At 60.8% G+C, this 110927-nt stretch carries 113 protein-coding genes and 7 tRNA genes (2 of these 120 running past the window's edge); 79 read left to right on the top strand and 41 right to left on the bottom strand.

The genetic code is table 11. The annotated features are described in order from the left end of the window. Positions 1-755 carry the end of a BCCT family transporter gene (locus ABNP46_RS18720; protein WP_349919808.1) on the top strand. The gene continues 844 nt to the left of window position 1, outside the view, so only the last 755 of its 1599 coding nucleotides appear in the window; the start codon falls outside the window, past its left edge; the stop codon is at positions 753-755. Positions 756-844: 89 nt separating this feature from the next. Here the strand turns inward: ABNP46_RS18720 and mutS are convergent, their stop codons facing one another. Both mutS and ABNP46_RS18710 read right to left on the bottom strand, forming a co-directional pair. Next, positions 845-3415: a DNA mismatch repair protein MutS gene (gene mutS, locus ABNP46_RS18715; protein ID WP_349919806.1), complete on the bottom strand. Its 2571-nt coding sequence runs from the start codon at positions 3413-3415 to the stop codon at positions 845-847. 248 nt (positions 3416-3663) lie between these two features. Further along, positions 3664-4071, bottom strand: a complete 408-nt coding sequence (locus ABNP46_RS18710) for a Spy/CpxP family protein refolding chaperone (RefSeq protein WP_349919805.1) — start codon at positions 4069-4071, stop codon at positions 3664-3666. A gap of 256 nt (positions 4072-4327) precedes the next feature. On the opposite strand from ABNP46_RS18710, the gene pncC reads away from it, so the two are divergent. From pncC to ABNP46_RS18650, 12 genes are all read left to right on the top strand, one after another. Beyond that, on the top strand, positions 4328-4819 hold the full coding sequence (pncC, locus tag ABNP46_RS18705; protein WP_349922571.1) for a nicotinamide-nucleotide amidase: 492 nt from the start codon (positions 4328-4330) through the stop codon (positions 4817-4819). Positions 4820-4898: 79 nt separating this feature from the next. Then, the gene (gene recA / locus ABNP46_RS18700; RefSeq protein WP_349919804.1) at positions 4899-5963 is read left to right on the top strand and encodes a recombinase RecA; all 1065 of its coding nucleotides are present in this window, start codon (positions 4899-4901) and stop codon (positions 5961-5963) included. Positions 5964-5998: 35 nt separating this feature from the next. Then, the gene (locus ABNP46_RS18695) at positions 5999-6514 is read left to right on the top strand and encodes a regulatory protein RecX (RefSeq protein WP_349919803.1); all 516 of its coding nucleotides are present in this window, start codon (positions 5999-6001) and stop codon (positions 6512-6514) included. 338 nt (positions 6515-6852) lie between these two features. Further along, complete coding sequence (gene alaS, locus ABNP46_RS18690; protein ID WP_349919802.1) at positions 6853-9477, top strand: alanine--tRNA ligase; 2625 nt, start codon at positions 6853-6855, stop codon at positions 9475-9477. A gap of 16 nt (positions 9478-9493) precedes the next feature. Then, positions 9494-10741, top strand: coding sequence for an aspartate kinase (locus ABNP46_RS18685; RefSeq protein WP_349919801.1), 1248 nt, complete (start codon positions 9494-9496; stop codon positions 10739-10741). A 92-nt stretch (positions 10742-10833) separates the two neighbouring features. Then, on the top strand, positions 10834-11022 hold the full coding sequence (gene csrA / locus ABNP46_RS18680; protein WP_005315760.1) for a carbon storage regulator CsrA: 189 nt from the start codon (positions 10834-10836) through the stop codon (positions 11020-11022). Positions 11023-11236: 214 nt separating this feature from the next. After that, positions 11237-11329 (top strand) — tRNA-Ser (locus ABNP46_RS18675). Between the two features lie 3 nt (positions 11330-11332). Further along, positions 11333-11409: transfer RNA gene (locus ABNP46_RS18670), tRNA-Arg, on the top strand. Positions 11410-11507: 98 nt separating this feature from the next. Continuing rightward, positions 11508-11584 (top strand) — tRNA-Arg (locus tag ABNP46_RS18665). Positions 11585-11610: 26 nt separating this feature from the next. Continuing rightward, positions 11611-11687: transfer RNA gene (locus ABNP46_RS18660), tRNA-Arg, on the top strand. A 28-nt stretch (positions 11688-11715) separates the two neighbouring features. Next, positions 11716-11792: transfer RNA gene (locus ABNP46_RS18655), tRNA-Arg, on the top strand. 29 nt (positions 11793-11821) lie between these two features. Further along, a tRNA-Arg gene (locus ABNP46_RS18650) sits at positions 11822-11898 on the top strand. 521 nt (positions 11899-12419) lie between these two features. On the opposite strand, the gene pbpG is transcribed toward ABNP46_RS18650, so the two are convergent. The 6 genes from pbpG to pepA all read right to left on the bottom strand — a co-directional run bounded on the left by pbpG (position 12420) and on the right by pepA (position 20646). Further along, the gene (pbpG, locus tag ABNP46_RS18645) at positions 12420-13247 is read right to left on the bottom strand and encodes a D-alanyl-D-alanine endopeptidase (RefSeq protein WP_349919800.1); all 828 of its coding nucleotides are present in this window, start codon (positions 13245-13247) and stop codon (positions 12420-12422) included. A gap of 137 nt (positions 13248-13384) precedes the next feature. Continuing rightward, positions 13385-14050, bottom strand: coding sequence for a DedA family protein (locus ABNP46_RS18640; protein ID WP_349919798.1), 666 nt, complete (start codon positions 14048-14050; stop codon positions 13385-13387). A gap of 18 nt (positions 14051-14068) precedes the next feature. Then, positions 14069-15361, bottom strand: a complete 1293-nt coding sequence (locus tag ABNP46_RS18635; protein WP_349919796.1) for a hemolysin family protein — start codon at positions 15359-15361, stop codon at positions 14069-14071. A 251-nt stretch (positions 15362-15612) separates the two neighbouring features. Next, a complete protein-coding gene (locus ABNP46_RS18630) occupies positions 15613-18465 on the bottom strand; it encodes a valine--tRNA ligase (protein ID WP_349919794.1) in 2853 nt (950 codons plus the stop codon). A 62-nt stretch (positions 18466-18527) separates the two neighbouring features. Then, positions 18528-18980 carry a DNA polymerase III subunit chi gene (locus ABNP46_RS18625; RefSeq protein ID WP_349919792.1) on the bottom strand — a complete coding sequence of 151 codons (453 nt, stop codon included), beginning with the start codon at positions 18978-18980 and terminating at the stop codon, positions 18528-18530. A gap of 154 nt (positions 18981-19134) precedes the next feature. Then, complete coding sequence (gene pepA, locus ABNP46_RS18620) at positions 19135-20646, bottom strand: leucyl aminopeptidase (protein WP_349919791.1); 1512 nt, start codon at positions 20644-20646, stop codon at positions 19135-19137. Positions 20647-20818: 172 nt separating this feature from the next. Here pepA and lptF point away from each other — a divergent pair, with 172 nt between their 5' ends. Both lptF and lptG read left to right on the top strand, forming a co-directional pair. Then, positions 20819-21931 carry an LPS export ABC transporter permease LptF gene (lptF, locus tag ABNP46_RS18615; protein ID WP_349919789.1) on the top strand — a complete coding sequence of 371 codons (1113 nt, stop codon included), beginning with the start codon at positions 20819-20821 and terminating at the stop codon, positions 21929-21931. A gap of 25 nt (positions 21932-21956) precedes the next feature. Beyond that, positions 21957-23027: an LPS export ABC transporter permease LptG gene (gene lptG / locus ABNP46_RS18610; protein WP_349919787.1), complete on the top strand. Its 1071-nt coding sequence runs from the start codon at positions 21957-21959 to the stop codon at positions 23025-23027. Between the two features lie 238 nt (positions 23028-23265). Here lptG and ABNP46_RS18605 read toward each other — a convergent pair whose 3' ends face one another. Then, the gene (locus ABNP46_RS18605; protein ID WP_349919786.1) at positions 23266-23784 is read right to left on the bottom strand and encodes an RDD family protein; all 519 of its coding nucleotides are present in this window, start codon (positions 23782-23784) and stop codon (positions 23266-23268) included. Between the two features lie 143 nt (positions 23785-23927). Between ABNP46_RS18605 and ABNP46_RS18600 the strand changes: the two genes are divergently transcribed. From ABNP46_RS18600 to ABNP46_RS18560, 9 genes are all read left to right on the top strand, one after another. Then, positions 23928-24012, top strand: a tRNA-Leu gene (locus tag ABNP46_RS18600). A gap of 260 nt (positions 24013-24272) precedes the next feature. Further along, entirely contained in the window at positions 24273-25481 is a 1209-nt protein-coding gene (locus tag ABNP46_RS18595; protein ID WP_043158844.1) for a tyrosine-type recombinase/integrase, read from the top strand. 243 nt (positions 25482-25724) lie between these two features. Then, positions 25725-25934 (top strand): helix-turn-helix transcriptional regulator, encoded by a 210-nt coding sequence (locus ABNP46_RS18590; protein WP_139406556.1) that lies wholly within the window; start codon positions 25725-25727, stop codon positions 25932-25934. 10 nt (positions 25935-25944) lie between these two features. Next, positions 25945-26358, top strand: a complete 414-nt coding sequence (locus ABNP46_RS18585) for a hypothetical protein (RefSeq protein ID WP_349919785.1) — start codon at positions 25945-25947, stop codon at positions 26356-26358. Between the two features lie 14 nt (positions 26359-26372). Continuing rightward, positions 26373-26954, top strand: a complete 582-nt coding sequence (locus tag ABNP46_RS18580) for an ash family protein (protein ID WP_349919784.1) — start codon at positions 26373-26375, stop codon at positions 26952-26954. Next, entirely contained in the window at positions 26951-27109 is a 159-nt protein-coding gene (locus tag ABNP46_RS18575) for a hypothetical protein (protein WP_323939213.1), read from the top strand. The genes ABNP46_RS18580 and ABNP46_RS18575 overlap by 4 nt, the downstream gene beginning before the upstream one ends. Then, positions 27106-27273: a hypothetical protein gene (locus ABNP46_RS18570; protein ID WP_349919782.1), complete on the top strand. Its 168-nt coding sequence runs from the start codon at positions 27106-27108 to the stop codon at positions 27271-27273. The genes ABNP46_RS18575 and ABNP46_RS18570 overlap by 4 nt, the downstream gene beginning before the upstream one ends. Then, positions 27257-27613, top strand: coding sequence for a hypothetical protein (locus ABNP46_RS18565; protein WP_349919781.1), 357 nt, complete (start codon positions 27257-27259; stop codon positions 27611-27613). Before ABNP46_RS18570 ends, ABNP46_RS18565 begins: the two co-directional genes overlap by 17 nt. Continuing rightward, a complete protein-coding gene (locus ABNP46_RS18560) occupies positions 27610-29886 on the top strand; it encodes a DUF927 domain-containing protein (RefSeq protein ID WP_349919780.1) in 2277 nt (758 codons plus the stop codon). The genes ABNP46_RS18565 and ABNP46_RS18560 overlap by 4 nt, the downstream gene beginning before the upstream one ends. Before the next feature lie 756 nt (positions 29887-30642). Here the strand turns inward: ABNP46_RS18560 and ABNP46_RS18555 are convergent. The 7 genes from ABNP46_RS18555 to ABNP46_RS18530 form a co-directional block, all read right to left on the bottom strand. After that, positions 30643-31107: a hypothetical protein gene (locus tag ABNP46_RS18555; RefSeq protein ID WP_349919779.1), complete on the bottom strand. Its 465-nt coding sequence runs from the start codon at positions 31105-31107 to the stop codon at positions 30643-30645. Between the two features lie 244 nt (positions 31108-31351). Further along, positions 31352-31843, bottom strand: coding sequence for a hypothetical protein (locus ABNP46_RS18550; RefSeq protein WP_349919777.1), 492 nt, complete (start codon positions 31841-31843; stop codon positions 31352-31354). Continuing rightward, positions 31840-32373: a hypothetical protein gene (locus ABNP46_RS18545; protein ID WP_349919775.1), complete on the bottom strand. Its 534-nt coding sequence runs from the start codon at positions 32371-32373 to the stop codon at positions 31840-31842. Before ABNP46_RS18545 ends, ABNP46_RS18550 begins: the two co-directional genes overlap by 4 nt. Then, positions 32363-32683 carry a hypothetical protein gene (locus ABNP46_RS18540; RefSeq protein ID WP_349919773.1) on the bottom strand — a complete coding sequence of 107 codons (321 nt, stop codon included), beginning with the start codon at positions 32681-32683 and terminating at the stop codon, positions 32363-32365. The genes ABNP46_RS18545 and ABNP46_RS18540 overlap by 11 nt, the downstream gene beginning before the upstream one ends. Further along, positions 32680-32922, bottom strand: a complete 243-nt coding sequence (locus ABNP46_RS21210; RefSeq protein ID WP_434476160.1) for a ParE family toxin-like protein — start codon at positions 32920-32922, stop codon at positions 32680-32682. The genes ABNP46_RS18540 and ABNP46_RS21210 overlap by 4 nt, the downstream gene beginning before the upstream one ends. Before the next feature lie 880 nt (positions 32923-33802). Then, positions 33803-34693: an alpha/beta hydrolase gene (locus tag ABNP46_RS18535; protein WP_349919771.1), complete on the bottom strand. Its 891-nt coding sequence runs from the start codon at positions 34691-34693 to the stop codon at positions 33803-33805. 76 nt (positions 34694-34769) lie between these two features. Further along, positions 34770-35150: a hypothetical protein gene (locus ABNP46_RS18530; RefSeq protein ID WP_349919769.1), complete on the bottom strand. Its 381-nt coding sequence runs from the start codon at positions 35148-35150 to the stop codon at positions 34770-34772. A 459-nt stretch (positions 35151-35609) separates the two neighbouring features. Between ABNP46_RS18530 and ABNP46_RS18525 the strand changes: the two genes are divergently transcribed. After that, positions 35610-36185 carry a Crp/Fnr family transcriptional regulator gene (locus tag ABNP46_RS18525; protein WP_349919767.1) on the top strand — a complete coding sequence of 192 codons (576 nt, stop codon included), beginning with the start codon at positions 35610-35612 and terminating at the stop codon, positions 36183-36185. 59 nt (positions 36186-36244) lie between these two features. Beyond that, a complete protein-coding gene (locus ABNP46_RS18520) occupies positions 36245-36748 on the top strand; it encodes a YgjV family protein (protein ID WP_349919765.1) in 504 nt (167 codons plus the stop codon). Between the two features lie 1065 nt (positions 36749-37813). On the opposite strand, the gene ABNP46_RS18515 is transcribed toward ABNP46_RS18520, so the two are convergent. Next, entirely contained in the window at positions 37814-38182 is a 369-nt protein-coding gene (locus ABNP46_RS18515) for a VOC family protein (RefSeq protein WP_349919763.1), read from the bottom strand. 894 nt (positions 38183-39076) lie between these two features. Between ABNP46_RS18515 and amt the strand changes: the two genes are divergently transcribed. The 3 genes from amt to ABNP46_RS18500 all read left to right on the top strand — a co-directional run bounded on the left by amt (position 39077) and on the right by ABNP46_RS18500 (position 42910). Then, complete coding sequence (gene amt / locus ABNP46_RS18510) at positions 39077-40486, top strand: ammonium transporter (RefSeq protein ID WP_349919761.1); 1410 nt, start codon at positions 39077-39079, stop codon at positions 40484-40486. Positions 40487-40770: 284 nt separating this feature from the next. Next, positions 40771-42123, top strand: coding sequence for a 23S rRNA (uracil(1939)-C(5))-methyltransferase RlmD (gene rlmD, locus ABNP46_RS18505; protein WP_349919759.1), 1353 nt, complete (start codon positions 40771-40773; stop codon positions 42121-42123). A gap of 274 nt (positions 42124-42397) precedes the next feature. After that, positions 42398-42910 (top strand): GNAT family N-acetyltransferase, encoded by a 513-nt coding sequence (locus tag ABNP46_RS18500; RefSeq protein ID WP_349919757.1) that lies wholly within the window; start codon positions 42398-42400, stop codon positions 42908-42910. Between the two features lie 233 nt (positions 42911-43143). Here the strand turns inward: ABNP46_RS18500 and tppF are convergent, their stop codons facing one another. Then, complete coding sequence (gene tppF / locus ABNP46_RS18495) at positions 43144-43758, bottom strand: type IVa pilus pseudopilin TppF (RefSeq protein WP_349919755.1); 615 nt, start codon at positions 43756-43758, stop codon at positions 43144-43146. Positions 43759-43798: 40 nt separating this feature from the next. Between tppF and ABNP46_RS18490 the strand changes: the two genes are divergently transcribed. From ABNP46_RS18490 to ABNP46_RS18455, 8 genes are all read left to right on the top strand, one after another. Continuing rightward, complete coding sequence (locus ABNP46_RS18490) at positions 43799-44587, top strand: TatD family hydrolase (protein WP_349919754.1); 789 nt, start codon at positions 43799-43801, stop codon at positions 44585-44587. 213 nt (positions 44588-44800) lie between these two features. Next, positions 44801-46075, top strand: coding sequence for a NupC/NupG family nucleoside CNT transporter (locus ABNP46_RS18485; RefSeq protein WP_349919752.1), 1275 nt, complete (start codon positions 44801-44803; stop codon positions 46073-46075). A 123-nt stretch (positions 46076-46198) separates the two neighbouring features. Further along, positions 46199-46369, top strand: coding sequence for a XapX domain-containing protein (locus tag ABNP46_RS18480; protein ID WP_349919750.1), 171 nt, complete (start codon positions 46199-46201; stop codon positions 46367-46369). A gap of 390 nt (positions 46370-46759) precedes the next feature. Next, a complete protein-coding gene (deoC, locus tag ABNP46_RS18475; protein WP_349919749.1) occupies positions 46760-47533 on the top strand; it encodes a deoxyribose-phosphate aldolase in 774 nt (257 codons plus the stop codon). Positions 47534-47616: 83 nt separating this feature from the next. After that, positions 47617-48948: a thymidine phosphorylase gene (deoA, locus tag ABNP46_RS18470; RefSeq protein WP_349919747.1), complete on the top strand. Its 1332-nt coding sequence runs from the start codon at positions 47617-47619 to the stop codon at positions 48946-48948. A 14-nt stretch (positions 48949-48962) separates the two neighbouring features. Further along, complete coding sequence (locus ABNP46_RS18465; RefSeq protein ID WP_349919746.1) at positions 48963-50171, top strand: phosphopentomutase; 1209 nt, start codon at positions 48963-48965, stop codon at positions 50169-50171. Between the two features lie 150 nt (positions 50172-50321). Beyond that, the gene (deoD, locus tag ABNP46_RS18460) at positions 50322-51035 is read left to right on the top strand and encodes a purine-nucleoside phosphorylase (RefSeq protein WP_100858606.1); all 714 of its coding nucleotides are present in this window, start codon (positions 50322-50324) and stop codon (positions 51033-51035) included. Positions 51036-51167: 132 nt separating this feature from the next. Next, entirely contained in the window at positions 51168-51956 is a 789-nt protein-coding gene (locus ABNP46_RS18455; protein WP_349919745.1) for an RT0821/Lpp0805 family surface protein, read from the top strand. 118 nt (positions 51957-52074) lie between these two features. On the opposite strand, the gene ABNP46_RS18450 is transcribed toward ABNP46_RS18455, so the two are convergent. Together ABNP46_RS18450 and ABNP46_RS18445 are read right to left on the bottom strand one after the other, a co-directional pair. Continuing rightward, on the bottom strand, positions 52075-54330 hold the full coding sequence (locus tag ABNP46_RS18450) for a sensor domain-containing diguanylate cyclase (RefSeq protein ID WP_349919744.1): 2256 nt from the start codon (positions 54328-54330) through the stop codon (positions 52075-52077). Between the two features lie 64 nt (positions 54331-54394). Continuing rightward, positions 54395-55003: an AhpA/YtjB family protein gene (locus tag ABNP46_RS18445; RefSeq protein WP_349919742.1), complete on the bottom strand. Its 609-nt coding sequence runs from the start codon at positions 55001-55003 to the stop codon at positions 54395-54397. Positions 55004-55189: 186 nt separating this feature from the next. On the opposite strand from ABNP46_RS18445, the gene serB reads away from it, so the two are divergent. After that, positions 55190-56194, top strand: coding sequence for a phosphoserine phosphatase SerB (serB, locus tag ABNP46_RS18440; protein ID WP_349919741.1), 1005 nt, complete (start codon positions 55190-55192; stop codon positions 56192-56194). A 27-nt stretch (positions 56195-56221) separates the two neighbouring features. Continuing rightward, on the top strand, positions 56222-57127 hold the full coding sequence (locus ABNP46_RS18435; RefSeq protein ID WP_349919740.1) for an alpha/beta fold hydrolase: 906 nt from the start codon (positions 56222-56224) through the stop codon (positions 57125-57127). Positions 57128-57229: 102 nt separating this feature from the next. Here the strand turns inward: ABNP46_RS18435 and ABNP46_RS18430 are convergent, their stop codons facing one another. Continuing rightward, a complete protein-coding gene (locus ABNP46_RS18430) occupies positions 57230-59599 on the bottom strand; it encodes a PilZ domain-containing protein (protein ID WP_349919738.1) in 2370 nt (789 codons plus the stop codon). A gap of 100 nt (positions 59600-59699) precedes the next feature. Here ABNP46_RS18430 and radA point away from each other — a divergent pair, with 100 nt between their 5' ends. Beyond that, entirely contained in the window at positions 59700-61067 is a 1368-nt protein-coding gene (gene radA, locus ABNP46_RS18425; protein ID WP_349919737.1) for a DNA repair protein RadA, read from the top strand. Between the two features lie 69 nt (positions 61068-61136). Here the strand turns inward: radA and ABNP46_RS18420 are convergent, their stop codons facing one another. Continuing rightward, positions 61137-61526: a PilZ domain-containing protein gene (locus ABNP46_RS18420; RefSeq protein WP_349919736.1), complete on the bottom strand. Its 390-nt coding sequence runs from the start codon at positions 61524-61526 to the stop codon at positions 61137-61139. A 102-nt stretch (positions 61527-61628) separates the two neighbouring features. After that, positions 61629-62111, bottom strand: a complete 483-nt coding sequence (rsd, locus tag ABNP46_RS18415) for a sigma D regulator (protein WP_349919734.1) — start codon at positions 62109-62111, stop codon at positions 61629-61631. Positions 62112-62451: 340 nt separating this feature from the next. On the opposite strand from rsd, the gene hupA reads away from it, so the two are divergent. Both hupA and ABNP46_RS18405 read left to right on the top strand, forming a co-directional pair. Further along, the gene (gene hupA / locus ABNP46_RS18410; RefSeq protein ID WP_005305063.1) at positions 62452-62724 is read left to right on the top strand and encodes a nucleoid-associated protein HU-alpha; all 273 of its coding nucleotides are present in this window, start codon (positions 62452-62454) and stop codon (positions 62722-62724) included. A 99-nt stretch (positions 62725-62823) separates the two neighbouring features. Then, a complete protein-coding gene (locus ABNP46_RS18405) occupies positions 62824-63249 on the top strand; it encodes a hypothetical protein (RefSeq protein ID WP_349919733.1) in 426 nt (141 codons plus the stop codon). A gap of 70 nt (positions 63250-63319) precedes the next feature. Here the strand turns inward: ABNP46_RS18405 and ABNP46_RS18400 are convergent, their stop codons facing one another. Further along, positions 63320-63469 (bottom strand): hypothetical protein, encoded by a 150-nt coding sequence (locus tag ABNP46_RS18400; protein WP_349919731.1) that lies wholly within the window; start codon positions 63467-63469, stop codon positions 63320-63322. Positions 63470-63471: 2 nt separating this feature from the next. Next, positions 63472-64458, bottom strand: coding sequence for a tRNA dihydrouridine(20/20a) synthase DusA (gene dusA, locus ABNP46_RS18395; RefSeq protein WP_349919729.1), 987 nt, complete (start codon positions 64456-64458; stop codon positions 63472-63474). 136 nt (positions 64459-64594) lie between these two features. Here dusA and zur point away from each other — a divergent pair, with 136 nt between their 5' ends. Genes zur through ABNP46_RS18380 form a run of 3 tightly spaced genes read left to right on the top strand, consistent with a single transcriptional unit; the run spans position 64595 to position 65736 of the window. After that, complete coding sequence (gene zur, locus ABNP46_RS18390; protein WP_349922568.1) at positions 64595-65041, top strand: zinc uptake transcriptional repressor Zur; 447 nt, start codon at positions 64595-64597, stop codon at positions 65039-65041. Continuing rightward, positions 65041-65502 carry a chemotaxis protein CheX gene (locus tag ABNP46_RS18385; protein WP_349919728.1) on the top strand — a complete coding sequence of 154 codons (462 nt, stop codon included), beginning with the start codon at positions 65041-65043 and terminating at the stop codon, positions 65500-65502. The genes zur and ABNP46_RS18385 overlap by 1 nt, the downstream gene beginning before the upstream one ends. A gap of 6 nt (positions 65503-65508) precedes the next feature. After that, entirely contained in the window at positions 65509-65736 is a 228-nt protein-coding gene (locus ABNP46_RS18380) for a hypothetical protein (protein WP_349919727.1), read from the top strand. A 72-nt stretch (positions 65737-65808) separates the two neighbouring features. On the opposite strand, the gene brnQ is transcribed toward ABNP46_RS18380, so the two are convergent. Beyond that, positions 65809-67071, bottom strand: coding sequence for a branched-chain amino acid transport system II carrier protein (gene brnQ / locus ABNP46_RS18375; RefSeq protein ID WP_349922565.1), 1263 nt, complete (start codon positions 67069-67071; stop codon positions 65809-65811). Positions 67072-67307: 236 nt separating this feature from the next. Continuing rightward, the gene (locus ABNP46_RS18370; RefSeq protein ID WP_349919726.1) at positions 67308-68018 is read right to left on the bottom strand and encodes a tRNA1(Val) (adenine(37)-N6)-methyltransferase; all 711 of its coding nucleotides are present in this window, start codon (positions 68016-68018) and stop codon (positions 67308-67310) included. Between the two features lie 127 nt (positions 68019-68145). Here ABNP46_RS18370 and srmB point away from each other — a divergent pair, with 127 nt between their 5' ends. Beyond that, entirely contained in the window at positions 68146-69369 is a 1224-nt protein-coding gene (srmB, locus tag ABNP46_RS18365; protein WP_349919724.1) for an ATP-dependent RNA helicase SrmB, read from the top strand. Positions 69370-69550: 181 nt separating this feature from the next. Here srmB and yaaA read toward each other — a convergent pair whose 3' ends face one another. From yaaA to tapT, 3 genes are read right to left on the bottom strand one after another with little or no spacing between them, the layout of a single operon-like run. Further along, complete coding sequence (yaaA, locus tag ABNP46_RS18360) at positions 69551-70324, bottom strand: peroxide stress protein YaaA (protein WP_349919723.1); 774 nt, start codon at positions 70322-70324, stop codon at positions 69551-69553. Positions 70325-70357: 33 nt separating this feature from the next. Beyond that, positions 70358-71467 (bottom strand): PilT/PilU family type 4a pilus ATPase, encoded by a 1110-nt coding sequence (locus ABNP46_RS18355; protein ID WP_349919721.1) that lies wholly within the window; start codon positions 71465-71467, stop codon positions 70358-70360. Positions 71468-71493: 26 nt separating this feature from the next. Next, positions 71494-72528, bottom strand: coding sequence for a type IVa pilus ATPase TapT (tapT, locus tag ABNP46_RS18350; protein WP_349919719.1), 1035 nt, complete (start codon positions 72526-72528; stop codon positions 71494-71496). A gap of 39 nt (positions 72529-72567) precedes the next feature. On the opposite strand from tapT, the gene ABNP46_RS18345 reads away from it, so the two are divergent. The 5 genes from ABNP46_RS18345 (at position 72568) to ABNP46_RS18325 (ending at position 75623) form a co-directional block, all read left to right on the top strand. Further along, the gene (locus tag ABNP46_RS18345) at positions 72568-73287 is read left to right on the top strand and encodes a YggS family pyridoxal phosphate-dependent enzyme (RefSeq protein ID WP_349919717.1); all 720 of its coding nucleotides are present in this window, start codon (positions 72568-72570) and stop codon (positions 73285-73287) included. 202 nt (positions 73288-73489) lie between these two features. Continuing rightward, positions 73490-74314 (top strand): pyrroline-5-carboxylate reductase, encoded by an 825-nt coding sequence (gene proC, locus ABNP46_RS18340; protein WP_349919715.1) that lies wholly within the window; start codon positions 73490-73492, stop codon positions 74312-74314. A gap of 25 nt (positions 74315-74339) precedes the next feature. After that, positions 74340-74891: a YggT family protein gene (locus ABNP46_RS18335; RefSeq protein WP_349919714.1), complete on the top strand. Its 552-nt coding sequence runs from the start codon at positions 74340-74342 to the stop codon at positions 74889-74891. Continuing rightward, the gene (yggU, locus tag ABNP46_RS18330) at positions 74891-75199 is read left to right on the top strand and encodes a DUF167 family protein YggU (protein WP_349919713.1); all 309 of its coding nucleotides are present in this window, start codon (positions 74891-74893) and stop codon (positions 75197-75199) included. Before ABNP46_RS18335 ends, yggU begins: the two co-directional genes overlap by 1 nt. Positions 75200-75203: 4 nt before the next feature. Continuing rightward, on the top strand, positions 75204-75623 hold the full coding sequence (locus tag ABNP46_RS18325) for a DUF4426 domain-containing protein (RefSeq protein ID WP_349919711.1): 420 nt from the start codon (positions 75204-75206) through the stop codon (positions 75621-75623). Positions 75624-75699: 76 nt separating this feature from the next. On the opposite strand, the gene ABNP46_RS18320 is transcribed toward ABNP46_RS18325, so the two are convergent. The 3 genes from ABNP46_RS18320 to ABNP46_RS18310 form a co-directional block, all read right to left on the bottom strand. Next, positions 75700-76530, bottom strand: a complete 831-nt coding sequence (locus tag ABNP46_RS18320; protein ID WP_349919710.1) for a CPBP family intramembrane glutamic endopeptidase — start codon at positions 76528-76530, stop codon at positions 75700-75702. Positions 76531-76755: 225 nt separating this feature from the next. Beyond that, positions 76756-77046: a hypothetical protein gene (locus tag ABNP46_RS18315; protein WP_349919708.1), complete on the bottom strand. Its 291-nt coding sequence runs from the start codon at positions 77044-77046 to the stop codon at positions 76756-76758. Positions 77047-77097: 51 nt separating this feature from the next. Further along, positions 77098-77472 carry a YacL family protein gene (locus ABNP46_RS18310; RefSeq protein WP_349919707.1) on the bottom strand — a complete coding sequence of 125 codons (375 nt, stop codon included), beginning with the start codon at positions 77470-77472 and terminating at the stop codon, positions 77098-77100. A gap of 212 nt (positions 77473-77684) precedes the next feature. Here ABNP46_RS18310 and ABNP46_RS18305 point away from each other — a divergent pair, with 212 nt between their 5' ends. From ABNP46_RS18305 to ABNP46_RS18270, 8 genes are all read left to right on the top strand, one after another. Beyond that, positions 77685-78800, top strand: a complete 1116-nt coding sequence (locus ABNP46_RS18305; protein ID WP_349919706.1) for a sugar diacid recognition domain-containing protein — start codon at positions 77685-77687, stop codon at positions 78798-78800. 119 nt (positions 78801-78919) lie between these two features. Next, on the top strand, positions 78920-80182 hold the full coding sequence (locus ABNP46_RS18300; protein WP_349919704.1) for a GntP family permease: 1263 nt from the start codon (positions 78920-78922) through the stop codon (positions 80180-80182). Positions 80183-80191: 9 nt separating this feature from the next. Next, positions 80192-81325, top strand: coding sequence for a glycerate kinase (locus ABNP46_RS18295; protein WP_349919703.1), 1134 nt, complete (start codon positions 80192-80194; stop codon positions 81323-81325). A 211-nt stretch (positions 81326-81536) separates the two neighbouring features. Further along, positions 81537-82100, top strand: coding sequence for an NnrU family protein (locus ABNP46_RS18290; protein ID WP_349919702.1), 564 nt, complete (start codon positions 81537-81539; stop codon positions 82098-82100). Between the two features lie 75 nt (positions 82101-82175). After that, a complete protein-coding gene (locus ABNP46_RS18285) occupies positions 82176-82709 on the top strand; it encodes a glutathione peroxidase (RefSeq protein WP_349919700.1) in 534 nt (177 codons plus the stop codon). A 76-nt stretch (positions 82710-82785) separates the two neighbouring features. Further along, on the top strand, positions 82786-83721 hold the full coding sequence (locus tag ABNP46_RS18280; RefSeq protein WP_349922563.1) for a LysR family transcriptional regulator: 936 nt from the start codon (positions 82786-82788) through the stop codon (positions 83719-83721). A 182-nt stretch (positions 83722-83903) separates the two neighbouring features. Further along, positions 83904-85100: a NupC/NupG family nucleoside CNT transporter gene (locus ABNP46_RS18275; protein ID WP_349919699.1), complete on the top strand. Its 1197-nt coding sequence runs from the start codon at positions 83904-83906 to the stop codon at positions 85098-85100. 414 nt (positions 85101-85514) lie between these two features. Next, a complete protein-coding gene (locus ABNP46_RS18270) occupies positions 85515-85658 on the top strand; it encodes a hypothetical protein (protein ID WP_349919698.1) in 144 nt (47 codons plus the stop codon). Positions 85659-85802: 144 nt separating this feature from the next. Here ABNP46_RS18270 and ABNP46_RS18265 read toward each other — a convergent pair whose 3' ends face one another. Both ABNP46_RS18265 and arfB read right to left on the bottom strand, forming a co-directional pair. Next, positions 85803-86294 (bottom strand): methylated-DNA--[protein]-cysteine S-methyltransferase, encoded by a 492-nt coding sequence (locus tag ABNP46_RS18265; RefSeq protein WP_349922560.1) that lies wholly within the window; start codon positions 86292-86294, stop codon positions 85803-85805. 41 nt (positions 86295-86335) lie between these two features. Beyond that, positions 86336-86752 carry an alternative ribosome rescue aminoacyl-tRNA hydrolase ArfB gene (gene arfB / locus ABNP46_RS18260; protein ID WP_349919697.1) on the bottom strand — a complete coding sequence of 139 codons (417 nt, stop codon included), beginning with the start codon at positions 86750-86752 and terminating at the stop codon, positions 86336-86338. 201 nt (positions 86753-86953) lie between these two features. Between arfB and glnK the strand changes: the two genes are divergently transcribed. The 5 genes from glnK to ABNP46_RS18235 all read left to right on the top strand — a co-directional run bounded on the left by glnK (position 86954) and on the right by ABNP46_RS18235 (position 92277). Further along, positions 86954-87292: a P-II family nitrogen regulator gene (gene glnK, locus ABNP46_RS18255; RefSeq protein WP_169046793.1), complete on the top strand. Its 339-nt coding sequence runs from the start codon at positions 86954-86956 to the stop codon at positions 87290-87292. A 251-nt stretch (positions 87293-87543) separates the two neighbouring features. Next, positions 87544-88551, top strand: a complete 1008-nt coding sequence (locus tag ABNP46_RS18250; RefSeq protein ID WP_349919695.1) for a Fe(3+) ABC transporter substrate-binding protein — start codon at positions 87544-87546, stop codon at positions 88549-88551. Positions 88552-88590: 39 nt separating this feature from the next. Next, a complete protein-coding gene (locus ABNP46_RS18245) occupies positions 88591-90216 on the top strand; it encodes an ABC transporter permease (protein WP_349919694.1) in 1626 nt (541 codons plus the stop codon). A 41-nt stretch (positions 90217-90257) separates the two neighbouring features. Next, complete coding sequence (locus ABNP46_RS18240) at positions 90258-91334, top strand: ABC transporter ATP-binding protein (RefSeq protein ID WP_349919692.1); 1077 nt, start codon at positions 90258-90260, stop codon at positions 91332-91334. Between the two features lie 37 nt (positions 91335-91371). Then, positions 91372-92277, top strand: a complete 906-nt coding sequence (locus ABNP46_RS18235; RefSeq protein WP_349919690.1) for a Dyp-type peroxidase — start codon at positions 91372-91374, stop codon at positions 92275-92277. Between the two features lie 196 nt (positions 92278-92473). On the opposite strand, the gene argR is transcribed toward ABNP46_RS18235, so the two are convergent. Next, positions 92474-92944 carry a transcriptional regulator ArgR gene (gene argR, locus ABNP46_RS18230; protein ID WP_005308670.1) on the bottom strand — a complete coding sequence of 157 codons (471 nt, stop codon included), beginning with the start codon at positions 92942-92944 and terminating at the stop codon, positions 92474-92476. A 200-nt stretch (positions 92945-93144) separates the two neighbouring features. Here argR and ABNP46_RS18225 point away from each other — a divergent pair, with 200 nt between their 5' ends. The 6 genes from ABNP46_RS18225 (at position 93145) to ABNP46_RS18200 (ending at position 98170) form a co-directional block, all read left to right on the top strand. After that, positions 93145-93885 carry an ATP-binding cassette domain-containing protein gene (locus ABNP46_RS18225; protein WP_349919688.1) on the top strand — a complete coding sequence of 247 codons (741 nt, stop codon included), beginning with the start codon at positions 93145-93147 and terminating at the stop codon, positions 93883-93885. Between the two features lie 24 nt (positions 93886-93909). Beyond that, positions 93910-94650 carry a transporter substrate-binding domain-containing protein gene (locus ABNP46_RS18220; RefSeq protein ID WP_349919687.1) on the top strand — a complete coding sequence of 247 codons (741 nt, stop codon included), beginning with the start codon at positions 93910-93912 and terminating at the stop codon, positions 94648-94650. Positions 94651-94653: 3 nt separating this feature from the next. Then, positions 94654-95304 (top strand): arginine ABC transporter permease ArtQ, encoded by a 651-nt coding sequence (artQ, locus tag ABNP46_RS18215; protein WP_349919685.1) that lies wholly within the window; start codon positions 94654-94656, stop codon positions 95302-95304. A gap of 2 nt (positions 95305-95306) precedes the next feature. Continuing rightward, the gene (gene artM, locus ABNP46_RS18210; RefSeq protein WP_349919684.1) at positions 95307-95969 is read left to right on the top strand and encodes an arginine ABC transporter permease ArtM; all 663 of its coding nucleotides are present in this window, start codon (positions 95307-95309) and stop codon (positions 95967-95969) included. A 242-nt stretch (positions 95970-96211) separates the two neighbouring features. Beyond that, a complete protein-coding gene (gene mdh / locus ABNP46_RS18205) occupies positions 96212-97147 on the top strand; it encodes a malate dehydrogenase (protein WP_349919683.1) in 936 nt (311 codons plus the stop codon). A gap of 432 nt (positions 97148-97579) precedes the next feature. Next, complete coding sequence (locus ABNP46_RS18200; RefSeq protein WP_349922559.1) at positions 97580-98170, top strand: tetratricopeptide repeat protein; 591 nt, start codon at positions 97580-97582, stop codon at positions 98168-98170. A 75-nt stretch (positions 98171-98245) separates the two neighbouring features. Here the strand turns inward: ABNP46_RS18200 and hmpA are convergent, their stop codons facing one another. Further along, positions 98246-99439, bottom strand: a complete 1194-nt coding sequence (gene hmpA / locus ABNP46_RS18195; protein ID WP_349919681.1) for an NO-inducible flavohemoprotein — start codon at positions 99437-99439, stop codon at positions 98246-98248. 111 nt (positions 99440-99550) lie between these two features. Between hmpA and ABNP46_RS18190 the strand changes: the two genes are divergently transcribed. Beyond that, complete coding sequence (locus tag ABNP46_RS18190; protein WP_349919680.1) at positions 99551-100018, top strand: Rrf2 family transcriptional regulator; 468 nt, start codon at positions 99551-99553, stop codon at positions 100016-100018. Between the two features lie 32 nt (positions 100019-100050). Here the strand turns inward: ABNP46_RS18190 and ABNP46_RS18185 are convergent, their stop codons facing one another. Both ABNP46_RS18185 and ABNP46_RS18180 read right to left on the bottom strand, forming a co-directional pair. Next, entirely contained in the window at positions 100051-101331 is a 1281-nt protein-coding gene (locus ABNP46_RS18185; protein ID WP_349919679.1) for an HlyC/CorC family transporter, read from the bottom strand. A 39-nt stretch (positions 101332-101370) separates the two neighbouring features. Then, on the bottom strand, positions 101371-102162 hold the full coding sequence (locus ABNP46_RS18180) for a cytochrome C assembly family protein (RefSeq protein WP_349919677.1): 792 nt from the start codon (positions 102160-102162) through the stop codon (positions 101371-101373). A gap of 326 nt (positions 102163-102488) precedes the next feature. Between ABNP46_RS18180 and ffh the strand changes: the two genes are divergently transcribed. The 5 genes from ffh to rplS all read left to right on the top strand — a co-directional run bounded on the left by ffh (position 102489) and on the right by rplS (position 106008). Next, the gene (gene ffh / locus ABNP46_RS18175; protein ID WP_349919675.1) at positions 102489-103865 is read left to right on the top strand and encodes a signal recognition particle protein; all 1377 of its coding nucleotides are present in this window, start codon (positions 102489-102491) and stop codon (positions 103863-103865) included. 184 nt (positions 103866-104049) lie between these two features. Further along, the gene (gene rpsP / locus ABNP46_RS18170; RefSeq protein ID WP_010673084.1) at positions 104050-104298 is read left to right on the top strand and encodes a 30S ribosomal protein S16; all 249 of its coding nucleotides are present in this window, start codon (positions 104050-104052) and stop codon (positions 104296-104298) included. Between the two features lie 24 nt (positions 104299-104322). Then, a complete protein-coding gene (rimM, locus tag ABNP46_RS18165) occupies positions 104323-104844 on the top strand; it encodes a ribosome maturation factor RimM (RefSeq protein WP_277856305.1) in 522 nt (173 codons plus the stop codon). A 34-nt stretch (positions 104845-104878) separates the two neighbouring features. Next, positions 104879-105625, top strand: coding sequence for a tRNA (guanosine(37)-N1)-methyltransferase TrmD (trmD, locus tag ABNP46_RS18160; protein WP_349919674.1), 747 nt, complete (start codon positions 104879-104881; stop codon positions 105623-105625). A 35-nt stretch (positions 105626-105660) separates the two neighbouring features. Continuing rightward, positions 105661-106008 (top strand): 50S ribosomal protein L19, encoded by a 348-nt coding sequence (rplS, locus tag ABNP46_RS18155; RefSeq protein ID WP_005313505.1) that lies wholly within the window; start codon positions 105661-105663, stop codon positions 106006-106008. A gap of 105 nt (positions 106009-106113) precedes the next feature. Here rplS and ABNP46_RS18150 read toward each other — a convergent pair whose 3' ends face one another. Together ABNP46_RS18150 and mutH are read right to left on the bottom strand one after the other, a co-directional pair. After that, entirely contained in the window at positions 106114-106443 is a 330-nt protein-coding gene (locus ABNP46_RS18150; RefSeq protein WP_349919673.1) for an isoamylase early set domain-containing protein, read from the bottom strand. 83 nt (positions 106444-106526) lie between these two features. After that, entirely contained in the window at positions 106527-107201 is a 675-nt protein-coding gene (mutH, locus tag ABNP46_RS18145) for a DNA mismatch repair endonuclease MutH (RefSeq protein ID WP_349919672.1), read from the bottom strand. Between the two features lie 733 nt (positions 107202-107934). On the opposite strand from mutH, the gene rppH reads away from it, so the two are divergent. The 3 genes from rppH to lgt all read left to right on the top strand — a co-directional run. Continuing rightward, positions 107935-108462, top strand: coding sequence for an RNA pyrophosphohydrolase (rppH, locus tag ABNP46_RS18140; protein ID WP_349919671.1), 528 nt, complete (start codon positions 107935-107937; stop codon positions 108460-108462). A gap of 13 nt (positions 108463-108475) precedes the next feature. Next, a complete protein-coding gene (ptsP, locus tag ABNP46_RS18135) occupies positions 108476-110755 on the top strand; it encodes a phosphoenolpyruvate--protein phosphotransferase (protein WP_349919669.1) in 2280 nt (759 codons plus the stop codon). A gap of 67 nt (positions 110756-110822) precedes the next feature. Continuing rightward, positions 110823-110927: the 5' end (the start) of a prolipoprotein diacylglyceryl transferase gene (gene lgt / locus ABNP46_RS18130; protein ID WP_349919667.1), read on the top strand. 732 nt of this gene lie beyond the right edge of the window; the window shows 105 of its 837 coding nt (coding positions 1-105); its start codon is at positions 110823-110825; its stop codon lies off the right edge, out of view.

The raw sequence follows: 110927 nt of genomic DNA, 5'->3' as shown, positions 1-110927 counted from the left end.
ATCTGCTCAACGCCTATGTGCAGAACATCGGTGACTACCTGCAAAACATCGTCAAGCTGAGCTTCTGGACCAATACCGAGGCCAACGGCACCTCGGCCTGGCAGTCCAGCTGGACCGCCTTCTACTGGGGCTGGTGGATTGCCTGGGCACCCTTTGTCGGCATGTTCATCGCCCGCATCTCCAAGGGCCGTACCATCCGCGAGTTCGTGCTCGGCGTCCTGCTGGTGCCCTCCCTGCTCGGCATGCTCTGGCTCACCGTGTTCGGTGGCACCGCCATGCACCTCGAGCTGTTCGGCAGCGGTGGCGTGGTCGAAGCGGTCAACCAGGATGTGACCCTGGCCCTCTACAAGACGGTGGAGCTGCTGCACTGGGATACCTTCGGCTGGATCGCCAAAGGGGTACTGACCCTGCTCATCTGCACCTACTTCATCACCTCCAGCGACTCGGGCACGCTCGTGATCACGACACTGCTCTCCATCGGTGATCAGGATCCCCCCGTGCTGCACCGCGCCATCTGGGGTCTGGGTCAGGGACTGGTGGCGGCCATACTGCTGGTGTCCGGCGGCCTGGCGGCTCTGCAGGCGGCCAGCATCATAGCGGCGCTGCCCTTCTCCCTGATCATGCTGGCCATGTGCTACTCCCTGATGCTGGGTTTGAAGCAAGAGAGTCAGCGCCAGTTCGAGTACCGGCAGAACCTCAAGCGTCACGACGGCTCCTCCCACCTGAGCCTGATTGACCGGATTGGTCCGGCCTAAGCCAAACCGACCGATGGCAAGCCATTGAACGGAAAATAAAAAAGGGAACCTCGCGGTTCCCTTTTTTCATGGCTGTCGTTCGGCGCCGGTTACAGCAACTGCTTGAGGCGATAGAGCAGATCCAGTGCCTGACGGGGGCTGAGCTCATCCGGGCGCACAGCTGCCAGCTCTTCCACCACGGGGTGGGGCTGGGGCGTCAGCACGACCGGGGCCGGGCGTGCCTCGCCGGCGGGGGCCGGCGTGGCGCTCTCCAGCTCGGCCAGCTTGTGGCGAGCCTGATGGATCACCGATTTGGGCACTCCTGCCAGCGCCGCCACCTGCAGACCGTAGGAGCGGCTGGCCGCCCCCTCCTGCACCGCGTGCATGAAGGCGATGGTGTCTCCGTGTTCCACCGCATCCAGATGGACGTTGGCCAGCCCCTCCATCAGCGCGGGCAGCTGGGTCAGCTCGAAGTAGTGGGTCGCGAACAGGGTGTAGGCGCCTATCTTGCTCGCCAGCTGCTCGGCACAGGCCCAGGCTAAGGAGAGGCCGTCGTAGGTGCTGGTGCCGCGGCCGATCTCGTCCATCAGCACCAGGCTGCGGGCGGTGGCGTTGTTGAGGATGTTGGCGGTCTCGGTCATTTCCACCATGAAGGTGGAACGGCCGGAAGCCAGGTCATCCGAGGCCCCGATGCGGGTGAAGATGCGGTCGATGGGGCCGATGCGGGCGCTGCTCGCGGGCACATAGGCGCCGATGTGGGCCAGCAGCACGATGAGCGCCGTCTGGCGCATGTAGGTGGATTTACCCCCCATGTTCGGGCCCGTGATGATCAGCATGCGGCGACTGCGCTGCAGGTTGATCGGGTTGGCGATAAAGGGATCCGTCATCACCTGTTCCACCACGGGGTGGCGACCCGCCTCGATCAGGATCTGATCCTCCTCGGTCAGGGTGGGGCAGCGGTAGTCCAGGGTCTCGGCCCGCTCTGCCAGGTTTGACAGCACGTCCAGCTCCGCCAGCGCGGCGGCGGACTCCTGCAGTTCGCCGAGGTGGGGCAACAGGGCGTCGAGCAACTCCTCGTAGAGACGCTTCTCCAGCGCCAGCGCCTGGGCCTGGGCGGTGAGCACCTTGTCCTCGTACTTCTTGAGCTCATCGATGATGTAGCGCTCGTTGTTCTTGAGGGTCTGGCGGCGGATGTAGTGGGTGGGCACCAGGTGGCTGTTGGCACGGCTCACCTCGATGTAGAAACCGTGCACCTTGTTGTAGCCCACCTTGAGGGTATTGATGCCGGTGAGGGCCTTCTCCCGCTCCTCGATGCGGGCGAGGCTCGCGGTGGCGCCGTTGGCGAGATCCCGCAGCTCGTCCAGCTCCTGGTTGAAACCATCGCGGATGACGCCGCCATCGCGGATCAGCACCGGCGGCACCTCCATCACGGCGCGCTCCAGCAGCTCAAGCAGCTCGGGGAAGGTGCTTGCCCGTTCGCTCAGCTGCTGCACGGCCTCGTGTTCGCTGTCCGCCAGCAGCCGTTGCAGCTCGGGCAGTTGGCCGAAGGCCTGGCGCAGCCGGGTGAGATCGCGGGGACGGGCACTGCGCAGGGCCAGACGCGCCAGCACCCGCTCCACGTCGCCGACCTGGCGCAGCAGGCCGCCCAGTTCGTCGTAGAGGTTCTGCTCGATGAGCTCGGCGATGGTGCTCTGGCGCCCCTTGAGGATCACCCGATCCCGGATCGGCTGGTGGATCCAGCGCTTGAGCAAGCGGCTGCCCATGGGGGTGGCGGTCCTGTCCAGCACTTCGGCGAGCGTATTGTCATAACCGCCCGCCAGGTTCTGGGTCAGTTCCAGGTTGCGGCGGGTGGCGGCATCCATGATGACGGCGTGATCCGGCTGCTCCAGTCGCACACCGCGAATGTGGGGCAGGGCGGTGCGCTGGGTGTCCTTCACGTACTGCATCAGACAGCCGGCGGCGCACAGGGCGGTCTCGCTCTGTTCGACCCCGAAGCCCACCAGATCCTGGGTGCCGAACTGCTGGCACAACAGCTTGCGAGCTGTACCCAGCTCGAACTCCCACTCCGGGCGGCGGCGCAGGCCGCGGCGGCCCTCGACGTGGTGCAGGAACTCGAAGGATTCCGGGTAGAGCAGCTCGGCCGGGTTGGTGCGTTGCAGCTCCGCCAGCAGGGTCTCTTCCTTGTCGAACTGATTGATGAAGAAGCGGCCGGAGCCGATGTCCAGGGTGCCGTAGCCGAAGCGGCGGCCATCGTGATAGACGGCGGCGATCAGGTTGTCCTGGCGTTCACTGAGCAGCGCCTCGTCGGAGACGGTGCCCGGGGTGATGATGCGTACCACCTTGCGCTCCACCGGCCCCTTGCTGGTGGCGGGATCCCCCACCTGCTCACAGATGGCGGCAGACTCGCCGAGCTGCACCAGCTTGGCCAGATACCCCTCGATGGCATGATAGGGCACCCCGGCCATGGGGATGGGGCTGCCGGCGGACTGGCCGCGCTTGGTCAGGGAGATGTCGAGCAGCTGGGAGGCCTTGCGGGCATCGTCATAGAAGAGCTCGTAGAAGTCGCCCATCCGGTAGAACAGCAGGATCTCCGGGTTCTCGGCCTTGAGAGTCAGGTACTGCTGCATCATGGGGGTGTGGGCGCTGAGGGTGGCGCCGCTGACTGGGTGCTGTGCTGTCATGTGCTATTCCAGAAGGTGCTCTGGCAGGGAAGCGTCTGCCATCTTGGGTCTGAATCTGGCAGCCATTCTACATGCTCGGGGGCGGATGGTGAGGGGGAATCTCCGTCTTGGGGGCAAACCCGGCGTCTTGACCGGGTTGGTGCGCCCTGACGCAGTGAGCTGGCTGGACTGGGGAGGACTCGGGTGGCGGGAAGAGACGGGGATAGACAACATCCCCGTCTGGCAACGGGGATGGGAGGGCATCGCCCTTAGTACATGGCTTCACCGCCGCTCAGCATCTCGTGCAGCTTGGCTTTTTGCTCGGCAGTCAGCACCTTGCTCACCTCGAACAGGTAGTGGGCGCGGTAGTAGCGAGCCTCGGCCTGGACGTTGCTGATGGTCTGCAGCTGTTTCTTGGCTGCTGCTTCATCCCACTTGCCGCTCTTGATCATGTTGACGATGACATCCTGACCGATGGCATCGAGCTTGACGGAGCTGAGCTCCTTGGCCGCCTGCTCCCGCAGCCCCTTGATCTGTTCAACCTGGGCGCTGGAGAGGTTCAGCTCCTGGGCCAGGGTGGTCTCGGTTTGCAGCTCGGGAGCGCTCTCGGCGGCGAAGGCCTGGCTGCTCACACAGATAGCCAGCGCGGCCATGGCAACTTTAAACTGATGCTTCATCTGTTCTTCTCCATGTTTTCATCGGAAGGTATTCATCAAGTGGATGCCGCTCCAACGGCGGCGCCCGTTGATTATAGAGAGCCCCCATGTACTGAAGCTTAAGCGCGGACCATTTGCCAGGGCGCTCGTCTGGTGAATGGCCACCGGCGCCTGAACCAGGCTGACGCAGGGGGCCCCTCGCGGGTTGTCCCCAGGCAGGGGCAATTGCATAATGAGCCCCATATTCAGCCCGCAAGGGGCCAACGAGGGCATGACGATGGGGCTTGATACAGAGATCGCCCGCCTCTCCCTGGAACTGGGCGAGGCGCTGACGGCACGGGGCTGGCTGGCCACGACCGCGGAGTCCTGTACCGGCGGCGGCGTGGCCACCGCCATCACCGATATCGCCGGCAGCTCGGGCTGGTTTGACCGGGGCTTTGTCACCTACACCAACGAGGCCAAGCAGCAGATGCTGGGCGTCAGCATCGACAGTCTGCTGCGTCACGGCGCCGTCAGCGAGACCGTGGTGCTGGAGATGGCGCGGGGAGCCCTGGCCCGCTCCGATGCGGGCATCAGCGTTGCCATCAGCGGCATCGCCGGCCCGGGTGGCGGCAACGATGACAAACCGGTGGGTACCGTCTGGTTCGCCTGGGCGGACAAGAGCGGCCGCCAGCACTCCCTGCTGGCCCGCTTCGACGGCGACCGCCAGCAAGTGCGAGAACAGGCCGTCAGACAGGCGCTCTCCGGCTTGTTGGCCCTGCTCAGATAATTTGGGCTTGATACTGTATACATAAACAGTATACTTAGCCCAACTTCATTTCTTACCACGATTCCCAGCGGAGATTGGCATGGATCAGAACAAACAGAAGGCACTGGCGGCTGCGCTGGGGCAGATCGAGAAGCAGTTCGGCAAGGGCTCCATCATGCGTCTGGGCGACAGCAAGACCATGGACATCGAAGCCATCTCCACCGGTTCTCTCTCCCTGGACGTGGCGCTGGGGATCGGCGGTCTGCCCTGTGGCCGTATCGTCGAGATCTACGGTCCGGAATCCTCCGGCAAGACGACCCTGACCCTGCAGGTGATCGCGGAAGCCCAGAAGAAAGGCAAGACTTGTGCATTCGTCGATGCGGAGCACGCCCTGGATCCCATTTATGCTGCCAAGCTCGGTGTAAACGTCGATGATCTGCTGATTTCCCAGCCTGACACAGGCGAACAGGCTCTCGAAATCTGCGACATGCTGGTGCGCTCCAATGCCGTCGACGTCATCATCGTCGACTCCGTGGCCGCCCTGACGCCGAAGGCCGAAATCGAAGGCGAGATGGGGGATTCCCACGTCGGTCTGCAGGCTCGTCTGATGTCCCAGGCCCTGCGCAAACTGACCGCCAACATCAAGAATGCCAACTGCCTGTGCATCTTCATCAACCAGATCCGGATGAAGATCGGCGTCATGTTCGGCAGCCCCGAGACCACCACAGGTGGTAACGCCCTGAAGTTCTACGCCTCCGTGCGTCTCGACATCCGTCGTACCGGCGCCATCAAGGAAGGGGACGAAGTGGTCGGCAACGAGACCCGCGTCAAGGTCGTCAAGAACAAGGTGGCGCCTCCCTTCAAGCAGGCCGAGTTCCAGATCTTCTACGGGGCCGGTATCTCCAAGGAAGGCGAGCTGGTGGACCTAGGCGTCAAGCACAAGCTGATCGACAAGGCTGGCGCCTGGTACAGCTACAACGGCGAGAAGATCGGTCAGGGCAAGGCCAACGTGATGAAGCTGTTCTCCGAGAACAAGGCGATGGCGGCTGAGGTGGAAGCCCGTCTGCGCGAACTGCTGCTGTCGGGTGCCATCCCGCAGGACGGCAAGGCCGAGGTGGCCGAGGCCGATGAGTTCGAGCCCGAAAACGAGCAAGAGTTCGAATAACAAAGAGGCCGGGTTGATACCCGGCCTTCTCATTTATGGTCGATACCCCCATGTCAGAACCCGCAGATAACCCACTCCCCGAGCCCACCTTTGAAGAGCAGTTTGCCGCGGCGCGCGCCTTCGCCATGCGCAGTCTGGCGCGGCGGGAGAGTGCCGAGTCCGAGCTGGCGAACCGGCTGCGCAAGCAGGGCTTTACGGACGCCGTGATCGAGGCTGTTCTCGACTATTGTCGTGAGCATCGCTGGGTCGACGACGAGCGCTACGGCGCCATGGCGGTGCGGGCCGGGGCAGCCAAGGGCCATGGCCCCATCAAGATCCGCTTCGAGCTGCGTCGCAAGGGGCTGGACGACAACCAGATAGAGGCGGCGTTCGAGCAACCTGAGCTGGATTGGTTCGAATTGGCGGCCGAGCTGTTGCAGCGCCGCGCCAGGGCAACGGATTTCGCGGATTTCAAGTTGCGCATGAAGTGGCTCAAGTACCTGCTGGGCCGTGGTTTCAATCAGGATCAGGCCCGCTATGCCATCGCCGTCATGCAGGGCCAGGAGGAATAAGCGCCAAAGTGTGGCGCCTCTTCGGATCTGACAGCCTCGGGCCTGGAGGGCGCCGCCTTTTTAGCACCTGAGTGGGTGTCCCGAGCCCCTGATGCCAACGTGGCGATGCTCCCCAATCCGTCGAAAATGGTCACCGCCGACTGACGCTGGCCGGGACACTCGTTTAGTATTTTCCCCTGATTTCCCCCTGTGGCACGCCGCCGTCACCAAGGGCTCGCCTGCACCCTTCCCGAACGGGGCTTTTTCACCCATCAGGGGCTGGTACGTTTTACTTTACCCCGCAGAAAACTTACATTATTGCGATTAAAAGTCCGTATCCGAATCAAGCAGGATTTTCCATGTATATGTCCACGTCTGAGTTACGCGCCGCGTTTCTCGAGTATTTCCGCTCCCAGGGGCACCAGGTTGTCTCCTCCAGCTCCCTGGTTCCTCATAACGACCCGACTCTGCTGTTCACCAACGCAGGGATGAACCAGTTCAAGGACGTGTTCCTTGGCGCAGACAAGCGTGCCTATCATCGTGCCACCACGGCCCAGCGCTGCGTACGGGCCGGCGGCAAGCACAATGACCTGGAAAACGTGGGCTATACCGCCCGTCACCACACCTTCTTCGAGATGCTGGGCAACTTCAGCTTCGGTGACTACTTCAAGCAGGACGCCATCCGTTTTGCCTGGGAATTCCTGACCGGTACCCTCAAGCTGCCCAAAGAGCGCCTGCTGGTGACCGTGTACGAGACGGACGACGAAGCATTCAACATCTGGGCCAAGGAAATCGGGGTTCCCGCCGATCGCATCGTGCGCATCGGTGACAACAAGGGCGCGGCCTTTGCTTCCGATAACTTCTGGCAGATGGGTGACACCGGCCCCTGCGGCCCCTGCACCGAGATCTTCTATGACCACGGCGACCACATCCAGGGTGGCCCTCCCGGCTCCCCGGACGAAGACGGCGACCGCTTCATCGAGATCTGGAACGTGGTCTTCATGCAGTTCAACCGTCAGGCCGACGGCACCATGGAGCCGCTGCCCCGCCCGTCCGTGGATACCGGCATGGGCCTTGAGCGCATCTCCGCCATCCTGCAGGGGGTGCACTCCAACTACGAGATCGACATCTTCCAGGCGCTGATCAAGAAGGCCGCCGAGATCGTCGGTACCGAGGATCTGAGCAACCAGTCCCTGCGCGTCATCGCCGACCACATCCGCTCCTGCGCCTTCCTGGTGGCCGACGGTGTCATGCCGTCCAACGAGGGCCGTGGCTATGTGCTGCGCCGCATCATCCGCCGCGCCGTGCGCCACGGCCGCAAGCTGGGTGCCACCGAGGTGTTCTTCTACAAGCTGGCCGCCGAGCTGGCGGTGCAGATGAATGATGTGGCCGCCGAGCTGATCGCCCAGCTGCCCCTGGTGGAGCGCGTGCTGCGCATCGAGGAAGAGCAGTTCGTCCGCACCCTTGACCGCGGCCTGCTGCTTCTGGAAGACGTGCTGGCCAACCTGGGGGACGCCAAGGTGATCCCGGGCGAGGTGGTGTTCAAGCTTTATGACACCTACGGCTTCCCGGCCGACCTCACCGCAGACGTGGTGCGTGAGCGCGAGATCGGCATCGACGAGGAAGGCTTCCACGTCGAGATGGCCAAACAGCGCGCCCGTGCCAAGGAGGCTTCCAGCTTCGGCGTGAACTACAACGAGGTCTTGAAACTCGACTTCGAGACACCATTTACCGGTTACAAGCAGCTCAGCGAAAAGACCACCGTCGTCGGCATCTACAAGGATGGCGTCGAGGTGAATGGCCTGATCGCCGGTGAAGAGGCCGTGGTGGTACTGGCCGAGACCCCCTTCTACGCCGAGTCCGGTGGCCAGGTGGGTGACAGCGGCGTGCTCAAGGTGGACGACGGCATCTTCGCCGTGACCGATACCCAGAAGGCGGGCAAGGCCATCATCCACAAGGGTTATCTGGAGCTGGGTACCCTGGAGAAGGGTGCCGAGGTCGAAGCCGAGGTCGATGGCGAGCGCCGTCAGGCCGTGGCCCTGAACCACTCCGTGACCCACCTGCTGCACGCGGCCCTGCGCCAGGCGCTGGGGGATCACGTGACCCAGAAGGGGTCACTGGTGGGAGCAGAGCGCATGCGCTTCGACTTCTCCCACTTCGAAGGCCTGACCATGGCAACCATTCGTCGCATCGAGGAGCTGGTCAACGCCCAGATCCGCGCCAACCACGACGTCACCACCCAGGTCATGGATCTGGAGGCTGCCAAGTCTGCCGGTGCCATGGCACTGTTTGGCGAGAAGTATGAAGACGACGTGCGCGTGGTGCGCATGGGCGATTACTCCACCGAGCTGTGTGGCGGTACTCACGCCAAGCGTACCGGTGACATCGGCTTCTTCAAGATCATCGCCGAGAGCGGCATCGCCGCCGGGGTGCGTCGCATCGAAGCGGTGACCGGCAAGGGTGCCATCGACTTCATGCACCAGCTGGGCGAACAGATCGAAGAGGCGGCCGCCCTGGTGAAGGGGGATCAGTTCTCCATCGCCGACAAGGTGCGCCAGCTGATGGACAAGGCCAAGCTGATGGAGCGCGAGCTGGAACAGCTCAAGGCCAAGCTGGCCGCTCAGGCGGGCAGCGACCTGCTGAGCCAGGTGATCGAGATCAATGGTCAGAAGGTGCTGGTTGCGGCGCTGGATGGCGCGGATCCCAAGTCCCTGCGCGGCATGCTGGACGAACTGAAGAACAAGATGAAATCCGGTGTCGTGCTGCTGGCGACCAGCAGCGACGACAAGGTCAATCTGATCGCCGGTGTCACCAACGACCTGACTGCCAAGGTAAAAGCGGGCGAGCTGGTCAACCTGGTGGCCCAGCAAGTGGGCGGCAAGGGCGGTGGTCGTCCCGACATGGCGCAGGCAGGGGGCACCCAGCCAGAGGCCGTGCCGGCGGCACTGCAATCCGTACACTCCTGGCTGGAAGAGCGCCTGTAAACGGGCGAGGTGATCTGTGGCACTCTATGTACAGAAGTACGGCGGCACCTCGGTCGGCACGCTGGAAAGAATAGCGGCAGTCGCCGAACGGGTGAGCCTGACCCGCGCCCAGGGGCATGACGTGGTGGTGGTGGTTTCCGCCATGTCGGGTGAGACCAACCGGTTGCTGGGCATGGCCCAGCAGCTGGATCCGGATGCCAACCGGCGGGAGATGGATGTGCTGGTCTCCACCGGTGAGCAGGTCACCATAGCGCTGCTGGCCATCGCATTGAACCAGCGGGGGTGTCCCGCGGTCTCAATGACCGGTGATCAGGTGCGCATTCACACCGATTCCGCCTATGGCAAGGCGCGCATCACCCACATCGATACCGAACAGGTGCAGGATGCACTGGGGGCGGGCAAGGTGGTGGTGATCGCCGGTTTCCAGGGCCGTGATGAACATAACGCCATCACTACCCTGGGCCGTGGCGGCTCGGATACCACAGCGGTGGCGGTGGCGGCAGCCATCAAAGCCGATGAATGCCAGATCTTTACCGATGTGGATGGGGTCTATACCACGGATCCGCGCATCGAGCCCAAGGCCAGGCGGCTCTCCACCATCACCTTCGAGGAGATGCTGGAGATGGCGAGTCTGGGGGCCAAGGTGCTGCAGATCCGTTCGGTGGAATTCGCGGGCAAGTACCGCGTACCGCTGCGGGTGCTGTCGAGCTTTGTCGACGGAGAGGGAACCTTAATCACATACGGAGGTGAGAGAATGGAAGCACCCCTGGTTTCCGGCATTGCGTTCAACCGCAACGAGGCCAGTCTGACCATTCTGGGTGTGCCGGACAGACCCACGGTGGCGGCGCAGATCCTGAATCCGATCAGCGATGCCAACATAGATGTCGACATGATAGTGCAGAACACCATGGGGGATGGCACCGCCGATTTCACCTTTACGGTGAATCGCGATGACTACCGCCGGGCCCGCGCCCTGCTGGAGGAGACCGCCACCGAGTTGGGGGCCGCCTGCGTACAGGGCAACGGGGAGATCGCCAAGGTCTCCATCGTCGGGGTTGGCATGTGGAATCACCCTGGTGTCGCGCGCACCATGTTCAAGGTATTGGGCGAGGAGGGGATCAACATGCAGTTGATTTCCACCTCTGAAATCAAGATATCCGTGGTGATTGACGAGAAGTACCTGGAGCTGGCGGTGCGTTCGTTGCACTCCGCTTTCGGGTTGGATCAAGAGCCGCATGAGCAGCCCTTGGGGAACAATCCCTGATTGATTTAGTTTCAACCATTTACCATATCGGTATCTTTGTAAGATAATGGCTATATCGATATAAATACAAAACAGGATACAGGAGCAAGCGAATGCTTATTTTGACTCGTCGTGTAGGGGAAACCCTGATGATTGGTGACGAAGTGACCGTGACCGTTCTGGGCGTGAAAGGCAATCAGGTACGTATCGGTGTGAACGCGCCGAAAGAGGTCTCTGTACACCGTGAAGAGATCTACATGCGGATACAGGCCGAGAAAGTACCGGGTCAACCGAACTTCTAAGCCGCATCTCTAAGCTGCTATAAGGCGACATCTCATGTGTCGCCTTTTGTTTTTCCGGGCCCCCTAAAAGGCCCGCCAGGGCACGAAAGTTGTGGGTAAATACCCATTTTGCTTGAATATTCCACTCTTTGGCCAAATGCTGAGCGAACGCTCTGTTTTCTCCAAAAAAGTGTTTGACTAAAAATCCCTGTGAAGTATTATCAGCCCCGCAAACGGAGAGGTGGCCGAGAGGCTGAAGGCGCTCCCCTGCTAAGGGAGTATGCGGCTTATACCCGCATCGGGGGTTCGAATCCCCCCTTCTCCGCCATTTGCGCCCGTAGCTCAGCTGGATAGAGTACCTGGCTACGAACCAGGTGGTCAGAGGTTCGAATCCTCTCGGGCGCACCATATTCGACTCACGATGAGTCATGTATCGACCTTCAGCACGTCGGTACGCTATAAAAGGCTTACTGTTGAGTAAGCTTTTTTTATCGCTTTAAATCAGGGCGCCCGTAGCTCAGCTGGATAGAGTACCTGGCTACGAACCAGGTGGTCAGAGGTTCGAATCCTCTCGGGCGCACCATTTAAAGTGAAATCAATAATTTATGAGCGCCCGTAGCTCAGCTGGATAGAGTACCTGGCTACGAACCAGGTGGTCAGAGGTTCGAATCCTCTCGGGCGCACCATTTTATAAAGCAATGTCAAAGTTTGTGAGCGCCCGTAGCTCAGCTGGATAGAGTACCTGGCTACGAACCAGGTGGTCAGAGGTTCGAATCCTCTCGGGCGCACCATTTTAAGAAGCAATGTCAAAAGTTGATGAGCGCCCGTAGCTCAGCTGGATAGAGTACCTGGCTACGAACCAGGTGGTCAGAGGTTCGAATCCTCTCGGGCGCACCATATAGACAGCTCCGACTCCGGTCGGGGCTGTTTTTTTATGTGCCAAAAACCGACTTCAGCATGCAGATATGCTGCCATTTCTACATTTACCTCTCTTTCTCTCTGCCTTATTGGTCCCTTCGTCGGCTGCTCGGCACCTCCCGGCGCCGCATTACGCGCCCGCCATGGCCACTCTGAGCGTCTCTTGTTCCCAACCCTGTGTGCAGGTGCCCCTTTCCAAGGCGTGGCGCCAGCAGGCATGAGGAACCCGTGAGCCCATCCTGGCGAGTGACCCGTCGTCTCTTGATCATCGGTGGTGCCAGACATGCCTGGCCCTGAGGCATCTGTTGTCTTGTCAGGCGCTGGCATCCCTTTGGAGAATGGTACTGGCGGGGGGCCGCTGTGAGCGGCCTCCATGACTGCGTTGGCTCAACCATCCCCTGGAGCGGTTCAGACAGTTCGGGATCACGAGACCGTCCGGGATCACGAATCCCGGCCAATAAAAAAGGATGCCTCGGCATCCTTTTGTCATCGGGTGGGGCTCAGCTCTTGAGCCACTTGCGAATGCGGTTGGCATCGCCGATGGGGGTGCGCTTGCCCACCGAGTTGAGCAGCACGATGGCCAGCTCCTGGCGATCCGGCTTGGCGCGCATCAGCAGGCAGCGGCCCGCCTCGTCGGTGTAACCGGTCTTGGAGAGGCGTACATCCCAGTCCGGATTCTTCACCAGGGGATTGGTGTTGTTGAACATCAGGCTGTAGGAGGGGTTGGAGAAGCGCATCTCCATGCTGTCGTTCTGGGTGAACTGGCGGATCAGCGGCTGGCGATAGGCCACCGAGATGAGCTTGGCCAGATCCTGGGCGGTGGAGACGTTGCGGGTCGACAGGCCGGTGGAGTCATAGTAGCGGGTATTGCGCATGCCAAGCTGCTTGGCCTTGTTGTTCATGGCCCGTACGAAGGCGGCGCGGCCACCGGGGTAGTGGCGGGCCAGTGCCGAGGCCATGCGATTCTCGGAGGACATCAGCGCCAGGTGCAGGGCATCCCGGCGACTCACCTTGGTACCGAAGCGCACTCGGGAGTAGGTATGCTTGAGGTTATCCCTGTCGTTCTGATCCACGGTCAGGGTCTGGCTCAGGTTCTGCTTGGCATCCAGTACCACCAGGGCCGTCATCAGCTTGGTGAGGGAGGCGATGGGGCGCACCTGGGTGGGGTTCTTCTGGTAGAGGGTCTTGCCCGTGTTGACGTCCATCACCAGGGCGCTGCCCGATTTCAGCTGCAGCTTGGCCGGGTTGGGGGCCGCCATGGCTGCGGGCAGCCCCAACAGGCTCATCAGGCCACACACCAGCGCGATTGCGCGAATCCGACACCCCATACAACGACTCCATCCACGGCGAAAAAAAAGGCGCTAGATTCACTCATTTTTGCCCTCGCTTTACAAGAGCGGGAATGAGGATTTCGTCATTATTTCCATAAAAAAGGGCCGCCTCCCGGCGACCCTGATGATTTGCCTCACGGCTTGGTGGCGCTGGCCTTGCGTTTGCTCCACCAGCGCCAGACGATGGCGATCAGGCCGCCCACCAGCAGCACCAGCGGCAGACAGAGGATGACGCTGAGGAACTGGGACTCGTACTGTGCGGCCAGCTTGGTGTGGCTCAGGTAGTAGCCCAGACCCACCAGGGGGCAGATCCACATGATGGAGCTGATGAGGTTCACCACCAGGAAGCGGCCCTGGGGGATCTCGTTGGCCCCGACGATATAGGGGTAGGCGGTGCGCACGAAGGCGATGTAGCGGGCGGTGATCAGGGTGATGATGCCGTATTTGTTGAGCAGGTAGTGCACCTTCTCCTTGTGCCTGTCTTCCAGGTGGGACATCAGCTTGTGGTACATCTGGGTATGGCCGAGGAAGCGTCCCTGCATGTAGCCGAGCCAGGTGCCGACGAAGGTGGCCACGATCAGCAGCGGAATGACGGCCAGGGGCAGCACCCCCTGATAGATCAGCACGCCGGTCAGGATCAGCAGGGTGTCTCCCGGCAGGAAGGCGGTCGGGATGAAGCCGTTTTCCAGTACCAGGAAGGTCAGCAGGACGACATAGACCATGAAGACCATCTTGGGATCGGACAGCACCGCCAGATCCTGATTAATGAAGGCGTGAGCCAGGTGGTAAAACTGCTCCATACAAGCAAACTCCGCAGATTAGCTGGGTTGGTCGGTCAGCGGCATGGCGAGCACCTTGTCGATGCGCAGGCCGTCCATATCCACAATTTCCAGTTGCCACTGCTCCAGGGTGACCATGTCTCCGGTCTGGGGCAGGCGGCCAAGGAGCAGCATGATAAGCCCTCCCAGGGTGTGATAGTGATGTTTTTCTTCCTCCGGCAGCCGTACCAGCTCCAGACAATCCTTCAATTCGGGCAGGGGGATGAGGCCATCCAGCAGCCAGCTACCGTCCGCACGCTGGAAAGCCCAGTTGTCTTCGCCCCCCTCCTGCTGGAAGTCTCCCGCCAGGGTTTCCAGCAGATCCTGCTGGGTCACCAGCCCCTGCAACTCACCATATTCGTCCACCACCAGCACCATGTGCTCCGAGTGGGTGCGGAAGTGGTTGAGCAGCTCGAGACCGTTGAGGGTCTCCGGCAGCAGGCTGCCATCCTGGGTCAGGGCGGCCAGATCGATGGGCTCCCCCTTGATGTAGGCATGCAGCACCCGGCTGACGTTGAGGATGCCCACCAGATCCGACAGGCTGCCGTCACAGACCGGGAAGAAGCCGTGGCGATACTCCACCAGTCGCAGCAGGTTGACGTCCTGCGGCAGAGAGAGGTCGATGTAGTGGATGTCACTGCGGGGCACCATGAGGGAGGCCAGACTGCGCTCATCGAGGCGGAACACGTTGCGCAGCATGGTGTGCTCGTGATCTTCGATGATGCCGGCCTCGGACCCTTCCACCAGCATGGCGTGGATCTCTTCCTGGGTGACATTGTTGCTGCCGCTCTGATCGACCCGCAGGATGCGCAGGCTGGCGTTGGTGGAGGCGGAAAGCAGCCAGACGAAGGGACGGGTCAGGGTGGCCAGCCACAGCATGGGACGGGCCACCAGGCAGGCGATGCGTTCGGCGTTGAGCTGACCGAGGCGCTTGGGGACCAGTTCACCCACCACGATGGAAAGGTAGGTCACCAGCACCACCACGATGACGGTGGCGATCAGGCTGCTGCTCTTGGGAGTGAGTCCCCACTCCTGCAACCAGAGTGCGAAGGGCTGGGCCAGCAGGGATTCACCATAGATACCGTTGAGCAGGCCTATGCTGGTGATGCCTATCTGGACGGCAGAGAGGAAGTGGGTCGGATTCTCGCCCAGCTTGAGGGCGATGGCGGCGGAGCGGCTGCCCTCGCTGGCCATCTTGCTGAGGCGCGCCTTGCGGGCGGTGACGATGGCAATTTCCGACATGGCGAAGACGCCATTGAGCAAAATCAATCCAAGCAGGATCAATATTTCCATACTGCGACAGCACTCCTGATAGAAAAGGTCGCTGGCAGTGTAATGAATTTGCGGGCGATGCGCTTGTGAAAGCAGGGGATCTGGCTCGTGAATTTTTGAATTTTCTGGGGAGAACGACCAAAAGAAAGGGCTGATTGGCTCCGTTTTGCCGTGACAGGGCGGACGGTGCGAAGCATTGTCCCCATTCGCCGGCGGGCGGTCCATAAAAAAGCCCCCGATTGACGGGGGCTCTTGCATGGCATGGGCGTCGCTTAGAGGGCGGCGATCTCGGCCTGCTGGGCTTCCAGCTTGACCAGCTGGAGACGGTAGTCTTCCAGCTTCTCGCGCTCCTTGGCGATGACGGCATCCGGCGCCTTGGCCACGAAGGCCTCGTTGCCGAGCTTGCCTTCGATGCGGGCACACTCGCCGGTGAGCCTGGTGAGCTCTTTGGCCAGACGGGCCAGCTCGGCCTCCTTGTCGATGAGGCCCGCCATGGGGATCATCAGCTCGGTGGCGCCGATCAGCTTCTTCACCGACAACGGCGCGGTTTCACCGTCCGCCAGCACGCGGATGGACTCCAGACGGGCCAGTGACTTGAGGAAGGCCTCGTTGTCCCGGGCACGCTCGGCGTCCTTGGCGTCGCATTTGAGCAGCACGTTCAGCCCCACGCTCGGTGCCACGTTCATCTCGGCGCGGATGTTGCGGATGCTGACGATGAACTCCTTCACCCACTCCTGATCCGCCATGGCGGTCTCGTCCAGCTTGGCGCCGTCGAACTCCGGGAAGGCCTGCAGCATGATGGTGTCTGCATGCACGCCCGCCAGCGGGGCCACCGACTTCCAGATGGTTTCGGTGATGAAGGGGATGATGGGGTGCGCCAGGCGCAGCAGGGTTTCCAGCACGTTCACCAGAGTGTGGCGGGTGGCGCGCTGTTCGGCTTCCGAGCCCTTGCCCAGCACCGGCTTGGTCAGCTCCAGATACCAGTCGCAGAACTGGTTCCAGATAAATTCGTACAAGATGCCGGCCGCCATATCGAAGCGGTAGGTATCGAGGGCGGTGCGGAAGTCACGGATGGCGACCTGCAGCTGGGACTGGATCCAGCGATCCGCCAGGCTGAACTGCATCTCGCCGCCATTCAGGCCACAATCCTGCTCTTCGGTGTTCATCAGCACGTAGCGGGAGGCGTTCCACAGCTTGTTGCAGAAGTTGTTGTAGCCATCCAGGCGCTTCATGTCCCAGTTGATGTCACGACCGGTGGAGGCCAGCGCCGCCAGGGTGAAGCGCAGGGCGTCGGTGCCGTGCGCGTCGATCCCTTCCGGGAACTGCTTGGCGGTACGCTTGGCGATCTTCTCGGCCATCTGCGGCTGCATCATGTTGCCGGTGCGCTTCTCCAGCAGGTCCGGCAGAGAGATGCCGTCGATCATGTCGAGGGGATCCAGCACGTTGCCCTTGGACTTGGACATCTTCTGGCCCTCTTCATCCCGGATGAGGCCGGTGATGTAGACGGTCTTGAACGGGACTTGCGGGGTGCCGTCCTCGTCCTTGATGAAGTGCATGGTCATCATGATCATCCGGGCAATCCAGAAGAAGATGATGTCAAAGCCGCTCATCAGCACGTCGGTGGGGTGGAAGGTCTTGAGCGCCTCGGTGTTGTTCGGCCAGCCCAGGGTGGAGAAGGTCCACAGGGCGGAGCTGAACCAGGTGTCCAGCACGTCTTCGTCCTGACGCAGCACGGTCACGGACGGGATGTTGTGCTTGGCGCGCACCTCGGCCTCGTCGCGACCGACGTAGACCTTGCCAGCCTCGTCATACCAGGCCGGGATGCGGTGACCCCACCACAGCTGACGGGAGACGCACCAGTCCTGAATGTCGCGCATCCAGGAGAAGTACATGTTCTCGTACTGCTTGGGCACGAACTGGATACGGCCATCTTCCACCGCCTCGATGGCAGTCTTGGCCATGGGGGCCACGCGCACATACCACTGGTCGGTCAGCATGGGCTCGATGGGCACGCCACCGCGATCGCCGTAGGGCTGTTGCAGCACGTGATCCTTGGTCTCGGCCAAGAGGCCCAGTTCGTCCAGCTTGGCCAGGATGGCCTTGCGGGCGGCGAAGCGCTCGAGACCGGCGAATTCGCTCGGCAGGGCCGCGTCGTAGGCGGTGCTCGGGTTGCCGTTGCTGTCGACCACTTCGGCCTCGGTACGCACGTGGGCGTCCAGGGTGAAGATGTTGATCATCGGCAGGTTGTGGCGCTTGCCGACTTCGTTGTCGTTGAAGTCGTGAGCCGGGGTGATCTTCACGCAGCCGGTGCCCTTCTCCATGTCGGCGTGTTCATCGGCGACGATGGGGATCAGACGGTTGGTCAGCGGCAGCAGGATATGCTGGCCAATCAGGGCTTTATAGCGCGGATCTTCCGGGTTCACGGCGACGGCGGTGTCACCCAGCATGGTTTCCGGGCGGGTGGTGGCGACGATCAGGTGATCCTGACCTTCGGCGGTCTTGGCACCGTTCGCCAGCGGGTAGCGCAGGTGCCACATGTGGCCCTTGATCTCGCGGTTTTCCACTTCCAGATCGGAGATGGCTGTGTTGAGCTTGGGATCCCAGTTCACCAGGCGCTTGCCACGGTACATCAGGCCATCTTCGTACAGGCGCACGAACACTTCCTGCACGGCGTCAGACAGACCCGGATCCATGGTGAAACGCTCGCGTTCCCAGTCCACGGAGTCGCCGAGACGGCGCATCTGGCGGGTGATGGTGCCGCCGGACTCTTCCTTCCACTGCCAGATCTTGTCGATGAAGGCGTCGCGACCGTAGTCGTGACGGGTCTTGCCCTCTTCGGCGGCGATCTTGCGTTCCACCACCATCTGGGTGGCGATACCCGCGTGGTCACAGCCCGCCTGCCACAGGGTGTTCTTGCCCTGCATGCGGTTGTAGCGGATCAGGGTGTCCATCAGGGTCTGCTGGAAGGCGTGACCCATGTGCAGGCTGCCGGTGACGTTCGGCGGCGGGATCATGATGCAGAAGGAGTCTTTGCTGGTGTCACCGTGGGGCTTGAAGTAACCCTGGGATTCCCAGTGCTGGTAGAGCGCCTGTTCGATGGCGTTGTGATTGAAGGTCTTTTCCATGGTCTCGCCGTATTCTGGATGGATGCTGGTGTGAATGGATTCGGGATCTGCGGGGGCGGCCGTCAGGGCTGCGCCGGATCCGGTGCGGCAGCGGGCTGATCCCTCATCTCGAGGGTGTGGCCTGCCTGGCGATAGTGCTTGTAGCGCTCGCGGGCTTGCTGCTTTTGCGTTTCGTCAGTGGGGACAAAATCTACCACTTGAGCGAAGTGTCCTGCAAACAAAGGTGTCTGCTCGGTCAGGTTGATGAGACGGGCGTAGCGCCGCTTCGGCGGCTGATGACCAATCTCCACCGGAGCCTGACCGGCTTCCCCCTGCAACTGATGGGGCACGAAGCGATCGGTTGGCAACTGCCAGAGCAGCTCATCCAGACGCTGGGCCTGGGTTTCGTCGCGGCACAGCAGGTAGATATGCCCCGCACTCCAGCCATCGGCTGCCAGTTGGCAGGCGAGACGTTCGCAGGCGCTGCCGCGCTCGTCATCCTGCTCGTTCATCAGGTAAAAGGTCACTTGGCTCATCAGGTCAGTCCCGTTTGGCTGTGACGGACAGCAGTTGGCCGTCTTCTGGGGTGCCGTGCGGTGCGCGGTTTCCCTATGTTCTCAATGAAACAAGGAAGAGGCGAGCCTCTTCCTTGTGATACCACTCTCCCGATGGGACATCCGAAGAGAAGGCTTATTCCTTGTCTTCGACGTCCGCCACACCGGCCCGGTTGAGCAGGAACTGGGTCAGCAGGGGCACCGGACGACCGGTGGAGCCTTTCTCCTTGCCGCTCTTCCAGGCGGTCCCGGCAATATCCAGGTGGGCCCAGTTGTACTTCTTGGTGAAGCGCGACAGGAAGGCGGCGGCGGTGATGGTGCCGGCCGGCCGACCGCCGATGTTGGCCATGTCGGCAAACGGGCTCTCCAGCTGCTCCTGATACTCCTCAAAGAGGGGCAGGCGCCAGGCGCGATCGCCGGCCTGCTCGGAGGCGTTCAGCAGCTCGTGAGCCAGGGGGTTGTGGTTTGCCAAGAGACCCGAGGTGTGGTGACCCAGGGCGATGATGCAGGCACCGGTCAGGGTGGCCACGTCGATGACGGTTTCGGGATCGTAACGGTCCACGTAGGTCAGGGCATCACACAGCACCAGGCGCCCTTCCGCGTCGGTATTGAGCACCTCGACGGTCTGGCCGGACATGGTGGTGAGGATGTCACCGGGACGATAGGCGTTGCCCCCCGGCATGTTCTCGCACCCCGCCAGCACGCCGATGACGTTGATGGGCAGTTGCAACTGGGCCAGGGCATGCATGGTGCCGAGCACGGAGGCGGCGCCACCCATGTCGTACTTCATCTCGTCCATGCCGTCGGCCGGCTTGATGGAGATGCCGCCGGAGTCGAAGGTCAGCCCCTTGCCCACCAGTACCACGGGCTTGGCATCGCCGTTGCCCTTGTACTCGATGATGGCCATCATGGCTTCGTTCTCGGAGCCGCGGGCCACCGCCAGGTAGGAGTTCATGCCGAGTTCGGCCATCTCCTGCTCGCCGATCACCTTGGTGCTGATGTTGTCATAGGCATCCGCCAGACGACGGGCCTGGGAGGCGAGGTAGGCCGGGTTGCAGACGTTGGGCGGCATGTTCGCCACGTCGCGGCAGACGCGCACCCCTTTCGCCACGGCCAGACCGTGGGTGATGGCGCGCTCGCCTATGGTCAGTTCCCGACGGGTCGGTACGTTGAACACCAGCTTGCGTAGGGGGCGGCGTGGCTCGGCCTTGTTGGTCTTGAACTGATCGAAGCTGTAGAGGCCCGCCTTGGTGGTTTCCACCGCCTGACGCACCTTCCAGTAGGTATCACGGCCTTTGACGTGCAGCTCGGTCAGGAAGCAGACGGCTTCCATGGATCCGGTCTCGTTCAGGGTGGTGATGGTCTTGTTGATGATCTGCTTGTACTGGCGTTCATCGAGTTCCCGCTCCTTGCCACAACCGACCAGCAGCACGCGCTCGCTGAGCACGCCCGGTACTTGATGCAGCAACAGCATCTGGCCTGGTTTGCCTTCCAGATCGCCGCGGCGCAGCAGCGAGCTGAGGTAGCCGTCGCTGATCTTGTCCAGTTGTTCGGCAACCGGAGAGAGACGGCGGGGTTCAAACACGCCGACCACCACGCAGGCACTGCGTTGCTTCTCAGGACTGCCACTCTTTACACTGAACTCCATGGAATCTCCTACATCCTAAAGACAAAAGGCACCAATTATTGAATAATGCGGTGCTTGTTGGGGTATCAGAGGCGGAGCGAACAGCCACAGGCTCCGCAGTTCAAACTGGTAAAAATCCAATATAGGGCCCTATTTTTCAGGCATTCGACTAAAAACACAAGTTTACTTGGGAATGACTGTGATCGTTTTCCGATATTTGTTCAGGGAAACCCTGAAAACCCAGCTGGCGGTGTTATTCGTACTGCTGCTTATCTTCGTCAGCCAGCAATTCATCCAGATCATCGGTGACGCCGCCGATGGCGAGGTGCCGACGCGCCTGGTCTCCACCCTGCTGCTGCTCAACCTGCCCAACATGGCGTTGTTGATGCTGCCCATCAGCCTGTTTTTAGCCATTCTGTTTGCGCACGGCCGCCTGTATGCCGAAAGCGAGATGACGGTGATGCACGCGGTGGGTTTCAGCCACCGTTTCGTGATGCGCAGCGCCCTGGTGCTGGCCCTGCTGACCGCCACCGTGGCGGCCTTCAACACCGGCTGGGTCGCCCCCCAGGCCAAGGAGCGTGAGTATCAGGTGATTGACGAGTTCAAGGCGGATCCCGGCATCTCCTTCCTGCAGGCGGGTCGCTTCATGGAGCTCGACAAGGGGCGGCTGGTCGCCTACATCCAGGATCTGAATGACAAGGGCTCCGAGCTGCAGAAGATCTTCGTGCTGCAGCGGGCCGAAGGCACCTCTCCCCCCTCCGTGGTGGTGGCGAGTGAAGGCCATGTGACCGCCGACAGCAACGGTCTGCAGTGGCTGACCCTGATCGATGGCTCCCGCTACGAGGGTCAGTTCACCGGCAAGAAGTTCCAGGTCTCCGAATTCAGCGAATACAGCCTGGTGATCCGCCAGCAGGAGATGGAGCGCTCCAACCGCAAGGCGGCGGCCAAGCCGACCATGGCGTTGCTGGGCACCCAGGACAATCAGCTGATGGCCGAGTTGCAGTGGCGCCTGTCGCTGCCGCTCTCCATCCTGGTGCTCACCTTCCTGGTGGTGCCCCTTGCCCGGGTCAACCCGCGTCAGGGACGTTATGCCAAGCTGCTGCCCGCCATCTTGCTCTATCTCTCCTATTTCCTGCTGCTGAGCGCCGCCCGCTCGGCCATCGACAGCGGACGACTGCCCCATTGGCCCGGCATGTTCCTGGTGCCGCTGGCCTATCTGCTGCTGATCGGCCTGCCGCTCAACTTGCAGGGCACCAGCTGGTGGAACGGGGTGAAAGGCCACTTTTTCAAAGGCAAATCAGCATGATGCTGCAACATAGGAATTACTGCTGATGTTTGGCATTCTCGATAGATACATCGGCCGGGTCATCTTCATGTCGATCCTGCTGTGCGAGCTGACCCTGGTCGGGCTGGCGGCGCTCATCAAGTATGTGGAGCAGCTCAAGGCGGTCGGGGAGGGCAACTACGACATGCTCAACGCCCTCTATTTTGTGGTGCTCTCCATGCCGAAAGAGGCGGTGCTCTTCTTCCCGCTGGCGGCCCTGCTCGGCGGCCTCATCGGCCTCGGCCAGCTGGCAACCACCTCGGAGCTGGTGGTGATGCAGGCGGCGGGCCGCTCCAAGATCAGCATCGTGATGGCGGCGCTCAAGACGGCGATCCCGCTGATGTTGCTGGTGGGGCTGATGGGGGAGTACGTGGCCCCGGTCGCCAAGCGAATGGCCGATGACATCAAGGCGGGGGCCATGTCCGAAGGGCGGTTGACGGTCTCGGCCTACGGGGTCTGGGCCCGGGATGGCAACAACTTCGTCAACATCAACGGGGTGCGCAATGATGGCGCCCTGACCGGCATTACCCTGTACCGGTTCACGCCGTCGCGCAACCTCATCGACGTGATCCAGGCCGAGGAGGGGGTGTTCGAGCAGCATCACTGGCTGCTCAAGCAGGTGCACATCACCCGCTTCGACGACCCCAAGCAGATCCAGGACGAGCAGCTTGCCCAGATGGCGTGGAGCTCGGAGCTGACCCCCAAACAGCTGGGGGTGGTCAGCGTCGACCCGGAAAACCTGCCCATCTCCGGGCTGCGGGATTACATCGGCTATCTGGATGCCAACAAGCAGGACGCCGGTCGTTACAAGCTGGAGATGTGGCGCAAGCTGCTGTCACCGCTCTCGGTGGTGGCCATGATACTGCTCGCCTCCTCCTTCATCTTTGGTCCTCTGCGCTCGGTGAGCATGGGGGCGCGGATGCTGATGGGGATCATGACCGGCTTCGCCGTCTATGTGAGCGATCGGGTGTTCGGCCCGGTGAGTCTGGTCTATGCGGTGCCTCCCATACTGGCGGCAGTGGCGCCCAGTCTGCTGTTTGGCGGCATTTCCTTCTATATCCTGAGCCGCAAGCAGTAGCGACATGAGGTGAGAATGGGCTGTGGTGCCTTATGCTGAGATCGCCTGCGCCCAGACTGCAATATTCCGAGTCGCGTTCGCTGAATGCGGGACAGGAAAACAAAAGGACCCATCGGGTCCTTTTGTTTTGGCGTGCTGCGGCCTGTATCGGCGCATCAGACAGCAAAAAGGGCCCGCCGGGCCCTTTTTGCTTGATAGGCGCTGAGGGAGAAGCCCCCCTGCTTGCAGGCCAATCGCCTTATTTGTTCAGCTGATCCAGGTTGTCCTGCTTGCCGAGTACCACCACCTCGCACTCCGCCCAGATGTCCTGGAAGGCGCGGGGCCGCTCCCGGTTGAACACGCACAGCAGGTTGCCGAGCCCGAAGGCGGCGGTGCCGAGCCGGATCAGGGCCTGGGTGATGCGGATGTTGCTGCCGTCCAGGTTCTGGATGCGCAGGCGCCAGGCACGCATACCGATGGTCTGGCCAGCGCGGGTCCAGAACCAGGTGTAGAAACCGCAGATCACCAGGGCCAGCCAGGCGCTGTAGAGCGGGCTGGTCAGCAGCCAAGCCGCGTCCTTGCCCTCGGGCACGGTGGCCACGCCGGTGGCCAGCAGCAGGTAGGCGACCCCCATGCCGATGAAGCCCGCGATGATGAGCAAGGAGATGACCACCAGATAGTCATAGAGCAGGGCGCCCAGGCGGCGCAGCAAGCCAGCCGACGGGTACTTGTGCTGGGGCGGAGGTTGAAGAGGGGTGATTGTCTTGCGCTTGACCATGGTGTTTATTCCATTAATACGATGCGGGCATTCTATGTAACTGGTCATGCATCGGCAAGGCGTTGAATAAATGAGCAAACAACAATGGGCGAGAGAAAAACACCTTGCATGCCCAAACGCCATTCGTATAATCCCTCGCAGTTGCCCGGGTGGCGAAATCGGTAGACGCAGCGGATTCAAAATCCGCCGTAGCAATACGTGTCGGTTCGAGTCCGACCCCGGGCACCATATTACAGTTTCATGCCGTATCACGGCAGACCAGAAACCCGCATAGCGTAAGGCTTGCGGGTTTTTTGTTGTCTCTCGTCGTATCATAAAGCCTCATGACATCCCCCCATTATTGGGGGTATCTCTGGGGGTACAAATCCCAGCAGGGGTAAAAAGTACCCCCATCTGTCCGCTATCCCGTGCTATTCCTGGCCTGTGAGGTAGTGGCTTATACCCCCAGCGTCTGCCATGTACCCCCAAGTTAAACGGGAGATACCCCCATGCCGCTATCCGATACCGCCGCCCGACAAGCCAAGTTCAATGGCAAACAGCAGAAGCTGTCTGATGAAAAGGGCCTCTTTTTGCTGATCACCTCGTCGGGGAAATACTGGCGCCTCAAGTTCCGCTTCGCTGGAAAGGAGAAGGTGCTGGCTCTTGGGGTCTACCCAGAGGTTTCCTTGAAAGAGGCGAGAGCTAAGCGAGAGGAGGCTCGCAGGCTGCTGGCAGAGGGTATCGACCCCAGCCTTGCCCGAAAGCAGAGCAAGGTGGCCAGCCGGCTCGCCAGCGAACACAGCTTTGAGGCCATAGCCAGGGAGTGGCACCAGAGTCAGTTAGCCCGCTGGAGCCCAGGTCATGCCAAGCGGGTCATCGAGTCTTTGGAAGTGGATGCCTTTCCCGATCTGGGGTTGGTGCCGGTAGCTGAGCTGACAGCGCCCATCATGTTGGATGCTCTGCGCAAGGTTGAGGCAAGGGGCGCCACCGAGACAGCTGGACGGGTACTGCAGCGGATCAGCTCTGTCATGCGTTACTCAATCCAGACCGGGCGGGCCAGCTACAACCCAGCCCAAGATCTTAAAGGGGCACTGAGGGCTACCAAGCAGGAACACCGGCCGGCGCTCCCGCGGGCTGAGCTGCCGGAGTTTTACCGGCGCTTGGCTGCTGAGCCATTGAACCCTGCAACCCGCCTAGCCTTCCACCTGCTGATGTTGACGATGACCCGCCCTGGTGAGGTGCGCTTTGCTCGTTGGGATGAGTTCGACATGGAGCGAGCCGAGTGGCGGATCCCGGCTGAGCGGATGAAGATGCGGGTACCCCATATCGTGCCCCTTTCCCGACAGGCCCTTGCTGTGCTTGAGGAGCTGCGCCAGATAACCGGACACTGTGAGCTGCTGTTCCCGAGCGAGCGGAAGCTGACTGACCCCATGAGCGAGAACACCCTGAGTTATGCCATGGGACGAATGGGCTATAAGGGGATTGCTACCCCACACGGCTTCCGGGCGCTGGCATCCACCACACTCAACGAGGAGGGCTTTGATCCGGATGTCATCGAGCGCCAGCTTGCCCATGCTGAGCGCAACAAGGTACGGGCGGCCTACCATAGGGCCGAGTACCTGGATGACCGCCGCAAGCTCTTGCAGTGGCTTGCTGACTTCTATGAGTCACAACAGGGCGGCAATGTTCGTCCGGTGAACTTCCACAGAGCAGGGTAAGAGGTAGGAGGGGGTGACACGCTAAGCGACTGCTTGACTCGTTATCACACCAGCGTTAGGATTTCCCCATCATGGCCCATTCTCTCGAGATTGGGCCTTTTTCATATCCAAACCCGGCCATCGTGCCGGGTTTTTGCGTTGGAGGATCCCAAGTCAAAATCAGCCCCATTCATCATCAAAGACTGCTTTATCCCTCTTAAGCCCGACCACTGTGTCGGGCTTTTTCATTTCAGGAGAACTCACATGACAATACCGGAAACAGGATTTATTCGAGAGGCACAACTGGTGACCACAGCCAGCAAGGTGGGCCCATTGCCGTTCAGCAAGTCAACGCTGTGGCGGATGGTTGGTGAAGGCAAGTTCCCGAAGCCAATTAAGCTGGGAGCCCGGGTAACCGCCTGGCGCTGTGAAGAGGTTCACGAGTGGATCAACGCCCAAGGCCAAGCAGCGTAAGGAGAGGACGATGGAAAAAGAAAAAGGCCGCACCGCGAACGGCACGACCCAGCTTGAGCAGGGTCAGCATATCACCAAGTATGAATTGGTCGCCACCCACCTACTGGAGCAGGGAGCCCAGGGTGTCAGCGCCTTGTCTGGACTAGCTGGGCTCCATGACCTCAACTTGCGCAACAGCATTGGCCTGCTCCGTCGAAACCACGGGGTAGCTATCACCGATGCGTTCTTTGAGCATCAGCACAGCGGTGGTGGAACCACCCGCTTCAAGCGCTATTGGCTGGCTGACCGTGAGCAAGCTCATAAGTTGGTGGATCTGATTAACCATTGGCGACACCAGCGCCAGGCTGCTCTGCTGGCAGAGGACTATGCCGCCACTCTGTGCGCTCGCACGCCGGAAGTCACTCCCCTCCCTCCCGCCGCCTAACCCCGAGGTATGCCATGAAAGAACAATATGGGCTCACTGCCCAGGGCGAAGCCTTGTCCAAATTCCAAAGGGTGGGCTTGTCCCACAACGTCCAACGGAGTACGATTCCTCTTGCAGCGGCAAAATCCGCTGCCGGGCGTAGGAACCCGGATGAGACGATAGCGCCGACCCACGCGCTTGCGTGGTTTTTTGTCGGTGCTCGACCCCCTTTTCTTGGGGCTCTGCTGGCCTATCTGGTTGGCAGGCTCTGCTGTGTAATGGTGGCTCGGGCGGGGCAGCTGCGAGGCTGGCCGGTTTCTATTGTCGCCGGTATTCCTACCCCCGTTCGGGCTACCACCATGAGCGTAGGAACTCTGGTCGGTAGTGAAAAGCTGTCGACAATAGAGGCTGCCATCATGGCTACTGTCCCCACCCCCGCCTTACCCAAAATCTTCACCTTCCTGATCCAGCGCCAACGCGCCTGTCGTCTGGCAGAGCTTCGGCGTATCCGCACTATCTCTGTCATCGCCAATACCGAGCACCAAGCCCGCGCTAACCTGCCTGGCTTGTCGCTGGTGTTTATGTCCCGCACCCCGAGCATGGGGGTGGCCGCATGAACCAATCCACCCCATCCCGCCTAGAGGCACTGCTCGAGCAGTTTGCCGATGCCCTGGAACAAACCGACCTATGCCTCCAAGAGCGGGCGCAGTTCAGCGCTTTGCTGGATGCCCTGCGCATTGAGGTTGGGCTCTGCCAGGAGGTGCTGGCATGAGTAATCGACTGCTCAACACCCTGAATGGCCGCATGTGGAGTGAGTTATCACGTAATCCACTGCGCCCCGCGGTACTGCGGGAACTCTTCAAGCGGGTAACCAAGGCCCAGAAACAACCAGGCGAGCGCAATGCAACAGGGGGTTGCCATGACCGAGATAAATAAGCTGGTGGAGCAGTTAGCCCAGGCCTACCTGGCCGCCCGGGGCAATGTGTTTACTCACCTGGGGATCCAGCTTCCCCTTGCTGCTGAGTCACTGACGATGGCCATTCAGAACAACGTCGTGGGCGCTCACCTCGAAAACGCCGGGGCGCAGCAGGGGCAGGCCGATGCCTTGCTCATGCTGCGGCACATGGTGGTGAACGGGACTTTGACCCCGCTGGGGGCCCTGGTAGTGGATCAGATGTACTGCGCCTTCTGCGCCGACGTTCACCAGATGCTCGAAGAGGGAAAGGACCCCATGGTTGAGCTGGCGAGCGAGAGCAAGCAGAGGGCGATGCAATGACAGCACTACATCAAGGGGCCGCAGGCCCCGGTCATCAAAACAGCCCACCATCCCGGGCCGGCGCCTTCCTCAAGTTTGCGGACCTGGATGATCTGCAGGTGGTCGTGATCCACACCGGTGAGCAAGCCAGCAGGGATGCCGGCATCAGGGCTACCCTGCAGCGCGCCCACAACGAGGCGGTGGCCACAGACAACCCGATTGACCCTGAGGTGGAGCCAGAGCAGGCGTTGTATGTGGGGCCTGCTCAGTTGGATGACGGCGCCAGGCTCTACAAGATGGCCGATCGGGATGCTACCAAACGGGTCATTGTTCACCAGTTCGGCAACCTGGTCCCCGAGAAAGCCAAGCGGCTGATCGTGGCTCTGCGCAAGCAAGCTCCCAAGGCTGAGCTCTACCGTGGCAACCCGGGCCAGAATGCCGAGCCATGGCAGCTGGTGGATGTGGTGGCCTTCGAGCAGGCACTGGCAACAGACACCCAATCGGAAGAGGCGCCCTGGTCAGACAATGTGGCTCCGCTCCATCTGGTGAAAGGCAACCCAGAGGAAGGGTCAGAGCTGCCAGCAGGGTTTGAGGTGCGGGGCTCGCGTCTGTGTGCCCTGACCACTGTGGGCCGGGGTGAGGATGCCCGGCAAGAGTGGATCCCCATTGCCAGCCCCGTCTATGTGCTGGCAGAGACCGCTGATGAGCAAGGCCGGGGCTATGGCCGCTTACTTGAGTGGCGAGATAGTGCCGGCCGAGTGCGCCAGTGGGCCATGCCGGTGCGCTCCCTGGTCCCACGCAACGGTGAGGAAGTGTTTGTCGCGCTGCTGGATGCGGGGTTGCCCTTCATCGAGCTAAGTCATAAGCGCAGGCTGTCGGCCTACCTGATGAGCTGCCAGCCCAAGCGGCGTATCACCTGTGTCGAGCGCACAGGGTGGCATGGCCATGCCTATGTGCTGCCCGGTGGGTCCATTGGGCCAGATGCTGAGGGGGTCATCCTGCAGACCGCCGGCTACACCGCCAGCGACTTTACCGAGCGCGGTACCCTGGCCGGCTGGCAACAGGGGGTTGCAGGGCTGGCCGTGGGCAACTCTCGGCTCTGCTTTGCACTGTCACTTGCCTTTGCGGCTCCCTTGCTCTCCTTGGTAGGCATGGAGGGCGGTGGTTTCCACCTCAAGGGCGAGAGTACCGACGGCAAAACCACGGTGATGAAAGCGGCCGCCAGTGTCTATGGTCACCCGGACCGATATGCCCAAACCTGGCGCGCCACCGGTAATGCCATCGAGGGGATCGCCAGCCGGCGCAATGATGCCCTGCTCTGTCTGGATGAACTGGGCGAGCTGGACGGCCGGGAGGCAGGGCAGACCGCCTACATGCTGGCCAACGGTCAAGGCAAGGGCCGTAGTAAGCAGGATGGGGAGCTCAGAGAGCGCAAGGCCTGGCGGTTGCTGTTCCTCTCCACCGGTGAGCTGAGCCTCGAGGACCATGCCACCAGTGCCGGGAAGAGTACCCAGGCCGGGATGGAGGTACGGACAATCCAGATCCCCAGCGATACCGGGCACCATGGCGCCTTTGAGTGGCTGCATGGCATGGATGGAGGCCGCGGCTTTGCCGATACCCTGAAAGCCAACTCAGAAGAACATCACGGCATCGCCTTTCGCACCTATGCCCAAGCCCTGACCCAATCCATGGATGAGCACAGTGAGCGGCTGAGGGCCGACATCAAGCAATTGGCAGCCGAGTTAACCCCCAAGGGTGCGGGTAATCAGGTTGGCCGAGCCATCAACCGGTTTGCGCTGGTGGCCGCAGCCGGGGAGCTGGCCACCCGATTGGGGGTTACCGGCTGGCCAGAGGGGGAAGCCATTAGGGCAGTGAGGGTCTGCCTCAAGGCGTGGCTGGCAGAGCGGGGGCACCTGGGTAACAAGGAAGATATGGCGACCTTACGTCAGATCCGCCAGTTCTTCACGGCTCATCAGTACACGCGTTTTGCTGATTGGGACGATCCCAACCACCGGGCTGCGAATATGGTCGGGTATCGCCGTAACCCCAAGGTGAATAGTGAAGCAGGTGTGACTTTTTATGTTCTTCCGGAAGGGTGGCGTGAGATCACTGTTGGCCGTGACCACAAAAAGGCAGCGTTGCTGGCAGTGGAAATCGGTTGGATAGGCTGCAGTGATAAGGGTAAGACGCAGAAAACGGTAAAGATACCCTGTGTAGGGAGGGCGATTAAGGTCTATGTCCTCTCAGATACTGTGCTTGCTGATGAAGCTACTGAGCCAGGAGGCTCGGAATAACAGTACATAACCAGATGGCTATCGCTATAGATAATGGGGCTGCTGAATGCGCCCTTTTTTGTTAAGCCTCGCGCGCATAAAGAGAAAGTAGAGGTAACCGAGGTAACTGAGGTAACCGCCTCTGTAAGGTGCGCCATTACTGGGTTTATTGGTTACCTCTGAGTAAAGGTGCTGAGGTAACCAGAGGTAACCTGATGAGGTTCTATGCCGGTTACCTCTCCCTGTTACCTCGGTTACCTCAAGTTTTTTTCAAGAGGTAACCACCTAAAGTCAGTCGTGGCGCGGCTCTCAGGGCAGGGTTACCTCAGTTACCTCGGTTACCTCGATTTTTTTCCTATATACAGTGCAACCGACTGTTCGAGAGTTCTCGGTTACGGTTGCCAAATTAGACTTAGAAGTTCGACATGAACGAGCCATACGATCAGCCCACTATGGAGATATCTTTGTTCTTCGCAAAAAAAGAAAACCCGCACATGGCGGGCGTCTTTCTACACGATGCAATCGAGACCTGATTACTTAAAAAGATACAAAACCAGCGAATACAGGCCCCATGCGCATAAACCCCATACAAGCCAACGGAGTTCTGACTTTGACGGCGCGCACCTCCTGGGCGTACTCGCAGCGTCCGGCCATCATCTGGATATGCAAGCTGGCCATATCATCGAGCGCACAAGGCACGCCCATTATGTAGAATGCAAGCTCCACCTCAGACGCCGACGGTTGTACCGCCATTTAATAGGTGGGTTAGGTCGGCACTCATTTATCGTGCCCCCAGTCCGGGCGCCAAGCCATTTTTGCGATCTGGTGGTTGTTCACAAAGTCTCGATCCCAACCCTCCCGAGTAAATGCGAAATCGTCCCCGTCATCCGTAGTATCCTGCCATTCTTCCTCTGGCACGTTGATCACCAGGCCGGAGCTGCCTTCGCTGTCTACTACCTCGAACCAGTCGGCGAAGGTGCCGCAAAACTGTGAGAAGGCGAACTCACATACCGCCGCCAATTGGTTGTGCTGGGGTTCGTGTGCCTGGCAGCGGATCATTTCGATGGCCTCCGCCATATGGCCGGTGTATGCGTTGCTGTCCAGGTCAAGGTTCGCAATAACTGCTCGCACATGCTGCGTATAAGTCATCGCGGCAGCAGTGTAATTGATCTGATCCCGTATCTTCGCAGCCGCGTCAGCTGCCACCAGCAGATCGGCAAGCACCTTTTCACTCTTCGTCATTCTCTTCATCTTTGTGTCGTCTTGCTTTCTGAATCTCTGGCCATTGCTCAAGGTGTGGCAGCGTATGACCGTGTGGCCGTAATCGCCCGTGGTAACTCGATCCCCGTTCCCTAGAGTACGGGTCGTGCCGTCCGCCATGGCCACCACAATGGCAGCTAGGGCTAGTGTCTTCATTTCGTTAATCGCACGGCGAATACAAAAAGGCCCCTTTCGGGGCTGATACACGCGGATGATCGGTTGCCGGTTAAATCTTGGCGGCGTCCTGGGCGGCCTTCTGCAGGTTGCGCATGGCGTCAGCCTCGGCGCAGGCAGCGAATGCCACCGCATCCTGTACGCCTTGGCCCTTGGTACGTGGGTAGGTCATGGCCAGGTGTTGGCGCAGCTTGGGGAACGCCGCCGAGCGCTGGCACTCCTGGCCGATCGGGTTGTCGTGGGTGTAGATGGTTGCCAGATCCCCGGCTACCTGGTCAACCTGGTGCGGGTTGGGCTTCCAGCCGGACCGTTCAAGTAGAATGCCGATCTGCTCGCGAAATTCGTTGCTTGCCGACTCTGCAGCCGCTGCAGCACCGGCCACGTATACAGCACCCTCGCCCATATCTGCCATGCCGACGGATTCCACCGGTTGCGGCAACGACTCGGGCACCGCGTAGCTTTGCTGGGCGGGCGGATTGAGTGCGGCACAGGCTGCAATGGTGGCACCGGCACAGATCAGGGGGACAAGGTATTTCAGTTTCATTGAGTTACTTCCTTTGTGGTTGATTCTGTTGCGGCTTCGGCTGCTTTCCACATCCGATCCGGCCCCTGTTTGGCGGCCCATTGAGCATCGAGCAGCGCACAAGTAGTTAGAGCCAGGTTTAAATGATCTTCATGGGCGATCCCTGCAACCGGATACTTGCGCCGCAGAGCTTCAGTAAGCTCATTGACACGCTCTTGACTGTCGCAGGCCCCCTTGGCTCCTCCCAATTCCTCGGCGCGCCCTGTGGCGTAGTCTGTGACCTGATACAGCTCGATGGTGGTTGCTTCCTCGCCAGTGACCAGGCGCACCAGGTAACCCGCCTCTCGTCGTTGCGCCGTGGCGGCGTTGACCATCTGGCGATTTAGGCGCTCGGCTTCGGATATCAGGGGAGCCGGTTCGGGTGTTGGTACTTCTACAGTGGGGGAACCATTGACTATCCCTGCGATCATCAGCGCCGCTGCGCCGCCTATAGATCCCAGGTAGGCACATTGCTTCCAAAGGGACCTTGTGGGGTTTTCGTTAATCTGCATTGGATTGCTCGCTTTGTTGTTCGTTGAGGTCTAACCAGTTCTTGAACTCGGCCCGACGGCGCAGCCGTTCCACAGCCCGGGACTCCTGAGAGCAGCCATCGAGCACGGCTAGAGCGTCCTGGTCTGCATCTAGCTGGTCACGCCAGGCGGGCAAGGCGCACATCAGAAGGCGGATTTTCTTGAGCCTGGCGTTAGTTGGCCTGCGTTCCTGCAGTGCGCGCAGCTTCTCGAGTGCGGCGTGATTCCTGGTGATCCGGAACATGCCTTCAGCAATGGCCCGCACTAGTCGGTTTCTCTCACGACTGCTCATCGGGTGTTGCCCTTTCCGGTATTCTTGGCGGTGAATCGGTTGCATTTCTCATGGCTCAAGAGCTCGAATAATTGCCCGCGGTCCCGCGATAGCAGGTACCAACAGAACCCGACTAACAGAACAAGCCAGTCGGTCGCTATGAGACGTCGAGCGTGTACCTCGCAGTTCCGGTACTCGTCCAATAGAGTCTGGGTTCGTTCGATCGCCTCGGGCGTGAATATGAAAGGGGTGTGGCTCATGGTTGCGCCCCCATTACCAGAGCGAGAAAGGCCACGGCGGCGAGCGCCGCAAGTAGGAAACAAAGTGCGGACAGGATCGCCAGGGCGTTGTTTAGGCGGCTCATAGCAGGGCCCGCCGTGCAACATTTGCCAGACGCACAGCCCGGTACTGCTGCACTAGGCCTGTAACTAGGGACACCGCCAGTAGTGCCGCAACGGCCCAGCACAGCCACACGCTGCCTCCATTGCGAGCGCGAACGTAGCACTCAGTCAGTAGCACCATGCCCAGACCGCCGACACTCCAGGCACACGTCTGCACATCGGCTTTGAGCTCGTCGATCCTGGCTTGAGTGTATGAAGTTTGTTCAGACATTTGACTGCTTCCTGCTGTATTCAGCTCAATCAGAACTGATGCCGCATATTTCCTTACGGCAAGTTGGCCCCGAATCAGGGTTGTGTGTGTGAATCGCGGCTTTTCGCCGTCTTTGTATTTGGCCGTTGAGTATTAGCCGTCGTGGGTGACATCCTTTTCATTGGATAGCCTACACAGTCAGACTCTTTCATGTGATCGCAGTCACACCTTGAACGACACTTGCTTGGAATATTTTGACCTACGTCAAACATCTGGATGTGTGGATGGCTAGGTGTCCATTGCGCAGACGAAAACTGACGCATGCGGATTCATTAGGGTGTTACACGCATTGGGCTGTAGCTCAAATCCCTGATCGTCAGCACGCGTTGGGGAGTTGTGCTTGGTTTCCGAGTTACGTGGGATATGTCATACCTGCCCTTAGTCAGTTTGGGCAGGCCATTCACTAATCCAAGCAGGTTGGATTATTTGCTTAGGAAATAAACGATAGAACTATTGGCATTTTCTTACTGTTCGGGAGCGAGCATCCGATTAAGCTATGTTTTCGGTTAAAGAACGCTCTTCGATAGGAACTAAATTCGTGCTTATAATGTTCATTATCTCAGAGTTGATATATTCACTTTTTTCCAAATATATCCAATGACCACATTCAGGTACGGCGATAAAGGAAGTGGGATTGATCTTATCAACAAGAATAGTTGCAATATCTTGGTTACTAATCAGGTCGTTTGTTGCCTGATACATATGAATGCGAACTTGCTTTAGATTCTCAACCCTTTTCATGAAATCTAGTTCTTCATCAAAAAGAGCTACAACTCGTAAATGCTGTTGGAAATTTATTGGTTGATTGATAATTTCTGACAGTCTAGAGCGGTCAAAAAGATAGTAAGGGTTCAAAATTTCTTGGCTGCTGCGAAGAGCCTCAGTTTCTTCAACTTCATGGTTTTGTAACTGTTGTTCAATGTATGCCAGTTGTTGCCTGTCAGCATCAGTCACTTTAGCCATGAGCCTGTCACTAAATAGATGCATGTGCTCCATGCCGAATCCAACACTAGAAAGAAGAACCAAATCTAGAACACGATGCGGATAGTGAGAGGCATACTGTAGACCGAGAAACGTCCCCCAAGACTCTCCAACTATTGTCAGTCTTTCATGCCCAAGGTTCTGCCTAATTTGCTCAATAACTTCCAGCTCATGGCTCAAGTGATATTCCCAATCAACACTCTGACTGGATTGGCCGCAGGCTATCTGGTCGTAATAGATAACCTGGCAACGCTCCATTAGAGGTTTGAAGAAAGGGGCGAAAGAGTCATGGCAGCAACCAGGCCCTCCATGGAGAAAGAGGATCGGTGAGCCGCTCCCATAAGTCTCAATATAAATCTCAGTCTGATGACCGCCAGAGAGTGTGATTTCCATATTCATCCCTTTCTCAATGTAATCTTGATAAAAAATGGCCCCGTAGGGCCTTCTATTTCACGGTGTGCAGTTGACACCGGTATTAGCGATATTTGGCCTCGATCGCTACACCTTTTTTGGTGGTTAGAGTGATAGTATGACCATCTTTATACCAAAGATTAGGATCGGTTTCTTTGAAGCCATAGCCAGAAAGTGCAGCCTTAGCATCGTCCACTTTCTCGCCTAAAATTGAGTCCTCGATAAATGCCATAACCTCGGCGTGCTCAGTGGCCTTAGTGTCGTTCTCTTTCTGAATGACTGCAGCGTTTTGAGCCTTGGTTTTGTGAATGTCGCAGGTAGTACCAGCATTCATCTCGGTACAGCCGCTACGCTCGAGTTGGGCGCGATACTTGGCGTTGATTGCATATGCTGGTGCGGTGGCAACCAGAGCCAAAGTGATTACAGCCAAGGCGGTTTTTTTCATGGTTTCATTCTCTTGATTTTGATTAAGGATTAAAAATATTTTGAGTCATACACCAGTTGTCCTGGCACATAGCTCTTTAAGGCGCGCCGAAAAGCGCAGAGATCCACAGCGTTGTGGATAAAGCCAACAACGCAAGTGAATGGTTTGTAGGGATTTGTGATCAGCTCGTTCAACTCACGTCGTCGGATGGAGTGGGTTAATCGCTCTGCGGCATTGCGGCTGATCTGGGCGAAAACAACCTCTCATATGAAATTATTGGTGGCTAGTGAAAACGTATTCAAATTCTAGATTTCACTACGTTGATTGATATTGATCAGGTTTCTCTCTCCCTTCATCTAAGGGCTGAGTAGTAGGCACACGCTCAATCCCACACAAAGAAAGAGTGTCACCTGTATTTTCCTGCTGCAAGCTAGGTCTCAGCTTGGCATGATGCAACGTCATTATTATGCCGGAGCGTTCATGACAGCCCTCTACATGGCCCAATCTCTGACCGACTTTCTCACAACAATGGGGTTAGAGCGGTCAGTAATCGAAACGATGTGCCAACGTCTGCCAAGGCTGACCCTAGCTGCTGGCCAGATACTACTGGCCCAAGGGACCAGCCAAGAAGCCGCGTTTTACATCGAGTGTGGTATGGCCCGGGCCTGTCATTACAGCCTAGATGGGCAAGAGCGCTGCAAGGAGTTCTATTTCGAGGGGGAACTCTGCCTACTTTATGACAGCTGGCTGAGCGGAGAGCCCGCTGGTTACCAGCTGGAGGCGCTGACCACATTGCAGGTGGTGCGGTTACCCCTTGCCCTGCTGGGTGAGCCCACTTGGCAACCCGTCTGCCTGGCACTACTGCGCCAGCAACTGGGCTACAAGGAACGCAAGGAAGCCTTCCTACTACTGCATTCCCCTGAGCAGCGCTACCTCGAGCTGTGCCGCATCTTCCCCCATTGGCCCGAACGGCTCAGCCAGGTTCAGCTCGCCAACTACATCGGAATAAGCCCGGTCAGTTTGTCACGGATCCGCCGGCGCATTAACAGGGGTTAATGTCGTGACAGTGGCCTCCCTCCATGCTGCTTCCTCTCAAAGGAATGGAGTATTGGTTAATGTCGCTGTTTATGTGGTCCCAGCTGGTGGTGAGCCTGGCCTTGCTACTGGACTTACTGTCATTCCAGCTGAAAAGGCGCAAAGGGATCTTGGCCTGCTTAGCAGCATCCTGCGCTTTCAATGCGGGTCATTTCGCGCTGCTCGGGCAGTGGTCGGCTGCCAGCCTGCTGGGGCTGGCGAGCCTACGCTTCCTAGCCAGTATGTACGTGACACACCGCGATATGATGTGGAGCTTTATGGGATTGTCTTGCGCGGTCGTGATGAATACCTATAGGGGACCACTGGATCTGCTCGGACTGCTTGCCAGCCTGCTGCAAACCCGTGCGGCCTTTTGCCCAAGTGATCGCCAACTAAGACACTGGATGCTGCTCGGCACGCTTTGCTGGCTAGTTAACAACTTTCTGATTGGCTCTCCTGTGGCAGCACTGATGGAAGGGTTGTTTCTCGTCAGCAACCTAGTCGGCTATTACCGTCACTACTGGAGCAAGGAGCCATCAATTTAACCGGTTAACTCATGAACCAGAACGAGCTCACAATATGAACTCTCAGCCATTCCCTTTACTACCCTGACAACCCAAAGATTAGCAATATGGGAGTATTTTCTGCCGAATCAGATATGCTCCCTGCTACCATCTGGTGGGCTCTGTTTATGCGGCGCCATTCCCTGGCCATTAGCTGTGCTCACCAGGTGGTTCTCTGCAGTGACAGTGTCGTGGTTTCTCTGATACGGCCCATGCTCCACCGCTCCGATCGCAGTAACTCCGCGCCTAACTGGACTGGGCTCCGTTACACCCGGTACCGCTACTGACCGCAAACTCCGCGCCTAAGCCGGCAGAAAGCTAAGGGGGTGATGGAGCGCTCCTGCCATGGCAGGTGGAACGACCTCCCACAGCTACCGAATGAACCACCCCTCCTGGGCCGGCCACTTGCCCCTATCAGTACCTGCACAATCTCCTCTGAACTGCGCACTACAAACTGCGCAAATTGCGCACTTCTCTGCGCACTGGAGCTGCGCAAAAGCGAAAAGCAACGGGTAGCCCAATATAGGACGTTCGAGGCGTGGCAAGGCCTGGGGAGGAGATGAGGGTTCTGGAGATTGCGCAATTGCGCAGTTCTGCGCAAAACGAAATACATCGGCACAAAGAACAACACGGTGGGTATGAAGCCAGGAAGTGAGAGCGGTAGGGAACTGACCTCTACTCAGTTGCTCTTGGTGTTGCTGATGACCTAACCCGAGATTTCGGCGGGGCAGACCGGTACGCCGGTGACCAAACCTAGGGGGTTACCTGGGTGACACGGCCCTTCACCGCCCCCTGAACAGGGATCATTTCCCCGGGACAGGGAAGGGGCTTGCCCCTGAGATATCCCTTACTGATTAGAGGAGACAGCAACCACTGTCACTGATGTGGGGGTATTTTTGGGGGTATAAGTGAAATTCACATCTATAATTTTCCTTTAAGATCAATCTCATAAATTCACAATTCGATAGAGACCCCGGCACCATACAGATTCATGACAAAAGGCCATCCTCGCGGATGGCCTTTTGTTTTTCTGGGTTTGCAGAGGCTTTAGTCGATGTTCTGGGCGATGCGCCACAGCACGCCGGACGGGTCATACAGACAGAAATCCTGCATTCGCCAGGGCTGGGTGACGATCTCGGTGACCCTGACGCCGTAGCGGGCGGCGACCCCGCTGGCATTGACGTGGGTCCACCAGGCCGCCACATCTTCCACCAGGATGTGCATCATGAAGTGCTCGGCCAGCTGCTCGTGGCAATGATCCTGCAGCAGGAAGCTCACCTCCCCGAAATGGAAATAGGCGACCCCGCCGCCATCCGAGGCCAGGGTGAAGCCAAGATCCTGATAGAACTGTTTGGACAGGGCGAAGCCGCGGGCAGGCACGAAGGCCTTGATTTCGGTGATGTTAAGGTTGCTCATGAGGCCCTCTGGCGGTGATGGAGCGAGTGATGCGGGGTTGCGTGCAGCCAGTATCACCCGGAATATCCGGGGCTCGCCAGCCCTGACTGCCGGGGTCACCCGTCTGGGCAGAGCGCGATCGCCATGCCCGGGTCGCAAGGCATCGCCACCGACCTCCGGATCGAATGCCGGGATCCTCTCCTCGCAGCCAAGTTCACGTCCTGTATGGCCGCCATGCCCCGGATCCGGGCCATCACATCATTCGATTCGTTAATGAAAACAGGCAATCCATTTATTTTATAAATGCCACCAGGCGGCGGGTTCCCCATCATCACGGCTCTTGGCGGGGCCGGGAGGCATTGCCCGGCGATGGGTCGGCGGCCTGAGGCGGCATTTCTCTTCTTTATCTCTCTTCATATGGCGATATGGCGTCGCCACTGGGGCTCTCTCCTATCTCCCCGCCACATTCGGTCACCCTGTTTGCGCGGGCATCGCGCGGCATGTGCCGTGTCAGCCAGGGTGGAGAACGTCCCAGCGCCTCGATGCCTGATGCCTCGATGCTCCAATGCCCCGGCCCAGATAGAACGGCGCGCCTGCGGTTAGGCGCTGACATCCCGTCCCATCTTGGTGCGACCTGCGGCGGCTGCACAGCAGGAGTGCGATCTCCTTCTCCTTGATGGTCAGGCTGCGCCATCATGGTGCATTGCGCATCGCCAGTCACCTCAACGCATTGAAATATATGAATTATATTTTTTGGCCTGCTTTATGCTTTAAAAGATTCATGTCGCCATGATGATCCCGACGGGATCGGCAGAGGGGCAATACCGGTTTGACGATGTGAGTAAATAGCCGAGTGTGACATTCATATCAGGACATGGACCCGGCCAGGTGCCGGGACGACAAGGAGAGGGCTGTATGTTCAAGAGACTCGTAATGACTGGCCTGCTGGCGCTGGGCGCCACCATGGCCACCCCAGGTTGGGCCGAAGAAGTGGCCGTGCAGGCGGCGACCGTCACCATCAACAAGGGAGACAATACCTGGCTGATGGTGGCCGCGGCCCTGGTGATCTTGATGTCGATCCCCGGGCTGGCCCTGTTCTACGGTGGTCTGGTGCGCGCCAAGAATATGCTGAGCGTGCTGATGCAGGTGTTCACCCTGTTCTGCCTCATCACCGTGCTCTGGGTGGTCTATGGCTACTCCCTGGCCTTCACCGAAGGGGGCGCCTTCTACGGCTCCTTCGACAAGGTGCTGCTGATGGGGATCACCCCTGATTCCATCGGTGCCACCTTCAGCAAGGGCGTGGGGATCAGCGAGTTCATCTTCGTGGTGTTCCAGGGGGCCTTCGCGGCCATCACCTGCGGCCTCATCGTCGGTGGCTTTGCCGAACGGATGAAGTTCTCGGCGGTGCTGCTGTTCGCGGTGATCTGGTTCACCTTCGCCTACATCCCGATGGCGCACATGGTGTGGTACTGGGCCGGTCCCGATGCCTATACCGATGCCGCCGCGGCCGAAGCGGCCGGTGCCACTGCCGGTTATCTGTTCCAGCATGGCGCCCTCGACTTTGCCGGCGGTACCGTGGTGCACATCAACGCGGCGGTGGCCGGTCTGGTGGGGGCCTTCATGGCGGGCAAGCGGGTGGGCTACGGCCGTGATCCCATGACGCCTCACAGCCTGACCATGACCATGATAGGTGCCGCCCTGCTCTGGTTCGGCTGGTTCGGCTTCAACGCGGGCTCTGCGCTGGAAGCGAGCGGCACGGCTGCCCTGGCCCTGATCAATACCTGGGTGGCGCCGGCGGCGGCAGCTCTTTCCTGGACCTTCGCCGAATGGCTGATGAAGGGTCGTCCCTCCCTGCTGGGGGCGGTATCGGGTGCGGTGGCCGGTCTGGTCGCCATCACCCCGGCGGCCGGTTTCGTCGGTGTCGGTGGTGGCCTCATCATCGGCCTGCTGAGCGGGGTCGCCGGTCTGTGGGGCGTACACGGTCTCAAGCGTCTGCTGGGGGCCGATGACAGCCTGGATGTGTTCGGCCTGCACGGGGTGTGCGGGATCCTGGGTGCGGTGCTGACCGGGGTGTTTGCCAGCCCGGATCTGGGCGGTACCGGGGTGTGGGACTATGTGACCAACCAGGTCGCCGAAGGCTACTCCATCCTGGCGCAGGTCAAGGTGCAGGTCATCGGGGTGTTGGTGACGGTCGCCTGGACCGCCGTGGTCTCTGTCGTGGCCTACAAGCTGGTGGACCTGCTGGTGGGTCTGCGAGTGAAGGAAGACGCCGAGCGCGAAGGGCTGGATGTGACCAGCCATGGCGAGAAAGCGTACAGTTTGTAATAGAAGTTCCCATTGAGAAGTTTGCCGCCGGGCTCTGTCCGGCGGCTTTTTTATTGTCTGGCTGCTGTGTCGGGTTGTCGCCTCGATAAGGTTCCATCCTATCTTCCCCAAGCAGGTCTGAGCGGCTTGCCCTTCCCTGTGCCCGTAGTGATGTCGTCTGCGAGTCGGCGTGTTTTTATGCCTGCATTTTGTGTGGATCTCCGCTAAACTCTGCCACCCTTTATTCGGGGTAGCCGGGCTTGCCCTGCTTTCATCCTTCTTTATTCATGCCTTCGGAGCCGCTCATGCCGTTAGTGGGACACCAACATCAGATCGATATTCTGGAACTGACCGACAAAGGGGATGGCAAGGGACGCCTGTTCGATCGCCCCCTGTTTGTCGAAGGGTTGCTGCCCGGTGAGCAGGCGTTGGTGGAGCTTTCCGAAGTCAAACCCAACTATCTGCACGGCAAGCTGGTGGAACTGACCCAGCCGTCCGCCGATCGGGTACCGGATTTCTGCCCCAACACCGAATGCGGTGGCTGCCAGGTGCGCCCCCTTGCCTATCCGGCGCAGCTCACGCTCAAGCAATCCCTGGTGGAGAGTGCGCTGGCTCAAGCCGGACTGGTGACCCGGGTCAACCCCATCCTCGGCATGGACAGCCCGTTTGCCTATCGCAACAAGGCGCAGTATGCGGTGCGCGGCACCGAGGCTGGCGCCGAGCTTGGCTTCTATCGCAAGCACTCCCACGATCTCATCACCGCCGACGACTGCGCGGTGCAGGACGCCTTGCACGTGGAACTCAACGCCCGCCTGCGCCACTGGATGCGTGAGCACGAGATCCAGGCTTATGACGAGGTGAACCACAGCGGCTGTGTGCGCAACCTTATGACCCGCAAGGGCTTCAAGAGCGGCGAGCTGATGGTGGTACTGGTCACTCTGGGGGAGACCCTGCCGTTTGAAGCCGAGCTGCTGGCCGCCCTGAGCGATCTGCCCATTACCACCCTGGTGCAGAACATCAACGAGGAGCGGACCAACCGTATCCTCGGGGATCGCAACCGGGTACTGCTGGGGGAAGGGGTGATCCGCGACCAGATCCACGAACTCGCGTTCGAGATCTCGCCCCTCTCCTTCTTCCAGAACAACCCGAGCCAGACCGACGTGCTCTACTCCAAGGCCCTGGAGTACTGCGAGCTGACCGGCAGCGAGACGGTGTTCGACATCTACTGTGGCATCGGCACCATCTCCCTGTTCCTGGCGAACAAGGCGGCCCGGGTGGTGGGGATCGAGTCGGTGGAGAGCGCCATCAACGACGCCCGTCGCAACGCGGCCCTGAACGGCATCGAGCACACCGAGTTCCACGTGGGCAAAGCCGAGCAACTGATGCCCGAGCTGCACACCCAGGGAGTGAGCGCCGACGTGGTGGTGATGGATCCGCCCCGTAAAGGCTGCGACAAGGCGGTGCTGCAGACCCTGGTCGCCATGGCGCCGCGCCGGCTGGTCTATGTCTCCTGCAATCCCCAGACCCTGGCCCGGGATCTGGCCTGGCTGGTCAAGCAGGGCTTCGTGCTGGACGAGGTGCAGCCGGTGGACATGTTCCCACACTCCATGCACGTAGAAGCCGTCGCCCGTCTGAGCCTGCCTGCCAAGGCCGATTGACACTGGATAGACAGGCATTCTGCCGATGGACATGTTCCCTCTCGTCCATGCACGTAGAGGCCGTCGCCCGTCTGAGCCTGCCTGCCAAGGCCGATTGACACCGGATAGACAGGCATTCTGCCGATGGACATGTTCCCTCTCGGCCATGCACGTAGAGGCCGTCGCCCGCCTGAGCCTGCCTGCCAAGGCGTGAATTGAATTAGCCAGATGGCTCTGATAAAAACGACTCCACATGGAGTCGTTTTTTTATGGCCGCAGGAAGGAGCAAGCAGGGATGAGCGTTCGTCTGGCAGGAGTGGAAGATGCCGCCGCACTGGATCGCTTCTTCCGGCAACTGGACGGGGAGACCCGCTTCATGCTCTATGAGGCGGGGGAGCGGCCCTCGGATATCGAGGGGCAGCGCCAGCGTCTGGCGACCATGACAGCCAGCCCCAATCAGCGCATGTGGCTGCTGGAGCTGGCTGGCGAGGTCCAGGGCTTTGCCGTCCTGCTGGGAGGGAACCTGCAGCGCAATCGTCACTGTGCACTGGTGGTGATGGGGTTGCGGTCTGGTGCGCGTGGCCAGGGTTGGGGAGAGCGTTTGCTGCGCACTCTCATTGCAGCCGCCAGCGACCTTGGGGTCAGCCGGCTGGAATTGGGGGTCATGGCCCATAACGAGGTGGCCCACTCTCTCTACCGCAAGTGCGGTTTCATGGATGAGGGGTTGCGGCGGCAGGCGTATCGACTGGACGAGGGTTATGTCGACGAGATCAGCATGAGCCTGCTGTTGCCGTCCAGTGCCCCATGACGCCGTTGGCCCGATGGTGCTGGATGGGCAAGCCGCAATGGGGCAGCGTATCGACTGGTCCGATAAGAAGAGGAGAACGTTGATGAAGGGTATCTTGTTACGCTGGTTGGCCCGTTACGATGCTTGGTGCCAGGAGTGGGGACTCACTCCCGAGAACCGGCGCTGCTGCGTGCCGGTACGCCGGGAAGAGGAAGATCATCGGGAGACTGCCATGGCGGAGGCCCCCTCATCCCTCACTGAAAGTTGCGAGTCACGGCGCCGGTGATGCTGTTGTAGTCAAACGCCAGCCCGTCCGGATGGGCAGGGAAGCGGCCGATGGAATCCCGCAGGGTATAGCGGCAGTTGTCGTGGCGCAGGCTGCCGACGCTCTGGCTGTCGGCGGGGATGAGCCGGGAGATATAGTCGCTGTCCGAATCGGTGTGGAGCTCATCTTCAGCAGTCTGACCGGTATCGAGCAGACCCCCGAACAGGCTCTCGCAGTCGTCCCGGCTGCTGACGGAGATCTGATCGCTCTCTCCCCCCGGGAAGACGGTATCCGGCCCCTGGCCTCCCTGATCTTCCTTGGTACCCACCGGCCAACCCAGGCTGTTGATGTCGAGATCCTGTTTGCCCATGCCGCTAAAGTTATAGAGTGCCAGCGGCTCCCCCTTCACCTTGACGGCCCAGCCCGCGTGGGCCAGTTGCACGGCGCTGGAGAAACCGCCTGCGGTTGCCGCCATGCTGCTCTTGAGCGCATCATCCTGCACGTTGATGAAGCGGGGCAGGGCAGTGACCGCCAGGATCCCCAACACTATGATGACCAGCACCAGTTCTATCAGGGTGAAGCCTTGGGAAGCGCGTTTTGACATTGAATGAACCCATTAAATACGACAAACAGGTAGGCGTGACATGCAACTGATCGACACCCATTGCCACCTCGATTTTCCGGTCTTTGACGAGACGCGGGAGGTGCAGCTGGCCGCATGGCGCCAACTGGGGGTGGGCGAGTATATCATCCCCGCCGTGGGGGAGGAAAACTGGGGCAGGGTGATGGCATTGGCTGACCAGCATGCCGGTATGGCCTATGGCCTCGGGATCCATCCCTGGCATGTGGGGACGCAACGCGAGGGAACGCTGACTCGGCTGCGCTCCCTGCTGGCGAGCCAGCCTCGCGGCCTGGTGGCCGTCGGCGAGTGTGGACTGGATCTGCGCAGCCAGGTACCGCAGGCGGGGCAGGTCGAGTCATTCGAGGCACAGGTGAAGCTGGCCATGGAGTTCGATCTGCCGCTCATCGTCCATTCGGTGCGGGCGAACGATAGCGTTGCCAAGATTCTCAGACGCCTTAAACCGGCCAGAGGCGGGGTGATCCATGCCTTCGGTGGCTCCTTGCAGCAGGCTCAAACCTTCTGGCGACTGGGTTTTCGACTGGGGATCGGAGGGGTCATCAGCTATGAGCGGGCCAACAAGACCCGGGAGGCGGTGCGGGCGATGCCGCTGGAGGCGTTGTTGCTGGAGACTGACGCCCCCGATATGCCGCTGCAAGGGCAGCAAGCGGGGCCAAATACCCCTGCCAGCCTGCTGACCATCATCCAGCTGCTGGCGCAATTGCGGCAACAACAGCTGGCGGATGTTGCCTCGGTGTTACGTGAATCCACTCTGCAGGCTTTTCCACGGTTGGACATGGCATTTAACACTTGATTAACTATTGATAGCGCCGTGATAAAAAATAGGACCCATAAAAATCGTTTGCGGTCTAATTAAACAATGTCCAGCCCATTTCGGGCTTATAAAATGTGACCAGCATTCTACTTTGTCGCACTGTAATTAGTATAATGCGCACCCTTGATTAACGGCTGCAAGACACAAAACGTTAACAAGCTGGAAGGTGCTACTTAAGAGGAAGTGTTAATAATGAATCTGATTATGGGTCTGGTGGGGATGGCGACGCTCATCCTTATCGCGGTGCTGTTCTCCAGCAATCGCAAGGCAATCAAAGTTCGTACCGTGGCGGGTGCTTTTGCCATTCAGGCTGGCCTGGGTGCATTCGTACTCTACGTCCCGGTGGGCCGTGACATCCTGGTCGGCGTTTCCGATGCCGTCTCCAGCGTCATCGGCTATGGCCAGAACGGCATCGAATTCCTGTTCGGTGGCCTGGTCAGCAACAAGATGTTTGAAGTGTTCGGTGGCGGCGGCTTCATCTTCGCCTTCCGGGTGCTGCCGGTCATCATCTTCTTCTCCTCCCTGATCGCGGTTCTCTACTACCTCGGCATCATGCAGTGGGTAATCAAGCTGCTGGGTGGTGGTCTGCAGAAGGTGCTGGGCACCTCCCGTACCGAGTCCCTGTCGGCGACTGCCAACATCTTCGTGGGCCAGACTGAAGCCCCGCTGGTGGTACGTCCCTTTATCTCCAAGATGACCGACTCCGAACTGTTCGCCGTCATGTGTGGTGGCCTGGCCTCCGTTGCCGGCTCCGTGCTGGCCGGTTACGCCTCCATGGGCGTCAAGATGGAATACCTGATCGCCGCCTCCTTCATGGCTGCACCGGGTGGTCTGCTGTTCGCCAAGTTGATCGTGCCGGAAACCGAAACCCCCAACTACGACGAGAACGCCGCCGATGGCGATCTGGACGACAAGCCGGCCAACGTGATCGACGCGGCCGCTGCGGGTGCTTCCGCCGGTCTGCAACTGGCCCTGAACGTGGGCGCCATGCTGCTGGCCTTCATCGGCCTCATCGCCATGATCAACGGCATCTTCTCCGGTGTGGGTGGCTGGTTCGGCATGCCTGAACTGTCTCTGGAACTGCTGCTGGGCTGGCTGTTCTCCCCGCTGGCCTTCCTGATCGGGGTACCCTGGAACGAAGCCGTCGTTGCCGGTTCCTTCATCGGTCAGAAGCTGGTGGTGAACGAGTTCGTTGCCTACCTGAACTTCGCCCCGTATCTGAAGGATGAGATGCTGATCAACGGCGTGGCCATGTCTGACCACACCAAGGCAATCATCTCCTTCGCCCTGTGCGGCTTCGCCAACCTGTCCTCTGTCGCCATCCTGCTGGGTGGTCTGGGCTCCATGGCACCGAACCGTCGCGGCACCATCGCCAAGTTCGGCCTCAAGGCCGTACTGGCTGGCTCTCTGTCCAACCTGATGTCTGCCACCATCGCAGGCTTCTTCCTGGCACTGACCGCCATGTAATGTTTGCCTGACACACGGGTAAAGACGAACGCCACAGCGAAAAGCTGTGGCGTTCGCGTTTGGGGCGGTGACAACCGTTTTCCTGCTTAAACTAATAAAAAAATGAGTCAAATCGGAGGTTATATGAATGAAGTACTACTGGCGATGGCAGCCGGCTTTCTCGTCGGAGTGTTGTTTTCTTTCCTCAAATTGCCGATCCCGGCACCACCGGTTCTGTCTGGGGTGATGGGCATAGTCGGGGTCTATCTGGGGGGTATTGCCTACTCCTGGATCCTGACAAAATTCTTCTCTTAAGCACTTTCCAGACCCGGTTTTGCCAGATGTGAGGTACCTCTGAAATTGGCAAATCCGGCTTGCAAACACGGGGTATCTCGGCTGAAATAGGCGATGCCAGCAGGGTGCTGGCATTGACTAATACCCGCTCAAGTCGGGTGTTGGCGGTCAAATGGAATTGATTGGGAATCCGGGTCAGCGGTTGTCGGCCTTTCTCAAGTCTTCATGGAACCAAGTCCGCACTTTTGTAAGAAAGTGACAGGGCTCTTGCCTTATTTGCAGCCGTATTGCCTGTGCATTTGCGCTGTAATTCCATATCCCGTTTACCCGGGATCTTCACTTGCCGATCCCCTTGGTTCGGCGGATGCTGATCGCTGGTATTGGGAATCATCGAGACTTTGGAGACATAGCATGACCGATCTGAAACTGGCCGCCCAACGCGCCCTGAACCTGATGGACCTGACCACCCTGAACGATGACGACACCGATCAGAAGGTGATCGATCTGTGCCGCAAGGCCAAGTCTCCGGCCGGCCTCACCGCCGCCGTCTGCATCTATCCCCGTTTCATCCCCATCGCACGCAAGACCCTGCGTGAGATCGGTGCCGCCGACGTGCGCATCGCCACCGTGACCAACTTCCCCCACGGCAACGACGACATCGAGATCGCCGTGGCCGAGACCCGTGCCGCCGTCGCCTACGGTGCCGACGAGGTAGATGTGGTCTTCCCGTACCGCGCCTTCATGGCGGGCAATGAACAGGTTGGCTTCGATCTGGTCAAAGCTTGTAAGGAGGCCTGTGGCACACAAGCCCTGCTGAAGGTGATCATCGAGACCGGCGAGCTGAAGGAAGAGGCGCTGATCCGTCGCGCTTCCGAGATCTGCATCGACGCCGGTGCCGACTTCATCAAGACCTCCACCGGCAAGGTGCCGGTGAACGCGACCCCGGAAGCGGCGCGCATCATGATGGAAGTGATCAAGGCCAAGAACCCGAAAGTGGGCTTCAAGCCGGCCGGTGGCGTGAAGGATGCCGCCGTGGCGGGTCAGTACCTGGCCATGGCTGAAGAGATCCTGGGCAAGGACTGGGTCTCCCCTCGCACCTTCCGTTTCGGCGCATCAAGCCTGCTGGCCAGCCTGCTGGCGACCCTGGGTCACGGCGACAAGCCGGCCAACACCAGCGGTTACTGAGTCGCGGCAGAGGGCGGTACGCCGCCCTCTATCTGGATCCTGTTTGGTCTGTGTTCGTGTACGGCGCACGGAGGGAATGAAAGATGTTTTTGCCTCAAGAAATTATTCGCAAGAAGCGCAACGGTGAAGCGCTCAGTACCCAAGAGATTCAATTCTTCGTTCAGGGCATTACCAACAACACCATCGGTGAGGGCCAGATCGCGGCACTCGCCATGGCGGTCTACTTCAAGGACATGACCATGGATGAGCGGGTGGCCCTGACCTGTGCCATGCGCGACTCCGGCATGGTGCTCTCCTGGGATCATCTGAACCTCGGCGGCCCCATCGTCGACAAGCATTCCACCGGTGGGGTGGGTGATGTGGTCTCCCTGATGCTGGGCCCCATGGTCGCCGCCTGCGGTGGCTTCGTGCCCATGATCTCCGGCCGTGGCCTCGGTCATACCGGCGGCACTCTGGACAAGCTGGATGCCATTCCTGGCTACCAGACCTCGGTCGACAACGATCGCTTCCTGAAGGTGGTGAAAGAAGCGGGCGTGGCCATCATCGGCCAGACCGGCGATCTCGCCCCGGCGGACAAGCGCATCTACGCGGTGCGTGACATTACCGCCACCGTCGAATCCATCGCCATGATCACCGGCTCCATCCTCTCCAAGAAGCTCGCCTCCGGGCTCGAAGCCCTGGTGATGGACGTGAAAGTGGGTTCCGGCGCCTTTATGCCGACCTTCGAAGCCTCCGAAGAGCTGGCCAAGAGCATCGTCGCCGTCGCCAACGGTGCTGGCTGTCGTACCTCTGCGCTCCTGACCGACATGAACCAGGTGCTGGCTTCCAGTGCCGGCAATGCGGTGGAAGTGCGTGAAGCGGTGCGCTACCTGACCGGTGAATACCGCAATCCGCGCATCCACGAAGTGACCATGGCCCTGTGTGCCGAGATGCTGATCTCCGCCCGTCTTGCCAGCGACGAGCACGATGCCCGCGTCAAACTGCAGGCCGTGCTGGACAACGGCAAGGCGGCCGAGATCTTCGGTCGCATGGTGACCGGCCTCGGTGGCCCGAGCGATTTCATGGAACGCTACGACAACCATCTGCCGAAGGCTGCCATCGTGCGCCCCGTGTTCGCACCCAAGGCCGGTTTCGTGACCGCCATGGATACCCGTGAGCTGGGCCTGGCCGTGGTCGCCATGGGTGGTGGTCGCCGCGCCGCCGGTGACAAACTCGATTATGCGGTCGGTCTGACCGACTTTATCCGCCTGGGTCAGAGCGTCGATGCTGACAAGCCGCTCGCGCTGATCCACGCTCAAACCGAAGAGCAATTTGCTCAGGCTGCCGGCATGGTGCAGGCGGCTGTCAGGATCGGTGACACCCGACCAGAGGCACTGCCCGAGGTCTATCGTCGCATCGGTCTGGCTGATTTGTAACAAGGGGAAGTCCCATGAAACGTACCTTTATTCTGATGATGGACTCTTTCGGTATTGGCGCTGCCGCCGACGCCGAGAAGTTCGGAGATGTGGGCGCCAACACCCTTGGCCATATCGCCAAGGCCTGCGCAGCCGGTGAGTTCGAGGGCCGTGGCCCGCTCAACCTGCCGAACCTGAACAAGTTGGGTCTGGGTCACGCCGGGGAACTCGCCTCCGGCGTCTTCCCGGCGGGCCTGAAAAAGGACATCGAAGTGGTCGGTGCCTATGGCTTCGCCCAGGAGCTCTCCTCCGGCAAGGACACGCCGTCCGGTCACTGGGAGATCGCCGGCGTGCCCGTGCTGTTCGACTGGGGCTACTTCCACGATCACCACAACAGCTTCCCGCAGGAGCTGCTGGATGCCATCGTCGAGAAGGCCGGCCTGCCGGGTTACCTCGGCAACTGCCACGCCTCCGGTACCCAGGTGCTCGATGACTTGGGTGAGGAGCATATGCGTACCGGCAAGCCGATCCTCTACACCTCCGCCGACTCCGTGTTCCAGATCGCCTGCCATGAAGAGACCTACGGCCTCGAGAAGCTCTATGAGCTGTGCCACATCGTGCGGGAGCTGCTGGAGCCCTACAACATCGGTCGTGTCATCGCCCGTCCGTTCGTGGGTACCGGCAAGGGCAACTTCAAGCGCACCGGCAACCGTCACGACTACTCCGTGTTGCCGCCGGCACCGACCGTGCTGGACTTCATGAAGGATGCGGGCGGCCAGGTGGTTTCCATCGGCAAGATCGCCGACATCTATGCCCAGCAAGGCATCACCAAGCAGGTGAAAGGCACAGGCCTGACCGAGCTGTGGGATCGCACTCTGGAAGAAGTGAAGGCCGCCGGTGACAACACCATCGTCTTCACCAACTTCGTGGACTTCGACTCCTCCTACGGTCACCGTCGTGACGTCAAGGGTTACGCCGATGCGCTGGAGTATTTCGACTCCCGCCTGCCGGAGCTGTTCGAGATCCTGCAGGATGGCGATGTGGTGGTGCTGACTGCCGACCACGGTTGCGATCCGACCTGGAGCGGTACCGACCATACCCGTGAGTACATCCCCGTGCTGTTCTACGGCAAGCCGGTCAAGGCGGGTTCCCTCGGTCGTCGCGAGACCTTCGCCGACATCGGCCAGAGCATCGCCGCCTACCACGGCCTGCCGAAGCTGCAATACGGCACCAGCTTCCTGTGATGATGCAGCCAGTGTGTGCCTGATGCACGCGCCGCTGCCCGGGTTGCACTGTCGCACCCGCGTCCTGTAAGTTACCCGCCCGCTGCCGCGAGGTGGCGGGCAACCCAATAAAGACAATAAAACTCAACCTAGTGTGAAGGAATTAAGAGAATGGCAACTCCTCATATCAATGCGAAAGATGGCGCCTTTGCTGACACCGTACTGATGCCGGGCGACCCCCTGCGCGCCAAGTACATCGCCGAGACCTTCCTGGAGAACGTGGAGCAGGTGTGCGACGTGCGCAGCATGCTCGGCTTCACCGGCACCTACAAGGGCCGCCGTATCTCCGTCATGGGCCACGGTATGGGCATCCCGTCCTGCTCCATCTACGCCAAGGAGCTGATCACCGACTATGGTGTGAAGACCCTGATCCGTGTGGGTTCCTGCGGCGCCGTGCGTGAAGACGTGAAACTGCGTGACGTGGTGATCGGCATGGGTGCCTGCACCGACTCCAAGGTCAACCGTCTGCGCTTCAAGGATCACGACTTCGCCGCCATCGCCGATTTCGATCTGGTGGCCAATGCCGTGCAAGCCGCCAAGAACAAGGGCGTTGCCGTGCGCGTTGGCAACATCTTCTCCGCCGACCTGTTCTATACCCCGGATCCCTCCATGTTCGACGTCATGGAAAAATACGGCATCCTGGGTGTCGAGATGGAAGCGGCCGGCATCTACGGCGTAGCCGCCGAATACGGTGCCAAGGCCCTGACCATCTGCACCGTTTCTGATCACATCCGTACCGGTGAGCAGACTACCTCCGAAGAGCGTCAGCTGACCTTCAACGACATGATCGAGGTGGCGCTGGACTCCGTGCTGCTGGGCGACTGATCCCAGGCCTCGGCTCCACGCAAGAACGGCGACCTCGGGGTCGCCGTTTTTTTATGCCTCATCGGGGTGGAAAACTCAGCTGGCGAGTTGCGCTGTCTATACTTTCGGGCAACTCCTCACGAGGCTAACACCATGAAACGAATATATATCCTGACCCCGTTGCTGCTTGCCATGACGTTGATAGTCCCGACGCTCTGGCAGGAGGTGCTGGCGCTGGAGGGCAGGGGTCAGCACCGGGCGCCGCAGCACAGGCCAGCGCCGCAGCGGGTATCCCAACCCCACGCGGTGCAGCACAGGGCCGTGCCCCGTCAGGCCAATCGGGAGTCGGTGAAGTTCAACGAGGGGTGGGGCAATGTGAGGGCGCGGGACAAGGCGACCCGGCCGGTTCATGTCAACCAGCGTCAGGTACAGGATCGCCATGTCGAGGGCAACCGTCAGCTGGACAACCGCCATATCGACAACAGTCGTGACATCAGGGGCAACAACGTGGTCATCGACAATCGCCACAACAACATCGTCGTGCCGCCGAACCGGCGCCGTGTCTATCACGACGTGGTGGTGGTTCGCCCCTATGGTCACTGGTATGGAGGCTATGGCAGTTATTACGACGACAACGATGCCTGGAAGTGGCTGGCCTTCACCGCCATTACCCTGAAGATCCTCGACAACATCAATGAGGAGCAGCAGCGAGAGCACGAGGCGGCCCAGGTCAAGGCGACCACGGCACCCCTGAATGATCCCGTCACCTGGAGCGATGGCGACGCCTCTGGCTCGGTGACTGCGGTGCGGGAAGGAACCAGCAGCAGTGGCCGCTACTGCCGCGAATTCCAGCAGACCATCACGGTGGGGGGCAAGAAGGAGGATGCTTTCGGTACCGCTTGCCAGAAGCCTGATGGATCATGGGAGATCGTTTCGGATTGAACGCCTGCGGGGGTGGGGGCCATTGAACGGCCCGATCTGCGCAACCTGCAGGAAACTTGGGGGAACAAAAAACGGGGAAGCATCAGGCCTCCCCGTTGCTTTGAGGTCTGACAGCCTCTTATGCCGTGTCGAGATCGAGGTAGAAGCCTCCCTTGCCAGCCTGCTTGGCTCTGTACATGGCGGCATCGGCCCGGTGCAGCAGATCGTCGATGTGGCAATATTGCCCCGAGTGGCAGAGGGCTCCCCCTATGCTGCCGGCGAGGGGCAGCAGATGACCGGCGACATCGGCGGGGAGGGCCATGGCCGCCAGCAGCCGCTCGCACAGGGCGGGTAGCTCCTGCTCAGGCTGGCGCAGGGCTGGCAATATGATGGTGAACTCGTCGCCGGCGAGGCGAGCCACCATGTCCCCCGGACGCACCTCGGCGATCAGCACGGCGGCGAAGCGCTGCAGCAGGGCGTCGCCGACGTGATGCCCCAGCCTGTCATTGATCCCCTTGAAGCCGTCGAGATCGAGGAACAGCAGGCCCAGTGGCTCGCCGTTTCGATGGACCCGTTCCAGCTCCCGGGAGAGACGCAGGGTGAAGGCGCGCCGGTTGGGCAGGGCCGTGAGCGGGTCGTGAGCCGCCTCATGTTCCAGCTGGTTCTGCAGTGCCTTGAATTCGGTGATGTCACTGCCGAGGATATAGACCCCGGGCTCATCCCCCCGGCTCGGGATCATGGTGATCCTGAGGTCGCGGGTGCCGATGGGCAGGTCGAGTCTGTGCTCGTAACTAACCTGTTCACCCGCCAGGGCTCTTGCCACCTGGGCCATGGCCATGTCGTGGGCCTCCTCGCCAATCACCTCTCGTACGCTGAGCTCTCGCACGGCATCGGCACGAAGCCCGAAGTAATGACAATAGGTCTGGTTGGCAAACAGGTAGCGCCCCTCGGGAGAGATCATGCTGATGATCACCGGCAGGCCGTCGGTGATGGAGCGCAGTCGGGCCCGGCCGCGCTCTATCTCGGCCAACGCCTGGTGACGGGTCGTGATGTCATGCAGGAACAGGGCGAGGCGCACCTTGCCGTCGAACTGGTAACGCTCGGCGATCACCTCGACCGGGATCTGCTGGCCGGATCGGGTCCCGAGCTCACACTCCAGACGCCGTGGCGGGCTCTGCGGGGTCTCCAGCAGGGGGATAAGGGGATGCCCCTCCCCAAGCAAGCGAGGCAGGCGTTGTCCCAGCATCTCTTCCGCTCGCCAGCCTAGCAGGGTCGTGGAGGCCGGATTCCAGCCGGTGATGACGAGGGATTCGTCGAGTTCCAGGAAGGCGTTGCTGGTGTGCTCCAGCATGTACTGCAGGCGGCGCTGCTCCTGCCATAGACGCTGTTGCACGGCGCCGCGCTCCTGCATCTCGAGATGCAGTTGCTCCACCGTGTTTGACAGCTCGCGGGTGCGTTCGCGCACCTGTTGCTCGAGCCCAAGCTGCAGTCGCAGCAGGTCGGCCTCGGCCTGCTTGCGCTCGGTCAGGTCGGCAAACACGGCGATCATGTGCGGCTCCATGGTGCGGCCCTGGCACAGGGTCACGCTGAGCTGTACCCAGCACAGGTTGCCGTCGGCCCGGATCATCCGCTTCTCCAGCCGGTAGTCCCGGATCTCCCCTGCTAGCAGCGCGTTGAACAGGGACCGTTCCTGCGGCAGATCCTCGGGGTGGGTCATGGTGTGCCAGGTGCGCCCCAGCATCTCCCGTTCACTGTAGCCGAGCAGTCGCTCCAGCCCCGGATTGGCCCGCATCCACTTGCCATCGAGGGTGGAGAGAGCCATGCCGATCGACGATTGGTTGAAGGTGAGGGTGAAGAGGTGCTCCTTGTCCTCCAATACCTGGTTCAGGCTGCGCACCTGATGGCGCCGCTCCAGATCGTGCAGGGTGTTTTCCACCAGGCGACCGAAGTCGTCGAGATCGCGACACGCCTCCTCATCGAGGTGATGGGCTTCAGTACCCACCAGGCAGAGCGTGCCGAGCACCACGCCATCGAGGGCACGCAGGGGGCGGCCGGCATAGAACACGACCCGGGGCTCTCCCGTCACCAGCGGGTTGTCGGCGAAACGGGGATCGAGGCGGGCATCCGGTACCTGCATGATGTCGGGCTGGAGGATGGCGTGGCCGCAGAAGGAGTATTCCCGGCTGATCTCGCACAGTTCCAGGCCGGTACGGGCGAGAAACCACTGCCGGTTCACGTCGGTCAGGGAGACCATGGCGATGGGCTGCGAGAAGTGGCGGGTGATGAGCCGGGTGAGACGATCCAGCTGGTCGATGGGCTCCCGATCGAGCAGGCCGAGCATCTGCAGTCGTTCCAACCGGCTGTGCTCGTCCAGGGGCAAGGGGGGGGCAATCATGTGGCTCTCCTGCCAGTCATTCTGTCAGAGTTATATACAAGGTGGCGGGAGCGATCTACCCCATTTACTGGGGGGCGGCTGGTTTGCTCTGCTTTTTGTGCTTGCGTACCCGCATGTAGTTGCGACGCACGCCGTAGGAGATGAGCAGGCCGGCCAGCAGCATCACCAGCAGCATCAGCCGCTGTTTCTCCTGATTCACCTTGAGATGGGTATCCTGCTTGGCCAGCAGCTTCTGCTCCTCCAGGGTGATCCTCAGGTAGCCCAGAGTCAGATTGCCATCCTGCACTTCCTGCACAAACTGGATACGCCCCTTGCCTTGTTCCGGCAGGGACTTGTTGTCGGCACCGATGGGCAGCAGATTCTCCAGCGGCACGGCCTGATCCGACTGGGCCAGGGGGATGCCACGGGAGTCGTAGAGGGTGACATCCAGGATCTCCGGCTCGGAAGCCAGATCTTGCGCCAAACGTTCCAGCTCGCTCTCCTTGTCCTCCTTGATCCAGCGGCCCATGTCGCGGGCAGCGTAGGAGACCAGAGCCTGGGCGCGGTCACGGGCTTCGCTGTGCAGGGCGGCCTGGCTCTCTCCCTGCATGTGAATGAGCAACCCCAGCACCCAGAGGCCGAGCAGGGTGCCGGCCGCCAGACTGATGACACGTTTGATGGGAAGATGACGCAAAGCTCGAACCTCTTGCGATGGGTGATGCCGGAAAGCCGCGGCATGCTGGTGGCACACCGCCTGGGAACCCTGCCAGGCACTGTTCACCCGGGCGGATCCATGGCGGGATCTTGGCGCTTGCCTGTACAAAAAGCAATACGCTACTCTGGGCCAGCATGTTGAACCCCCAAGGAAGGCGTCTCTCTTATGTTGTTGTCCCAACTCCCCCCGACTCTCTCTGGCTGGCCTTTGGCCCTGTGCTCCGCGCCCCACTGGCTGCTGACTTCCGAAGCCTTGCTCCCCGTGGATGAGCCGCTGGATGCCGCCTGGCTTGTGCTGTTCGGCAAGGGACTGGGGGCCCACCATCTGGCGCGGCTGGCCGCCCTGCTGACTCATCATGGGGTGTCTGCCAGTCTCTACCCGCCGGGAGAGCCGGCGGGGATCCCGCTCTTGTTGCTCGGCACCAGTCACTTCTCCCCCGCGTTGGTGCAGGGGATCAAGGCCGAGACCTGGGATCTCGATCTCTGTCATCTCGCCGCTCTGCCCAGCCTGCGTGAACCCGGTCTGCTGGTGATGGACATGGACTCCACCGCCATCCAGATCGAATGCATCGACGAGATAGCTCGCCTGGCCGGGGTGGGGGAGCAGGTGGCCGCCGTGACGGCGGCAGCCATGCAGGGCAAGCTGGAATTTGCGGACAGCCTGCGCAACCGGGTCGCCCTGCTGGCGGGCGCGCCGGTCACCATTCTCGATGACGTCGCGGGGCACATGCCCTGGATGCCGGGATTGCGGCTGATGGTCGATACCCTGAAGGATGCTGGCTGGAAGGTGGCGATCGCCTCCGGCGGTTTCACCCGCTTCGCCGGTGAGCTGCAACGGGCGCTGGGGCTGGATGCCATCTTCGCCAACGAGCTGGCCCTGGACGGTGATCGTCTGAGCGGCCAGGTGAGCGGTCGCATCGTCGATGCCGCCGTCAAGGCCGAGGTGTTGGAACGACTGGCGGCAGACTATACTGTCCCCCCCTCCCAGACGGTGGCGGTGGGGGACGGGGCCAACGATCTCAAGATGATGGGAGTGGCGGGGCTCGGCATCGCCATTCATGCCAAGCCCCTGGTGCGGGCGCAGGCGGCGGCCACCCTCAACCACCACGACCTCGAAGGGGTCATCTGCCTGCTCGGGGCACTGGCCTGCCGCGATTTGCGCTGGTGTTGACATCGGTCAGGAGGGCCGGAAATCAAGATGGAACTGTTGCAACAATCCCTGTTTATCCCCTGCGGCCAGCATCGACTGCATGTCCGCCATATTCACCCCGGTGTGGCGGTCCACGCCGACCCCATCCTGATGGTCCATGGGGCCATCGAGAATGGCCGCATCTTCTATACCGAATCGGGCAAGGGGCTGGCCTGCTACCTGGCTCGCCATGGCTATCAGGTCTATGTGGCGGACCTGCGGGGCCGGGGCCTGAGCACTCCTGCCATTGCCGAACGGGCCGGTCACGGCCAGCATGAGCTCATCACCGAGGATGTCCCCGCCCTGCAGCGCTGGGTGGCCGCGCGCCATCCCGATGCCAGGGTGCACTGGATGGCACACTCCTGGGGCGGCGTCATCATGGCCTCGACCCTGGCTCGTTTCCCCGAGATGGCGGATGGCATCGCCAGCATGGTGTTCTTCGGCACCAAGCGCGGCGTCTCGGTGCAGAATCCGGAGCGTTGGCTGAAGGTCGATCTCATCTGGAATCGGCTCGCGCCCTGGCTGGCCCGCAACAGCGGCTTCCTGGCTGCGCGCAAACTGAAAATGGGGGCGGACGACGAACCCCTGCGCTACCTGCAGGAGACCATCCCCTGGGTGAAGTGCGGCCCCTGGCAGGATCCCCATGACGGCTTTGCCTATGGGGAGGCGGCGGGCCGGGTGGCCTGGCCGCCCCTCTGGATGATCTCGGCCAGAGCCGACAAGGTGCTGGGCCATCCCATCGACGTGCGCCGGTTCAGCGGCGAGATGGGCTCGGCGACCCGCCATACCCGGCTCGGGCGGGACAACGGCAACCGGCTCGATTATGACCACATCAACATGCTGACCGCTCCCCAGGCCCAGGAGGATCACTTCCCCCAGATCCTCACCTGGCTCGGCAACCCGCAGGCGACCTGAGGCGGCGTGGAGATCGGTGATTGAACCGATGACCGGATACAGAGAGGGCGGCCTTGGGGCCGCCCTCTCTCTTGCGGGTGAACCGACGAAGGTTGCCCTGGGTTAAGCCGCTGGCCGGATGCCGAGCCGGAACAGGGTGGCCTGGCTGGTGTCCGTCAGCTCACCGACCCCCACCACGCTCCACAGCTCCTCTTCCAGCTTCTTGGCCTTGTGGATGGCAAACTTGGCGATGTAGTCCAGCTCGTTGGCGATGAAGCTGGTATCCGGCCGGCCGGTGCGGGAGATACCGACCAGTACCGAGTAGAACTGCCCCTGTCGCAGGGCCAGCTCCACGAAGCGGCGCTTGTCCGCCAGGGTCGGGAAGCTGCTCGCCAGACGGCTGAGGAACAGAGGCGCTCCTCCCTGGGAGTGGAGGCTGGCGATATAGACCTCCTCCTGGGCGGGTTTGTCTTCCCGTTCGATGGCTCGCAAGGGATTGAGCAGCAGGCTCTTGAGGAGCCCCCCCTGGAACAGGGGATAGAGGTTGATCTCTCCCTCCTGCTCGGCGCAGGAGTGCAGCAGCTTGGTGAGGCTGCGGGGCCGGGGGGAGAGGCCCGCCGCCGCCAGCTGGGGAGCCGCTTTCTGTTTGTTGATGTAGACGGGGGTGTCGAACAGGTGGTGGGTGAAGATGTTGCGCAGCGCCCGCGCCATGCCACGGTAGCGCCTGTGCTCCCGGGTGGCCTTGAGTTTGTTCTGGTTGCTTTCGATCAGCAGGCTGAAGAACTGATGGCCGGTGTGACGCTCCGGTGTCCCCTCGATGCACAGATGCAGCACGGTGCGACTGAGGTTCTGGCTGACCAGCCGGTAGGGCAGGCGCTGCAGATCCATGCTCTTGGAGAGCTCCTGCAACCGGGGCAGGGCAACCTGGAGGATATCCCCCTTCTCCCCGTCGAGGGGCTCTTCCAGCTCGACTTGCATGCCGTGGGCCGAGATGTCCCGGGTCCAGCCGAGCCAGGCTCGCTCCTTGTGGCGGATGACGATGGCGGTCTTGTGAACGTAGCGTGCCTCCTTGCGCAGTTGCACATAGTGCAGCGTCTCTATCTCGAAGGGGGCGGCCTCGATGCCGTGACCGAAGCGCTGCAATTCATTGGCGTTGTGGTGCAGGCTGGCATCGTAGCCGAACTCCTCGCGCTGGTTGTCCAGGCCGATCTCCTGCAGCGCTCCCACATAACCTATCTGTTTCAGCCTCTCTCGCAGCAGCATGTCCTGCAACTGGTGGGGTTCACCCTGTTGACTGTCGAGATCGGCCTCCGCCAGCGAACAAGCTTCCAGGCTGAACTTGTAGACGCGCCAGCTGGGGCGGCGGGCGCCGACCTGGAAGAAGAGGGCGGTCAGGCCGCTCTGTTGCAGCTCCTCCCGGGTGGCGGAGAAGAAGTAGAGGTGGCTGCGCACCGAGTGGGTGAAGCTGTAGATCAGGGTCTCTTTCAATCCACCGCCCTGGGGCAGCAGATCGCGCAGCCGGGCCGGCGAGAACAGGCTGGCGAGCATGTCCCGGTTCTTGGCGTCTCGCCAGTATTCGAGCAGATGCTGGTTGTTCTCGGTGCGCAGGGCGATTTCAAGGGCGGGGGCATCCCCCTTGCCAAAGAACAGGGGCATGCCGGTCATCCGCGGCAGGTAGAACTGCTCATAGCCCTTGATGATGGCGGCGGACAGCAGGTAATCGACACTGACCCGGTAGCGGCTGCGGTTGTGTTCGATGAATTCACTGAGAAAGCGCTCGAAGGCAGGATGATCCCCGATCTTCACCAGCCTCAGCCAGAATTTCCCCTCTTTCTGCTCTTCTCCCAGGATCTGGTAATCGATGGGCTGACGCAGCAGGGGATTGGCCGATTCCCGCTCCAGACCGGTGAAGATGACCTCGATCTGCTCACCGGTCTGGTAGTCGGGCAGGTAGGGGACCGAGACCCGGATCCCGCCGAGGGAGAGATCCGAGCTCTTGGCGAAGATCTTCTCCCCGCTGGCCAGCCTGAGCACCATGGGGGAGCTGAAGTGCATCCGCTCCTCCTGGCGGCCATAGTGGCTGGCGAAGGGGATGGCGTTGACGTCGAAGGGATGAAACGGGCTGCTGGGCAGGGAGAGGCGATCCATGCGCCCCTGATTGAGTTTGTACCAGGCCTGCAACGCCTCGTAGACCCCCAGCGTGTAGCTGTCCCGGTAGAGATAGCACTGGGACTGGAACAGGGCGATGGCCTCGGTGGGCATGAAATGCGTCACGCCCTCTGACTCATAGACCTGACAGAGCTCGCCGAGTTCGCTGCGCATGTCGATCACCCGACGGCAGGGGGTGCACTTGCGCTTGAGCTCCATCTTGAGGAGGAAGCGACTGTTGGTATTTTCGTTTTGAGTCAGACGGTTGAAGATCTCGTCGAAGTCCTTTTCCCGAAGCAGGGGGACAAGCTGTTCTATCAGGTGTAGGGGCTGTTCTGAATCCATGTCATCCTGCCGCGGAGGGTCACTTTTCCAAATCTGGGTTTGATCTGTCGGTCGCAACCAAGTATATCAAGCAGGAATTCATCCTGTCCCCGAGTTATCCATGGCCAAAAACAAAACCGCCTATGTTTGCACCGAATGTGGCGCCGACTTTACCCGCTGGCAAGGTCAGTGCAGCGAGTGCAAGGAGTGGAACACCATCAGCGAAGTCCGGTTGGGGGTGAATACCCCGGGCAAAAGCAGCGCCCGTTACAGTGGCTATGCCGGTGCCGTCGGTAGCCAGGTGCAGACCCTGGCGGAGATCGCCACCACCGAGATCCCCCGCTTCAGCTCCGGTTTCAAGGAGCTGGATCGGGTGCTGGGCGGCGGTGTGGTACCGGGGTCTGCCATCCTGATCGGTGGCAATCCGGGGGCGGGCAAGTCGACCCTGCTGCTGCAGACCATGTGCGGACTGGCCGAGCGGATGAAGACCCTGTACGTGACCGGGGAGGAGTCCCTGCAACAGGTGGCGATGCGGGCCAGCCGGCTGGGGCTGCCCACCGACAAGCTGCGCATGCTGTCTGAAACCTCCGTCGAGCAGATCTGCCTCATCGCCCAGCAGGAGCAGCCGCAGATCATGGTCATCGACTCCATCCAGGTGATGCACGTGGCGGACGTGCAGTCCGCGCCGGGTTCCGTCTCCCAGGTACGGGAATCCGCGGCCCTGCTCACCCGCTACGCCAAGCAGAACCATGTCGCCATCTTCATGGTCGGCCATGTCACCAAGGACGGCACCCTGGCGGGGCCCAAGGTGCTGGAGCACTGCATCGATTGCTCCGTGCTGCTGGACGGGGGCCATGACTCCCGTTTTAGGACCCTGCGTTCCCACAAGAACCGCTTCGGGGCGGTCAACGAGCTCGGAGTCTTCGCCATGACCGGGCAAGGCATGAAGGAGGTGAGCAACCCCTCCGCCATCTTCCTGAGCCGGGGGGAGGAACAGGCGCCGGGCTCCATCGTCATGGTGATCTGGGAAGGGACCCGGCCGCTGCTGGTGGAACTGCAGGCACTGGTGGATTACTCCCAGCTCTCCAACCCGCGCCGGGTGGCGGTGGGGATGGATCACAACCGTCTCGCCATGTTGCTGGCGGTGCTCCATCGCCACGGTGGCCTGCAGATGGCGGATCAGGATGTCTTCATCAACGTGGTGGGGGGCGTCAAGGTAGAGGAGACCAGCGCGGATCTGGCGCTCTTGCTGGCCATGGTCTCCAGTTTCCGGGATCAGGCCCTGCCCAAGGATCTGGTGGTGTTCGGGGAGGTGGGGCTTTCCGGCGAGATCCGGCCCGTGCCCTCCGGCCAGGAGCGCTTGCAGGAGGCGGCCAAGCACGGCTTCCGGCGTGCCATCGTGCCTCACGCCAATGCCCCCAAACATCTCATCGAGGGGATGGAAGTGGTGCCGGTGAAGAAGCTGTCCGACGCCCTCGAGGCCTTGTAACGGGGTCAGTTGCGGCAAAGAAAAAGGAGCGCGTTAGCGCTCCTTTTTCTTTTGAATCATGCAGCCCGGTCACTCAGGGCTGGGGGCTGCGTGATCCTGATGCTCCTGCAGCAATTGTTCCAGCTCGCGATAGAGCAGCTGCTCTTCTCCCACGTTCAGCTGGATCATCCGCTTGAGGTGGCTGGCGCTGTCGATGTCGATGTGGTGACAATAGAAGCCCAGCTTCTTGCTGGCCTCGTGCGTCAGCTCCACCTGCATTTTGATCTCGATATCGCTGCCGCTGAGCACGAAGCAGACCTCGTACTCCTTGTCGCCGCTGGGGGACCAATCCTCCGGCCTGAGCAGCAGGGCTCCCTGCAGGGAGACATCGACCAGCTGGGTGCGCCACTGACGCCCCCCCTGGCTCAGCCTGGCGGCGGTCAGGTAGAAGATCCGGGTAAACTGGCGGCGCTCTGGCATGTTCATCTCCGGTAGAAAGGCCGATTCAGGGCTGGCAAAGGTTGCTTCAGATTGTAATCCAGCTTGAGCGGCAGGATCTTGAGCTGGCTCCGGTATTGACCATCAACCTTGCTGGTGGCTGAGAGATTCCACCACCTGCAGCGCCTTCACCAGACGATCCTCCTGCTTGAATCGGTCTTCCAGCACGGGGCCCAGATGGTTCAGGTCATCGTCGAGCAACAGCAACTGGGCTTCGTCGGCATTGCTGTACTTGTCGTTGAACTCCAGGGCGAACTCGGTGCAGGCCCGGATATGGGGATAGATGCGCTTGGCCAGCTCCAGCTTGTCGCCGCTGGCCTGCTCGAAGGCTGTCACCACGTGGTTGTAGATCTCGAAGTGACCGGCGCTGACGTAGTCGACCAGCTGTTCGCAGAAGCGTTGCAACTCGCTATGGCTGGGGAGGGAGCGCTGCTTGGCTCTGGCGGGTTTGAGGCCGGCCAGCCGGATGTACTCGACCAGCAAGGCCTGGCGCGCGTCGAGCCAGTCGTCAATGGCCCTGTGTTTGCCTGCCAAAGCGCGCTTGGTGTTTTCCAGTTCAGTTAACATAAACCCTCCATGGGCATGGCCTGCGGCGCGATGGCGGCAGGCCTGCGGTCATTCCATCGACTGACGACACTTCCTATAACTAGGGAAAATCCTGTTGACCGTCAATAGGAGTGTGGGGATATTGTTACATCAGGTGGGGGTTTGCGTACAAGTCCCTCATCGGTTGTGCGCCGCCGTGTCGTCACCAAGGACGATGAAGGGGCGAGATATGTGACTATTTCCGCAGATCTTGATGAAAACCCCAGCATTCAAGCCAATGGGGCTGATAAAGCCTTTGCCTGAGTGTTTTTTTTTGAATAGAGTGGCCCGGTGCTAAATGCCCGATCATAAAGGAAATGTTATGAACAAAGCTCAACTTGTCGATGCAATTGCCGCCAAAGCAGACCTGAGCAAAGCTCAGGCCAAAGTTGCTCTGGAAGAGATCATCAATGGTATTACCCAGAGCCTGAAAGAGGGCGATGCCGTTCAGTTGGTGGGTTTTGGTACCTTCAAGGTCAACCATCGTGCGGGCCGTACCGGTCGCAACCCGCAAACTGGCAAAGAGATCCAGATTGCAGCCGCCAATGTGCCGTCCTTTGTGGCAGGCAAGGCGTTGAAAGACGCCGTCAAGTAATCCTGTGAACCCGGCACCTGCCGGGTTTTTTCTTGCCATCGCCGGCAGAATTTGTTTCAGATACACTCAGGATATGGCAGTCGCTGTAGCGAGGTGGATATGGAACAGAAGAATGCCATTCGGCAGGTGGCCGTGCCCTGGGCACCCGCTCGTCAACTTCCCCCCGGCCTGGTCGTGGCCGAACTGCATCAGGATATCTGGAGCGACACCCTGACCGTGGTGCTGGGCCGTGCACGCAGCATCGATCTGCCGCCGCAGCACCTGTGCCGGGTCAGCTTCCGTCACATCTTCGCCGTGCGGGTCATGGAGGATTGCGATCTGGCGGAGGGGCGCGACAGTCACACCCTCGAGGAACAGATCCAGCTGATCACCCCGTCTCGTTTCGCCAGCTGGTTCCATCAGGAATCCGATGGCCTGCATCTGGACGAGGATCTGCAGCATTACCGCATCTCGACCTGGGATTATTGCGCTGACGTGCTGACTTCCCTGCCTCCCGAACTGCAGTTCGTCGAGGCGACCGAGTAAGCCCCTCATCAATGAAAAAGCCGGAACTGCGAGGTTCCGGCTTTTTTGTGTCTGCGGGCAGGGAAAAGGCTCAGCCCAGCAGTTGATCCTTGTGCAGGCCGAGCACGACCACCAGTCCCAGCAGATAGAAGGGGCTGAGCTTGATGCCGAGGATGGCGAGCAGGCCTGCGCACAGGCGCACCAGGGCCTTGTGCAGCCAGGTACCGGTGAAACGATACATGTTTATGCCACCGTCTCGGTCTGGGGAAACTCGGGCACCTTGGCCATGGCGTCCAGCACTACCTGGATGCCGGCGCCGGGCTTGCAGGCGTTCTCACTCAGGTGACGGCGCCAAGCGCGAGCCCCCTGCATGTTCTGGAACAGACCCAGCATGTGGCGGGTCATGTGGGAGAGATAGTTGCCCTTGGCGAGCTCCTGCTCCATGTAGGGCAACATCATGCGCACCACCTCGTGGCGACTCGGTACTGCTTTGTTCTGGCCGAACAACAGGTTGTCCACCTGCGCCAGCAGGTAAGGATTCTGGTAGGCCTCGCGCCCCATCATGACGCCGTCGACATGCTGCAGATGCTCGAGGGTCTGCTCCAGGCTGGTGACACCGCCGTTGAGGGCGATGGTGAGGTTGGCGTAGTCCTGTTTGACCCGGTAGACGCGCGGGTAGTCCAGGGGCGGGATCTCGCGGTTCTCGCGGGGGCTCAGCCCGCTCAACCAGGCCTTGCGGGCGTGGACGATGAAGGTGTCGCAACCAGCGTCCCGCACCTGCTCGATGAAGGCCTGCAAGAATTCGTAGGAGTCCTGCTCGTCGATGCCGATGCGGGTCTTCACGGTGACCGGAATGTCCACCACGTCGCGCATCGCCTTGACGCAGTCGGCGACCAGGGCGGGTTCTCCCATCAGGCAGGCACCGAAGCGGCCGTTCTGCACCCGATCCGAGGGGCAGCCCACGTTCAGGTTGATCTCGTCATAGCCGCGCTCCGCGGCCAGCTTGGCGCAGCGGGCCAGATCCGCCGGATTGCTGCCTCCCAGTTGCAGCGAGATGGGGTGCTCCTGCTCGCTGTAGCCCAGATAGTCGCCTTTGCCATGGATAATGGCGCCAGTGGTGACCATCTCGGTATAAAGTAGCGTCTGACTGGTCATCAGCCGATGGAAATAACGGCAATGTCGATCGGTCCAGTCCAGCATGGGGGCGATGGAGAAGCGCTGCGCCTGCATAAAAATCATCCGGGGTGGCAAAACAAGGGGCCGGATCCTACCACAACGTGAGGCCCCCCCCGAAAATGAATTTTGTCGCCGCCTCGGCTGGGCCCTGTGATAGTATCCGGCTAATTGACAGGGTAGCTGCGTGATGATGAATCAAGACCAACTCTTACTAAGGGCGGAACGCCTCTGCGAACAGCGCGGGATCCGCTTCACCCCCACCCGGCGTCAGGTGTTTCGCCTGCTGGCGGCCCACGGCAATGCCATCAGTGCTTACGACCTGTTGGCCCAGTTGCAGCAGACCGAGGCCCATGCCAAGCCACCGACCGTCTACCGGGCTCTCGACTTCCTGCTGGAACAGGGGTTCGCCCACAAGGTGGAATCCCTCAACGCCTTCATTTTCTGCTGTCACTTTGACCATGCCCACCCGATGCAGCTGCTGATCTGCGATCGCTGCGGCGACGTGGTGGAGCTGCACGACAACGCCATCGACGGCGCCTTTTCCGAGCAGGCGCGCCAGCATGGTTTTACTATTACCAACAAGACCATAGAGGCTCACGGCCAATGTGCCCGTTGCGCCGATGCCCCGGAGGCATGATGAAGGCTGATTTTGTAAACCCGTTCCTGCTCTCCCTGCTCAACGTGATCTCCACCATGGCGCAGCTGGAGCTCAAGCCCGGCGCGCCCAAGCGCAAGACGGACGAGCTGGCCCGCGGGGATGTGTCCGGCCTCATCGGCATGGTGGGCCCGCAGACCCGCGGTTCCCTCTCCATCAGCTTCGAGAAGGGGCTGGCGCTGGAGATCATGCGCCGCATGCTGGGGGAGGCGCCGACCACCCTCAACGAGGAGGTCACCGACATGGTGGGGGAGATTACCAACATGGTGACCGGCGGGGCCAAGCGGATGCTGGGGGAGAAGGGCTACGAGTTCGACATGGCGACACCCATCATCGTCTCTGGACCGAATCACACCATCACCCACAGGGCGGACGGGGCCAAGATCATGATGCCGTTCGATTCGGACTACGGCCGCGCCACCATCGAAATCTGCTTCGAGTAACCCATCATGTGGAAAGCGTTGAAATGGAGTTTCATCGCGGCTGTCCTGCTGCTGATCCTGTCGGACATCCAGCTCAAGACCTCCATCTACAAGTATGAGGACAACAGCGTCCTGATAAGCTTCCCTCGCTGGCAGGCGAAGCAGCCATGGGGCACCCTCAGCTGGCATGCGGGCAGGATAGAGCATCACTGGTATGGCTTGGCCGGCAAACCCAAGCCGGGCGCCGGGCTCTAGCCCGAACCGTTCATCTCGAGACAAACAAAAAGGGCCAGCAGATGCTGGCCCTTTTTCATGTGCGGCGGACTATCAGGCGGCTTCGGCAGCCAGCTTGTCACCGGCGCGGATCATCACGCCCAGGCCACAGGCCAGCAGGGTTGGCAGCAACCAGGCCAGACCCTTGTCAAACAGCGGCAGGAAGGCGAACGCATCCATCTTCATGCCGGCGGCGCCCAGGCCATCCAGGCAGCCGAACAGGAAGGCGACCAGCAGCACGGAGCGGAACACCAGGCGCGGACGACCGAAGTAGCCCTTCAGGAAGGTGACCAGTACCAGGGCCACGGCGACCGGATAGATGGCAACCAGCACCGGGATGGAGAGGCTGATGAGCTGGCTCAGGCCGACGTTGGCCACCACGGCGCAGATGACCCCCAGCAGCACGACCAGCTTCTTGTAGGCGATGCCAGTGAGATTGTGGAAGAAGTCGGAGCAGGCGGAGATGAGGCCCACGGCGGTGGTGAAGCAGGCCAGGGTGATGATGCCGGCCAGGATGAACTGGCCCGGTTGACCGAACAGGCTCAGCACGTAGGCGTTGACGATGGCGCCGCCGTTGCTGACATCGGTGGCCACGCCGGCGGCGGTGTTACCGAGCTGGAACAGGGAGACATAGACCACGGACAGACCGATGGCGGAGATGACGCCGGCGATGGCCAGGTACTTGAACTGGCTCTGATAGTCGGTGATGCCCTTCTGGCGCAGCAGATCGACGATGAGGGCTCCAAACATCAGGGACGCCAGGGTGTCCATGGTGTTGTAGCCTTCCAGGATCCCTTTCACGAAGGGGCCGCTCTGGTAGTCGCCGGTGGCGGCGGGCATGGTGCCTTGCGGAGCCATGAAGACGCCGACAGCCAGGGTCAGCAGCAGGATCATCAGCACCGGGGTCAGGTATTTGCCGATGGCGTCCATCAACTTGCCCTGATTCATGGAGACCAGAATGGCGATGCCGAAGAAGATCACCGTGTAGACGGCGAGACCCGCCTGCCCCATGTCACCGATGAAGGGCTTGATGCCCATCTCGTAGGCGACGAGGCCGGTACGGGGGGCGGCGAAGGCCGGGCCGATGATGATGTAGATGGCGACCGCCAGGGTGGTGGCGATGCCGGCAGGCAGCAGCTTGGTCATGCCGGCCCAGCCGTTGCCAGCCTTGGCGACGGCGATGATGGTGATGAGCGGCAGGCCCACGGCGGTGACCAGGAAGCCCAGCATGGCGAGGGAGAGGTGCTCACCCGCCAGATAGCCGGCCAAGGGCGGGAAGATGATGTTACCGGCGCCCAGGTAGAAGGCGAAGGTCATAAAGCCCAATCCGAGTACATCGGACGTCGTGAGTGATTTCGTCAAGTTCAACCTCGTCTGTCTTGTAAACTATTGCTTGTTATAGTTTTTTATTGGTCAGTGACCCAGGCCCCTCGGGGATAAAAAAAAGGAGCCCCGCTGTTTTTTTCATCATGACCAGTGGTTTTGGCTGGTCTGGAGCGGGTGCTCGTTTAACAGTCAGCATAATGATGTGGAAAAATTCTTCAAGGCAAAATTTACATCTTCAAATAGAAGGGGTGGGTTAGTTGGATGTATCTGTCGGAATAGCCTCCAGTAGCAGAATGGATCACAATTTCACCCCGTTCACACCTGTTTAATCCTCTGTGAAGTAGCAATAAAACGCGATTTGCCTCTTTCCCTTCCTTGGTGATAACAGCTGTATAACAACTGGCATACAGTTCAAAATGCTCGGAAATGCATAAAATTTCAGCAGCCATGGCGGTGGGCAGCACCAGCGCCACCCGGCCACTCGGAGCCAGCAGGCGCTGGCAGGCGGTCAGCAGCGCCCGGGGATCCAGGCTGCCGGTGTGCCGGGCCAATGCCCTGGCCGGGTCGCTGAAAGCCTGACCTGCCACGAAGTAGGGCGGGTTGGAGACGATGAGGTCATAGGGCGCCGCCCGGTGATCCTGGATGGCCGCTTCCACGATGCTGAGCCTGTGGGCCCAGGGGGAGGCAGCGACATTCTCTCTGGCCTGGCTGGCTGCATCCTTATCCAGCTCTACCGCATCGATCTGGCAGTCGTTTGTGCTGCGCTGAGCCAGCATCAGGGCGATGAGGCCGCTGCCGGTACCGATGTCCAGCACCCGGCGCACGCCGGTCAGTGGGGCCCAGGCGCCGAGCAGGATGCCGTCGGTGCCCACCTTCATGGCACAGCGGTCATGGGCGACATGAAATTGTTTGAAGGTAAAGCCGTTGCTGCGCCCCATCTGGCCCTCTATCCCGTCCGCGATACAAAAAATGGTCGGCGATTATAGCGGCTAAGGTGCCAGCGCCATAGGAGCGGGCGACATAATCGCCTATAATCTGCCGCTTCCTAAATGACCGAGTATTGCCATGAGCCAGTCCTTTGATGATTTCGACCTGAATCCCGCCCTCAACCGGGCCTTGGCCGAGATGGGTTTCACCCGCCCCACGACCATCCAGCAGATGGTGTTGGAGCCAGCCCTGGATGGCCGCGATATTCTGGCGTCCGCGCCGACCGGCACCGGCAAGACCGCCGCCTTCCTGTTGCCCGCCATGCAGCACCTGCTGGACTTCCCGCGCCGCAAGCCGGGCCCCTGCCGCATGCTGATCCTGACCCCGACCCGGGAGCTGGCGCTGCAGGTCAGTGCCCACGCCAAGGCGCTGGCGGTGCACACCCACCTCAGCATCGAGACCATCATCGGCGGTGTCAGCCATGAAGAGCAGCTGCCGGCGCTGACCAAGACCACCGACATCGTGGTGGCGACCCCGGGCCGCCTGCTCGAGTACATCGAGAAGGAAGAGTTCGAGAGCCACGACATCGAAGTGCTGGTGCTGGATGAAGCGGATCGCATGCTGGACATGGGCTTCATCAAGGACGTGAACCGCATCGTGGAAGAGGCGCGCTACCGCAAGCACACCATGCTTTTCTCCGCCACCCTGGAGGGGGCCGGCCTCACCAAGTTTGCCAACGAGATCCTCAAAGATCCGGTGGAACTGCACGCCGAGCCGCCCCGCAGCGAGCGTCGCCCCATCACCCAGTGGGTGCACCTGGCGGACGACGCCGCCCACAAGCTGGCGCTGCTGATACACATCCTGAAGGATCCGCAGACCCAGAAGGCCATCGTCTTCGTCAAGACCCGCGAGCGGTTGGCAGAGCTCTCCGGCCAGTTGCAGGCGGCGGGCGTGCCCTGCGCCTGGATCCGCGGCGAGATGGAGCAGGCCAAGCGCATCGAATCCATTCGCAAGTTCCACGAAGGGGAGGTGCCCTTCCTCATCGCCACCGACGTCGCCGCCCGCGGCATCGACCTGCCAAACGTCAGCCATGTCATCAACTACGACATGCCCTATGGCACCGACGTCTATGTGCACCGCATCGGCCGCACCGGTCGTGCCGGCAACCGGGGCTGCGCCATCAGCCTGGTGGAGGCCCACGACATGGCCATGGTGGCCAAGATCGAGCGCTACACCGAGGAGCGCCTCAAGCGCCGGGTGATCGATGAGCTGCGTCCCAAGCACAAGGAAGCCCGGGTGCCGGTGAAGAAGAAAAAGCCGAAGGATGGCAAAAAGAAGTCTGCCAAGAAGAAAAAGAAGTAAGCCATTGTCAGGCGGCCACCTCTGGGTGGCCGTTTTGTTTCAGGGGATCCTGGCAGGATCCCGCCGGATCGCGGACAGAAAAAAGCCGACGTATGAACGTCGGCTAACAAAAAAGTGCTTACAACAGAGGATTCATAGGTTCAGACCCGAGGATCCCGTGGTTGGTTCACTTTTTTTGTAATTAATTTTCAGCGCGCTTGAACATCAGGGTGTGCGGGTCCGACTCTTCGGCCACGAAACGGTAGCCGCCATCGTTGAAACCGGTCAGCTGTTCCACCTCGGTCAGGCGGTGCTTGATGATGTGGCGGGCCATCATGCCGCGGGCCTTCTTGGCGTAGAAGCTGATGATCTTGTACTGACCATTCTTCTCGTCCTTGAACACCGGCGTGATGATCCGTCCCGTCAGGGCTTTCGGGCGCACCGACTTGAAATACTCGTCGGAAGCCAGGTTGATCAGCACCTCGTCCCCCTGGGCCGCCAGCGCCTTGTTCAGGTGCTCGGTGATGATGTCACCCCAGAACTGATAGAGATCCTTGCCGCGCTCGTTGTCGAGGCGGATCCCCATCTCGAGGCGGTAGGGCATCATCAGATCCAGCGGGCGCAGTACCCCGTAGAGACCGGACAGCATGCGCAGATGCGTCTGGGCAAAGGCAAAGTCCTCCTCGCTGAAGTCTTCCACCGCGAGACCGGTGTAGACATCCCCCTTGAAGGCCAGCAGCGCCTGGCGGGCGTTGGTCGGGGTAAAGTCCGGTTGCCACTTGCTGAAGCGCGCCGCGTTGAGCCCCGCCAGCTTGTCGCTGATCTTCATCAGGCTGGCGATCTGGGCCGGCGTCAGTTGGCGGGCGCGGGTGATGAGCCGGGCGGAGTGATCCAGCAGCTCGGGCTGGGTGAAACGGGAGGTCACCAGCGGCGACTCGTAATCCAGCGTCTTGGCCGGGGAAACCACAATCAGCATAACTTTCCTTCATTCGCGATGGTCAGCGCCCCCTCATTCATCCAGGGTGGCGCTGTCCAGTGAACCTGTGCCCAGCTGCTGGCGACCGGAGAGCTTGATCTGCAGCCTCAGGTCGTTGGCGGAGTCGGCATGGGCGAGGGCCTCACTGTAGCCAATTTGGCCGCCACAGAACAGGGTGAACAGTGCCTGATCGAAGGTTTGCATCCCGAGCTCGGTGGATTTGCTCATCACCTCCTTGAGCCGATGGACTTCCCCCTTGCGGATGATGTCGGTGATGAGCGGGGTGTTGAGCAGGATCTCGAAGGCGGCGACCCGGCGCTGACCGTGCAGGTTGGGCAGCAGTTGCTGCGCGACGATGGCGCGCAGGTTGAAGGAGAGATCGAACAGGAACTGGCGGTGTTTCTCCTGGGGCACCAGATGGAGGATGCGATCCAGCGCCTGGTTGGCGTTGTTGGCGTGCAGGGTGGCGAGACAGAGGTGGCCGGTCTCGGCGAACTGGATGGCCAGCTCCATGGTCTCCTGGGTGCGGATCTCGCCGATGAGGATCACGTCCGGGGCCTGGCGCATGGAGTTCTTGAGTGCCACATCGAACGACTCGGTGTCTATGCCCACCTCTCGCTGGGTGACCAGGCAGCGGTCGTGGCTGTGCACGAACTCCACCGGATCCTCCACCGTCAGGATATGGCCGTCACCGTGCTGATTGCGAAAGCCTATCATGGCGGCCTGGGTGGTGGACTTGCCGGCACCGGTGGCCCCCACGAACAGCACCAGACCGCGCTTGGCCATGGCGACATCCTGCAGGATAGGGGGCAGCTTCAGCTCCTCAAAGCCGGGGATCTGGGTTTCGATACGGCGCAGCACCATGCCCGGCTGATCCTGCTGCCAGAAGGCGCTGACCCGAAAACGACCTATCCCCTCGCGGACGATGGCGTAGTTGGCCTCCCGGCTATGCTGGTAGCGTTCGAGGTGCGCGGCATCCAGGCTGCTCCTGACCAGCGTCAGGGTGGTCTGGCGATCCAGCGGGACCTCGCCGAGGGGCACCAGGCGGCCATTGACCTTGAGGGTGGGGGGGGCGCCGACCGTGATAAAGAGATCCGACCCCTTTTGTTCAACCAGTGCAGCCAACAGAACATCCATGTTCATAGCGTCTCCTTGGGTTTGAGGTTCTCTTAAATGTTGTTGGGATCGGCCGCCTTGGCCTTGGCATCCAGCGCGGCCACGACGCCACGGTTGACGAGCTGCTTGAGGCTCTGATCCATGGTCTGCATGCCGTGGGTCATCCCGGTCTGGATGACAGAGTAGAGCTGGGCCACCTTGTCTTCCCGGATGAGGTTTCGCACCGCCGGGATCCCCAGCATGATCTCGTGGGCCGCCACCCGGCCGCCGCCGATCCGCTTGAGCAGGGTCTGGGAGATGACGGCTCGCAGGGATTCGGAGAGCATGGAGCGCACCATGTCCTTCTCTGCGCCCGGGAAGACGTCGATGATACGGTCGATGGTCTTGGCCGCTGACGAGGTGTGCAGGGTGCCAAACACCAGGTGGCCGGTCTCGGCGGCGGTCAGGGCCAGGCGTATGGTTTCGAGGTCCCGCATTTCCCCCACCAGTATGATGTCGGGGTCTTCCCGCAGGGCCGAGCGCAGGGCGTTGGTGAAGCTCTTGGTGTCGCGATGGACTTCGCGCTGGTTGACCAGGCAGCGTTTGTTCTCGTGCACGAATTCGATGGGATCCTCGATGGTGAGGATGTGCTGGTGAGTGTTGTCATTGATGTAGTCGACCATGGCCGCCAGGGTGGTGGACTTGCCCGAGCCGGTCGGCCCCGTGACCAGCACCAGCCCGCGGGGGAACTCGGCTATCTTGCGAAACATCTCCGGTGCCCCCAGATCCTCGAGGCTCATGACCTGGCTTGGAATGGTCCGGAACACGGCGCCCGAGCCACGGGATTGCTGGAAGGCGTTGACCCGGAAGCGCGCCATGCCGGGCACCTCGAAGGAGAAGTCCACCTCGAAGTTCTCCTCCAGCTCCTTGCGCTGGTGGTCATTCATGATGTCATAGATGAGGGCGTGTACTTCCCTGTGGTCCAGGGCGGGCAAATTGATCTTGCGAACCTCCCCATCAACCCTGATCATCGGAGGAACCCCGGCCGAGAGGTGTAGATCCGAGGCCTTATGCTTTACACTAAAAGCCAATAACTCTGTGATATCCATAGATTTGTTTTTCTCCCATCACAAGATCACGAACGAAATATGAGCCAGATTGCCCAGCACCTGCTTCAGGTAAAGGAACGTATCATACAGGCGGCCAGACGGGTTGGCCGTGGCGCCGATCCTATTGAGCTGCTCGCGGTCAGCAAGACCAAACCCCTCGAGGATATTCAGGCCGCCTATGCCGCCGGTCAGCGTCGCTTCGGCGAATCCTACGCCCAGGAGGCGGCCACCAAGATCGACACCCTGCGTGCCCGGGCCGAGCAGACGGCGAGTGCAGACTACGCAGACATAGAGTGGCACTTTATCGGGCCCCTGCAATCCAACAAATCCAGATTGGTGGCAGAGCGATTCGATTGGGTTCAAAGCGTCGATCGTGACAAGCTGATCGAGCGCCTCAACAACCAACGTCCGGCCGGGATGGCGCCGCTAAATGTCTGTCTGCAAATCAATATTAGCGGAGAGAGCAGCAAATCCGGTACGTCGGAGCAAGAGATTTTCCGGCTGGCGGCCCTGGTGGCCAACTGCGAGCGGCTGCGGCTGCGTGGCCTGATGGCTATCCCGGAGCACACCAGCGACGAGGCGGTGCTGGCCGGGCAGATGCGACGCATGCAGGCTCTGTTCACCGAGCTTGCGCGACAATACCCGAGTGTCGACACCCTCTCCATGGGGATGACCGAGGATCTGGAGCCGGCGATCGCCCATGGCAGCACCATGGTACGGGTCGGTACCGCCATCTTCGGCGCCCGCGACTACTCATAGCGAGCACGGGATGCGGTTGCCCCGGCCAACCCCGCCGGGCCTCATCATCCTGTGCCGCACATCCTGACTGGCGAAGGGATTGTGCCCATTGCGGGCCGACAGTCAGGGCGGCAATACCATCAGTTTCGGGAGTCTGTCATCCCCTGGCGTATCGGCGCCGGTACGGCAGATGTCCCAATCACATTGACCACAGGAGTGCGTGATGCAACACCGAATTCTTGCCTTTATCGGCGCAGGCAACATGAGCCGCAGTATCATCGCCGGACTCATCCAGGCGGGCTACCCCGCCGACTGCATCCTGGCCGCCAACCCGAGCCGTCCCAAGCTGGACGAGTTGGCCAGCCAGTTTGGCATCCGTGTCACCCAGGACAACACCGAGGCGGCCAGGGCGGCCGATGCCATCGTGCTGGCGGTCAAGCCCCAGCTGATGGCAACCATGCTGACGGAGCTCGTCGCCAGGGTCGGTTCCCTGGAGGGCAAGCTGCTCATCTCCATTGCCGCCGGCATCCGGGTCGAGCGCCTCCAGGAGATGGCGGGCGGTCACAGTCGCATCGTGCGCGCCATGCCCAATACCCCCTCCTTGCTGGGGCTCGGCATGACGGGCCTCTATGCGCCTGCCGCCATCGGACAGGATGATCGGAACTTTGCCGAGCAGATGATGCAGTCCGTGGGCAAGACCCTCTGGACCGAGCAGGAGGCGGGGATCAACGGCGTTATCGCCGCGGCGGGCAGTGCCCCGGCCTACTTCTTCCTGTTCATGCAGGCCATCGCCGAAGAGGCCGAAGCCATGGGATTCAGCCCCGAGCAGGCCCGGCTGCTGGTGCAGCAGACGGCCCTCGGTGCCGCCGCCATGGTGGAGCGCAATCCCGAGCTCTCCCTGCAAACCCTGCGAGAGCAGGTGACCAGCAAGGGGGGCACCACGGCCGAGGCGGTCAAGACCTTCCAGGAGCAGGGGCTGATGCCGCTCACCGCTCGCGCCATGCAGGCAGCCGTGACCCGCGCCGCCGAGATGGAAACCCTTTTTTGAACACAGTCCTTAACCGGGAGCCCAGATGAATACCGCTTACTTTCTGATTAACACGATTTTCGATCTCTACCTCATGGTGGTGTTGTTGCGCGTCTGGCTGCAGTGGGCCCGCGCCGACTTCTACAACCCCATGAGCCAGATGGTGGTCAAGCTCACCAACCCGCTGGTGGTGCCCCTGCGTCGCATCATTCCGGGCTTTGGCGGGCTGGACATGGCCTCCGTGGTGCTGGCGCTCATCATCGCCTTCGCCAAGCTGGCGCTGCTCAAGAGCATGAACGTGCTGCTGGCTGACTGGCTCACCCTCAGCCTGTTCGCCTTCCTCACCGTGCTGAAGAAAGCGGGCTCCATGATCTTCTGGGTGCTGCTGATCCGCGCCATCCTGAGCTGGGTCAGCCAGGGTCGCAACCCCATCGAGTACGTGATGCATCAGCTGACCGAGCCCTTCCTGGCCCCCATCCGCCGCATACTGCCGGCCCTGGGCGGGCTGGATCTCTCCGTGCTGGTCGCCTTTATCGCGCTGCAGGCCATAAACTATCTGTTAGGGGATCTGTTTGGCCAGCTGTGGTGGATGATCTGATGCCGGCCGTCCTGCGTGAAGGGGACGATCTGGTACTGCATCTGATGATCCAGCCCAAGGCGAGCCGGGATCAAATCGTCGGCTTGCACGGCGATGAAGTGAAAGTGGCCATCACGGCTCCGCCGGTGGATGGCCAGGCCAACGGACATCTGATCAAATATCTGGCCAAGCAGTTCAAGGTGGCCAAGGGGCAGGTCAGGATAGTGCGGGGAGAGCTCGGTCGGCACAAGACGGTGGCCATCGAGGCACCGAGGCAGATCCCCGCCGAGATAGATGCCCTGCTGGAAAGCGGAACAGGAGAGGGATGACATCATGAAAACAGCCTGGATGAGCTGCCTGCTGGCACTCTTGATGGCGCTGCCGTTGCAGGCGGAACAGATGAAGGAGCTGGGCCCCTGGCGGGTGCATTACAGCGCCTTCAACTCCAGCTTCCTCACCCCCGAGGTGGCCAAGGCCTACGGGCTGGAACGCAGCCGCTACAACGGCATCGTCAATATCGCGGTGCAGAACAAACAAGGGGTGGCCCAGGCGGTTGGCATCAGCGGCGAGGCCAAGAACCTGACCGGCACCATCCGCACCCTGAGCTTCCAGGAGGTGAAGGAAGGGGAGTCCATCTACTACCTGGCGGTACTGCCCTATCGCAACGAGGACACCTACCAGTTCACCCTGAAGATCATGGGAGAGGGGCAACTGCAGACCCTCAGCTTCCAGCAGACCTTCTACGTCGACTGACGCCAGGCGTCACAAAAGCCCCGGACCCTGCGGTTCGGGGCTTTTTTTATCCGCCTTTTCTGCGGCCGACCCAGCGTTATCGACTGGCCATGGGGTAGGTGAACAGGGCCAGATGGGCGAAGTTGAACAGGAAGTGCAGCAGGATGGCGACGCTGAGGCGGCCGCTCAGCTGGAACGCCAGCCCGTAGCAGGCCCCGGCCAGGGTGGCGAACAGCACCAGCAGCGGGCCACCGGCCAGATGCGCCGCCCCGAACAACAGGCTGGCGGCCAGGATCCCCAGCCAGACCCGGCTGCGCTGGGCGATGGCCTGCTGGATGAAGCCCCGGAACAACGCCTCCTCCGCCACGCAGGTGAACAGCAGGTTGTTGAAGGCGAACAGCCACCACCAGTGGGGCAGCCCCAGCTCGGGCTTGAGGGCTCCGAGCTGCCAGGCGAGCAGCAGCATGGCCGCCAGCGGCAACACCAGCAGCGCCAGGGGGCGCCAGCGCAGGGGGCCGCCCTGACCCAGCAGGCTGGGCCAGGCCAACAGCAGGCCGAAGAAGATCAGCGGCTTGTCCAGATTGAGGTAAAGGGTGAAAGGCACGCTGGCGGGGCCGGCCTGAACCTTGTCCAGTACCCGCAGGTTGTCAAACCCCGGCACCAAGTGCAGGGTGAGCGCGATGGCCCAGAGCAGCACCAGGGCGAGGGCCACCGGGCGCCAGGGCTGGGGCAACGTGGGAGTGCGCCAGGCCAGCAACAGGCCGGCGAGGCTGACCAGCAGGGCGGATGGCGCGATACGGCCCAGGATCAGGGCGGCAGTCAGGGCGACCCCGAGCAGGATGAGGCCGGGCGTGCGTTGGCGGGCGAGACAGAGCAGCACGGCCAGCGCCAGTGTCCCCCAGATCAGGGCATCAGGAAGCGGTAACATTGAGTCTCCTTTTGGCATCGAGGGGGCGCACCTTACCGGCTCCCCCTGCCGTGACACAAGGGTCAATAGACTGGTCGGATCCCGTGGCTGTCGAGGATCCTGCCATCGCCGGGATACAAAAAACCGGAGCAGAGGCTCCGGTTTTTTCATGTCAGGCGATATTTAAATTTTCATCTACCCACGTCATCAGCATGAATGACTGCCTTTGAACCCGGGTGTCGAGGCTTATCGGCCGGATTCGGCGATTACCCGGGCGATGATGTCGGCGCGCTTGGTGGCTTCCAGCTCACCCAGGGCGATGAGACCGGCCTTGAAGATCACGTTCTTCGGCAGGCTGACGTCATCCAGGGTGGTGATGGCCTCGACGTGCATGCCGTTCAGACGGCTGGCATCGCGCGGGCTCAGGTTGACCTGGGTATTGAGCACCTGCTTGCCTTTCTTCTTGGCCGGGGCGGCTTTCTTCGGTTGATCCTGCTCGTCTTCCGGCAGTTCGTCATCAAAATCGTAAATAGACATAGTCAATCCTGTTGGGTTGTGGCGGGCGCTTGCCCTGCCTGTATTGAATACCTAGCCCATATCCTCGTTGCGGATAAAGGCGCGCCAGGAGGCGAGCACCTGGGCAAAATCTTCCAGCCCGCACATGGCCAGCTGTTCATCATCGTAGTAGGCGAGATCGTCGAGATCCTCGCCCAGCTCGATATTGAGGACGTTGGCCTTGACCTCTGCCTCCTCGTGGGTGAGCAGCAAAGAGTAGTCGCCCCCGGCCAGCTGATACTCGACGCGGGCACGGCTGGAGAGCTCGTCGATGATGGAGAACAGCAGATCGAGCTTCTCCTCATCCTTGCCCACTTCGTCGATCAGCCACTGGCCGATGGCTTCGTGACCCATGGAGAACCGGGCGCGATAGCCACCAAACGGGTCGCGGCGAAATTCATAGTCCATAGCGGCGTCCATCAGATAACGGCAGGCTCATCATCAGGGATCCCGTCAATTCCGTGATCCCTGGCGGGGCATACCTGAGGTAAAGTGGCCTATTCTAGCGATCCCCCCCTCGCTTGTCTTGAGGATGTGGCATCTTTGCGCTGCCACCCGGCTTTTACACGGAGACCCCATGTCGTTCATTTCCCGCTCCCCCGTCACCGATCGGAGTCCCCATGCAGCTTGATGAGAGTCTGGCGCGGCAGATCGTCAGCCGGGCGATGAAGATATTGTCCTTCTCGGTCAACGTCATGGATGAGCACGGTCTCATCATCGCGTCCGGCAACCCGGAGCGCTTGCTGCAGCGTCACGAGGGGGCCGTGCTGGCCCTGACCGAGAACCGGGTGGTGGAGATCAGCGACGCCACCGCCAAGCAGCTCAAGGGGGTCCGCCCCGGCATCAATCTGCCCATCGCTTATCAGGGGGAGTTGCTCGGGGTCATCGGCATCTCGGGGGATCCGGACGAAGTTCGCGCTTACGCCGAACTGGTGCGCATGACGGCGGAGCTCATCCTGGAGCAGGCGGCGCTCACCGAGCAGTTGCAGTGGGACAAGCGCCACAAGGAGGAGCTGGTGCTGCAGCTCATCCGCGGCGAGGGGCGAGTCGATCAGTTGCAGCAGGCGGCCCGCTTCCTCGGCCTGGATCTGGCCCAGCCACGGGTGGTCGCGGTGCTGGCGCTGGAGGAGGCGGATCCCGCCCGCCTGCGGGAGCTGGTGCACCTGCTGGAGAACCCGGAGCGGGACAACCTGGTGGCCATCAACGGACTGGACGAGATCGTGGTGCTCAAGCCGGCCCAGCTCAGCGACGGCGTCTGGCAGTCGGAGCAGGAGCGCAGCCGCATCAAGCAGCTGCTGGCCCGCATTCCCCACTTCAAGATGCGCATCGGGGTGGGTGATTACTTCGCCGGCATCGGCGGGCTGGCACGCTCCTACCAGACGGCGCGAGACACCCTGCGCCGTGGCATGCGCCAGGCGCCGCGCAAGCAGGTCTACTTCTTCGAGGATTACCGGCTGCCGGTGCTGCTCGGCAGTCTGGCGGATTCCTGGCAGGCGGATCAGCTGCGGGCGCCCCTGCAGAAACTGGCCAGGGAGGACGCCAAGGGGGTGCTGCAGAAGACGCTGCGCCAATATTTCTTGCAGGATTGTGATCTGCATCCCTGTGCCGATTCACTCTTCATTCATCCCAATACCCTACGCTACCGCCTGACCCGGATAGAGCAGATAACTGGTTTAAATTTCAACAAGTTAGATGACAAGTTTCTGCTCTATCTCGGACTGAATCTGGATAGTTGATTTGTATAATTGAACAAATAGCATGGATTTTCGTCATCAAGTTTTGGTTTTTTAACCAAAGCTTTCCCGGCGGGGATCCCCATAATGGCGGCCACTAACTACAACAAAAGGTGCCCGTCATGATCCCTGTATCCGCGCTCGGCGCTCTCGCCGCGCTTACCATCGCCATCTTCCTCATCCTGAAGAAGGTACCGCCCGCTTATGGCATGATCGTCGGCGCTCTGGCCGGCGGCCTGATCGGCGGTGCCGACCTGACCCAGACCGTCGCCCTGATGATCGGCGGCGCTCAGGGGATCACCACCGCCGTGATGCGGATCCTGGCCGCCGGTGTGCTGGCGGGCGTCTTGATTGAATCTGGCGCGGCGACCACCATCGCCGAGACCATAGTCCGCAAGCTTGGCGAGACCCGGGCCCTGCTGGCCCTGGCCCTGGCCACCCTGATCCTGACTGCGGTGGGCGTCTTCGTGGACGTGGCCGTCATCACGGTCGCCCCCATTGCACTCGCCATCGCGCGCCGTGCCGACCTCTCGAAGGCGGCCATCCTGCTGGCCATGATCGGCGGCGGCAAGGCGGGCAACGTCATGTCCCCGAACCCGAACGCCATCGCCGCATCCGACGCCTTCCACCTGCCCCTCACTTCCGTGATGGCGGCTGGCATCATCCCGGGTCTGTTCGGTCTGGTGATGGCCTACTGGCTCGCCAAGCGCCTCAACAACAAGGGCAGCAAGGTTGCCGCCGACGAAGTGGTGAGCTTCGATGGCGCAGCTCTGCCCGGCTTCATGGCCGCCATCAGCGCGCCCCTGGTCGCCATCCTGCTGCTGGCTCTGCGCCCGGTGGCCGGTATCGTCGTCGACCCCCTCATCGCCTTGCCCCTCGGCGGTCTGGTGGGCGCCCTGATGATGGGTAAATTCAGCAAGGTGAACCAGTTCGCGGTCTCCGGTCTGGCGCGGATGGCGCCGGTTGCCATTATGCTGCTGGGGACTGGTACTCTGGCGGGCATCATCGCCAACTCCGGCCTCAAAGATGTGCTGATCAGCGGCCTGACTGCGTCCGGTTTGCCCTCCTACCTGCTGGCCCCCATCTCCGGTGCCCTGATGTCCCTGGCAACCGCCTCGACCACGGCCGGTACCGTGGTGGCCTCCAACGTGTTCAGCTCTACCCTGATCGAACTGGGTATCACCAGTCTGGCAGGGGCCGCCATGATCCACGCCGGTGCCACCGTGTTTGACCACATGCCCCATGGCTCCTTCTTCCATGCCACCGGGGGCAGCGTTCACATGGGTGTGAGCGAGCGTCTCAAGCTCATCCCCTATGAAACTGCCGTCGGTCTGACGATTGCTGCCGTCTCCACCCTGATGTTTGGCGTGTTCGGTCTCGCCTAAGGAATTGATATGAAAATTGTTATCGCCCCAGATTCATTCAAGGAGAGCCTGAGCGCCATGGCGGTGGCTGATGCCATCGAGGCCGGTTTCAAGCAGGTGCTGCCCGACGCCACCTACGTCAAGCTGCCCATGGCCGATGGTGGCGAGGGGACGGTGCAGTCCCTGGTGGATGCCACCGGTGGCCACATCCTGCCGGTGGAGGTAACCGCCCCGCTCGGCAACCGGGTGCAAGGCTTCATCGGCCTGCTGGGGGATGGGGAGCGTGCCGTCATCGAGATGGCGGCCGCCTCCGGCCTGCATCTGGTGGCGCCCGAGCAGCGCAACCCCTTGCTGACCTCCAGCTGGGGCACGGGGGAGCTGATCCTGGCCGCCCTGGAGATGGGGGTGAGTCACCTCATCCTCGGCATCGGCGGCAGTGCGACCAACGACGGCGGCGCCGGTATGATCCAGGCGCTGGGCGGCAAGCTGCTCAAAGCCGATGGCACTCCCATCGGCCAGGGTGGTGGCAGCCTGAGTGAGCTGGCCAGCATCGATCTGAGCGAGCTGGATCCCCGTCTGACCGGGCTCACCATCGAGGTGGCCTGTGACGTGAACAACCCGCTGTGCGGCCCGAAGGGAGCCTCCGCGGTGTTTGGTCCCCAGAAGGGGGCAACCCCCGAGCTGGTGGCGCAACTGGATGCCAACTTGGCCCGCTACGCCGACTGCATCGAGCAGGCCCTCGGCAAGCAGGTGAAGGAGATCCCGGGGGCCGGCGCCGCCGGTGGCATGGGGGCTGCCCTGGTGGGGCTGCTCGGTGCCGAACTCAAGCCCGGCATCCAGATCGTCATCGAGGCGTTGAAGCTGGCGGAGGCGGTCGCCGACGCGGATCTCGTCATCACTGGCGAGGGACGCATCGACAGCCAGACCATTCATGGCAAGACCCCCATCGGCGTGGCCCGCTGTGCCAAGCAGTTCGGCAAGCCGGTGATCGGCATCGCAGGCTGCCTCACCGATGACTACGGCGTGGTGCATGAACACGGTCTGGATGCCGTCTTCGCGGTGGTCAACCGGGCCATGGCCCTGCCGGAGGCGCTGGCTACCGCCACCACCAATCTGGAGCTCACGGCCCGCAACGTGGCCGCCCTCTACCTGCTGCGCAAATAAACCTCAATTCGGTCGGTGCCTGGCACCGGCCAACCCCGCCCCGTGTAGCGGATGTGGCTGGCTGCCTGGCACCAGACCCTCTGACGCACCTTGCCGATCTCTGATCGGCTTTTTTCATTATCCCGCTGTCTTTTATATGGTTTTTCTATTCTCGTTCTGGCCTTTGCGGCATAGTTAACCCCCATGAAGGGCAAGGTGCGAGGAGACGCCCATGATCCTGCTGACCCTGGGGGTTGTGCTGTTTACCCTGACTCACCTCTATCCCTGCTTCGCCCCGGCACACCGCGCCCGTCTGCGGGAACGGCTGGGGGAGAACCGCTACAAGGGACTCTTCTCCCTGCTGGTGTTCGTGGCCATCGGCTGCATCCTCGCCGGCTGGCGCATGGCTAGCCCCATGCCGCTCTACTTCCTGCCCGCCTGGGGCCCCATGCTGGCGATGGCCACCATGCCGGTGGCGCTCATCCTGCTGTGTGCAGGCCAGGGGAACAATCATTTCAGACGCTACCTGGTACACCCCCAGCTGATCGGCACCCTGCTGTGGGCGGGCGCCCATCTGGCCGTGAACAGCGAAGCCCGCTCCCTGATGTTGTTCGGTGGCCTGGGTCTGTGGGCGCTCATCAGCCTGGTCTGGATTTCGGTACGGGACTGGCGCGCCGTGCCCCGTCCGGCGGCGACCTGGCTGGGGACGGGGATCAGCCTGGGGGCCGGGCTGGCGGTGACGGCCCTGCTCATCTTCTGGGGTCATGTCTGGCTCACCGGCATTCCCCTGCATTGAGTGATCCGAGGGTCGCCAACCGCGACTTCTGCTGCCAGTATCATGAAACCATGCATACCCACGGGAGAGCGCGAGATGAAATGGATGATCCTGCTGCTGTGGCTGGGGGCGGGCAGTACCGCCGCCTGTCCTGCCTACTTCAATCTGGAACAGCGGGAGTTGAACAGCACCCAGCGGCATAACCTCTGTCAGCTCACCGAGGGCAAGGTGGTGCTGGTGGTCAACACCGCCTCCTATTGTGGCTATCGCGGCCAGTTCGCGGATCTGGAGCGGCTCTACCAGAACTACAAGGACAAGGGACTGATTATTCTGGGGTTCCCCTCCAATGACTTCTGGCAGGAGTCTGCCGATGAGGGCAAGACGGCGACCGTCTGCCGGCGAGACTACGGCGTTACCTTCCCCATGTTCAACCGCATTGCCGTGCGCGGCAGCGATGCCAGCCCGCTTTACCGGGGGCTGTCAGCCGCCGCCGGTGGTGATGCCCCCGGCTGGAACTTCCACAAGTACCTCATCGGCCGCGATGGCAGGCTGCTTGGCAGCTATGGTGCCAGCCAGGCGCCGGGAGAGGATCCCCTGCTGGGGGAGCTGAAACAGGCGCTCGAACCCTAGGCCGGGTTCCGGGAGTCTGGAATAATGGCTCCCCCTCTCTTCATCTGGACATCCCGTGCTGCAACGTCTGCCCCAAATGGTGATCTTCGATGCCCTGGTCCGTGAACAGGGCATCTCGGCGGCCGCGCGCCGGCTCGGGGTCTCCAAGTCCCACATCAGCAAGCAGCTGGCCCTGCTGGAGGCCGAACTCGGCGCCCAGCTGGTGCAGCGCACCACCCGCCGCTTCGCCCTGACCGACCTCGGTCAGGAGTATGCCCGCCACTGCCGGGCCCTGGTGGCGGTGGCGCTGGAGGCGGACTCCATGGTGGCGGAGCGTCGCGGCAAGGTGAGCGGGGTGCTGCACCTCGGGGTCGGCCAGTCCTTCGGCCGGTTGCACGTGATCCCGCGGCTCAAGGCGTTTCAGGCACGCTATCCCGAGCTGGAGCTGGAGGTGTCCCTGTTCGATCACCGCACCAACCTGGTGGACGAGGGGCTGGATCTCTGGATCACCACCTATGAGGACAAGCCGCAAGCCCTGGTGGGGCAGCGACTGGCGGACATCGGCTTCGTGCTGGTGGCCTCGCCGGACTACCTGCTGAGTCACGGCACGCCGCTGCAACCCAAGGATCTCGCCCAGCACAACTGCATCACCTATCAGAGCCGGGAGCGGCGCTATCACGAGTGGTCGTTTCGCCAGGGCAAGGAGCGCCAGACGGTGCAGGTCGCGGGCAACTACCGGGTGGATCTGGCGGAGGCGGTGCGGGACGCGGCGTTGGCCGGGCTCGGCATCGCCTATGTGGCCAACTACTTGCTGGACAAGGAGTTGCAGAGCGGTCAGCTCATCCCCCTGTTGCCCCAGTGGCGACCGAACCAGAAGATGGCGGTACACGCCGTCTACGCCAGGCGCGAGCACCTGGATCCCAAGATCCGCCTGTTCATCGACTTCCTCAAGGAGAGCTTCGGCCCCACCCCTTATTGGGAGCAGCGGCTCAACCCCTGGCTCGGGGGCAAATTGTCCGGCAGGGAGGAATGATCGTTTCCATATAAGAACACTGACTTTCTCGTGATATCAAAGATCAGCGAAATCAGCAGCTTGCCGCAACCGATATCGTGAAAACGTTTTTGCTAACAGGGCTGTAACCGGGCGGACTTGCAGTGATGGGGGAGGGGGCGCAGAATCCGCGCCCATCTTTTATCTCACTCGATGGACCCCCTATGATCGCCCTGCTCGGCATGCTGAGTATTCTGGCCATGGCCGTACTCTGCTCTGATAATCGTCGTCGTATCCCGTTGCGAACAGTGGGCCTCGCCCTCTGCCTGCAAGTGCTCTTCGCCGCCCTGGTGCTCTGGCTGCCCGCGGGCCAGCACGTGCTGAACGGCGTGAGCGAGAGCGTCAGCAGCGTGATCGGTTACGGCCAGGAGGGGATCGCCTTCCTGTTCGGGGATCTCGCCAAGTTCAAGCTGGGCTTCATCTTCGCCTTCAACGTGCTGCCGGTGATCATCTTCTTCTCCGCCCTCATCGCCATCCTCTACCACATCGGCCTGATGCCCAAGGTGATCGCCCTGCTGGGAGGCGGCTTGCAGAAGCTGCTGGGTACCGGTCGCGCCGAGAGCCTCTCCGCCACCGCCAACATCTTCGTCGGCATGGTGGAGGCGCCCCTGGTGGTCAAGCCCTACCTCTCCAAGATGTCCGACTCCCAGTTCTTTGCGGTGATGAGCTGCGGCCTGGCCTCGGTGGCCGGTGGCACGCTCGTGGGCTATGCCAGCATCGGGGTCGAGCTGAAATACCTGATTGCGGCGGCCTTCATGTCGGCCCCTGCCGGTCTGGCCATGGCCAAGATCCTGGTGCCGCCGGGTGAACAGGAAGTGGATCACCATGAAGACGTGGAGATCCCCCGTGCCACCAACGTCATCGAGGCGGCGGCTGACGGGGCCATGTCCGGCCTGAACATCGCGGTGGCGGTAGGGGCGACCCTGCTGGCCTTCGTCGGGGTGATCGCCCTGCTCAACGGCCTGCTGGGCTGGGCCGGGGATCTGGTGGGGCTGGAGCTGAGCTTCCAGATCATCCTGGGCTGGTTGTTTGCTCCCGTCTCCTGGCTCATCGGGGTGCCCTTGGATCAGGCTCAGGCCGCCGGGGCGCTTATCGGTACCAAGATCGTCATCAACGAATTCGTCGCCTTCATCGCCCTGGTGCAGGATCAGACCCTGAACGAGTCGAGCAAGGCCATCGTCACCTTCGCCCTGTGCGGCTTTGCCAACATCTCCTCCATGGCGATCCTGATCGGTGGCCTGGGAGCCATGGTGCCGGAGCGCAAGGCCTTCATCGCCCGCTACGGCATGCGTGCCATCCTGGCCGGCGTGCTGGCGAACCTGATGAGCGCCTCCCTCGCGGGTCTGTTCCTCAGCCTCTGATTGACCACCGAAGCTAGCACCTTCCGGTCAGGGCCCGCTTCGGCGGGCTTTTTTGTGGCCGGATGGCAGGCAAAAAAAAGCGCCTCTGGGGAGGCGCGGGGAAAAGACAGATTGGAAGCGTCACATGGGTGCGACCTGGATGAGGGATGAGCCATACCACCCAGGTACAGGGTCATCATGCCTCCCTTTCTCTGAAGCCCTTCTGAGGCGATTCTTCATACTGTGTTCATTTTGATAAACGCTGCCCAGTATTCATGGGGTATGCCTGTGATGCTGTGTTTATTTAAATAATCAGCATTTTATTTCGATGGATTTATTATTGACAGCATGGATGTGAGGTTTTGCTTCCCCGGGATCGGGGGAGGAGAGACCCCCGGAGGCCTGCGGCTGTCAGGGGGTGAGGATAACCTCCCGGTGACTCTGTTCCAGAGCGAGCAGCCACTGGCATTGAAGGGGCTGGGCGGCGCCGTCAGGGGGGAGGACAACCTCCCGGTGACTCTGTTTCGGGGCGAGCAGCCACTGGCGTTGAAGGGGCCGGGCGGCGCCGTCAGGGGGTGAGGACAATCTCCCGATGACTCTGCTCCAGAGCGAGCAGCCACTGGCGTTGAAGGGGCAGGGCGGCGCCGTCAGGGGGTGAGGACAAAGTCCCGGTGACTCTGTTCCAGAGCGAGCAACCACTGCTTGATGGGCAGGGCGGCGCCGTCAAGGGGTGAGGATAAAGTCCCGGTGACTCTGTTCCAAAGCGAGCAACCACTGCTTGATGGGCAGTCCGCCCCCGTAGCCGACCAGCTTGCCGCTGCGGCCGATGACGCGGTGGCAGGGCACTATGATGCTCAAGGGGTTCTGGCCGTTGGCGGCTCCCACGGCGCGCACCGCCTTGGGGTTGCCGATGGCGCTGGCGATGTCGAGATAGCTGACGGTCTCGCCATAGGGAATGTCGCACAGTGCCCCCCACACCGCTTGCTGGAAGTCGGTGCCACGGGCGGCAAGGGGCAGATCGAAGCGCTGCAGCTGGCCGGCAAAGTAGGCCTCGAACTGGGCGATAAAAGGGGCGAGGGCCTGGGGGTCTTGCAACCACTCCGGGGCCGGCACTATGGGTCTCTCCCCTCGCACGAACTCCACAAACCGCAGACCCCGGGCGTCGATGGCGACGAGCAGGGGGCCATGGGCACTGTCACAAAAGTCGTATCTTATCTGCATGCTGGTTCTCTGCACCTCATGGCGCGCATCCCGGGCTAGTCCAGCCCGGGTTTGCCGCGGGTGGATTTTATCTCCCCTTTGCGCTTCTTGGCATCGACCCGTTTGCGCTGGGAGCTGCGGGTCGGTTTGGTGGCGTGGCGCGCCTTGGGGCGCCAGGCGGCTTTTTTCAGCAACTCCACCAGGCGGTTCATGGCCTCCTTGCGGTTCATGTCCTGGCTGCGATGGGTCTCGACCCTGATCTGGATGAAGCCGTCGTGTACCCGGCTGTCGGCGAGTTTCTCCAGCCCCTCCTTGTAGAGCGGTGTCAGGCTGGGAGAGTCCCGGTAATCGAAGCGCAGCCAGACGGCGGAGTCCGTCTTGTTGACGTGCTGACCGCCGTTGCCCTGGGCGCGCATGGTCTGGAATTGCAGCTCATGCCAGGGAATGGTGACGCTGTTGGAGATGACTAACATGGGGCGATGCTCTCATTTGGTGCATCAAGGGAGTCTGGTGCAGCTTGGTGCCTCATATTGGGGCGAGTTGCGCTTCCTTGGTGATCCCGGACCCTGATGGCCCAAGGGTTAAAGGCTATCTTGATGAAAATAAACAATAAAAATACTTGGCACAAGAATTGATGACTCTTCCACGACATACCATGGATTGGGAGCAACCAGATGAAGCTGATTACTGCGATTATCAAACCCTTCAAGTTGGACGATGTGCGCGAGGCCATCGCCAGCCTGGGAGTCGAAGGCCTGACGGTATCCGAGGTCAAGGGCTTCGGCCGCCAGAAGGGGCATACCGAATTATACCGGGGAGCCGAGTACCAGGTCGACTTCCTGCCCAAGGTGAAGCTGGAGATCGCCACCGCCGACGACAACGTGGAAGGGGTGATCGAGGCGATCTGCAAGGCGGCCTACACCGGCAAGATCGGTGACGGCAAGATCTTCGTCTACGACCTGCTGCAGGCGGTGCGGATCCGTACCGGCGAGAGCGACGACGAGGCGCTCTGATCCTCGCGCGGCCCGATCCCTCGTTTCGCGGGTTGAAAGGGGGATGGGCAGCATACCGTGCCAGATCGAGGCAGTAATAGAGTGAATTATCATTGATAGGCCGGAGGCTATGCCATCCGGCCTTTTTGTTTAGTCAATGGTTAAATATGTGATCCTACCTCCCGGAATCGCCTTGATCCCTGGGTTGCGCCTCGTGCAGAATGCAAACAAAAACAATTCTCAACGACACGCAACACAAGGAACGGATGACGATGAAAATGAAGATGCTGGCACTGGCTTTCTCCACTCTGGTCGCCCAGTCGGCCTTTGCTGCCGCAGAAGTGAATGTCTACTCCAACCGCCAGGATGAGCTGATCAAACCCATCATCCAGCAGTTCGAGAAGGAGACGGGGATCAAGGTCAACGTGGTGTTCGCCAAAGAGGGGCTGAACGAGCGTCTGGAGCGGGAAGGCAAGCTCTCCCCGGCCGACCTGATGCTGACCGTCGACATCAGCCGCCTGACCGATCTGGTGGACAAGGATCTGGTGCAAGCGGTGGACAGCAAGACCCTGCAGGAGAACATCCCCTCCATCTACCGGGATCCGGACAACAAGTGGTTTGCCCTGACCACCCGGGTGCGTGCCATCTACTCCAGCAAGGATCGTCTCGGCAAGCTCGATACCATTCGCTACGAAGATCTGGTGAAGCCTGAATTCAAAGGGAAAATCTGTACTCGCAGCGGCAAGCACGATTACAACGTGGCCCTGGTCTCCTCGATGATCGTCCACCACGGCATGGCCGACACCAAGACCTGGCTGGAAGGGGTCAAGGCCAACCTGGCGCGCAAGCCCCAGGGCAACGATCGGGATCAGGTCAAGGCGATCAAGGACGGTATCTGTGACGTATCGCTGGGCAACAGCTACTACCTCGGCGCCATGCTGAAGGATCCGGCGCAGAAGTCCTGGGCCGATGCGGTGGAGATCAACTTCCCGAACCAGGCCGATCGCGGTGCCCACGTCAACGTGAGCGGCGTGGCCATGACCAAGTACGCCAAGAACAAGGAAGCGGCCCAGAAGCTGATGGAGTTCCTCTCCGGCGACACCGCCCAGCACCTGTACGCGGACGTGAACGCCGAGTATCCGGTCAAGGCCGGGGTGGAGCCTTCCGCCATGGTCAAGTCCTGGGGCAGCTTCAAGTCTGACACCCTGCCGGTCAGCGACTACGCCAAGCACCGCAAGGATGCCCTGCAGCTGCTGGATGAAGTGAAGTTCGACCTGTAATCGGATGGGGCCGCTGGCCCCATCAAACCTTGTGATCTCATGAAACATCCTGTCTGGATTGCCGGCAGCTGGGCGAGTGCCCTGCTGCTGGGTTTGCCCGTCCTCGCCCTCGTCTTCTCCGCCTTCTCGGCGGACGGCGCCCTGTTCGCCCATCTCGCCGATACCGTCTTGCCGAACTACCTCGCCAACACCGCCGGACTGGTGCTGGGGGTGGTGGGGCTCAGCCTGTTGTTCGGGGTGCCGACGGCCTGGCTGGTGGCCATGTGCCAGGTGCCTGGCCGCCGGGTGTTGCAGTGGGCACTGATGCTGCCCATGGCGATGCCGTCCTATATCGTCGCTTACGTCTACACGGATCTGCTGGACTACTCGGGCCCCTTGCAGGCGGGGCTGCGCGCCCTGTTTGGCTGGCAGAGTCCGACCGATTACTGGTTCCCGGCCATCCGCACCCTGGGGGGGGCTGCCTGGGTGCTGGCACTGGTGCTCTTCCCCTATGTCTACCTGCTGGCCCGCGCCTCTTTTCTTGAGCAGTCGGTCAGCCTCATTCACTCCAGCCGCTTGCTCGGCTGTACCCCCTGGCAGAGTTTTCGCCGCCTGAGCCTGCCGATGGCGCGCCCCGCCATCATGGTGGCCGCGTCACTGGTGGCAATGGAGACCCTGGCGGACTTTGCCACCGTCCACTTCTTCGCCCTCAATACCCTGACGACGGCCATCTACGACACCTGGCTCGGCTATGGCAGCCTGGCCACCGCCGCCAAGCTCTCCTGCCTGATGCTGCTGGCGGTGGTGCTGCTCATCGCCATCGAGCGCCGCTCCCGCCGGCGTCAGCAGGTGTTCCAGAAATCCATGGGCCATGAGGCGCCGCTGCGCTATCCCCTCGAAGGTGGCTGGCGCCTGCTCGCCGGGCTCTGGTGCTGGGGGCTGGTACTGGCGGGCTTCGCCTTGCCGTTCGCCATCCTGCTCGATTACGGGGTACGCTACTTCGCGCTCTCCTGGACGCCGGAGTTTGTGCGCTTCGCCGGCAACAGTTTGGCTATATCGGCGCTGACCGCCCTGCTGGCCATGGCCGTCGCCCTGCTGCTCGGCTTCTGCCGTCGCCTCGATGGGGACGCTCGCAGCCTCCTGCCCCTGCGCATCGCCAGCCTGGGGTACGCCATGCCGGGCACCGTGCTCGCCATCGGGGTGCTGGTCCCCCTGACCGCATTGGACTTTGGCATCAACGATCTGGCCGAGTGGCTCGGCATGCAGGGGCCCGGTCTGTTGCTGACCGGCACCCTCACCGCCATCGTGTTTGGCTATCTGGTGCGCTTCGTGGCCATCGCCATCGGATCGGTGGAGAGCAGCATGGGCAAGATCTCCCCGAGTCTGGATGCGGCGGCCCGCTCCCTGGGTCAGGGGAGCGGCGGCATGTTGCGGCGAATACACCTGCCCCTGGTGCGGCGCGGCCTGTTCGCCGGCGCCCTGCTGGTATTCATCGAATCCATGAAGGAGTTGCCCGCCGCCCTGCTGCTGCGCCCCTTCAACTTCGAGACCCTGGCGACCCATGTCTATCAGTTCGTCTCGGACGAGATGCTGGAGCGGGGGGCGCTCGGCGCCATCGTCATCGTGCTGGTGGGGCTGGTGCCGCTCATCTGGATCAACCGCAACCTGGACAGTCAGGGCCACTGAGCCCGCGTCCAGCCTGGGTCAAAGAACAAAGGAGACGAGCCTTGTCTTGTCTGAATATCGAGAAGGTCAGCTGTCACTACAACGGCCGGCCGGTACTGGAACAGCTCTCAATGCAGGTGGCCGACAACGAGATCATCTGCCTGCTCGGGGCCAGTGGCTGCGGCAAGACGACCTTGCTCAAGGCCGTGGCCGGTCTGCTGCCGCTCGCTGAGGGGGAGATCCGGCTCGGCGGGACCCTGCTGGATGGGCCGGGCCGGAGTCTGGCACCGGAGGCGCGCAACATCGGCATGATCTTCCAGGATTACGCCCTCTTCCCCCATCTGACGGTGGCCGAGAACGTCGGCTTCGGGTTGACCCGCCAGAGCCGCAGTGTGCGTGAGCAGCAGGTGACGGAGGCGCTGGCCCTGGTCAATCTGCAGGGGTTGGGGGATCGCTACCCCCATCAGCTCTCCGGCGGCCAACAGCAACGGGTCGCCATCGCCCGCGCCCTGGTGTGCAAGCCGCGGCTGATGCTGCTGGACGAGCCCTTCTCCAACATCGACACCCAGGTGCGGATGAAGCTCATCCTCGAGATCCGCGCCCTGCTCAAGCGCCAGGGCATCGGCGCCATCTTCGTCAGCCACAGCAAGGAGGAGGCCTTCGCCTTCGCCGACCGGCTGGCGCTGTTCCGGGCCGGTCGCATCGAGCAGGTGGGGGAGCCCGAACAGCTCTATCGCCGTCCACAGAACCGCTTCGTGGCGGAATTTCTCGGCGGGGTCAACTACCTGGCCGCCGAGGTGCTGGATAGCCACAGCGTGCAAACTGTGTTGGGGCGGATAACGGGCCATGAGCCCCATGGCCGGGCCGTCGGCGAGCGGCTGCAACTCATGCTCAGGCCCCAGCAACTGGTGCTGACGGCGGCGACTGAAGGGAACCTGCTGATACGGGAGCAGCAATTCCTCGGCCACCACTGCCGGGTGCTGGTGGCGTGCGGGGATCAACTGCTGGAGGCCAGCATTGGCGAGCCCCTCGAGGGGGAGCGTGCCAGGGTGACGGTTGCCCCCCATGCCCTGGTGCTGTTTGGGGATGTGGCCGATAGCGATGTGAAATCAAGGAATTGGCCCCATTCCGGTTTATAATCCCGCGATGCCCTAGCCAATGTCTTTGGAGAGAGAAATGAAAGCCCAAGCCGGGATCTGCGCAGAGCCGAATCTGCACGCCCTCTATCTGATGTTCAATCGCACCGGTGACTGCGCCGAGCTGGCGGCCCGTCTGGCCAAGCTGCCTGTGCTGTGGGATGCGGTGAGTGCCGATTTCCCCGATGCCGCATTCAGCGGCCTGGTGGCCGTCGGTGCCGAAGGGTGGGATGCCCTCTATCCGGTTGCCCGCCCGCCCCAGTTCCGTGGTTTCATGGCGCAGTCTGCCAACGGTCAGGAGGCACCGAACACCCCGTTCGACTTGTTCGTGCAACTGCGCGCCGATCGGGTGGACGTGCTGCATCACGCCGGTCAGCGGGTGATGGCGCTGCTGGCGGGTCTGGTAGCGTTGGCCGAAGAGGTGCGCGGCTTCCGCAACCTGGATTGTCGCGATCTGACCGGTTTCGTCGATGGCACCGAGAATCCGCAAGAGGATCACCGGGCCGAGGTGGCGCTGCTGGAAGGGGGCGAGTTTGCCGGTGGCTCCTACATCCACGTGCAGCGCTGGGTTCACGCCCTGGCGGACTGGGAGAAGCTGGCTCTGAAGGAGCAGGAAGACATCATCGGCCGCACCAAGGCCGACAACATCGAATACGAGTCTGCCGACAAGCCGCTGACCTCCCACATCAAGCGGGTCAACCTCAAGACTCCCAAGGGGGAGTCCATGGAGATACTGCGCCAGAGCATGCCCTGGGGCACCATGCGCGAGCAGGGGCTCTACTTCATCTCCTGCTGCCGCACGCCGCTGCACTTCAACGCCATGCTGGCCAGCATGTACAAGGGGGAGGGCAGCCACTACGATCACCTGCTGCGTTTCACCAAGGCGGTGACGGGGGCTGCCTTCTTCGCTCCTTCACAAGATTTCCTGCTATCCCAGGGGAAATAACAGCACGAATGCGCTGAAAAATGTGCCCGAGCGGGCGCTCCGGCATGGATCTCTGACCCGGTCGGCGCATCTCTGGCGCCGGGCAGTAGAGCTCGGATGCAAGTCAGGCCGCCAGCAGGCGGCCCAGAAAACAAAAATCCCGGCCTAGGCCGGGATTTTTCGTTCGGGTCGTGGCGCCGCCAGGGTGGCAACCCGATCAGGGGGTCTGTTCGAACAGCTCGAGCGCCGAGAGGTAGAGTTCCTCGATATCGGTGTCGCTGGTCGGGGTGATGAAGATGGTGTCATCACCGGCGATGGTGCCGAGGATCCCTTCGGCCTTGCCGAGGGAGTCGAGCAGGCGGGCGATCAGCTGGGCGGCACCCGGACTGGTGTGGATCACCACCAGGGCGCCATTGTGGTCGACGTCCAGTACCAGATTCTTGAGGGGGCTGGAGGTGGTCGGCACACCCAGTTCCACCGGCAGGCAGTAGACCATTTCCATCTTGGCATTGCGGGTGCGGACGGCGCCGAAGCGGCTCAGCATGCGCGATACCTTGGATTGGTTGATGTTCTCGAAGCCCATCTCTTGCAAGGCAGTGACTATCTCTGCCTGGGAGCCAAAACGCTCCTCTTTTAGCAGGGCTTTAAAGGCCTTGGCCAGTTTTTCTTGCTTGTCGTTATGTTTCATCTTGGACTCACGAATGAGGGGAGTGGTCGCCCGTCACGCTCAGGGGACAGGTACGAACAGCGCTGCTATTTTGCATTCATATGCCGGTTTTGGCAAGGAAGCGGCGCTTCTTCTGCATATTGATTCAAATATAGCTTGCATCCACTTATGCTAGCGCTAGAATCAGGACGAAATTTTGAAAACTTATTCAATTAGGTCGTATGGGTATTGAATTAATCGGCATCGAGAAATCCTGGCACAAGGTGCAGGTACTGCAGCAGGTCAGCTTCAAGACCGCTCCCGGCGAAACCTTGGTATTGCTGGGCCCTAGCGGTGCGGGCAAGAGTTCCCTGCTGCGCATGATGAACCTGCTGGATACCCCGGATGCCGGTGTGCTGCGCATTGGCGACAGTGAATTTTCTTTCCCGAGCGACCTCTCTGCGGTGCAATTCAATCGCCAGGCCCAGGCCCTGCGCCGCAAGGTGGGCATGGTCTTTCAGCAGTACAACCTCTGGCCCCATCTCACCGTGATGGAGAACCTCATCGAGGCGCCCATCAAGGTGCTCGGCATGAACCGTGAGGCCGCCATCGACAAGGGGGCCTATCTGCTGGCCCAGCTGCAGCTCGCCGACAAGCGCGACGCCTGGCCTGCTCGCCTCTCCGGTGGCCAGCAACAGCGGGTGGCCATCGCCCGCACCCTGATGATGGATCCCCAGGTACTGCTGTTCGACGAGCCGACCGCCGCGCTCGATCCTGAAATTACCAAAGAGGTGGCGGAGATTATCCGCGGCCTGAGCCAGACCGGCATCACCCAGGTGGTGGTGACCCACGAGGTGGAGTTCGCCCGCAAGGTGGCCAGTCAGGTGATCTATCTGGAGAAGGGGCGGATCATCGAATCCGGTAGCGCCGCTATCTTCCAGGCCCCGCAAACCAGCCGGTTTGCCGAATTCTTGATGCATTGATATTGAGTCGATAAGGAAGCTGTCATGAAAAAGAGTCTGTTGTTGGTTGCGGCCATGGGCCTGCTGAGCACCTCCGTGCTGGCCAAGGAGATCAAGTTCGCCACCGAGGCTACCTATGCGCCGTTCGAATACCTGGACGACAAGAACGAGTTCCAGGGCTTCGACATCGATCTGGCCCGCGCCATCTGCGCCCAGGCCAAACTGGAGTGCAGCTTCCACAACCAGGCGTTTGACAGCCTGATCCCCAGCCTCAAGTTCCGTCGCTATGACGCCGCCATCGCCGCCATGGACGTGACCCCGGAGCGGGCCGCCCAGGTCGACTTCTCCGACATCTATTACGAGAACTCCGCGGTCTTCGTCGCCAAGAAGGGCGCCTACAAGGGACCGGAAGATCTGGTGGACAAGACGGTCGGCGTGCAGAACGGCTCCTCTCACCAGTCCTACCTGGTGGATAACTGGATCAGCAAGGGCCTGCTCACCGTGCCCTATGCCAGCTACCAGAGTGCTTTCCTCGACATGATGAACGGCCGCACCGATGGCGTCTTCGCCGATACCGCCGTGGCTGCCGAGTGGCTCAAGCAGCACCAGGATTACGGCGTGATCGGCACCCCCGTGACCGACGCCAAGTACTTCGGTACCGGTTTTGGCATCGCCGTGGCCAAGGACAACACAGAGCTGTTGACCCAGCTGAACAAGGGGCTGGCCGAGATCAAGGCCAACGGCACCTATCAGAAGATCTATGACAAATACTTCGCGCAGCAATAAGCCATGTTGAGTCTGTTGTTGGATGCGGCCTGGATGACGCTGGGGCTGGCCCTGGCGTCTCTGGCGGGGGGCATGGTGCTGGCGCTGGGGTTCAGCGCCGCCGAGCTCAGCAAGCGCGGCTGGCTGGTGTGGCCGGTGGCCACCCTGACCACCCTGATCCGCGGGCTGCCCGAGTTGCTGGTGGTGCTGTTCATCTACTTCGGCTCGACCCAGGTGCTGTTCCTCATCACCGGCGAGTACGTGGAGTTCAGCCCCTTCGCCTGCGGCGTGCTGGCGCTCTCCCTGCTGTTTGCCAGCTATGCCACCCAGACCCTGCGGGCAGCCCTCAATGCGGTGCCCGCCGGACAACGGCTGGCGGCCTTGGCCCTCGGGCTTGGCAAGGGACATATCTTCTTTCGCATCGTGCTGCCCCAGGCCTGGCGCCATGCCCTGCCCGGGCTCGGCAACCAATGGCTGGTGCTGCTCAAGGATACGGCCCTGGTCTCCCTCATCGGGGTGAACGAGATGATGCGACAGGCCCAGATGGCCTCGGCCAGCACCTATCAACCCTTCACCTGGTATGCCGCCGCGGCCCTCATCTATCTGGCCATCAGTCTGGTGAGTGAGTTCGGCCTCAAGCAGGCTGCCCGTTATACCCGCCGTTACGGAGGCTGACCATGCAGGATTACCTCATGACCCTGCTGGGTGGCTTGGCCATCACCCTGCAACTCACGGCATTGAGCCTGTTGCTCGGCGTGCTGCTCGCCGTCGCCATGACCTGGGTGCTGGAGCGTCGCATCCCGGTCGCCACCCAGCTGGTGCAACTCTGGGTGCTGATCTTCACCGGCACACCGCTGCTCATCCAGATCTTCCTCATCTACTACGGTCCCGGCCAGTTCGAGTGGCTGAAAGCGAGTCCGCTCTGGCCGCTGCTCAAGCAGCCCTGGTTCTGCGCCGTGCTGGCGCTCGGGTTCAACACCGCGGCCTACTCCACCCGGCTGTTCAAGGGGGCGCTGGACGCCATCCCCGCCGGCGAGGTGGAAGCCTGCCGCGCGCTTGGCTTCTCCGCCGGTCAAACCCTGTGGATGAAGACGCGCCATGCCGCCCGCCGGCTGGTGCCTGCCTACTCCAACGAGGTGATCCTGGTGCTCAAGGGGAGTTCGCTCGCCAGCACCATCACCATCATGGACATCATGGGGCTGGCCCAGCGCCTCAACGCCCAGACCTATGACACTTTGGCGGTGTTCACCGTGGCGGGAGCCCTCTACCTGACCATGAATGGATTGTTAACAATTGGTTTCCGTTGGTGTGAGCGTCGGGCACTGGCATTCCAGTCATAAAGCAGTGTTATTTACCTCTTAATGGTCAAGAAAGCACAGGAAATCTGTGCTTTCCCTCCCATAAATCGCATATTCCGCTCTGTTTTCCTCGTCGCTGTTCCCTGGCTCACAGAACCTGTGATTACAACTGTTATCAGATTGTTTTTTAGCAGGGGATCCTTTAAGGTGATGCCCACAATAAGAAGCCGTCTTAATCCCAACAAGAAACAACCTTAAACCTACGCTTGAACATGGAGTTGATCATGAAAGTTGCCGTTCTGGGTGCCGCCGGTGGCATCGGCCAAGCCCTCGCTCTGCTGTTGAAAAATCGCCTGCCTGCTGGTTCCGAATTGAGCCTGTATGACATCGCCCCGGTCACCCCGGGTGTTGCAGCCGATCTGAGCCACATCCCGACTGACGTGAAAGTAAAAGGTTTCTGCGGTGAAGACCCGAGCCCGGCTCTGGTTGGCGCCGATGTTGTACTGATCTCCGCCGGCGTGGCGCGCAAGCCCGGCATGGATCGTTCCGACCTGTTCAACATCAACGCCGGTATCGTCAAGAACCTGGTCGAGAAGTGCGCGGCCAGCTGCCCGAAGGCACTGATCGGCATCATCACCAACCCGGTCAACACCACGGTCGCCATCGCCGCCGAAGTGCTGAAGAAGGCCGGTGTCTATGACAAGCGCCGCCTGTTCGGTGTGACCACCCTGGACGTCATCCGTGGCGAAACCTTCGTGGCCGAGGCCAAGGGCCTGAACGTCGACAAGGTGCGCATCAACGTGATCGGTGGCCACAGCGGCGTGACCATTCTGCCGCTGCTGTCCCAGATCGAAGGGGCCAGCTTCAGCGCCGATGAAGTCGCCGCCATGACCAAGCGTATCCAGAATGCCGGTACCGAAGTGGTGGAAGCCAAGGCCGGTGGCGGCTCCGCGACCCTCTCCATGGGTCAGGCTGCTTGCCGTTTCGGTCTGTCCCTGATCAAGGGTCTGCAGGGCGAAGCCAATGTCATCGAGTGCGCCTATGTGGAAGGCAACGGCGAGCACGCCACCTTCTTCGCGCAGCCGGTGCTGCTTGGCAAGAACGGCGTCGAGTCCGTGCTGGACTACGGCAAGCTGAGCGCCTTCGAGCAAGAAGCCATGAACAGCATGCTGGCCACCCTGAAGGCCGACATCCAGCTGGGTATCGACTTCGTCAAATAAGCCGCTTGAGTCGTCACAAGGGGAGCCTCGGCTCCCCTTTGTCGTCTCTGGTGGCGGCGAGACGCTAACGAAACGGGGGAGGCTGCCGATAACAGGAGGCAGCAGGAGATCCTTATGATTAAACCCAGTTCCCTCGTCGGCCTTATCTGTCTATGCAGCCTCCCCTTGCAGGGGGCAGAGAGTGTTTCGGCTGCCTCCGCTACCCTGAGTCCGGCCTCTGCCTCCGCCGCGCCCCTGGTCGAGACGCCTATCTCTGCCGCCGTCTCGACGGCGATCTCGTTGACGAACGCCTTGCCAGCGTCTGCTGCCATCGGTTCCGCGGCTCCCATTTCCCCCCCCATCATTGCTCCGCAGGACGCGGCGCTGGGAGCGGTGACGGCGCCCTTGGCTCCGGTCCAGGCGGCTCCGGTCAAGGCTCAGGCTCCGGCCCCCCTGCCCAAGGCGGCTGTGCCTGCTGCCATCGCCAGCGGAGAGCTGCAGGCGGTGCCGCTCTATCGGCAGGATGAGCTGCTCAACTGGATAGAACAGGGGCGCCATCTGGCCCGGGTGAAACAGGACAGGTGCCAGTTGACCCAAGACATCGAGGCGCGGGCCTCGGTGATGAAGATCCCGGCCTACCAGTTCCTGTGGGGAGACATGCTGGCCTGGGGAGTCTGTATCAAACCCAATGCGGAGATCGGGGTCCAGTACATGTGGGAGGCGGCCAATCAGGGGTTGGCCCCGGCCCTGGAGCAGCTTGGCCGCTACTACTGGAAGGGGATACTGGTGCAGAAGGATCTGGCTCGTGCCGAGACCCTGATGCGGGAAGCGGCGAGCCTGGGATTCCTGCGGGCCCAGATCGAGTGGGTGGAGATGTTGTTGCAGGGCATGGGGAGCCCGCTGGATTACGAGGAGGCGTATCACTGGCTGCACGGCGCCGTCATCGGTGACAAGGCGACTCACCAGAAGGCGGGCAGCCTGCTCAGCCGATTGGGCAATCGCATGCCGGCCAATGCCATCGCCCGCGCCAAGGCTATGCGCTAAAGCCCGGTTTGCCGGACGAATAGGACGAGGCCCACCCTGACGGTGGGCCTCGCTGTTTTGAAGGGAATATCGGGCTTAGAAGTCCTGGTGGGGGCCAAAGACTTCGTAGTGCATCTTGTCGGCAGGCACGCCGAGATCGCTCAATTGTCCCTTCACCGATTTCATGAACGCGATCGGGCCGCAGAAGTAGAAGTGGGCATTGGCCGGGATGAGGCCGCTGACCTGTTCAATATTCAGCATGCCGGCGAAGTCGTAGTCCTTCCCTTGTTCATCCTGCACCTGTGGTTCCCGATACCAGACCCGGCTCTCCAGATTGGCATGTTTCCGGCTCTTGTCCCGGATCTCCTCGTTGAAGGCGTGCAATGCCCCGTGCTCGCAGGCATGCAGCCAGCGGATATCGGCATCATGGCCCTTTGTCAGCAACTGGTTGAGCATGCTCAACATGGGGGTCAGGCCTACGCCGGCGCTGAGCAGCACCACGGGCGTACGGGGATCGGTCTGCAGGAAGAAGTCACCGGTCGGCGGCATCAGGGCCACCTCGTCACCGACTTGCAGCACGTCGTGCAGCAGGTTGGAGGCCTGACCCTCTGGCTCACGCTTGACGCTGATGCGGTAGTCGCGGCCATTGGGGGCGTCGGAGAGGGAGTACTGGCGGATCTCCTGATACTCGAGCTCGGGGTGATTGAGCTGAATGCTGAGGTATTGTCCCGGCTTGAAGCTCAGTACGGCCTCTCCGTCTGCGGGAGCCAGCACGAAGGAGGTGATGAGTTCGCTCTCCTTGCGCTTCTCGCGAATGATGAAGGGGCGAGTGCCTTGCCAGCCTCCCGGCTGCTGCGCCTTCTCCTGATAGATCTCGCTCTCGCGGCCGATGAAGATGCTGGCCAGCACCCCATAAGCCTTGCCCCAGGCGTCCAGTACCTCGTCGGTGACCGCACTGCCGCCCAATTCTTTGAGCGTGGCCAAGAGATGACTACCCACAATGTGATATTGTTTCGGCTGGATCAGAAAACCCGTGTGCTTGTGGGCGATGCGTTCCACCGCGCCGGAGAGGGCGCCCAGGTTGTCGATATTCCTGGCATAGGCCGCCACCGCATTGAACAGCGCCAACGGCTGACCACCACTGCGCTGGTGCGCCAGGTTGAAGATATCCTTCAGTTCCGGATTGTGGCTGAACATGCGTTGATAGAAGTGCTGGGTCAGGGCGGGGCCCGCAGATTCGAGCAGGGGAATGGTACTTTTGATGACTGCGATGGTGGCTTGATCTAACATAGGGATCCTTTTTAATTGAACATCTAAAATGTCACTTCATAAGTTGCATCCTAGATGTTTAATTGATCTGAATCAATAACCAATTTTTTTGCGCTATGCGCCACAGGCATTATGAGACTGACGAGCTATACCGATTTTGGATTGAGAGCCCTGCTCTATCTGGCCACGCTGCCGGAAGGGGAGCTGTCGAGCGTTGCCAAGGTGTCCGCCTTGTACGACGTATCCCGCAACCACATGGTGAAGGTGGTGAACCAGCTGGTGAAGCTGGGTTACCTGCAGTCCCAGCGTGGCAAGAACGGCGGGATCCGCATGGCCTGCGCACCGGAGGAGGTGAACATCGGTCAGGTGATCCGGGCGCTGGAAGGAAACCTGGATGGCATCGACTGCAACTCGCCTGTCTGCCACATCGTTTCGGTCTGCCTGCTGAAGAGTGCCCTGAAAGAGGCGATGAACGCCTTCCTGGCGGTGATGGACGGCTACACCCTGAAAGACTTGCTGGCCAATCGCGACGAACTGCAGCGGGTGTTTGGCGAAATGATCCCGACCCTGGTGCTGGAGCCGGACGACGAAAACGAGTGAAACGAAAAAGGCTGCCATCGGCAGCCTTTTTTTCAATCCTCGTAACCCGACTCGTTGCGGTATAGATGGGGCATGATCCGCGCCATCTTCACCATGTTGTTCTCCACTTCAAGGATCTCGATGGGATAGCCCGCCAGCCTCACGCTGATGTTGGGCTGGGGGATCTCCTCCAGATACTCCAGCAGTGCCCCGTTGAGGGTGCGGGGACCGTCCATGGGCAGGTGCCAGTTCATCTCCTTGTTCAGCTCGCGGATGTTGGCGGAGCCTTCTACTAGGAATGAGCCGTCCGGCTGGGGGTGGATCTCGTCGCTGGGCGCCGGAGCCATGGAAGTGGTGAAATCCCCCACGATCTCTTCGAGAATGTCGTCCAGGGTGATCAACCCCTGAATATCCCCGTATTCGTCGACAATCAACCCGATCCGCTCCTTGTTGCGCTGGAACTTGGCCAGTTGCACGTTGAGGGGAGTGCCCTCCGGAATGAAGTAGATGGGGTCCACTTCCCGCAGCAGGCTGGACTTGCTGAACTGATCCCTGGCCACCAGTCTGAGGGCATCCCGGGAGTGCAAAAATCCGACAACGTCATCGATATTGTCGCGATAGAGCAGGATCTTGGTGTGAGCGCAATGGGCAAGCTGGCGCAGTATGGTCTTCCAGTCGTCGTTGATATCGATGGCCGAGATCTCGCTGCGCGGCACCATGATGTTCTCCACCGTCATCTTGTCCAGATCCAGGATGCTGATGAGCATCTCCTGATGGCGCTGGGGGATGAGGCTGCCCGCCTCGTTGACGATGGTGCGCAGCTCCTCGGTATTGAGAGAGTCATCCTTGCGGTGCTCCAACCGCATCAGCTTGAGCAAGAGGTTGGTGATGCCATTGATAAGCCAGACGAAAGGGGCGAGGGGGACCATCAATCCCTTGAGTACCCAGGAGGCCGGATAGGCGATGCGCTCAGGGAACATGGCCGCCAGGGTCTTGGGGGTGACTTCCCCAAATACCAGTACCACCAGGGTCAGGCCGAAGGTGGCGATGGCGACCCCGAGATCCCCGAACAGCCGGATACAGACAATGGTGGCGATGGCGGAAGCCAGGATGTTGACCAGGTTGTTGCCGATCAGGATGAGGCCGAGCAGACGATCCGGCCGTGCCAGCAGTTTTTCAACCCGGCGGGCGGCCTTGTGCTTGGTCTGGGCCAGATGCCGCAACTTGTAACGGTTGAGAGACATCAGACCGGTTTCGGAACTGGAGAAGAAGGCTGACAAGAGGATCAAGATAACGAGAACAATCAGTAATGTACTCGTTGAGATACTGTCCAAGAAGGGCTCCTGTTGGATGGTTGGAGGATGGCCGGGCCGTCAGCTCAGCAAGACTTCCTTGACGAAGCGGCTGCCAAAATAGGCCAAGGTCAGGATGACGCTGCCGATGAGGCTCAGGGTGATGACCTTGCGACCGCGCCAGCCGCGGGTATGGTGACCCCACAGCAGCAATATGTAGACGCACCAGGCCAGGATGGAGAGTACCGCCTTGTGGGATTTGCCCTGGGCGAACATGTCATCCAGGAAAAAGAGCCCGGAGGCGATGGAGAGCGTCAGCAGGAACAGGCCGGCCGAGATGAGCTGGAACAGCCGGCGTTCCACCGTCATCAGCGGTGGCATGGCTGGCAGATTGCTGATTTTTCTGGATTTGAGTTGCCTGTCCAAACAGGCGAGCTGAAGCGCAAACAGGCAGGCGATCATCAGTACCGAATAGGCCATCAGGGCCAGACCGATGTGCAGCAGCAGCTGGGGATGGGCTTCCAGATGAGTGATGTAGCGGCCCGGGATCAGCGCACTCGCCGCCAGCAACAGGGCGGAGAAGCTGTAGACCACGGGGAGCAGGATCCAGCCGTTGAAACGGCGGGTGACGCAGGTCATGAAGCAGCTGATGATGAGGCTGACCAGGGAGGCGACGTTCAGCATGCTGAGGTTCTGGCCCGACTGAGTAGCCAGCACTTCGCTGCCAACCGCAACGCCATGGGCTGTCAGGGCCAGGCCCACACAGGCGAACAGCGGTACCTGCCCGACGGGCTTGGCGCTGAGCAGCAGGTGCAGCGAGGCGATGATGGCCAGCAGATAAAACGCCAGGGCCAGGATGGAGATCACGATCATAACCAGGTCGTTGTTAAGCAAGCTTTATGGAATAAGAGGAGCAGTATACCTTGCACAAGATATGCTCGCCAGTTGCGCCAGCGGCTAACTGCCCATATATAAGCAGCAGACTGGTGGTTGATCCCTTCCCTGACACCCATTGGCGTCGACAGGAGGCAAAATCCTGCCTTCGCTGGGCCGTGTCGGGCATGAGTATCCTGTACCGATGGATGTGCAGGTCTTGCTCGTGAAGGGGTTGCCCCTCGCTCCTTGCGGTGAATAATCGTCCCACAGGATTGTCTGGGGTATAATGCCCCCAATTGTTACGCCAAGAACCGGAATGCGTCATGTTTGAGAATTTGACAGAACGACTCTCGCGCACCCTGCGCAATGTCAGTGGCCGTGGTCGACTGACCGAAGAGAACATCAAGGATACCCTGCGTGAAGTGCGCATGGCGCTGCTCGAGGCGGACGTCGCCCTGCCGGTCGTGCGTGATTTCGTGGCACGGGTCAAGGAGCGGGCGGTCGGCCAGGAAGTGGCCAAGTCCCTGAGCCCGGGCCAGGCCTTCATCAAGATAGTGCACGGCGAGCTGGTCTCCGTGATGGGAGAAGCCAACGAGCAGCTCAACCTGGCTGCCCAGCCGCCAGCCATCATCTTGATGGCGGGTCTGCAGGGTGCCGGTAAGACCACCACGGTTGGCAAGCTGGCCAAGCTGCTCAAAGAGCGCAGCAAGAAGAAGGTGCTGGTTGTCAGTGCGGACGTCTATCGCCCGGCGGCGATCAAGCAGCTGGAAACCCTGGCCGGCGACATCGGGGTGGACTTCTTCCCGAGCGACGTGACCCAGAAGCCGGTGGCCATCGCCACCGCCGCCATCGATCAGGCGCGCAAGAAGTTCTATGACGTGGTGATCGTCGATACCGCCGGTCGTCTGCACGTCGACAGCGAGATGATGGCGGAGATCCAGGATCTGCATGCCACCATCAAGCCGGTCGAGACCCTGTTCGTGGTGGATGCCATGACCGGTCAGGATGCCGCCAACACCGCCAAGGCGTTCAACGAGGCGCTGCCGCTCACCGGTGTCATTCTCACCAAGGCGGACGGCGACGCCCGCGGCGGCGCGGCCTTGTCCGTACGCCACATCACCGGCAAGCCGGTGAAGTTCATCGGTATGGGGGAGAAGACCGATGCGCTGGAACCCTTCCACCCGGACCGTCTTGCCTCCCGTATCCTCGGCATGGGGGACGTGCTCTCCCTCATCGAGGAGGTGGAGCGCACTGTCGATAAAGAGAAAGCCGCCAAGCTGGCCAGCAAGGTCAAGAGTGGCAAGGGTTTCGATCTGGAGGACTTCCGCGAACAACTGGCCCAGATGCGCAACATGGGCGGCATGATGGGTATGCTGGACAAGCTGCCGGGCATGTCCGGGCTGCCGGACAACGTGAAGGATCAGATGGATGACAAGCTCACCGTGCGCATGGAGGCCATCATCAGCTCCATGACCCCGAAGGAGCGTGCTCATCCCGATCTCATCAAGGGGTCCCGCAAACGCCGCATCGCAGCCGGTTCCGGCATGCAGGTGCAGGACGTGAACAAGCTGCTCAAGCAGTTCACCGAGATGCAGCGCATGATGAAGAAGATGTCCGGCAAGGGCGGCATGCGCAAGATGATGGGGCAGATGAAAAATATGCTGCCACCGGGATTTGGTGGCGGCCGCGGCCCCTTCTAATCCCGAGGCGACAGCCAGCCATGCAAGGGCTCACCAGCGGTGGGCCCTTTTCATGCTCATCCTTGTGCAAAAAGTGGCTGGCTCGGTTGCAATTATTACGAATCCAAGTAGAATTATGCGGCTTATTTTAAGCTAGGGTCCGCGTATTTGCGGGCCTTGTTCATTAGATGTTTATGAGGACGATATGGTAACCATTCGTTTACAACGTGGTGGCGCGAAAAAGCGTCCGTTCTACCAGGTAGTAGTTGCTGACAGCCGTAATGCCCGCGACGGTCGTTTCATCGAGCGCGTTGGTTTCTTCAACCCGGTTGCTGCTGGTAACGCTGAAAAGCTGAACCTGGACCTGGCTCGTATCGAGCATTGGGTTGCTACTGGTGCCGCTGTTTCTGACCGCGTTGCCAAGCTGATCAAAGACGCTGCTAAAGCTGCTTAATCAGCCAAACGGTAGGGAGTTAAGGTGGAAAAACCTGTAGTTCTGGGCACCCTGGGCACCGTTTACGGTATCAAGGGCTGGCTTAAAGTGAACTCCTTCACCGATGTTGCCGAAGCGATTTTCGATTACAACCCCTGGCTGATCAATCAGAACGGGGCGTGGCGTGAGATCCGGGTTTCGGCCTGGAAGCGTCACAACAAGGGTCTGATCTGCAAGCTCGATGGTATCGATGTGCGCGAGGATGCCCTGGCATTGACCAATGTCGAGATTGGCGTTAACGCCGATCTGTTGCCCGCGTTGCCCGAAGGTGAATTCTACTGGCGTGACCTCATCGGTTGCACCGTAAAGACCACCAAGGGATACGACCTGGGCAAGGTGACCGAATTGATGGAAACCGGCTCCAACGATGTGTTGGTGGTTGAAGCCAATGTAAAAGATGCCTTCGGTGCGAAGGAGCGGTTGATTCCGTTCCTGGAAGAGCAGGTGATCAAGAACATTGATCTGACTGCTCGCACAATCGAAGTTGATTGGGATCCTGGTTTCTAGTTTCCCGCGCTAACATGGGTGCCGGAGGTTTCTTATGTGGATTGGGGTGATTAGCCTCTTCCCGGAAATGTTCCGAGCCATTACCGAGCACGGGGTAACGGGTCGGGCCGTCAAGAGTGGCCTGCTGCAGATTGAGTGCTGGAACCCCCGGGACTTCACCCACGACAAACACCGTACGGTCGATGATCGTCCTTATGGTGGTGGGCCTGGCATGTTAATGATGGTTCAGCCGCTGCGTGATGCGATTCATGCGGCCAAGCAAGCGGCGGGAGACGGGGCGAAAGTCATCTATCTCTCCCCTCAGGGACGCAAGCTGACTCAAGCGGGCGTAACCGAGTTGGCGACGAATCAAAAGCTGATTCTGGTCGCCGGTCGATACGAAGGTATCGATGAACGCGTGATACAAACCGAAGTCGACGAAGAGTGGTCTATCGGGGATTACGTGTTAAGTGGTGGCGAACTGCCTGCCATGACCCTGATCGATGCGGTTTCGCGTCTGGTCCCCGGGGTTTTGGGCGATCAGGCCAGTGCCGAGCAGGACTCCTTCACGGATGGCCTGCTGGATCATCCCCACTACACTCGGCCGGAGTTGTTGGATGGATTGGCGGTGCCCGAGGCGCTGACAAGCGGCAATCACGAAGTGATTCGACGCTGGCGTCTCAAGCAATCGCTCGGACGAACCTGGCAGAGAAGGCCGGAACTTATTAACAACCTAGCTCTGACTGACGAGCAAGAATCACTTCTTGCCGAGTATGTCCGCGAACAGCGTGACAGCGTTTAGTAGAGTTTTCAGTTTATCCTAGGTAAGGAAAGACAATGAGCAAGATTATTCAGCAGCTTGAACAAGAGCAACTGCGTACCGACATCCCGGCTTTTGCCCAGGGCGACACCGTACGTGTTCAAGTTCGTGTTAAAGAAGGTGGTAAAGAGCGTCTGCAGGCTTTCGAAGGCATCGTGATTGCCAAGCGTAACCGCGGTCTGCACTCTGCTTTCACCGTTCGCAAGATCTCCAACGGCGAAGGTGTTGAGCGTGTATTCCAGACTCACTCTCCGCTGATCCACAGTGTAGAACTGAAGCGTCGTGGTGATGTTCGCCGCGCCAAACTGTACTACCTGCGCAACCTGTCCGGCAAAGCTGCTCGTATCAAAGAGAAGCTCAACTAATTCGATTCGAATTGGTGTCGGTATGTCGACGAATAGCTCGACAGGTAGTGAAAAGGCTCGCCAATGGCGAGCCTTTTTTGTATCCGCGATGCGGCAACCCCGGTTTCAAGCCGGTTGAGCGACCCGTATTACCGAGTTGTCCCGCCCGAAGGGACCGGGCACATAGTCATCCGCTGCCCAGTCATTGTCGTAAAGGGTCTCCCCATCCGGCTGCACCAGCTGATAACAGAACTCGAAATGGCTGGGACCATCGGTAGGAAGGTTGAGGGTGGTCTTGAACTCCCCGCTCTTCATCCTTTTTAATTCAATGGGTTGCCACTGGCTGAACTCCCCAAGCAACCAGATCTGCTCCGCCTCGCCGGCGGCCTCTTTTTCCACAGCGAAGGTCACCTTGACCTCGGGACGGGACTTGAGAAACTGCTTGTTGATCGGCATAACGCCTCCTTGTCATTGACTGCGAAGAAAGTGCTTCTGGTTATTTTTATACCAGCTTATGACAGGAATGTTGATAGCCAGGGTCAAATGGGCAGAGCGAAATGGCGCTGCAGCAGGCCATGGGTGAAAGCTATCTTGAGGTAGAAACCTCGTGGCAGGGTCTGGATCGGCTGGCCGTTGCGGCCGATGGCGCGGGTCAGGGCCTTGTTGTTGGCCGCTTTGGGGCGCAATTGCATAACCTGGCCGTGGCGGGCGCTGATCTGCTCCACTTCCCCCAGCACTATCATGTCCATCAGCTCTTCCCAGTCCTGACGCAGCAGGTCATCTTCCTCCACACTCGGGCTCCACAGCAGCGGCATGCCGATCCGGCGCTCGCCGATGGGGATCTCGCGACTGCCTTCCACCGGGATCCAGAGCACCCGTGACAGCTTGTTACGCACGTTCGACTCCTCCCAGCGCTGGCCGCTGACACCGATGAGGGGGGCCACGCAGACGAAGGTGGTTTCGAGTGGCTTGCCCGCCGGATCCACCGGGATCGTCTTGAGCTCTATGCCGAGATCCGGGAAATCCTGCTCCGGCTTGCTGCCGGCACTGGCGCCCAGCTGCCACTCGATCAACTGACCGACCCAGCCCTTGTCACGGCGCAGATCCCGTGGCACCGGGATCCCGGCACTGGCCGCGAGCTGGGCCAGCGGCAGGCCCGCCATGGCATAGGCACGGGTCAGCAGCTCCTGTTCTGACTGCGGATTGTTGGGCATCTGGGCTCCTCGTCTGTGGCTCTGATTCTACCAAGCCGGATCCTGCGTGTGGATCGCTGTTTTTATAACCGATCCCGGGTGGACTATACACAGGGGGGCGACGGCAGCGAAATTATATTTATGCTGATGATTTTAAAGGGTTTTGATGTTTTTTTCTAGATATGCGCCGGGCAGGATCCTGCGTAAAACGAGTTGTCCAAGGGTTTGGACTGGCTGTTGCACATAGTTATCCACAGAAATCTTGGATAACTGGCGTAAAGGGATCAATCTTGGGTCTCGGATAGAAATTAATGTGAGAACCCGCCGATTTTACCCGCCATATTGGAGCAGATTATGCGCCAGTCTTGTGGATAAATCAGCCGTGGTGGATCTTTGAACAGCGGGACTTGTTCACAAATACCGATGAGGATCCTCGACCTCAAAAGTCATGGATCTTGATCCAGCACTTAAATATTAACTATATGTATTTAAATGGATATTTTGTTTTCGTGAGATTGGGTTATGATAATGGCTGCTTGAATGCCCTGAGATAAAACTACTGTATATACCTGCTTGATCACAGGTTTATGCACAGTCTGGGTGGGCAACTCGATGGGGTGTCGCCATAAATTTGTTTATAACTTGGCTTGAAATGGCAAGTTATTCATGAATGGAAGATGACAGTCCCTGTTTGCCGCCACGGGGTGAATGTGGAACAATCCCTTTATAGATTCAGCCTTTATATGGTGATCACGTGATAGATGGCGACGGATTTCGTCCCAATGTCGGCATCGTGATCTGTAACCGTGACGGACAAGTTTTGTGGGCTAAGCGCTATGGGCAGCACTCCTGGCAGTTTCCGCAGGGGGGGGTTGATGATGGTGAATCGCCGGAACAGGCCATGTATCGTGAGCTGTATGAGGAGATAGGCCTCAAATCTGACGATGTGACCATCTTGGCGACCAGCCGCAACTGGCTGAAGTACCGCTTACCCAAACGACTCGTTCGCTGGGACAGTTCACCGGTCTGTATTGGCCAAAAGCAGAAGTGGTTTTTGTTGCAGTTGAACCCGGGCAAGGAGTCCAGGATCCAGTTTGGCTGTCATGGCCATCCGGAGTTTGATGATTGGCGCTGGGTCAGCTTCTGGTACCCGGTGCGTCAGGTCGTCTCCTTCAAGCGGGAGGTCTACCGCCGGGTGATGAAAGAGTTTGCCCCGCTGGCCATGCCGGTGCCGGTGGTGCAGGTTAATCGAAAGGATGGGCGGCGTAACCGCTCTCGTTAAGGAGCACAGCTAGTTGCTGACGGAACTCAGACGCATCGTCGAAAGCATGGCCGAGGCCAATACCCTCGAGCAGGCCTTGCAGGCATTGGTGAGCCAGACCCGGCTCGCCATGACGGTGAACTGCTGCTCCGTCTATGTGGCCGAGCCCGAGATGCGGCGCTACCGGCTGGCGGCGACCGATGGCCTGGCCGAGTCGGCGGTGGGCAAGGCCACCCTGCCATTCGAGCAGGGGATCGTCGGTCTGGTGGGTCAGCGCGAGGAGCTGATCAACCTGGCGGATGCCCCCTCCCACCCCAGTTTCAAATTCCTGCCCGATGTGGCTGAAGAGGCGTTTCGCTCCTTCCTCGGTGCCCCCATCATGCATCAGCGCCAGGTGGTGGGGGTGCTGGTCGTACAGCAAAAAGAGAGCCGCCTGTTCGATGAGGGGGAAGAGTCCTTCATGGTCACCCTGGCGGCCCAGCTGGCGGCGCGCATCGCCCAGGCCCAGGCCAAGGGCTGGTTGCAGAAGACCGACTGGAGCAAACCCCTGCGCGGCATTGCCGGCGCGAGCGGCATCGCCATCGCCAAGGCCTGGGTGTGGCGCCCGCGCAAGGCGCTGAACTCCATTACCCCCCGCAAGGATGAGGATCATGGCAAGCAGCTGGCGCGTCTCGAACTTGCCATCGAGGAGGTGCGCCACGATCTGGAGAGCCTGGCCCTGCGCTTTCGCGAGAGCTACAGCCAGGACTCGGTCGCCATCTTCGACATCTATCTGCACCTGCTGGACGATCCCGGCTACATCAAACCCATTCGCAACAAGGTCGGCAAGGAGCACTGGACAGCCATCTCGGCGGTCAAGCTCATCAGTGACCGGTTGATCGAACAGTTCAAGGGGATGAAGGACCCCTACCTGCGCGAGCGCGCCGCCGATGTGAAGGATATCGCCCTGCGCCTCATCAGCCGGCTGGTACAGGACGAGCCCGAGCAGCTCACCATAGGGGAGCCCGTGGTGCTGGTCGCCGACGAGGTGACTGCCACCATACTCGCCGAGATACCGCGGGAGTTCCTGAGCGGTGTGGTGTCCCTCAAAGGGGGCACCAACTCCCATGCGGCCATTCTGGCCAGAGCCATGGGGGTTGCCGCCATCATGGGGGTGGATCTGCCGCTGGGCGACATTGGGGGCCGTACCCTGGTGGTCGATGGCTACAGCGGCGATCTCTTCATCGAACCCAATCAGGTGATCCTGACCGAGTACCGGCAGTTGCTGAGCGAGGAGCAGGCCCTCGATACCCTGGTGCGCAGCGTCGACACCCAGCCTTCCGAGACCGCTGACGGCACCCCTGTCTCCCTGCTGCTCAACGCGGGGTTGAGCGCGGATACCGAGATCTCCCTCAACCATCTGGCGGACGGGGTCGGGCTCTATCGCACCGAGATCCCCTTCATGCTGCAGGAGAGCTTCCCCTCGGAGTGGGAGCAGACCGCCCGCTATCGCGGCATCCTGGAGACCTACCGGGACAGACCGGTCTGCATGCGAACCCTGGACGTAGGAGGGGACAAACAACTGCCCTACTTCCCCATCGTGGAGGAAAATCCCTTCCTTGGCTGGCGGGGGATCCGGCTCACCCTGGATCACCCCGAGCTGTTCCTGGTCCAGCTCAAGGCCATGCTGCGAGCGAGCGAGGGGCTGGACAACCTGGCCATCATGCTGCCGATGATCAGCAGCGTCGGCGAGATCCGCGCCTCCCGTCGGCTGCTGGACCAAGCCTGGCGCGAGGTCTCCGAAGAGGCCGCCACCCGCAATGCCCTCATTCGCTACCCCAGCCTCGGGGTGATGATCGAGGTGCCTTCCGCCCTCTACATACTGCCGGAGATGGCCCCCCTCATCGACTTCTGGTCCGTGGGCAGCAACGATCTGACCCAATACCTGCTGGCGGTGGATCGCAACAACGCCCGGGTCGCCAGTATCTACGATGCCTTCCACCCCGCGGTGATCCGCGCCCTGCAGCTCCTGGTGGATGCCTCCCACCGTTATCAGAAGCCGGTCTCGGTCTGTGGCGAACTGGCCGGTGATCCGGTCGGTGTGCTTCTGCTGCTGGCCATGGGGTATCGGCGCTTCAGCATGAACACCCACAACATTTCCCGCATCAAGTACGTGCTGCGCCAGTCCCACCTCGACGAGCTCACGGCCCTGATGAGCGATGGCCTCAAACACGACAACCCCCATGTGCTGCGCGGCCTGTTTGCCCGCTATCTGGAAGAGCACGGCCTGGGCGGTCTGCTGCGGGCCGGCCACAAGGCCAAGCTGCCCGATTGATATTCAATCTTGTTCCCGCTGACAAATGATCGGAGAATGCGGCTTTTCTTATGATTGAGGCCGCACTATGCAGCACGACGGATATTGGGTTTTCTCGCAGATTGATCCCGTAGCATTCAGTTTGGGGCCGTTGTCGGTACGCTGGTATGGACTCATGTACCTGTTCGGCTTC

Source organism: Aeromonas veronii, assembly GCF_040215105.1.
GTDB classification, from domain to species: Bacteria; Pseudomonadota; Gammaproteobacteria; order Enterobacterales; family Aeromonadaceae; genus Aeromonas; species Aeromonas veronii_G.
The sequence above is the reverse complement of the archived record's forward strand: the minus strand, read 5'-3'. Positions and strand labels throughout refer to the sequence as shown.

Excerpts from the sequence above, each read along its gene's own strand:
- mutS (WP_349919806.1), bottom strand. The coding sequence starts at position 3,415 with ATGACAGCACAGCACCCAGTCAGCGGCGCCACCCTCAGCGCCCACACC.
- ABNP46_RS18710 (WP_349919805.1), bottom strand. The coding sequence starts at position 4,071 with ATGAAGCATCAGTTTAAAGTTGCCATGGCCGCGCTGGCTATCTGTGTG.
- pncC (WP_349922571.1), top strand. The coding sequence starts at position 4,328 with ATGGGGCTTGATACAGAGATCGCCCGCCTCTCCCTGGAACTGGGCGAG.
- recA (WP_349919804.1), top strand. The coding sequence starts at position 4,899 with ATGGATCAGAACAAACAGAAGGCACTGGCGGCTGCGCTGGGGCAGATC.
- ABNP46_RS18695 (WP_349919803.1), top strand. The coding sequence starts at position 5,999 with ATGGTCGATACCCCCATGTCAGAACCCGCAGATAACCCACTCCCCGAG.
- alaS (WP_349919802.1), top strand. The coding sequence starts at position 6,853 with ATGTATATGTCCACGTCTGAGTTACGCGCCGCGTTTCTCGAGTATTTC.
- csrA (WP_005315760.1), top strand. The coding sequence starts at position 10,834 with ATGCTTATTTTGACTCGTCGTGTAGGGGAAACCCTGATGATTGGTGAC.
- pbpG (WP_349919800.1), bottom strand. The coding sequence starts at position 13,247 with ATGGGGTGTCGGATTCGCGCAATCGCGCTGGTGTGTGGCCTGATGAGC.
- ABNP46_RS18640 (WP_349919798.1), bottom strand. The coding sequence starts at position 14,050 with ATGGAGCAGTTTTACCACCTGGCTCACGCCTTCATTAATCAGGATCTG.
- ABNP46_RS18635 (WP_349919796.1), bottom strand. The coding sequence starts at position 15,361 with ATGGAAATATTGATCCTGCTTGGATTGATTTTGCTCAATGGCGTCTTC.
- ABNP46_RS18630 (WP_349919794.1), bottom strand. The coding sequence starts at position 18,465 with ATGGAAAAGACCTTCAATCACAACGCCATCGAACAGGCGCTCTACCAG.
- ABNP46_RS18625 (WP_349919792.1), bottom strand. The coding sequence starts at position 18,980 with ATGAGCCAAGTGACCTTTTACCTGATGAACGAGCAGGATGACGAGCGC.
- pepA (WP_349919791.1), bottom strand. The coding sequence starts at position 20,646 with ATGGAGTTCAGTGTAAAGAGTGGCAGTCCTGAGAAGCAACGCAGTGCC.
- lptF (WP_349919789.1), top strand. The coding sequence starts at position 20,819 with ATGACTGTGATCGTTTTCCGATATTTGTTCAGGGAAACCCTGAAAACC.
- lptG (WP_349919787.1), top strand. The coding sequence starts at position 21,957 with ATGTTTGGCATTCTCGATAGATACATCGGCCGGGTCATCTTCATGTCG.
- ABNP46_RS18605 (WP_349919786.1), bottom strand. The coding sequence starts at position 23,784 with ATGGTCAAGCGCAAGACAATCACCCCTCTTCAACCTCCGCCCCAGCAC.
- ABNP46_RS18595 (WP_043158844.1), top strand. The coding sequence starts at position 24,273 with ATGCCGCTATCCGATACCGCCGCCCGACAAGCCAAGTTCAATGGCAAA.
- ABNP46_RS18590 (WP_139406556.1), top strand. The coding sequence starts at position 25,725 with ATGACAATACCGGAAACAGGATTTATTCGAGAGGCACAACTGGTGACC.
- ABNP46_RS18585 (WP_349919785.1), top strand. The coding sequence starts at position 25,945 with ATGGAAAAAGAAAAAGGCCGCACCGCGAACGGCACGACCCAGCTTGAG.
- ABNP46_RS18580 (WP_349919784.1), top strand. The coding sequence starts at position 26,373 with ATGAAAGAACAATATGGGCTCACTGCCCAGGGCGAAGCCTTGTCCAAA.
- ABNP46_RS18575 (WP_323939213.1), top strand. The coding sequence starts at position 26,951 with ATGAACCAATCCACCCCATCCCGCCTAGAGGCACTGCTCGAGCAGTTT.
- ABNP46_RS18570 (WP_349919782.1), top strand. The coding sequence starts at position 27,106 with ATGAGTAATCGACTGCTCAACACCCTGAATGGCCGCATGTGGAGTGAG.
- ABNP46_RS18565 (WP_349919781.1), top strand. The coding sequence starts at position 27,257 with ATGACCGAGATAAATAAGCTGGTGGAGCAGTTAGCCCAGGCCTACCTG.
- ABNP46_RS18560 (WP_349919780.1), top strand. The coding sequence starts at position 27,610 with ATGACAGCACTACATCAAGGGGCCGCAGGCCCCGGTCATCAAAACAGC.
- ABNP46_RS18555 (WP_349919779.1), bottom strand. The coding sequence starts at position 31,107 with ATGACGAAGAGTGAAAAGGTGCTTGCCGATCTGCTGGTGGCAGCTGAC.
- ABNP46_RS18550 (WP_349919777.1), bottom strand. The coding sequence starts at position 31,843 with ATGAAACTGAAATACCTTGTCCCCCTGATCTGTGCCGGTGCCACCATT.
- ABNP46_RS18545 (WP_349919775.1), bottom strand. The coding sequence starts at position 32,373 with ATGCAGATTAACGAAAACCCCACAAGGTCCCTTTGGAAGCAATGTGCC.
- ABNP46_RS18540 (WP_349919773.1), bottom strand. The coding sequence starts at position 32,683 with ATGAGCAGTCGTGAGAGAAACCGACTAGTGCGGGCCATTGCTGAAGGC.
- ABNP46_RS21210 (WP_434476160.1), bottom strand. The coding sequence starts at position 32,922 with ATGAGCCACACCCCTTTCATATTCACGCCCGAGGCGATCGAACGAACC.
- ABNP46_RS18535 (WP_349919771.1), bottom strand. The coding sequence starts at position 34,693 with ATGAATATGGAAATCACACTCTCTGGCGGTCATCAGACTGAGATTTAT.
- ABNP46_RS18530 (WP_349919769.1), bottom strand. The coding sequence starts at position 35,150 with ATGAAAAAAACCGCCTTGGCTGTAATCACTTTGGCTCTGGTTGCCACC.
- ABNP46_RS18525 (WP_349919767.1), top strand. The coding sequence starts at position 35,610 with ATGACAGCCCTCTACATGGCCCAATCTCTGACCGACTTTCTCACAACA.
- ABNP46_RS18520 (WP_349919765.1), top strand. The coding sequence starts at position 36,245 with ATGTCGCTGTTTATGTGGTCCCAGCTGGTGGTGAGCCTGGCCTTGCTA.
- ABNP46_RS18515 (WP_349919763.1), bottom strand. The coding sequence starts at position 38,182 with ATGAGCAACCTTAACATCACCGAAATCAAGGCCTTCGTGCCTGCCCGC.
- amt (WP_349919761.1), top strand. The coding sequence starts at position 39,077 with ATGTTCAAGAGACTCGTAATGACTGGCCTGCTGGCGCTGGGCGCCACC.
- rlmD (WP_349919759.1), top strand. The coding sequence starts at position 40,771 with ATGCCGTTAGTGGGACACCAACATCAGATCGATATTCTGGAACTGACC.
- ABNP46_RS18500 (WP_349919757.1), top strand. The coding sequence starts at position 42,398 with ATGAGCGTTCGTCTGGCAGGAGTGGAAGATGCCGCCGCACTGGATCGC.
- tppF (WP_349919755.1), bottom strand. The coding sequence starts at position 43,758 with ATGTCAAAACGCGCTTCCCAAGGCTTCACCCTGATAGAACTGGTGCTG.
- ABNP46_RS18490 (WP_349919754.1), top strand. The coding sequence starts at position 43,799 with ATGCAACTGATCGACACCCATTGCCACCTCGATTTTCCGGTCTTTGAC.
- ABNP46_RS18485 (WP_349919752.1), top strand. The coding sequence starts at position 44,801 with ATGAATCTGATTATGGGTCTGGTGGGGATGGCGACGCTCATCCTTATC.
- ABNP46_RS18480 (WP_349919750.1), top strand. The coding sequence starts at position 46,199 with ATGAATGAAGTACTACTGGCGATGGCAGCCGGCTTTCTCGTCGGAGTG.
- deoC (WP_349919749.1), top strand. The coding sequence starts at position 46,760 with ATGACCGATCTGAAACTGGCCGCCCAACGCGCCCTGAACCTGATGGAC.
- deoA (WP_349919747.1), top strand. The coding sequence starts at position 47,617 with ATGTTTTTGCCTCAAGAAATTATTCGCAAGAAGCGCAACGGTGAAGCG.
- ABNP46_RS18465 (WP_349919746.1), top strand. The coding sequence starts at position 48,963 with ATGAAACGTACCTTTATTCTGATGATGGACTCTTTCGGTATTGGCGCT.
- deoD (WP_100858606.1), top strand. The coding sequence starts at position 50,322 with ATGGCAACTCCTCATATCAATGCGAAAGATGGCGCCTTTGCTGACACC.
- ABNP46_RS18455 (WP_349919745.1), top strand. The coding sequence starts at position 51,168 with ATGAAACGAATATATATCCTGACCCCGTTGCTGCTTGCCATGACGTTG.
- ABNP46_RS18450 (WP_349919744.1), bottom strand. The coding sequence starts at position 54,330 with ATGATTGCCCCCCCCTTGCCCCTGGACGAGCACAGCCGGTTGGAACGA.
- serB (WP_349919741.1), top strand. The coding sequence starts at position 55,190 with ATGTTGTTGTCCCAACTCCCCCCGACTCTCTCTGGCTGGCCTTTGGCC.
- ABNP46_RS18435 (WP_349919740.1), top strand. The coding sequence starts at position 56,222 with ATGGAACTGTTGCAACAATCCCTGTTTATCCCCTGCGGCCAGCATCGA.
- ABNP46_RS18430 (WP_349919738.1), bottom strand. The coding sequence starts at position 59,599 with ATGGATTCAGAACAGCCCCTACACCTGATAGAACAGCTTGTCCCCCTG.
- radA (WP_349919737.1), top strand. The coding sequence starts at position 59,700 with ATGGCCAAAAACAAAACCGCCTATGTTTGCACCGAATGTGGCGCCGAC.
- ABNP46_RS18420 (WP_349919736.1), bottom strand. The coding sequence starts at position 61,526 with ATGCCAGAGCGCCGCCAGTTTACCCGGATCTTCTACCTGACCGCCGCC.
- rsd (WP_349919734.1), bottom strand. The coding sequence starts at position 62,111 with ATGTTAACTGAACTGGAAAACACCAAGCGCGCTTTGGCAGGCAAACAC.
- hupA (WP_005305063.1), top strand. The coding sequence starts at position 62,452 with ATGAACAAAGCTCAACTTGTCGATGCAATTGCCGCCAAAGCAGACCTG.
- ABNP46_RS18405 (WP_349919733.1), top strand. The coding sequence starts at position 62,824 with ATGGAACAGAAGAATGCCATTCGGCAGGTGGCCGTGCCCTGGGCACCC.
- ABNP46_RS18400 (WP_349919731.1), bottom strand. The coding sequence starts at position 63,469 with ATGTATCGTTTCACCGGTACCTGGCTGCACAAGGCCCTGGTGCGCCTG.
- dusA (WP_349919729.1), bottom strand. The coding sequence starts at position 64,458 with ATGCAGGCGCAGCGCTTCTCCATCGCCCCCATGCTGGACTGGACCGAT.
- zur (WP_349922568.1), top strand. The coding sequence starts at position 64,595 with ATGAATCAAGACCAACTCTTACTAAGGGCGGAACGCCTCTGCGAACAG.
- ABNP46_RS18385 (WP_349919728.1), top strand. The coding sequence starts at position 65,041 with ATGAAGGCTGATTTTGTAAACCCGTTCCTGCTCTCCCTGCTCAACGTG.
- ABNP46_RS18380 (WP_349919727.1), top strand. The coding sequence starts at position 65,509 with ATGTGGAAAGCGTTGAAATGGAGTTTCATCGCGGCTGTCCTGCTGCTG.
- brnQ (WP_349922565.1), bottom strand. The coding sequence starts at position 67,071 with ATGACCTTCGCCTTCTACCTGGGCGCCGGTAACATCATCTTCCCGCCC.
- ABNP46_RS18370 (WP_349919726.1), bottom strand. The coding sequence starts at position 68,018 with ATGGGGCGCAGCAACGGCTTTACCTTCAAACAATTTCATGTCGCCCAT.
- srmB (WP_349919724.1), top strand. The coding sequence starts at position 68,146 with ATGAGCCAGTCCTTTGATGATTTCGACCTGAATCCCGCCCTCAACCGG.
- yaaA (WP_349919723.1), bottom strand. The coding sequence starts at position 70,324 with ATGCTGATTGTGGTTTCCCCGGCCAAGACGCTGGATTACGAGTCGCCG.
- ABNP46_RS18355 (WP_349919721.1), bottom strand. The coding sequence starts at position 71,467 with ATGAACATGGATGTTCTGTTGGCTGCACTGGTTGAACAAAAGGGGTCG.
- tapT (WP_349919719.1), bottom strand. The coding sequence starts at position 72,528 with ATGGATATCACAGAGTTATTGGCTTTTAGTGTAAAGCATAAGGCCTCG.
- ABNP46_RS18345 (WP_349919717.1), top strand. The coding sequence starts at position 72,568 with ATGAGCCAGATTGCCCAGCACCTGCTTCAGGTAAAGGAACGTATCATA.
- proC (WP_349919715.1), top strand. The coding sequence starts at position 73,490 with ATGCAACACCGAATTCTTGCCTTTATCGGCGCAGGCAACATGAGCCGC.
- ABNP46_RS18335 (WP_349919714.1), top strand. The coding sequence starts at position 74,340 with ATGAATACCGCTTACTTTCTGATTAACACGATTTTCGATCTCTACCTC.
- yggU (WP_349919713.1), top strand. The coding sequence starts at position 74,891 with ATGCCGGCCGTCCTGCGTGAAGGGGACGATCTGGTACTGCATCTGATG.
- ABNP46_RS18325 (WP_349919711.1), top strand. The coding sequence starts at position 75,204 with ATGAAAACAGCCTGGATGAGCTGCCTGCTGGCACTCTTGATGGCGCTG.
- ABNP46_RS18320 (WP_349919710.1), bottom strand. The coding sequence starts at position 76,530 with ATGTTACCGCTTCCTGATGCCCTGATCTGGGGGACACTGGCGCTGGCC.
- ABNP46_RS18315 (WP_349919708.1), bottom strand. The coding sequence starts at position 77,046 with ATGTCTATTTACGATTTTGATGACGAACTGCCGGAAGACGAGCAGGAT.
- ABNP46_RS18310 (WP_349919707.1), bottom strand. The coding sequence starts at position 77,472 with ATGGACTATGAATTTCGCCGCGACCCGTTTGGTGGCTATCGCGCCCGG.
- ABNP46_RS18305 (WP_349919706.1), top strand. The coding sequence starts at position 77,685 with ATGCAGCTTGATGAGAGTCTGGCGCGGCAGATCGTCAGCCGGGCGATG.
- ABNP46_RS18300 (WP_349919704.1), top strand. The coding sequence starts at position 78,920 with ATGATCCCTGTATCCGCGCTCGGCGCTCTCGCCGCGCTTACCATCGCC.
- ABNP46_RS18295 (WP_349919703.1), top strand. The coding sequence starts at position 80,192 with ATGAAAATTGTTATCGCCCCAGATTCATTCAAGGAGAGCCTGAGCGCC.
- ABNP46_RS18290 (WP_349919702.1), top strand. The coding sequence starts at position 81,537 with ATGATCCTGCTGACCCTGGGGGTTGTGCTGTTTACCCTGACTCACCTC.
- ABNP46_RS18285 (WP_349919700.1), top strand. The coding sequence starts at position 82,176 with ATGAAATGGATGATCCTGCTGCTGTGGCTGGGGGCGGGCAGTACCGCC.
- ABNP46_RS18280 (WP_349922563.1), top strand. The coding sequence starts at position 82,786 with ATGGTGATCTTCGATGCCCTGGTCCGTGAACAGGGCATCTCGGCGGCC.
- ABNP46_RS18275 (WP_349919699.1), top strand. The coding sequence starts at position 83,904 with ATGATCGCCCTGCTCGGCATGCTGAGTATTCTGGCCATGGCCGTACTC.
- arfB (WP_349919697.1), bottom strand. The coding sequence starts at position 86,752 with ATGTTAGTCATCTCCAACAGCGTCACCATTCCCTGGCATGAGCTGCAA.
- glnK (WP_169046793.1), top strand. The coding sequence starts at position 86,954 with ATGAAGCTGATTACTGCGATTATCAAACCCTTCAAGTTGGACGATGTG.
- ABNP46_RS18250 (WP_349919695.1), top strand. The coding sequence starts at position 87,544 with ATGAAAATGAAGATGCTGGCACTGGCTTTCTCCACTCTGGTCGCCCAG.
- ABNP46_RS18245 (WP_349919694.1), top strand. The coding sequence starts at position 88,591 with ATGAAACATCCTGTCTGGATTGCCGGCAGCTGGGCGAGTGCCCTGCTG.
- ABNP46_RS18235 (WP_349919690.1), top strand. The coding sequence starts at position 91,372 with ATGAAAGCCCAAGCCGGGATCTGCGCAGAGCCGAATCTGCACGCCCTC.
- argR (WP_005308670.1), bottom strand. The coding sequence starts at position 92,944 with ATGAAACATAACGACAAGCAAGAAAAACTGGCCAAGGCCTTTAAAGCC.
- ABNP46_RS18225 (WP_349919688.1), top strand. The coding sequence starts at position 93,145 with ATGGGTATTGAATTAATCGGCATCGAGAAATCCTGGCACAAGGTGCAG.
- ABNP46_RS18220 (WP_349919687.1), top strand. The coding sequence starts at position 93,910 with ATGAAAAAGAGTCTGTTGTTGGTTGCGGCCATGGGCCTGCTGAGCACC.
- artQ (WP_349919685.1), top strand. The coding sequence starts at position 94,654 with ATGTTGAGTCTGTTGTTGGATGCGGCCTGGATGACGCTGGGGCTGGCC.
- artM (WP_349919684.1), top strand. The coding sequence starts at position 95,307 with ATGCAGGATTACCTCATGACCCTGCTGGGTGGCTTGGCCATCACCCTG.
- mdh (WP_349919683.1), top strand. The coding sequence starts at position 96,212 with ATGAAAGTTGCCGTTCTGGGTGCCGCCGGTGGCATCGGCCAAGCCCTC.
- hmpA (WP_349919681.1), bottom strand. The coding sequence starts at position 99,439 with ATGTTAGATCAAGCCACCATCGCAGTCATCAAAAGTACCATTCCCCTG.
- ABNP46_RS18190 (WP_349919680.1), top strand. The coding sequence starts at position 99,551 with ATGAGACTGACGAGCTATACCGATTTTGGATTGAGAGCCCTGCTCTAT.
- ABNP46_RS18180 (WP_349919677.1), bottom strand. The coding sequence starts at position 102,162 with ATGATCGTGATCTCCATCCTGGCCCTGGCGTTTTATCTGCTGGCCATC.
- ffh (WP_349919675.1), top strand. The coding sequence starts at position 102,489 with ATGTTTGAGAATTTGACAGAACGACTCTCGCGCACCCTGCGCAATGTC.
- rpsP (WP_010673084.1), top strand. The coding sequence starts at position 104,050 with ATGGTAACCATTCGTTTACAACGTGGTGGCGCGAAAAAGCGTCCGTTC.
- trmD (WP_349919674.1), top strand. The coding sequence starts at position 104,879 with ATGTGGATTGGGGTGATTAGCCTCTTCCCGGAAATGTTCCGAGCCATT.
- rplS (WP_005313505.1), top strand. The coding sequence starts at position 105,661 with ATGAGCAAGATTATTCAGCAGCTTGAACAAGAGCAACTGCGTACCGAC.
- ABNP46_RS18150 (WP_349919673.1), bottom strand. The coding sequence starts at position 106,443 with ATGCCGATCAACAAGCAGTTTCTCAAGTCCCGTCCCGAGGTCAAGGTG.
- mutH (WP_349919672.1), bottom strand. The coding sequence starts at position 107,201 with ATGCCCAACAATCCGCAGTCAGAACAGGAGCTGCTGACCCGTGCCTAT.